General features: G+C 72.0%; 89 protein-coding genes, 1 rRNA gene and 1 riboswitch. Of the genes, 29 read left to right on the top strand and 61 right to left on the bottom strand.

From position 1 onward, the window contains the following. Positions 1 to 205: 205 nt before the first annotated feature. Positions 206 to 736, bottom strand: a complete 531-nt coding sequence (locus tag ACFQ87_RS26145) for a hypothetical protein (protein ID WP_380613243.1) — start codon at positions 734 to 736, stop codon at positions 206 to 208. Between the two features lie 212 nt (positions 737 to 948). Between ACFQ87_RS26145 and ACFQ87_RS26140 the strand changes: the two genes are divergently transcribed. After that, positions 949 to 3,378: a hypothetical protein gene (locus ACFQ87_RS26140; protein WP_380613242.1), complete on the top strand. Its 2,430-nt coding sequence runs from the start codon at positions 949 to 951 to the stop codon at positions 3,376 to 3,378. A 60-nt stretch (positions 3,379 to 3,438) separates the two neighbouring features. Here ACFQ87_RS26140 and ACFQ87_RS26135 read toward each other — a convergent pair whose 3' ends face one another. Then, positions 3,439 to 4,140 (bottom strand): hypothetical protein, encoded by a 702-nt coding sequence (locus ACFQ87_RS26135; RefSeq protein WP_380613241.1) that lies wholly within the window; start codon positions 4,138 to 4,140, stop codon positions 3,439 to 3,441. Positions 4,141 to 4,473: 333 nt separating this feature from the next. Here ACFQ87_RS26135 and ACFQ87_RS26130 point away from each other — a divergent pair, with 333 nt between their 5' ends. Further along, complete coding sequence (locus ACFQ87_RS26130) at positions 4,474 to 6,975, top strand: helicase-associated domain-containing protein (RefSeq protein ID WP_380613240.1); 2,502 nt, start codon at positions 4,474 to 4,476, stop codon at positions 6,973 to 6,975. A 17-nt stretch (positions 6,976 to 6,992) separates the two neighbouring features. On the opposite strand, the gene ACFQ87_RS26125 is transcribed toward ACFQ87_RS26130, so the two are convergent. Beyond that, positions 6,993 to 7,244, bottom strand: coding sequence for a hypothetical protein (locus ACFQ87_RS26125; protein ID WP_380613239.1), 252 nt, complete (start codon positions 7,242 to 7,244; stop codon positions 6,993 to 6,995). Between the two features lie 92 nt (positions 7,245 to 7,336). Between ACFQ87_RS26125 and ACFQ87_RS26120 the strand changes: the two genes are divergently transcribed. Continuing rightward, positions 7,337 to 7,864 carry a hypothetical protein gene (locus tag ACFQ87_RS26120; RefSeq protein WP_380613238.1) on the top strand — a complete coding sequence of 176 codons (528 nt, stop codon included), beginning with the start codon at positions 7,337 to 7,339 and terminating at the stop codon, positions 7,862 to 7,864. 547 nt (positions 7,865 to 8,411) lie between these two features. Next, complete coding sequence (locus tag ACFQ87_RS26115; RefSeq protein WP_380613237.1) at positions 8,412 to 10,049, top strand: DNA repair helicase XPB; 1,638 nt, start codon at positions 8,412 to 8,414, stop codon at positions 10,047 to 10,049. Between the two features lie 12 nt (positions 10,050 to 10,061). On the opposite strand, the gene ACFQ87_RS26110 is transcribed toward ACFQ87_RS26115, so the two are convergent. Further along, positions 10,062 to 10,223, bottom strand: coding sequence for a hypothetical protein (locus ACFQ87_RS26110; protein WP_380613236.1), 162 nt, complete (start codon positions 10,221 to 10,223; stop codon positions 10,062 to 10,064). 290 nt (positions 10,224 to 10,513) lie between these two features. On the opposite strand from ACFQ87_RS26110, the gene ACFQ87_RS26105 reads away from it, so the two are divergent. Then, positions 10,514 to 12,559 carry a HelD family protein gene (locus tag ACFQ87_RS26105; RefSeq protein ID WP_380613235.1) on the top strand — a complete coding sequence of 682 codons (2,046 nt, stop codon included), beginning with the start codon at positions 10,514 to 10,516 and terminating at the stop codon, positions 12,557 to 12,559. Positions 12,560 to 12,645: 86 nt separating this feature from the next. Here the strand turns inward: ACFQ87_RS26105 and ACFQ87_RS26100 are convergent, their stop codons facing one another. From ACFQ87_RS26100 to ACFQ87_RS26090, 3 genes are all read right to left on the bottom strand, one after another. Next, positions 12,646 to 13,332 carry a copper homeostasis protein CutC gene (locus ACFQ87_RS26100; protein ID WP_380613234.1) on the bottom strand — a complete coding sequence of 229 codons (687 nt, stop codon included), beginning with the start codon at positions 13,330 to 13,332 and terminating at the stop codon, positions 12,646 to 12,648. 76 nt (positions 13,333 to 13,408) lie between these two features. Next, positions 13,409 to 14,341: a hypothetical protein gene (locus tag ACFQ87_RS26095; RefSeq protein ID WP_380613233.1), complete on the bottom strand. Its 933-nt coding sequence runs from the start codon at positions 14,339 to 14,341 to the stop codon at positions 13,409 to 13,411. Next, positions 14,338 to 14,691: a PadR family transcriptional regulator gene (locus ACFQ87_RS26090; RefSeq protein ID WP_380613232.1), complete on the bottom strand. Its 354-nt coding sequence runs from the start codon at positions 14,689 to 14,691 to the stop codon at positions 14,338 to 14,340. The genes ACFQ87_RS26095 and ACFQ87_RS26090 overlap by 4 nt, the downstream gene beginning before the upstream one ends. A gap of 64 nt (positions 14,692 to 14,755) precedes the next feature. Here ACFQ87_RS26090 and ACFQ87_RS26085 point away from each other — a divergent pair, with 64 nt between their 5' ends. Then, positions 14,756 to 15,394, top strand: coding sequence for a hypothetical protein (locus ACFQ87_RS26085; RefSeq protein ID WP_380613231.1), 639 nt, complete (start codon positions 14,756 to 14,758; stop codon positions 15,392 to 15,394). On the opposite strand, the gene ACFQ87_RS26080 is transcribed toward ACFQ87_RS26085, so the two are convergent. The 5 genes from ACFQ87_RS26080 to thrC all read right to left on the bottom strand — a co-directional run bounded on the left by ACFQ87_RS26080 (position 15,391) and on the right by thrC (position 20,185). Beyond that, positions 15,391 to 15,747: a hypothetical protein gene (locus tag ACFQ87_RS26080; RefSeq protein WP_380613230.1), complete on the bottom strand. Its 357-nt coding sequence runs from the start codon at positions 15,745 to 15,747 to the stop codon at positions 15,391 to 15,393. The genes ACFQ87_RS26085 and ACFQ87_RS26080 overlap by 4 nt on opposite strands. Positions 15,748 to 15,859: 112 nt before the next feature. Further along, positions 15,860 to 17,482 carry a chaperonin GroEL gene (gene groL / locus ACFQ87_RS26075; protein WP_045692318.1) on the bottom strand — a complete coding sequence of 541 codons (1,623 nt, stop codon included), beginning with the start codon at positions 17,480 to 17,482 and terminating at the stop codon, positions 15,860 to 15,862. Positions 17,483 to 17,818: 336 nt separating this feature from the next. Further along, on the bottom strand, positions 17,819 to 18,022 hold the full coding sequence (locus ACFQ87_RS26070; RefSeq protein WP_030289665.1) for a cold-shock protein: 204 nt from the start codon (positions 18,020 to 18,022) through the stop codon (positions 17,819 to 17,821). A gap of 549 nt (positions 18,023 to 18,571) precedes the next feature. After that, positions 18,572 to 18,850, bottom strand: a complete 279-nt coding sequence (locus ACFQ87_RS26065) for a MoaD/ThiS family protein (protein ID WP_380613229.1) — start codon at positions 18,848 to 18,850, stop codon at positions 18,572 to 18,574. 27 nt (positions 18,851 to 18,877) lie between these two features. Next, positions 18,878 to 20,185 (bottom strand): threonine synthase, encoded by a 1,308-nt coding sequence (gene thrC, locus ACFQ87_RS26060; protein WP_380613228.1) that lies wholly within the window; start codon positions 20,183 to 20,185, stop codon positions 18,878 to 18,880. A 17-nt stretch (positions 20,186 to 20,202) separates the two neighbouring features. Further along, a riboswitch (SAM riboswitch) is annotated at positions 20,203 to 20,335 on the bottom strand. Positions 20,336 to 20,479: 144 nt separating this feature from the next. On the opposite strand from thrC, the gene ACFQ87_RS26055 reads away from it, so the two are divergent. Both ACFQ87_RS26055 and ACFQ87_RS26050 read left to right on the top strand, forming a co-directional pair. Further along, positions 20,480 to 21,484, top strand: coding sequence for a glucosyl-3-phosphoglycerate synthase (locus tag ACFQ87_RS26055; RefSeq protein ID WP_380613227.1), 1,005 nt, complete (start codon positions 20,480 to 20,482; stop codon positions 21,482 to 21,484). Between the two features lie 38 nt (positions 21,485 to 21,522). Beyond that, complete coding sequence (locus tag ACFQ87_RS26050; protein WP_380613226.1) at positions 21,523 to 22,989, top strand: trehalose-6-phosphate synthase; 1,467 nt, start codon at positions 21,523 to 21,525, stop codon at positions 22,987 to 22,989. Here the strand turns inward: ACFQ87_RS26050 and otsB are convergent. Together otsB and ACFQ87_RS26040 are read right to left on the bottom strand one after the other, a co-directional pair. Then, positions 22,976 to 23,800: a trehalose-phosphatase gene (gene otsB / locus ACFQ87_RS26045; protein ID WP_380613225.1), complete on the bottom strand. Its 825-nt coding sequence runs from the start codon at positions 23,798 to 23,800 to the stop codon at positions 22,976 to 22,978. The genes ACFQ87_RS26050 and otsB overlap by 14 nt on opposite strands. Before the next feature lie 356 nt (positions 23,801 to 24,156). Further along, the gene (locus ACFQ87_RS26040; RefSeq protein WP_380613224.1) at positions 24,157 to 24,384 is read right to left on the bottom strand and encodes a DUF3263 domain-containing protein; all 228 of its coding nucleotides are present in this window, start codon (positions 24,382 to 24,384) and stop codon (positions 24,157 to 24,159) included. Positions 24,385 to 24,486: 102 nt separating this feature from the next. Between ACFQ87_RS26040 and ACFQ87_RS26035 the strand changes: the two genes are divergently transcribed. Next, positions 24,487 to 24,834, top strand: a complete 348-nt coding sequence (locus ACFQ87_RS26035; protein ID WP_380613223.1) for a cupin domain-containing protein — start codon at positions 24,487 to 24,489, stop codon at positions 24,832 to 24,834. Between the two features lie 19 nt (positions 24,835 to 24,853). Here ACFQ87_RS26035 and ACFQ87_RS26030 read toward each other — a convergent pair whose 3' ends face one another. Further along, positions 24,854 to 26,092: an extracellular solute-binding protein gene (locus ACFQ87_RS26030; RefSeq protein ID WP_380613222.1), complete on the bottom strand. Its 1,239-nt coding sequence runs from the start codon at positions 26,090 to 26,092 to the stop codon at positions 24,854 to 24,856. 360 nt (positions 26,093 to 26,452) lie between these two features. On the opposite strand from ACFQ87_RS26030, the gene ACFQ87_RS26025 reads away from it, so the two are divergent. Both ACFQ87_RS26025 and nagA read left to right on the top strand, forming a co-directional pair. Further along, positions 26,453 to 27,400, top strand: coding sequence for an ROK family protein (locus ACFQ87_RS26025; protein WP_380613221.1), 948 nt, complete (start codon positions 26,453 to 26,455; stop codon positions 27,398 to 27,400). Next, positions 27,397 to 28,578, top strand: coding sequence for an N-acetylglucosamine-6-phosphate deacetylase (gene nagA, locus ACFQ87_RS26020; protein WP_380613220.1), 1,182 nt, complete (start codon positions 27,397 to 27,399; stop codon positions 28,576 to 28,578). Before ACFQ87_RS26025 ends, nagA begins: the two co-directional genes overlap by 4 nt. Positions 28,579 to 28,642: 64 nt before the next feature. Here the strand turns inward: nagA and ACFQ87_RS26015 are convergent, their stop codons facing one another. Both ACFQ87_RS26015 and ACFQ87_RS26010 read right to left on the bottom strand, forming a co-directional pair. After that, positions 28,643 to 29,644 (bottom strand): hypothetical protein, encoded by a 1,002-nt coding sequence (locus ACFQ87_RS26015; RefSeq protein WP_380613219.1) that lies wholly within the window; start codon positions 29,642 to 29,644, stop codon positions 28,643 to 28,645. A 201-nt stretch (positions 29,645 to 29,845) separates the two neighbouring features. Continuing rightward, on the bottom strand, positions 29,846 to 31,639 hold the full coding sequence (locus tag ACFQ87_RS26010; protein ID WP_380613218.1) for a diguanylate cyclase domain-containing protein: 1,794 nt from the start codon (positions 31,637 to 31,639) through the stop codon (positions 29,846 to 29,848). Positions 31,640 to 32,002: 363 nt separating this feature from the next. Here ACFQ87_RS26010 and ACFQ87_RS26005 point away from each other — a divergent pair, with 363 nt between their 5' ends. Next, entirely contained in the window at positions 32,003 to 32,539 is a 537-nt protein-coding gene (locus ACFQ87_RS26005; protein ID WP_380613217.1) for a flavin reductase family protein, read from the top strand. A gap of 16 nt (positions 32,540 to 32,555) precedes the next feature. On the opposite strand, the gene arfB is transcribed toward ACFQ87_RS26005, so the two are convergent. Further along, positions 32,556 to 32,987: an alternative ribosome rescue aminoacyl-tRNA hydrolase ArfB gene (gene arfB / locus ACFQ87_RS26000; RefSeq protein ID WP_380613216.1), complete on the bottom strand. Its 432-nt coding sequence runs from the start codon at positions 32,985 to 32,987 to the stop codon at positions 32,556 to 32,558. A gap of 67 nt (positions 32,988 to 33,054) precedes the next feature. Here arfB and ACFQ87_RS25995 point away from each other — a divergent pair, with 67 nt between their 5' ends. Further along, a complete protein-coding gene (locus ACFQ87_RS25995; protein ID WP_380613215.1) occupies positions 33,055 to 33,552 on the top strand; it encodes a hypothetical protein in 498 nt (165 codons plus the stop codon). A 151-nt stretch (positions 33,553 to 33,703) separates the two neighbouring features. Further along, entirely contained in the window at positions 33,704 to 34,279 is a 576-nt protein-coding gene (locus ACFQ87_RS25990) for a TerD family protein (protein ID WP_380613214.1), read from the top strand. A gap of 97 nt (positions 34,280 to 34,376) precedes the next feature. On the opposite strand, the gene ACFQ87_RS25985 is transcribed toward ACFQ87_RS25990, so the two are convergent. The 7 genes from ACFQ87_RS25985 to ACFQ87_RS25955 form a co-directional block, all read right to left on the bottom strand. After that, a complete protein-coding gene (locus ACFQ87_RS25985) occupies positions 34,377 to 35,588 on the bottom strand; it encodes a hypothetical protein (protein WP_380613213.1) in 1,212 nt (403 codons plus the stop codon). A 198-nt stretch (positions 35,589 to 35,786) separates the two neighbouring features. Further along, the gene (locus ACFQ87_RS25980; RefSeq protein ID WP_380613212.1) at positions 35,787 to 36,275 is read right to left on the bottom strand and encodes a DUF3180 domain-containing protein; all 489 of its coding nucleotides are present in this window, start codon (positions 36,273 to 36,275) and stop codon (positions 35,787 to 35,789) included. Between the two features lie 172 nt (positions 36,276 to 36,447). Further along, a complete protein-coding gene (folK, locus tag ACFQ87_RS25975; protein WP_380613211.1) occupies positions 36,448 to 37,047 on the bottom strand; it encodes a 2-amino-4-hydroxy-6-hydroxymethyldihydropteridine diphosphokinase in 600 nt (199 codons plus the stop codon). 43 nt (positions 37,048 to 37,090) lie between these two features. After that, on the bottom strand, positions 37,091 to 37,450 hold the full coding sequence (folB, locus tag ACFQ87_RS25970) for a dihydroneopterin aldolase (protein ID WP_030288941.1): 360 nt from the start codon (positions 37,448 to 37,450) through the stop codon (positions 37,091 to 37,093). A 247-nt stretch (positions 37,451 to 37,697) separates the two neighbouring features. Continuing rightward, on the bottom strand, positions 37,698 to 38,195 hold the full coding sequence (locus ACFQ87_RS25965) for a nuclear transport factor 2 family protein (RefSeq protein WP_380613210.1): 498 nt from the start codon (positions 38,193 to 38,195) through the stop codon (positions 37,698 to 37,700). Between the two features lie 10 nt (positions 38,196 to 38,205). Next, the gene (gene folP, locus ACFQ87_RS25960; RefSeq protein ID WP_380613209.1) at positions 38,206 to 39,078 is read right to left on the bottom strand and encodes a dihydropteroate synthase; all 873 of its coding nucleotides are present in this window, start codon (positions 39,076 to 39,078) and stop codon (positions 38,206 to 38,208) included. A 145-nt stretch (positions 39,079 to 39,223) separates the two neighbouring features. Next, positions 39,224 to 41,065, bottom strand: a complete 1,842-nt coding sequence (locus tag ACFQ87_RS25955; RefSeq protein WP_380613208.1) for a phosphatidylglycerol lysyltransferase domain-containing protein — start codon at positions 41,063 to 41,065, stop codon at positions 39,224 to 39,226. 367 nt (positions 41,066 to 41,432) lie between these two features. Between ACFQ87_RS25955 and ACFQ87_RS25950 the strand changes: the two genes are divergently transcribed. Then, complete coding sequence (locus tag ACFQ87_RS25950; RefSeq protein WP_380613207.1) at positions 41,433 to 42,587, top strand: alpha/beta hydrolase; 1,155 nt, start codon at positions 41,433 to 41,435, stop codon at positions 42,585 to 42,587. Between the two features lie 131 nt (positions 42,588 to 42,718). Here ACFQ87_RS25950 and folE read toward each other — a convergent pair whose 3' ends face one another. The 6 genes from folE to dacB form a co-directional block, all read right to left on the bottom strand. After that, positions 42,719 to 43,324, bottom strand: coding sequence for a GTP cyclohydrolase I FolE (folE, locus tag ACFQ87_RS25945; protein WP_380613206.1), 606 nt, complete (start codon positions 43,322 to 43,324; stop codon positions 42,719 to 42,721). Between the two features lie 107 nt (positions 43,325 to 43,431). Then, entirely contained in the window at positions 43,432 to 45,489 is a 2,058-nt protein-coding gene (gene ftsH, locus ACFQ87_RS25940; RefSeq protein ID WP_380613205.1) for an ATP-dependent zinc metalloprotease FtsH, read from the bottom strand. A 225-nt stretch (positions 45,490 to 45,714) separates the two neighbouring features. After that, positions 45,715 to 46,269, bottom strand: coding sequence for a hypoxanthine phosphoribosyltransferase (gene hpt, locus ACFQ87_RS25935; RefSeq protein WP_030059589.1), 555 nt, complete (start codon positions 46,267 to 46,269; stop codon positions 45,715 to 45,717). 70 nt (positions 46,270 to 46,339) lie between these two features. After that, a complete protein-coding gene (tilS, locus tag ACFQ87_RS25930) occupies positions 46,340 to 47,467 on the bottom strand; it encodes a tRNA lysidine(34) synthetase TilS (protein WP_380613204.1) in 1,128 nt (375 codons plus the stop codon). A 302-nt stretch (positions 47,468 to 47,769) separates the two neighbouring features. Then, entirely contained in the window at positions 47,770 to 48,954 is a 1,185-nt protein-coding gene (locus ACFQ87_RS25925; RefSeq protein ID WP_380613203.1) for a zinc-dependent metalloprotease, read from the bottom strand. Positions 48,955 to 49,326: 372 nt separating this feature from the next. Next, a complete protein-coding gene (gene dacB / locus ACFQ87_RS25920; protein WP_380613202.1) occupies positions 49,327 to 50,883 on the bottom strand; it encodes a D-alanyl-D-alanine carboxypeptidase/D-alanyl-D-alanine-endopeptidase in 1,557 nt (518 codons plus the stop codon). 145 nt (positions 50,884 to 51,028) lie between these two features. On the opposite strand from dacB, the gene ACFQ87_RS25915 reads away from it, so the two are divergent. Beyond that, positions 51,029 to 51,520 carry an inorganic diphosphatase gene (locus ACFQ87_RS25915; protein ID WP_030244505.1) on the top strand — a complete coding sequence of 164 codons (492 nt, stop codon included), beginning with the start codon at positions 51,029 to 51,031 and terminating at the stop codon, positions 51,518 to 51,520. A gap of 183 nt (positions 51,521 to 51,703) precedes the next feature. Here ACFQ87_RS25915 and ACFQ87_RS25910 read toward each other — a convergent pair whose 3' ends face one another. The 3 genes from ACFQ87_RS25910 to ACFQ87_RS25900 form a co-directional block, all read right to left on the bottom strand. After that, positions 51,704 to 51,913, bottom strand: coding sequence for a dodecin (locus tag ACFQ87_RS25910; protein ID WP_030288965.1), 210 nt, complete (start codon positions 51,911 to 51,913; stop codon positions 51,704 to 51,706). A 98-nt stretch (positions 51,914 to 52,011) separates the two neighbouring features. After that, positions 52,012 to 52,971 (bottom strand): asparaginase, encoded by a 960-nt coding sequence (locus ACFQ87_RS25905; protein WP_380613201.1) that lies wholly within the window; start codon positions 52,969 to 52,971, stop codon positions 52,012 to 52,014. A gap of 71 nt (positions 52,972 to 53,042) precedes the next feature. Next, complete coding sequence (locus tag ACFQ87_RS25900; RefSeq protein WP_380613200.1) at positions 53,043 to 53,687, bottom strand: ABC transporter substrate-binding protein; 645 nt, start codon at positions 53,685 to 53,687, stop codon at positions 53,043 to 53,045. A 420-nt stretch (positions 53,688 to 54,107) separates the two neighbouring features. On the opposite strand from ACFQ87_RS25900, the gene ACFQ87_RS25895 reads away from it, so the two are divergent. Further along, positions 54,108 to 54,728, top strand: coding sequence for a D-aminoacyl-tRNA deacylase (locus ACFQ87_RS25895; protein ID WP_380613199.1), 621 nt, complete (start codon positions 54,108 to 54,110; stop codon positions 54,726 to 54,728). 12 nt (positions 54,729 to 54,740) lie between these two features. On the opposite strand, the gene ACFQ87_RS25890 is transcribed toward ACFQ87_RS25895, so the two are convergent. The 3 genes from ACFQ87_RS25890 to ACFQ87_RS25880 all read right to left on the bottom strand — a co-directional run bounded on the left by ACFQ87_RS25890 (position 54,741) and on the right by ACFQ87_RS25880 (position 56,917). Further along, entirely contained in the window at positions 54,741 to 55,712 is a 972-nt protein-coding gene (locus ACFQ87_RS25890; RefSeq protein ID WP_380613198.1) for a YgfZ/GcvT domain-containing protein, read from the bottom strand. Positions 55,713 to 55,722: 10 nt separating this feature from the next. Beyond that, positions 55,723 to 56,187, bottom strand: a complete 465-nt coding sequence (locus ACFQ87_RS25885; protein ID WP_380613197.1) for a Fur family transcriptional regulator — start codon at positions 56,185 to 56,187, stop codon at positions 55,723 to 55,725. A gap of 127 nt (positions 56,188 to 56,314) precedes the next feature. Next, positions 56,315 to 56,917 carry an FABP family protein gene (locus ACFQ87_RS25880; protein WP_380613196.1) on the bottom strand — a complete coding sequence of 201 codons (603 nt, stop codon included), beginning with the start codon at positions 56,915 to 56,917 and terminating at the stop codon, positions 56,315 to 56,317. A 351-nt stretch (positions 56,918 to 57,268) separates the two neighbouring features. Between ACFQ87_RS25880 and ACFQ87_RS25875 the strand changes: the two genes are divergently transcribed. Beyond that, positions 57,269 to 57,631, top strand: coding sequence for a DsrE family protein (locus ACFQ87_RS25875; protein ID WP_380613195.1), 363 nt, complete (start codon positions 57,269 to 57,271; stop codon positions 57,629 to 57,631). A gap of 15 nt (positions 57,632 to 57,646) precedes the next feature. Here ACFQ87_RS25875 and ACFQ87_RS25870 read toward each other — a convergent pair whose 3' ends face one another. The 7 genes from ACFQ87_RS25870 to ACFQ87_RS25840 all read right to left on the bottom strand — a co-directional run bounded on the left by ACFQ87_RS25870 (position 57,647) and on the right by ACFQ87_RS25840 (position 62,291). Next, entirely contained in the window at positions 57,647 to 57,937 is a 291-nt protein-coding gene (locus tag ACFQ87_RS25870; RefSeq protein WP_380613194.1) for a DUF3099 domain-containing protein, read from the bottom strand. 71 nt (positions 57,938 to 58,008) lie between these two features. Then, positions 58,009 to 58,299 (bottom strand): DUF1416 domain-containing protein, encoded by a 291-nt coding sequence (locus ACFQ87_RS25865; RefSeq protein ID WP_045692289.1) that lies wholly within the window; start codon positions 58,297 to 58,299, stop codon positions 58,009 to 58,011. Positions 58,300 to 58,338: 39 nt separating this feature from the next. Further along, complete coding sequence (locus tag ACFQ87_RS25860; protein WP_380613193.1) at positions 58,339 to 59,175, bottom strand: sulfurtransferase; 837 nt, start codon at positions 59,173 to 59,175, stop codon at positions 58,339 to 58,341. 236 nt (positions 59,176 to 59,411) lie between these two features. Next, positions 59,412 to 59,492, bottom strand: coding sequence for an Ms5788A family Cys-rich leader peptide (locus ACFQ87_RS25855; protein WP_350517234.1), 81 nt, complete (start codon positions 59,490 to 59,492; stop codon positions 59,412 to 59,414). 214 nt (positions 59,493 to 59,706) lie between these two features. Then, on the bottom strand, positions 59,707 to 60,429 hold the full coding sequence (locus ACFQ87_RS25850) for a DUF2993 domain-containing protein (RefSeq protein WP_380613192.1): 723 nt from the start codon (positions 60,427 to 60,429) through the stop codon (positions 59,707 to 59,709). 153 nt (positions 60,430 to 60,582) lie between these two features. After that, entirely contained in the window at positions 60,583 to 61,992 is a 1,410-nt protein-coding gene (locus tag ACFQ87_RS25845) for a hypothetical protein (protein WP_380613191.1), read from the bottom strand. Positions 61,993 to 61,997: 5 nt separating this feature from the next. Then, positions 61,998 to 62,291 carry a MoaD/ThiS family protein gene (locus tag ACFQ87_RS25840; protein ID WP_380613190.1) on the bottom strand — a complete coding sequence of 98 codons (294 nt, stop codon included), beginning with the start codon at positions 62,289 to 62,291 and terminating at the stop codon, positions 61,998 to 62,000. A 739-nt stretch (positions 62,292 to 63,030) separates the two neighbouring features. Between ACFQ87_RS25840 and ACFQ87_RS25835 the strand changes: the two genes are divergently transcribed. The 5 genes from ACFQ87_RS25835 (at position 63,031) to ACFQ87_RS25815 (ending at position 68,577) form a co-directional block, all read left to right on the top strand. Beyond that, positions 63,031 to 63,762, top strand: coding sequence for a response regulator transcription factor (locus ACFQ87_RS25835; RefSeq protein WP_380613189.1), 732 nt, complete (start codon positions 63,031 to 63,033; stop codon positions 63,760 to 63,762). Positions 63,763 to 63,878: 116 nt separating this feature from the next. Then, on the top strand, positions 63,879 to 64,937 hold the full coding sequence (locus ACFQ87_RS25830) for a LacI family DNA-binding transcriptional regulator (RefSeq protein ID WP_380613188.1): 1,059 nt from the start codon (positions 63,879 to 63,881) through the stop codon (positions 64,935 to 64,937). 115 nt (positions 64,938 to 65,052) lie between these two features. Continuing rightward, a complete protein-coding gene (locus tag ACFQ87_RS25825) occupies positions 65,053 to 66,237 on the top strand; it encodes a S1C family serine protease (RefSeq protein WP_380613187.1) in 1,185 nt (394 codons plus the stop codon). Positions 66,238 to 66,325: 88 nt separating this feature from the next. Then, on the top strand, positions 66,326 to 67,096 hold the full coding sequence (locus tag ACFQ87_RS25820; RefSeq protein ID WP_380613186.1) for a response regulator transcription factor: 771 nt from the start codon (positions 66,326 to 66,328) through the stop codon (positions 67,094 to 67,096). Beyond that, positions 67,093 to 68,577, top strand: a complete 1,485-nt coding sequence (locus tag ACFQ87_RS25815; RefSeq protein WP_380613185.1) for a sensor histidine kinase — start codon at positions 67,093 to 67,095, stop codon at positions 68,575 to 68,577. Before ACFQ87_RS25820 ends, ACFQ87_RS25815 begins: the two co-directional genes overlap by 4 nt. 63 nt (positions 68,578 to 68,640) lie before the next feature. Here the strand turns inward: ACFQ87_RS25815 and ACFQ87_RS25810 are convergent, their stop codons facing one another. The 6 genes from ACFQ87_RS25810 to ACFQ87_RS25785 form a co-directional block, all read right to left on the bottom strand. Beyond that, the gene (locus ACFQ87_RS25810; RefSeq protein ID WP_380613184.1) at positions 68,641 to 70,440 is read right to left on the bottom strand and encodes a bifunctional metallophosphatase/5'-nucleotidase; all 1,800 of its coding nucleotides are present in this window, start codon (positions 70,438 to 70,440) and stop codon (positions 68,641 to 68,643) included. Between the two features lie 207 nt (positions 70,441 to 70,647). Continuing rightward, positions 70,648 to 71,997, bottom strand: coding sequence for an ATP-binding protein (locus ACFQ87_RS25805; RefSeq protein ID WP_380613183.1), 1,350 nt, complete (start codon positions 71,995 to 71,997; stop codon positions 70,648 to 70,650). Between the two features lie 79 nt (positions 71,998 to 72,076). Continuing rightward, positions 72,077 to 73,666 (bottom strand): SCO6880 family protein, encoded by a 1,590-nt coding sequence (locus ACFQ87_RS25800; protein WP_380613182.1) that lies wholly within the window; start codon positions 73,664 to 73,666, stop codon positions 72,077 to 72,079. Positions 73,667 to 73,673: 7 nt separating this feature from the next. Continuing rightward, the gene (locus ACFQ87_RS25795; protein WP_380613181.1) at positions 73,674 to 74,960 is read right to left on the bottom strand and encodes a hypothetical protein; all 1,287 of its coding nucleotides are present in this window, start codon (positions 74,958 to 74,960) and stop codon (positions 73,674 to 73,676) included. Beyond that, positions 74,950 to 75,768, bottom strand: coding sequence for a hypothetical protein (locus ACFQ87_RS25790; RefSeq protein ID WP_380613180.1), 819 nt, complete (start codon positions 75,766 to 75,768; stop codon positions 74,950 to 74,952). The genes ACFQ87_RS25795 and ACFQ87_RS25790 overlap by 11 nt, the downstream gene beginning before the upstream one ends. A 168-nt stretch (positions 75,769 to 75,936) precedes the next feature. Continuing rightward, positions 75,937 to 76,287: a hypothetical protein gene (locus ACFQ87_RS25785; protein WP_380613179.1), complete on the bottom strand. Its 351-nt coding sequence runs from the start codon at positions 76,285 to 76,287 to the stop codon at positions 75,937 to 75,939. A gap of 248 nt (positions 76,288 to 76,535) precedes the next feature. Here ACFQ87_RS25785 and ACFQ87_RS25780 point away from each other — a divergent pair, with 248 nt between their 5' ends. After that, a complete protein-coding gene (locus ACFQ87_RS25780) occupies positions 76,536 to 77,666 on the top strand; it encodes an NlpC/P60 family protein (protein WP_380613244.1) in 1,131 nt (376 codons plus the stop codon). Positions 77,667 to 77,845: 179 nt separating this feature from the next. Then, positions 77,846 to 78,565 (top strand): phosphatase PAP2 family protein, encoded by a 720-nt coding sequence (locus tag ACFQ87_RS25775; protein WP_380613178.1) that lies wholly within the window; start codon positions 77,846 to 77,848, stop codon positions 78,563 to 78,565. 88 nt (positions 78,566 to 78,653) lie between these two features. On the opposite strand, the gene ACFQ87_RS25770 is transcribed toward ACFQ87_RS25775, so the two are convergent. Then, positions 78,654 to 78,848 carry a hypothetical protein gene (locus ACFQ87_RS25770; RefSeq protein WP_380613177.1) on the bottom strand — a complete coding sequence of 65 codons (195 nt, stop codon included), beginning with the start codon at positions 78,846 to 78,848 and terminating at the stop codon, positions 78,654 to 78,656. A gap of 162 nt (positions 78,849 to 79,010) precedes the next feature. On the opposite strand from ACFQ87_RS25770, the gene ACFQ87_RS25765 reads away from it, so the two are divergent. After that, complete coding sequence (locus ACFQ87_RS25765) at positions 79,011 to 79,910, top strand: hypothetical protein (RefSeq protein ID WP_380613176.1); 900 nt, start codon at positions 79,011 to 79,013, stop codon at positions 79,908 to 79,910. 218 nt (positions 79,911 to 80,128) lie between these two features. Next, entirely contained in the window at positions 80,129 to 80,329 is a 201-nt protein-coding gene (locus ACFQ87_RS25760; protein WP_380613174.1) for a hypothetical protein, read from the top strand. A gap of 22 nt (positions 80,330 to 80,351) precedes the next feature. On the opposite strand, the gene ACFQ87_RS25755 is transcribed toward ACFQ87_RS25760, so the two are convergent. Beyond that, on the bottom strand, positions 80,352 to 80,744 hold the full coding sequence (locus ACFQ87_RS25755) for a metal-sensitive transcriptional regulator (protein ID WP_380613173.1): 393 nt from the start codon (positions 80,742 to 80,744) through the stop codon (positions 80,352 to 80,354). Positions 80,745 to 81,102: 358 nt separating this feature from the next. Between ACFQ87_RS25755 and ACFQ87_RS25750 the strand changes: the two genes are divergently transcribed. Further along, entirely contained in the window at positions 81,103 to 81,723 is a 621-nt protein-coding gene (locus tag ACFQ87_RS25750) for a DUF47 domain-containing protein (RefSeq protein WP_031064133.1), read from the top strand. A gap of 5 nt (positions 81,724 to 81,728) precedes the next feature. Beyond that, positions 81,729 to 82,724 carry an anion permease gene (locus ACFQ87_RS25745; protein WP_380613172.1) on the top strand — a complete coding sequence of 332 codons (996 nt, stop codon included), beginning with the start codon at positions 81,729 to 81,731 and terminating at the stop codon, positions 82,722 to 82,724. Between the two features lie 383 nt (positions 82,725 to 83,107). Here ACFQ87_RS25745 and pstB read toward each other — a convergent pair whose 3' ends face one another. The 9 genes from pstB to rrf form a co-directional block, all read right to left on the bottom strand. Continuing rightward, positions 83,108 to 83,884, bottom strand: coding sequence for a phosphate ABC transporter ATP-binding protein PstB (gene pstB / locus ACFQ87_RS25740; protein WP_380613171.1), 777 nt, complete (start codon positions 83,882 to 83,884; stop codon positions 83,108 to 83,110). A 43-nt stretch (positions 83,885 to 83,927) separates the two neighbouring features. Beyond that, positions 83,928 to 85,001 (bottom strand): phosphate ABC transporter permease PstA, encoded by a 1,074-nt coding sequence (gene pstA / locus ACFQ87_RS25735; protein WP_380613170.1) that lies wholly within the window; start codon positions 84,999 to 85,001, stop codon positions 83,928 to 83,930. Next, positions 84,998 to 85,975 carry a phosphate ABC transporter permease subunit PstC gene (pstC, locus tag ACFQ87_RS25730; protein WP_380613169.1) on the bottom strand — a complete coding sequence of 326 codons (978 nt, stop codon included), beginning with the start codon at positions 85,973 to 85,975 and terminating at the stop codon, positions 84,998 to 85,000. The genes pstA and pstC overlap by 4 nt, the downstream gene beginning before the upstream one ends. A 153-nt stretch (positions 85,976 to 86,128) precedes the next feature. Then, positions 86,129 to 87,262: a phosphate ABC transporter substrate-binding protein PstS gene (pstS, locus tag ACFQ87_RS25725; RefSeq protein WP_380613168.1), complete on the bottom strand. Its 1,134-nt coding sequence runs from the start codon at positions 87,260 to 87,262 to the stop codon at positions 86,129 to 86,131. Positions 87,263 to 87,487: 225 nt separating this feature from the next. Beyond that, positions 87,488 to 87,985 carry an NUDIX hydrolase gene (locus ACFQ87_RS25720; protein WP_380613167.1) on the bottom strand — a complete coding sequence of 166 codons (498 nt, stop codon included), beginning with the start codon at positions 87,983 to 87,985 and terminating at the stop codon, positions 87,488 to 87,490. 67 nt (positions 87,986 to 88,052) lie between these two features. Next, positions 88,053 to 89,141, bottom strand: a complete 1,089-nt coding sequence (locus ACFQ87_RS25715; protein ID WP_380613166.1) for a CHAD domain-containing protein — start codon at positions 89,139 to 89,141, stop codon at positions 88,053 to 88,055. 121 nt (positions 89,142 to 89,262) lie between these two features. Then, the gene (locus tag ACFQ87_RS25710; RefSeq protein ID WP_380613165.1) at positions 89,263 to 91,440 is read right to left on the bottom strand and encodes an RNA degradosome polyphosphate kinase; all 2,178 of its coding nucleotides are present in this window, start codon (positions 91,438 to 91,440) and stop codon (positions 89,263 to 89,265) included. Between the two features lie 366 nt (positions 91,441 to 91,806). Continuing rightward, positions 91,807 to 92,793, bottom strand: coding sequence for a mycothiol synthase (mshD, locus tag ACFQ87_RS25705; protein WP_380613164.1), 987 nt, complete (start codon positions 92,791 to 92,793; stop codon positions 91,807 to 91,809). Between the two features lie 72 nt (positions 92,794 to 92,865). Next, positions 92,866 to 92,949: ribosomal RNA gene (rrf, locus tag ACFQ87_RS25700) — 5S ribosomal RNA — on the bottom strand; the annotation flags it as partial.

Below are 92,949 nucleotides of genomic sequence, written 5' to 3'. Positions count from 1 at the left end.
GCAGAGCGCCCAGACGCCTCTCCACCACCGGGGCCAACTCCACCGTCATACGAGGACGCTGGACCCGGGAACGACGCGAACGAGATATCGACACACCCCCACCCAAGCGAACTTCCATCCCCGAGAAGGCAGTCATGCCATCCATTCACCCGAACGTGTCACGTGCGGAGGATGGGGCTAGCCGACGGGGTACGGCCGGACGGGATCAGTAGATGTCGTCCGGCAGGCTGCGGCGCCACTCCTGGAACCGGTCGAACCGGTCGACGGCGTTCGCCAGCCGGCTGTCCGGGGCCGCGAACAGCGACCGGATGGCACCAGCCGGATCAAGGAGCGGCATGGAGTACTCCAACCGCTCGTCCAGATCATCGAGCACGTCCAGCTCGTACTCCGTCAGGCTGTCCCGGGCATACGTCACCAGCGGGTCGCCGCCAGCCGGGGCGTCCGGGGGAGGCGGGACGGGGCTGCAGCGCCACATCACCCCGCAGCGCCTGATGAGCGTCTCGCCCAGGTACCAGGCGGCGACCGTCAGAAGCGGCGTCCCGGCGGCCCCGTGGACCGCCTCCCAGTCCGCGAACCGACTGCGAATCAGCGCTTCGAGCCGGTCGAGCGAGGCGGGAGTGAAGTCCCAGTCGCCGTCGTTCTCGTCCGCCCACGCGGGAAACGCCCGGCGCTGCGCGGCGAGCCATCCGGCCAGCCTGGGGTTGTCGGCCCACTCCGGACTGTCGATCTCATCCATGCGACCAGCCTACGGGCCGAGCGCCGCCACAAGGCGTAACAGTCCTGTGTGCAAGGTGGGTTGACGTTCAGCAGGGCGCCGAATCGAGGAGACGCGACCGCCACCCGCCGTCTACTGTGCGAACTCTGGCGGCGCACACGTCAATTGGGGGCCCGTCTCGGCGCCGTCCACGCAACTGTCGTTATCAGCGGGCTCCTTGGGGGAGTAGCCACGTGACAGACCTGATATCCCGCCGCGCGCGCATCTGGGCGCGCGGCGGCCTAGCACTCGCCTGCACCGCCCTCCTGGCGGTCACCGGCCTGCCCGGTCTACAGGGCACCGCCTACGCGGCGAAGGGCAAGCGCTGCGACGACATCTACCCGAGCGCCAGGGGCGGCCAGCAAGGGACGTCCTTCCCGTGGAACAAGTCGCCCGACAGCGTCCGGGACGAGTCCGCCTGGGACTCGTACGACTTCGACGCCCCGCGCCAGGCCTTCGACGGACTCACGCTCCCGTCGGATCCCGCCCAACAGAAGGCCTTCCTCGACCAGTTCGACGAGGATTACACCAAATACCCCGAGAACACCAAGGAGCGCGTCTACGCGCGCTTCAAGAACTACGTGAATCGCACCGGGGGCAACAAGTACGGCACCTTCGAGAAGTGGCTCTCCGACGCCTACATCCTGCCGAACAACAACAACCGGCGCGGCGCCTTCTACGAGGAGAAGGTGGTCAAGGACCTCGGGCTGATCGGCCCCGAGTGGCTCTGCCAGGAGGAGGTCCCGATCCTCGACAAGGACGGCAACCCCGTCCTCGGCAAGGACGGCAAGCCGATGGTCCGCAAGTGGGACGCGGTCAACTACAGGACCAACGACTTCCTGGAGTTCAAGGCCGGCGGCGGCCGTGACACCGACCAGGACGCCCCGAACAAGGCCTTCCTGCAGGACCCCCAGCGCAAGGACGCACGCGTCACGTACGTCTTCGGCGAGGAGAAGAAGAGCGCGACCACGAAGTACATCGCCAAGGTCAACAAGGAAGTGGGTTCGGACCCGGCGGACCCTCGGGTGCGCAGCTACGAGCACCGCTCGACCGGGGTGCCCGTCTCCAAGTTCGACCCGAACACCTCCAAGCCCGACCCGTACATGAACACCGGAGCCAAGCAGCCCTCCGGTGGCGCCGCCCGGATCGTCGACGGCTCCATGCCCACCCCGAAGGACATGGCCGAGCGGATGGCCCGCATCCGCGCCGACGACCCGACCGGACTGCGGGTGCGCGGCCCGGGCGGCGTGGACTTCTCCACCCTGCAGCTCTCCTACGTCGGCAAGCCGGTCAAGGGCCAGGCGCTGAACTACGCGTTCGCCGCCAAGAAGGCCGACGAGGACGAGGAGAACCTCGGCTGGGGCGGTCAGGAGAAGGCGCAGCTCATCTCGGACTCCTTCTTCACCTGGCTCGCGCTGACACCGGACAAGTTCTGGGTGAACCTCAACCCCGACCAGCCCGACAAGATCATGGACCCGGCCTTCGGGAAGACCGACGCCGGGCGAGTCCTGCTCCAGGCCGACCTGGAGATGAAGCACGACTTCGCCCGGGACGTGGACCCGCGCCAGGGCATCGGCAAGAAGTTCGAGGACGCCATGCACGCCGCCGGTGTGCCCTGCCGGCCCGCCATCCGCAACTGGATCGTGCCCGATCCCGCGAAGATCCGCGCCGACGAGAACGGCGTCTACGTCATCGACGCCCCGTTGAAGGTCAACTCCGAGACCACGACCATCAACACCCCGGGCCCGAACGGGGATTGCCAGGTCACCGACGCCCAGCGCAAGACCGTTGAAGGCCTGTTCCGCGAGATCGTCGTCCCGGACGTCGAGCACAAGGTCAACACCGCCCCGCTGTACGCGGACCTGCGCCGCGTCTACAGCGCCCGGGTCGCCGCCGAGTACGTGCGGCAGCAGGACCAGCAGGAGGCCACCGACTACCGGTCGATCATCGACAGCAACGACGTCGCGCAGTGGCCGCTCCGGGGCCAGAACCAGAGCTGGACGCCGCGCCAGACCTGGGAGGACTATGTGAAGTCCTTCACCCAGGGCGACTACAGCTTCCCCTGCGGGAACAACGGACAGGTCTGCTTCGAGGGCGGCGTGGACTTCTCCCAGTCGCCCAAGCAGGACATCGGCGCGACCGAGTTCACCGCCAAGCACAAGGACCTGCCGCGCTCCGCGCAGACCTCGGTGAAGGCGATGACCGACAAGGCCGACACGGCGGACCTGCTGCTCCTCGGCGGTGGCGCGCCGGTCGACAACGGCCCGACGCCGACCCCGACCCCGACACCGACGGACACTCCGACGTCGACGCCGACCGGCACTCCCACCAGCACGCCCACCGGCGGCCCGACGGACACCCCGAGCACCACGCCCACCGGTACGCCCACCGGTACGCCCACCACCGCGCCGAGCACCCCGGCGGGTGGCGGCACCGCCAGCCCCAGCCCCTCCCCGGCCCCGGCCGGCGGCACCGGCAGCGGTAGCGGTAGCGGCAGCAGCAGCACCGGTGGCGGCGGAAGCCTCGCCCACACCGGAGCCAACGCCCTGCCCCTGGCCGGCACCGCCGCCGTGCTCCTGGCGGGCGGCGCGGCCATGGTCTGGTGGCGTCGCCGCCGGGCCTGACCGCGCTCCACAGCCGTACGACCGGCCCCGCACCCGCCTGGTGCGGGGCCGGTCCCGCGCTCAGCCCTGCTGCGGCGGGCGGCGGCGCAGGCTGAGCAGCAGCAGGACCACCGCCGTCAGCACCGCTGAGGTCCGCAGCACGCCCGGGGCCATCGACCAGCTGAACTGGCCCAGCGGGGAGCCGGGTTGGACGGCCCCGCCGCTCTGCTTGGCGTGATTCATCGCGAACAGGGTGGACGCGCTCATCGTGACCAGCGGGATGCCGAGGATCACGAACTTGCGCATCGTGTCGGAGATCTGACGGGTCAGGTAGCCGAGCCCCCAGCCCGCCAACATGGCCGGGAAGAAGCCGGACACCGCGCCGCCGACCAGCAGTCCGCAGGAGAGCAGGATCAGCGGGGACGGCTTGCGGGCGCCCTTGCCAGAGGCCTTGCCCGGGGCCTTGCCCGGGGCCTTGCCGGCGGCGGGGGCGGCCTTCGCCTTCCTCTGCTTCCTCGGCTTCGTCGCGGCCTGTTCGGCGGCCGCGGCCGCAGCCGCCTGCGCGGCCGCCTCCTCCGCCGCCCGCTGCTCGGGGACCGGCTTCGGCGCGGGCTGCGGCGTGTCCGAGAAGTCGAGCATCGTCATCGTCCACGGGCTCGAACTCTGCACCGTCGGCGGCGGGATCACCTCCGAACCGGTCTCGGGCCCGGCGACGCCCGGCAAGTCCAGCGACACGTTCGGGATGCCGCCGGTCGCGGCGGGAGCGGCCGACGGGCCGTACACACTGTCCTCGGACGGAACGCCGGGAACACCCGGGGCCGCGGCGCCGTCACCGGATGAACCAGACGAACCGGATGATCCCGACGCCTCCGCCCGCTCACTCCAAGGCCCGCTCTTGCGCCACCACTCGCCGTCCGTCATCACCGACACCCCGCCTCGCCCGGCTCGCCCATTGAGAGCGCGGCCGCCCACCGAACCGCCCTCGGCCGTGACGCTACCCACCGTGCCCCGCCCGCGCGAGTCCGCCGCGATCACCCGCACGCATCGCTCCACCGCAGGGGCGCCCGGCCGCACGAGGGGACCCCGTCGTCCGCCCACCCGACTAACCTAGGTCGAATGACCACACAGCAGGGCCCTCAACGCCAGGGCAGGACGCCCGCCGGCCCCCGCACCCTCGCCGAGGAGCTGCGGGCACGGCCCGACGACGCGCTCGCCGCCCTGCTCCGTTCCCGTCCCGACCTGCTGAACCCCGTCCCCGGCGACCTCACCCAGCTGTCCGCCCGGCTGTCCTCGCGCGCCTCCGCGCTGCGCGCCCTGGAGCGGCTCGACCGCTTCACCCTGCAGGTCGCCGAGGCTCTGGCCACCGCCCCGGACGGCACCGGCCTGGCCACCGTGCGGACCCTGCTGACCGGCCCGAGCAAGGTCAAGCCGCACCCCGGCGCGACCCCGCTCACCCCGGCCGACCGGTCCGCCGTCGCCACCGCGCTCCCCCGCGCGATCGCCACCCTGCGCGACCGGGCACTGCTCTGGGGCCCGGACAACGGCCTGCGACTGGTCCTCGCCGTGCGCGAGGCGCTCGCCCCCACCGCCGCCAACCCCGGCCGCACCGGTCTCGGCCCGACCCTCGCCGAGGCCACCGTCGGCATGTCCCCGGCCCGGCTGCAGCAGCTGCTCGCCTCGGCCGGGCAGCCCGCCACCCCGGACCCGGTCACCGCCGTCGCCGCCCTGACCGCCCTGCTCACCGACCGCGCCCGCTGCGCCGCACTGCTCGACACCGCCCCCGAGCCCGCGCTGCGGCTGCTGGAGCGGCTGGTCTGGGGCCCGCCCACCGGCACCGTCCCGGACGCCACCCGCCCGGTCACCGCCGAGGACGCGCAGAGCCCGGTCGAGTGGCTGATCGCCCGCGGCCTGCTGTTGCCCACCAGCCCGGGCAGCGTCGTGCTGCCGCGCGAGCTGGCGCTGCACCTGCGCGGCGGCCGCACCCACCGCACCGTCGAACCGGTGCAGCCCGAGCCGGCGCCCGCCGCCGCCCCGCGCGATCCACAGGCCGTGGACGGCGCCGCGGCCGGCCAGGCGCACACCGCCGTGAAGACCGTCGAGGAGTTGCTGGACGCCTGGGGCCTCACCCCGCCGCCCACCCTGCGGGCCGGCGGCCTCGGCGTACGGGACCTCAAGCGCACCGCCCAGACCCTGGAGACCACCGAGCAGCTGGCCGCCTTCTGGCTCGAACTCGCCTACACGGCGGGCCTGCTGGCCCCCGACGGCGAGGCCGACGAGTGCTGGGCGCCCACCCCCGCGTACGACAGCTGGCTGCAGCTGGACACCGCCGAGCGCTGGTCCGTGCTGGCCACCGCCTGGCTCACCGCCACCCGGGTCCCCGCCCTCACCGGCACCCCGGACGGCAAGGGCAAGCCGCGCGCCGCCCTCGGCCCCGAACTGGACCGCACCCTCGCCCCGTCCGTCCGCCGCGCCACCCTCGCCCTGCTCGCCGAACTGCCGCCCGGCACCCCGGCCACCGCCGAGGAGCTGCTGCCCACCCTGCGCTGGCAGCGCCCGCTGCGCGGCGGCCCGACCGGCCCCGACGGCCGCGAGCTGCGCGACGACCTCACCACCTGGACCCTCGCCGAGGCCGAACTCCTCGGCATCACCGGCCGCGGCGCCCTCGCCGCCCCCGCCCGCGCGCTGCTCACCGCCGAGTCCGACCCGGCCGAGGTGCTGGCCCCGCTGCTGCCGCAGCCGCTGGACCACGTGATCCTGCAGCCCGACCTCACCGCGATCGCCCCCGGCCCGCTGCTCACCCCGCTCGCCCAGGCGCTCGCGCTCTGCGCCGACATCGAGTCCAAGGGCGGCGCCACCGTCTACCGGTTCACCCCGGGCTCCGTCCGCCGCGCCCTGGACGCCGGACGCACCGCCGCCGACCTGCAGACCTTCCTGACGCAGCACAGCCGTACGCCCGTCCCGCAGCCGCTCAGCTACCTGATCGACGACGTCGCCCGCCGCCACGGCATCCTGCGGGTCGGTGCCGCCTCCTCCTACCTGCGCTGCGACGACCCGTCGCTGCTCGGCGAGGTGCTCGCCGACCGCCGCGCCGCCGACCTGCGGCTACGGCTGCTCGCCCCCACCGTCCTCGCCTCCCAGGCCGCCCCGGACGTACTGCTCGCGGCCCTGCGCGCGATGGGTTACGCCCCGGCCGCCGAGTCCGCCGAGGGCGACGTGCTGATCACCCGCCCGGACAGCCACCGCACCCCACCCCGGACGCCGCCCTCGCCCGTCCCCGACGGCCCGCCCAGTCCGGACGACACCCTGCTCGCCGCCGCCATCAAGGCCATCCGGGCCGGCGACCGCGCGGCCACCGCCTCCCGCCGCGAGCCCACCCCCGACCCGCGCCACCTCCCCCGCACCGCCGCCGCCGAGACCCTGGCCGCCCTGCAGACGGCCGTCCTGCTCGGCGAGCGGATGTGGATCGGCTACCTCAACGCCGAGGGCATCGCCAGCCAGCGCATCATCGACCCGGTCAAGGTCGAAGGCGGCTTCGTCACCGCCTTCGACCACCACGCCGACGAACTGCGCACCTTCGCCCTCCACCGCATCACCGGCGTCGCGGAGCTGGACGAATAACAGCGGGTGACCGGGCGTCAGTGCTTCTGCGCCTCCTTCATCTTCTCCTTGACCGCTTGGTCCGCCAGGCTGCCGATCTGCCCCTGCCCGACCGGCAGCGAGCCGCCGCCGACCACGTCCGCCAGCAGGAACGCGGGCGCGGCGAGCGGCCCGCCCGGCCCCTCCCCGATGCCCGCGAGGGCGTGGGCGGAGCCGGCCGAGGAGGCGGTGGCGGCGAAGGCCGTGCCCATCAGGGCCAGGGCGGTGAGAACGCGCTTAGAGCTCTTCATGACCAGCTCAACGAGCGAGTACGGACTGTGGTCACCCGGAGCCGGAGCGCCTGAACGGCAGCGCAGGCAGGTTCGGGCCTGGCCACTAGCAGTTGCAGGAGTTCCCGGGCTCGCTCGGCGCCATCGTGGTCGACGGTCCAGAAGGCCCGTTCGACGGCGCGGACGGCCCAGAAGACCCGGTCGACGGCGCAGACGGCCCAGAAGAGCCCGTCGACGGTGTGAACGGCTCAGAAGGCCCAGAAGACCCAGTCGACGGCGCAGACGGCCCAGAAGAGCCCGTCGACGGTGTGAACGGCTCAGAAGGCCCAGAAGACCCGGTCGACGGCACAGAAGGCCCAGAAGAGCCCGTCGACGGTGTGAACGGCTCAGAGGGTGTCCTGGGATGCGAGGGCGGCGCCGACGTGGTGCCCTGCGAAGGCTCCGCCGACTTCAGACACTCCGCCGCAGCGGCGCCCCATCCCTTGCCGAAGTTCTTCGCGTACTCCTTCGCCCTTTCATCCGCAAGCTTCCGTTCCGGAGAATTGAGCGGCGCCTTATTTTGCGCATCGGCAAGATCGGACGGAATCCCCGATTCGCTGGCAGGCGGCTTATCCGGAAACTTTTCTCCCGAAGCGCAGTAACGTGCGCCGACAGTGTATCCCGCGGTATAGCCGTAGCCACCCTCGTCACCGCCTTGTGACGGTACTGCGGTTACGGCACTTACCGGGGAAAGAGCGGGCCTCGCCAGGGCCGTTCCGGCGCCGCCGAGGAGCGTACCGATCGCCACTGCGGCGGCTGCGGCGAGCCCGCCGGCCCGCTTTACTCGCTTGACCCTGGATACTTCAATGGACATTTCAACTTCCACCCCATTAATCTTTTTGCCTCATTTTCTTCTCAATCAAACTACCTCGCGACTCGCGATGCCGAAAGGACCGAGCAGCCCGCTACCTGCCGCGCGGTGCCGACGGCGGCACCAGCTTCCGCGGCGCGCTCTTCTCCTCCACCGCCTCACCCCGGCTCGAACGCCTCAACACCGTCGTGGGCGTCTTCGGGTGCGACACCGACGCCGGCGGCAAGGCCACCGGCAAGTTCCACGCGTGGAAGTAGCCCCACACGTTCCGCGCGGAATGAGCGACACTGGAGGGTCTGCGTCAATCCAGCCTGTCAGCCAGTGGAGGGCTCCCCCGCGTGAACGACGGACCGCTCATCGTCCAGAGCGACAAAACTCTTCTCCTGGAGATCGACCACCCCAAGGCCGCCGACTGCCGCCGCGCCATCGCGCCGTTCGCCGAGTTGGAGCGGGCCCCCGAGCACGTGCACACGTACCGGGTGACCCCGCTCGGGCTGTGGAACGCGCGCGCGGCCGGGCACGACGCCGAGCAGGTGGTGGACGCCCTGGTGACGTACTCGCGCTACCCGGTGCCGCACGCGCTGCTCGTGGACGTGGCCGACACCATGGGGCGCTACGGCCGGCTCCAGTTGGTCAAGCACCCGACGCACGGGCTGGTGCTCACCACCACCGACCGGCCGGTGCTGGAGGAGGTGCTGCGCTCCAAGAAGATCGTGCCGCTGGTCGGCGCCCGGGTCGACCCGGACACCGTGGTGGTGCACCCCTCCGAGCGCGGTCAGATCAAGCAGGTGCTGCTCAAACTCGGCTGGCCCGCCGAGGACTTCGCCGGGTACGTGGACGGCGAGGCCCACCCGATCGACCTGGACGAGGACGGCTGGCAGCTGCGCCCGTACCAGGCGCAGGCCGTCGAGGGCTTCTGGCACGGCGGCTCGGGCGTGGTGGTGCTGCCCTGCGGCGCCGGCAAGACCCTGGTCGGCGCGGCCGCGATGGCGCACGCCAAGTCGACGACGCTGATCCTGGTCACCAACACCGTCTCGGCCCGCCAGTGGAAGCACGAGCTGGTCAAGCGCACCTCGCTCACCGAGGACGAGATCGGCGAGTACAGCGGGACGAAGAAGGAGATCCGCCCGGTCACCATCGCCACCTACCAGGTGATGACGACCAAGCGGAAGGGCGTCTACGCGCACCTGGAGCTGTTCGACGCCCGCAACTGGGGCCTGGTGGTCTACGACGAGGTACACCTGCTGCCCGCGCCGGTGTTCAAGTTCACCGCCGACCTGCAGGCCCGCCGCCGGCTCGGCCTGACCGCCACGCTGGTGCGCGAGGACGGCCGCGAGGGCGACGTGTTCAGCCTGATCGGCCCGAAGCGCTTCGACGCCCCGTGGAAGGAGATCGAGGCACAGGGCTACATCGCGCCCGCCGACTGCTGCGAGGTGCGGGTCACCCTGACCGACTCCGAGCGGCTCACCTACGCCACCGCCGAGCCCGAGGAGCGCTACCGCTTCTGCGCCACCACGGCGACCAAGCGGCGGGTGGTGGAGGCGCTGGTCAAGAAGCACGAGAAGGACCAGACGCTGATCATCGGCCAGTACATCGACCAGCTGGACGAGCTCGGGGAGGTGCTGGACGCCCCCGTGATCAAGGGCGAGACCAGCAACGCCCAGCGCGAGAAGCTCTTCGACGCGTTCCGCAACAAGGAGATCAGCGTCCTGGTGGTGTCCAAGGTCGCGAACTTCTCGATCGACCTGCCCGAGGCCACCGTGGCCATCCAGGTCTCCGGGACCTTCGGCTCCCGCCAGGAGGAGGCCCAGCGCCTCGGCCGCGTCCTGCGCCCCAAGGCGGACGGGCATGCGGCGCACTTCTACTCGGTGGTCGCCCGGGACACCGTGGACCAGGACTTCGCCGCCCACCGGCAGCGCTTCCTGGCGGAGCAGGGGTACGCGTACCGCATCATCGACGCGGACGACGTGCTGTAACCGTAGGAACGTTCAGTAGCGGACACCGTCGCGCCCGAGGAAGATCACTCGCGCGGCGGTGTCCAGGGCGATGCCGACGTTGCGGACGACGGCGCTCAGCGGGTTGCGGTGGCGGCCCTGGACGGCGGTCGCGCCGGCCGGACCCGAACGGGAGGTGCTGTTCTGGGTGCTCATATCTTCAACGGTAGGCACCCGACCGGCCCCCGGCATCACTCCAAAGGCCGTACCCGCCAGGACGGCGGTCGTCCTCCAGGTGTACGGCACCCCCTGAGACCTGCAGGGCTGGAACCCTGAGACGGACGGGTCTAAGATCGTCCGCCTGCCCCCTCCCGAACCGTGGTACCTGGCGGTGTCCCGCAGGCAGCCGGGGGAGGTGCCGACCGCACGGCAACCGGTCGGCTGTACTCACCGTGAGCTCCATCGATCCGCTGCGCCCGCAACCGGGGCAGCCGGGAAGGTTCGCTGTGCCCGCCACCCCCACCACCGACCCCCTCCAGCGCGAACGCGACCACCTCGCCGCGTCCCGGGCCGCGCTGCGAGCCATGCGCGAGGACGTCCAGTCGCTCGACCTGCGCGACGTGACCGGCACCTGGGTGTCCGCCGTCATCCTCCAGAACCAGATCGAGGCCAGGATCGCCGCCCTGGCCGACCTCGCCGACACCCCGCTGTTCTTCGGCCGCCTCGACTACCTCCACGCGATCAACGAGGAGCTCAGCGAAGGCGGAGGGGGAGAGAACTTCTACATCGGCCGCCGCCACGTCCACGACGCCGACGGCGACCCGATGGTGATCGACTGGCGCGCGCCGGTCTCCCAGCCGTTCTACCGGGCCAGCCGCACCGAGCCGATGGACGTCGAACGCCGCCGCCGCTTCGGCTACACCGGCGGCGAGCTCACCGCCTACGAGGACGAGCACCTCACCGACCCGGCCGAGCTGGATACCGCGTCCGCGCTGCTCGCCGCCGAGATCGAGAAGCCCCGCGTCGGCCCGATGCGCGACATCGTCGCCACCATCCAGCCCGAGCAGGACGAGATCGTCCGCTCCGACGTCACGGGCACCATCTGCGTCCAGGGGGCGCCCGGCACCGGGAAGACCGCTGTCGGCCTGCACCGTGTCGCCTACCTGCTGTACGCGCACCGCGAGCGGCTGGCCCGGACCGGCACCCTGGTGATCGGCCCGAACACCGCCTTCCTCTCCTACATCGAGCAGGTGCTCCCGGCCCTCGGCGAACTGGACGTCGCCCAGGCCACCGTGCAGCAGCTGGTCGCGCACGTCGAGGTGAAGGGCGAGGACGACCCGGAGGCGGCCCGGCTGAAGGGCGACGCCCGGATGGCCGAAGTGCTGCGCCGGGCGGTGCGGGCGGGCATCACGCTGCCCACCGAGCCTTGCGTGGTGGTCCGCGGCTCCCGCCGCTGGCGCGTCCCGGCGTACGAACTGGTCGAGATCATCGAGGAGTTGAAGGGCCGCGAGGTCCGCTACGGCGCCGCCCGGGACGCCCTGCCGCAGCGCATCGCGCACGCCGTGCTGCTGAAGATGGAGCAGGGCGGCGAGGCTCCGGACGACCGGGTGCAGGACGCGGTGGCCCGCAACAGCGCGGTCAAGGCCGTGGTCAAGGAGTGCTGGCCGGCCGTCGACCCGGCCAAGCTGGTGCTGCGGCTGCTCTCCGAGCCGGAGTTCCTGGCCGAGTGCGCCGAGGGCGTGCTGACCCCCGAGGAGCAGCAGGCGGTGCTGTGGCCCAAGCCCGGCCGCTCGGTGAAGACCGCCCGCTGGACGCCGGCCGACGCCGTCCTGGTGGACGAGGCGACGGACCTGGTGCAGCGCACGCCCTCGCTCGGGCACGTGGTGCTGGACGAGGCCCAGGACCTCTCCCCGATGCAGTACCGCGCGGTCGGCCGCCGCTGCACCACCGGCTCGGCAACCGTCCTCGGAGACCTCGCCCAGGGCACCACCCCGTGGGCGACTGCGAGTTGGCCGGACGCCCTGCACCACCTGGGCAAGCCGGAGGCGCACGTCGAGGAGCTGACCAAGGGCTTCCGGGTGCCGGAGGAGGTCATCGCGTACGCCTCCCGGCTGCTCCCGGCGATCGCCCCGGGCCTGGCCCCGGCGACCTCGGTCCGCGACACCCCCGGCTCGCTGACGATCCGTCGAATCACCGAGTGGGAAGAGGCGGTCCTGGAAGCCTGCCGGGAGGCGCTGGAGCACGAGGGCTCGACCGGCCTGATCGCGGCCGACGCCCGGATCCCGCTGCTCGCCGAGGCGTTGACCGCGGCCGGGCTGCCGCACCTCACCCCCGGCACCGAGACCAGCGCCGGTTCCCGGCTGACCCTGGTCCCGGCCTCGCTGGCCAAGGGTCTGGAGTACGACTACGTGGTGCTGGACGAGCCGGCCGCGGTGATCGCCGGCGAGCCGGACGAGCGGACCGGCCTGCGCCGGCTGTACGTGGCGCTGACCCGCGCGGTCTCCGGTCTGACGGTCCTGCACGCCGAGCCGCTGCCGGAGCAGCTGCGCTGACGACGCGGAAGGGGCCGGGTCTCGAACGCCCCGGCCCCCTCCCCGCACGACGGGCACGGCTCGCCCGGCTGTCGGCGCTTCCACGCTCAGCCGTCGATCAGTGCCCGCCACTCGGCGACCTTGGCCGCGTCCACCGGCGTCTCCCACCCGTCGACGCGCACCGCGCCGCCGACGTGGAAGGCGTCGAAGCCCTCCGCCCGCAGCTCCTTGAGGTGCTCGGCCCGCAGGCCGCCGCCGATCAGGATCCGCTGGCCGTACCCGGGCTGGCCCGCGCGGGCCAGCTCGGCCGCCAGCGCCTCGCGCCCGGCGTCGACCCCGGCGGCCGCGCCGGAGGTGAGGAAGGTGTCCAGCCCGGGCAGGGAGCCGACGGCGGCGCGCAGGGCGGCCCGGTCGGCGCTGTGGTCGATCGCCCGGTGGAAGGTCCAGCGGCAACCGGCGATCGCCTCCGCGACGGCCGTGGTGGCGGCCAGGTCGACGGCGCCGTCGACGCCGAGGAAGCCGAGGACGAACTCCTCGGCCCCCTCGGCCCGCAGGGCGGCGGCCCGCTCGCACAGCTCGTCCAGGTCGCCGGGGGTGAAGCCGTCCCGGATCCGCAGCATGACGCGCAGCGGGATGCCGACGGCGGCCCGGATCCGGGCGAAGTCCTCGACGGACGGGGTGAGTCCGTCGGCGGCCATGTCGGTGACCAGTTCGAGCCGGTCGGCACCGCCCGACTCGGCGGCCTGGGCGTCCTGGGGCGTCAGCGCGATGACTTCGAAAATTGGTCTAGACATATTCGACAGCCTGCCACATCCGACCACCCCCGGCGAGACCGCACCCCCTTTCCGGCCCCCTTTCCGGGCGCGGGCCTCAGGCCGGCTGCCGCCCACCCGGCCCGGCCGGGCCCTTGCGGCGGCCCACCAGGACCAGCGCGACCATCACCGCGACCGTCACCGCGGCCATCGGCAGCAGCCGCCACGTCCCGCCGACCTGCTGCCAGATCGCGTTGAGGTTGACGCTCAGTGTCCACGGCAGCGCGGCGAGCCCCGGAACGGCCACCACGTACCACCCGCGCAGCGCGGTCAGCGCCATCAGCAGCGGAACGCAGACCATCGCGGCCCGCCACGGCAGGTCCAGGTGGTGCCAGCTGCGGTAGAAGGAGGTCGAGAGCACCAGGAAGGGGCTCGACAGCGCCGCCGCCACCACCATGCCCCGCTCCCGCCAGGTCGGCGACGGCAGCGCGTCGCGCGGCGCGGCCAGCAGCACCAGGGCCCAGAGCAGGAACGGCCCGTCCCACTGGAAGTCGTAGAGGAGTTCCCAGAGCCCACCGCCGATCGACGCCCTCAGCTGCAGCAGCAGGTCCGCCACCACCGCGAGGGCCGTCGCCCCGGCGAGCAGCCGGGCCGCCGTCCACCGCCCGAGCAGCACCGCGCCGGCCGAGAGCACCGCCGACCCGTTCAACACCCAGAAGGCCAGCAGGCTCAGCAGCACCCGCGTGGAATTCGGAGCCTGGTACCCACCCTCGTCCGCGTACATCATCACCGCCGCGATCCCCGCCACCGCCCCGGCCGCGAGCGGCGCGGTCAGCGCCGCCAGCCGCCCGCCCGGCGAGGTCGAGGTCAGCCCGGTCCGCATCCGCAGCCCGTACGCACCCAGGTCGAAGAGCTCCCGGACCTTGGCGAACCTGCCCGCCTCCGCCGTGGTGTCGGCGAAGACGACGGCGAGCTCGTCGCCGCGCTCGCGGCGGTAGCGGCCCGGGTAGAGCGCCAGCGCGGTCCGTACGGCAACAGTCGATTCATTCATGCGAAGGCCCCCCTGACCCTCGGACGGACAACGGCGACGGAGAGCCGGCGCTCCGCCTCGGTGGCCACGGCCCGCAGCCGCTCGGCCTCGGTGGCCAGCGCGCCCCGACCGGCGTCGGTCAGCGCGTAAGTGCGCCGGGCGCGGCCGTCCACGACCTCCTCGGCGGCGACCTCGATCAGGCCCTGGCCCAGCAGCCGGTCGAGCGCGCCGTAGAGCGTGCCGGTGCGCATCTTGACCCGGCCGTCCGAGATCGCGGCGATTTCCTGGATGAGCGCATAGCCGTGCCTCGGGGCGTCGGCCAGCGCGGTGAGCAGAAGCAGCGTCGGCTCCTGCATGGAGCGTTCTGTCATGCGTCTATATATATCGCTGACCGGCATATACCGTCCACCCGAACCCGTCGACAGAATGGGCCGCATGCCCACCGCGACCGAGGACCTGCTCCCCGCCTGGACCGCCCTGCTGCACCGCTGCGGCGCCACCGACGACCCCGAACCGTACGGACGCGAGCTGCTGCGCCGCTGGTCGGAGCCGCAGCGCCGCTACCACAACCCCGACCACCTGCGCGCGGTCCTGGGGCACGTCGACGAGCTCGCCGGGCACGCCGCCGACCCGGACGCCGTCCGGCTCGCCGCCTGGTTCCACGACGCCGTCTACCGGCCCGACCGCACCGAGAACGAGGAGCGCAGCGCCGCCCTGGCGGTCCGCGCACTGACCGCCGCCGGCCTGCCCGCCGGGCGGGTCGCCGAGGTCGAACGGCTCGTCCTGCTCACCGTCACCCACGACCCCGCCCCGGGCGACCGCGACGGCGAGGTGCTCTGCGACGCGGACCTCGCCGTCCTCGGCGGCTCCCCCGAGGCGTACGCGGCGTACGCGGCCGCCGTCCGGGCGGAGTACGACTTCGTCCCGGAGCCGGACTTCCGCGCGGGCCGGGCCGCCGTGCTGCGCCAACTCCTCGCGCTCCCGGCGCTCTACCGCACCCCCGCCGCCCGCGAGCGCTTCACCGCGACCGCCCGCACCAACCTGACGGCCGAACTCCAAAAGCTCGAAAACTAGACCAGCTTGCCCACCGGCGCCACCACCGCGCCCCGCTTGCCGCACACCCAGTGCGGCTCCGGCCCCAACTCCGGCTCCACACCGAGCGCGTGCGGGTCCCCGTCGGCCGCGCAGTCGGTGCACAGCGGCCACCGCCCGTACGCCTCCAGCAGCGCGTCCTGGACGTCCTGGGCGACCAGCCCGAGCACGTACTCGGTGCCGTCCGGCCACTGCTCCAGCCACCAGCGGCGGTGCGTGACGGCCTGCTCCACCAGCGAGACGACGGCGGCGTCCGCCACGTCGCGCGCGGTGAGGTCGGCCAGGATCAGTGCCCGCGCGTTGTGCAGGGCGGTCTCGATGTCGTCGGAAGCCATCCGTCCATCCTCCCCCGAAACTCCCGCAGCCCGAAACGCCGCGTGGGCGGCCCCCCGAAGGGAGCCGCCCACGCGGACGAGGAATCAACCGATCCGATCGAAGCGATCAGGATCAGAAGTCCATGTCACCGCCCGGCATGCCGCCGCCGGCGGCCGCGGCGGCCTTCTCCGGCTTGTCGGCGATGACGGCCTCGGTGGTGAGGAACAGCGCCGCGATGGAGGCGGCGTTCTGCAGCGCGGAGCGGGTGACCTTGGCCGGGTCGATGATGCCCGCGGCGACCAGGTCGACGTACTCGTTGGTGGCGGCGTTCAGGCCGTGACCGGCGGGGAGGTTGCGCACCTTCTCCACCACGACGCCACCCTCCAGGCCGGCGTTGGTCGCGATCTGCTTGATCGGGGCCTCCAGCGCGACCTTGACGATGTTGGCACCGGTGGCCTCGTCGCCGTCCAGCTCCAGCTTGTCGAAGGCGACACCGGCCTGCAGCAGGGCGACGCCACCACCGGCGACGATGCCCTCCTCGACGGCGGCCTTGGCGTTGCGGACGGCGTCCTCGATGCGGTGCTTGCGCTCCTTGAGCTCCACCTCGGTGGCCGCGCCGGCCTTGATGACGGCCACGCCGCCGGCCAGCTTGGCGAGGCGCTCCTGGAGCTTCTCGCGGTCGTAGTCCGAGTCGCTGTTCTCGATCTCGGCACGGATCTGGTTCACGCGACCGGCGACCTGCTCGCTGTCGCCGCCACCGTCGACGATGGTGGTCTCGTCCTTGGTGATGACCACCTTGCGGGCGGTGCCCAGCAGGTCGATGCCGGCGTTCTCCAGCTTGAGGCCGACCTCCTCGGAGATCACGGTGCCGCCGGTGAGGATGGCGATGTCGCCGAGCATGGCCTTGCGGCGGTCGCCGAAGCCCGGGGCCTTGACGGCGACGGACTTGAAGGTGCCGCGGATCTTGTTCACGACCAGGGTCGACAGGGCCTCGCCCTCGACGTCCTCGGCGATGATGACGAGCGGCTTGCCGCTCTGCATGACCTTCTCCAGCAGCGGGAGCAGGTCCTTGACCGAGCCGATCTTGGAGTTGGCGATGAGGATGTACGGGTCCTCGAACGTCGCCTCCATGCGCTCCAGGTCGGTGGCGAAGTAGGCGGAGATGTAGCCCTTGTCGAAGCGCATGCCCTCGGTGAGCTCGAGCTCCAGACCGAAGGTGTTGCTCTCCTCGACGGTGATGACGCCTTCCTTGCCGACCTTGTCCATGGCCTCGGCGATGAGCTCGCCGATCTGGGTGTCAGCGGCGGAGATGGAGGCGGTGGAGGCGATCTGCTCCTTGGTCTCCACGTCCTTGGCCTGGGCCAGCAGCTGGTCCGAGACGGCGGCGACGGCCTTCTCGATGCCGCGCTTCAGGGCCATCGGGTTGGCGCCGGCGGCGACGTTGCGCAGACCCTCGCGAACCAGGGCCTGGGCCAGCACGGTGGCGGTGGTGGTGCCGTCACCCGCGACGTCGTCCGTCTTCTTGGCGACCTCCTTGACGAGCTCCGCACCGATCTTCTCGTACGGGTCCTCGAGCTCGATCTCCTTGGCGATGGAGACACCGTCGTTGGTGATCGTGGGGGCGCCCCACTTCTTCTCCAGCACGACGTTGCGACCCTTGGGGCCGAGCGTGACCTTCACTGCGTCGGCGAGCTGGTTCATGCCACGCTCAAGGCCGCGGCGAGCTTCCTCATCAAAGGCGATGATCTTGGCCATCTGAAGTGGTCCTCCGGGACACGGTCGACTGCTCGGACCAAGGGGTGCCCGCGACGGACGGCCCTGGTGTGCGGGGGTCCATTCCCCTACCGCTCCCGGGGGCCTCACCGACCCGGTCCGCTGTCACTCTCACGCTGTGAGTGCTAACGCCAATGATTAGCACTCCGGGTGATCGAGTGCAAGCCCAAACGGCAACCCGCGAGCCGCCGTCGAGCCCCGTCCGCGAGCGCGGACGGGAACGCGAACGGGCCCGCACGACACGTGTCGTGCGGGCCCGTCGAGAAGCAGGAGGTCCACCAGCGGTGGGCCGTGCCGAGCTCCTGGAGTCGGAAGGGGTCAGACCGCCGCGCGAACCATGTCCGCCTGCGGGCCCTTCTGTCCCTGAGAGATCTCGAACTCGACCCGCTGGCCCTCCTCGAGGGTGCGGTAGCCGTCCATCTGGATCGCGCTGTAGTGGACGAACACGTCCGCACCACCGTCGACCGCGATGAAGCCGTAGCCCTTCTCCGCGTTGAACCACTTGACGGTGCCCTGAGCCATTCCGAACTCCCCTAGTGCTGTGCTGGCCCTTCACGTGCCCGCAGGTCGCGGGCCCGGGTCTGGTTGAAGGCCGGCCCGGGGAACCCCCCCTGAGCGCAGCCGTGCACGCCGCAATCCTCCGCACAGAAAGCCGAACGGCTTCCGATGGGCGGTCGATTACGCCGACCGCCGCTGAATGTATCCGGATCGACGCCCTCTGCAACAGGGCCAGCCGCCAGGAATTCCATGGCCCCGTCGAGAGACAAGGCCGAACAAATCGGGGTGAAATCGGCATTTCCTGCCGGACATAGCGGACGAATTACCCAAAACCCCGCAGGAATTCTGACATCCGCCTGACATGTTTCACGGCCCGGGACGCGAGTCGGTCTCAGCGTCCGGACGACCTCCGGCCAAGCACTGCGCGAGTCGGAAGGGAAGCCCCGTTCCCAGCAGAGCCACACTCTACTCCGACTTGACCCGGAAATATTCCCGCCGAAATGCCAGCGGCCGCCCGCACATACGGAGAGTCGAATTCCGTACGTACGGGCGGCCGGGAAGCGGGACGACGGCTCAGCAGCCGCCGGCCACCGCCGGGATGATCGAGACGTTCGCGCCGTCCCCGATCTCGGTCGCCAGGCCCTCGGCGAACCGCACGTCGTCGTCGTTCACGTACACGTTGACGAAGCGGCGCAGCTTTCCGGTGTCGTCCAGGATCCGGGCGGAGATGCCCGCGTGGTTCTGCTCCAGGTCGGCGATGACCTCGGCCAGGCTGGCCCCCTCGGCGGTCACCTCGGCCGCGCCGCCGGTGTAGGTGCGCAGGATGGTGGGGATGCGGACTTTGGCGCTCATGGCTCTCCTAGCGGGGGTGGGGGTGGTTCAGACGGACGCGAGACCGGCGGAGCGGAAGGACTCCAGCGTCGGGCGGATGACGGCGGTCATCCCGGCGTCGGAGACGGCGTCCAGCGTCTTCAGGCCGTCGCCGGTGTTGATCGCGACGGTCTCCTTGGCCGGGTCCAGCTGACCGGTCTCGACCAGCTTCTTCAGCACGCCGACGGTCACCCCGCCCGCGGTCTCCGCGAAGATCCCCTCGGTCCGGGCCAGCAGCCGGATCGCCGCCACGACCTCTTCGTCCGTGACGTCCTCGACCGCCCCGCCGGTCCGACGGGCGATGTCCAGCACGTACGGGCCGTCCGCCGGGTTGCCGATCGCCAGCGACTTGGCGATGGTGTCCGGCTTGACCGGCTTGATCACGTCCCGGCCCGCCTTGAACGCGGCCGACACCGGCGAGCAGCCCTCGGCCTGGGCGCCGAAGATCCGGTAGGGCCGGTCCTCCACCAGACCGAGCTTGATCAGCTCCTGCAGCCCCTTGTCGATCTTCGTCAGTTGCGAGCCCGAGGCGATCGGGATGACGATCTGCTCCGGCAGCCGCCAGCCGAGCTGCTCGCAGATCTCGTACGCCAGCGTCTTGGAGCCCTCGCCGTAGTACGGACGCAGGTTGACGTTCACGAAACCCCAGCCCTCGCCGGCCGGGTCCCCGATCAGCTCCGAGCAGAAGCGGTTCACGTCGTCGTAGTTGCCGTCGATGCCCACCAGCTCGCCGCCGTACACCCCGGCCATCACGACCTTGCCCTGCTCCAGGTCGTGCGGGATGAAGACGCAGGACCGGAACCCGGCCCGGGCCGCCGCCGCGCCCACCGCGCCGGCCAGGTTGCCGGTCGAGGAGCAGGACAGCGTGGTGTACCCGAACGCCCGCGCCGCCTCGATGGCGCAGGCCACCACCCGGTCCTTGAAGGAGTGCGTCGGGTTCCCGGAGTCGTCCTTCACGTGCAGCGGAGCGGTGAACCCGAGCTCCCGGCCCAGGTTGTCCGCCTTCACCAGCGGGGTCCACCCCGGGTTCAGATTCGGCTTGGACGCCACGTCGGCCGGCACCGGCAGCAGCGGCGCGTAACGCCAGATGGAGGCAGGACCGGCCTCGATCCGCTTGCGCAGCTCCTCGGCGCGCCCGCTCCCGAACTCGTACGCGATCTCCAGCGGCCCGAAGCACTCCAGGCAGGCGAAGCTGGGGCCGAGCGGGAAGCGGGTGCCGCACTCCCGACAGGACAGGGCGGCGGCGGGGCCGAGGTCAACCGGTGGGGGTCCCCCCGGCCGAAGGCTGGGGGAGGGTGCGACAGTGTCGATAGCCATGATGGCGGAGGCCTCTCTCCTCATCTTCCCCGTGACACGGTCGCGCCACAGGCCGGAATTGGCACCTGTCCCGCCGGGGCCTGAAGACAGCCGAGCGAGAAGGTTGCCGGGACGTCAACGGGCCGTTCCCTCAGTCCCTCTGGATGAGCTTGTGAAGTTGTGGTTCAGCGGCGACCCCGGCGTGCGAAGGTCCGACCGCTGTACGAAGACTGTATCCGAAGGCGTCAAACCTGAAAGGGACCGTCCGCCAAGCGAGATGGCCCGTTCCACCCGACCTCGCCGAGGAGATTCACCGTGCCCGCCGAACCGACCCCCGCACTCCTCCCGCAGGCGGCGTCCTGGCTGCACCGCCGCTCGTGGAGCGCGGCCGACCGGCCGGTTCACACCCTGCTGGAGGCCAAGCGGCGCACCCGGCAGACCGTCAGCGTCGTCCTCCCCGCGCTCGACGAGGAGGCCACCGTCGGCGACATCGTCCGCACCGTCCGGCGCGAACTGATGGACCGGATTCCTCTGGTCGACGAACTGGTCGTACTCGACTCCGGTTCCACCGACGCCACCGCCACCGTCGCCGCCGAGGCCGGCGCCCGGGTGGAACAACGGGACGCCATCCTGCCCCGGCTGCCCGCCGTCCCCGGCAAGGGCGAGGTGCTCTGGCGCTCGCTGCTGGTCACCCACGGCGACATCGTCTGCTTCGTCGACGCCGACCTGCGCGAGTTCGACCCCGCCTTCGTCTCCGGCATCCTCGGGCCCCTGCTCACCGAACCCGACATCCAGCTGGTCAAGGCCATGTACGACCGCCCCCTCGAAACAGACTCCGGCGCGATCCTCCCCGCCGGCGGCGGCCGGGTCACCGAACTCGTCGCCCGCCCCCTGCTCAACCTCCACTGGCCGGAGCTCGCCGGTTTCGTCCAGCCCCTCGGCGGCGAGTACGCGGCCCGCCGCTCACTACTCGAACGGCTGCCGTTCCCCACCGGCTACGGCGTCGAACTCGGCCTCCTGGTCGACGCGTTGGAGCTGGTCGGCCTGGACGCCCTGGCCCAGGTCGACGTCGGCGTCCGACACCACCGCCACCAGGACGGCCAGGCCCTCGGCCGGATGGCCGCCACCATCTACCGCACCGCCCTGGAACGCCTCGACCGCACCCACCGCCTCAAGGCCTCCGCCGACCTGGTCCACCCCCACCTCACCCAGTTCACCCGCGACCCGGAAACCCGCGCCTTCACCGCCCACAGCCACCCGGTGACCGCCCTGGAACGCCCCCCGATGCACACCGTGCCCGAGTACGCGGCCCGCCATTGAAACGTTTGCCAACCCAGACCCCCGGCAACGTACCAACCATGGGCGATCTCACGACCGAACGTTCGAGCGCGACCGGCACCGCCCCCGTCCTGGTGGCCTCCAACCGGGGACCGGTGTCCTTCAGCACCGCCGACGACGGCACGCTGACCCTGCGCCGCGGCGGCGGAGGCCTCGTCTCCGGCCTCTCCGCGATCGACGACCCGAGCGCCGTCTGGGTGTGCGCCGCCCTCGGCGACGCCGACCGCCGAGCCGCGAGAGAAGCCCCCGCCGGCCGCCTCGACCTGGCCGGCCACGACGTCGGCGGCCAGGCCGTACGGATGCTGGACATAGACCCGGAGACCTTCGCCCACGCCTACAACGGCGTCGCCAACTCCACCCTCTGGTTCGTCCACCACCTGCTCTACGCGACCCCCACCGCGCCCTCCTTCGACGCGGGCTTCCGCACCGAATGGGCCGCCTACCAGGCCTACAACACGGCCTTCGCCGAGGCCCTGGCAGTCGAAGCCGCACCGAACGCCGCGGTCCTCGTCCAGGACTACCACCTCTCCCTGGTCCCGGCCCTGCTCCGCGAGGCCCGCCCGGACCTGCGGATCGGCCACTTCTCCCATACGCCCTGGGCCCCGCCCGAGTACTACCGGATGCTCCCCGACGACGTCGCCCGCGCCGTCCTCACCGGCATCCTCGGCGCCGACCGGGCCGGCTTCCTCACCGAACGCTGGGCCCGCGCCTTCGCTGCCTGCTGCGAGGACCTGCTCGGCGCGACGGTCGACCACGACACGCTCACCGTCACCCACGCGGGCCGCACCACGCGGCTGGGCGTGCACGCCCTGGGCGCCGACGCCGACTTCCTCCGCGAACGCGCCCACCGTCCCGACGTGGACGAGCGCCTCGCCGCCCTGCGCACCGCCGTCGGCGACCGCCGCACCATCGTCCGGGTCGACCGCACCGAGCTGAGCAAGAACATCGTCCGCGGCCTCCAGGCCTACCGGCACCTGCTCCGCACCCACCCCGAGTGGCACGACCGGGTGGTGCACATCGCCTTCGCCTACCCCTCCCGCACCGACCTGGCCGAATACCGCGACTACACGGCGTCGGTGCGACACCTCGCCGACGCCATCAACACCGAATTCGCCACCCCCACCTGGCAACCCCTGATCCTGCACGTCAACGACGACTTCCCGCGTTCCCTCGCCGCCTACCGCCTGGCCGACGTCGCCCTCGTCAACCCCATCCGGGACGGTATGAACCTGGTCGCCAAGGAAGTCCCGGTCGTCTCCGACAACGGCTGCGCCCTCGTCCTCTCCCGCGAGGCCGGCGCCCACAGCGAACTCAAGGACGACGCCCTCACCGTCAACCCCTACGACGTCATCGCCACCGCCGAGGCCCTGCACACCGGCCTCACCATGAGCCCGGAGGAGCGCGCCGACCGCACCAAGCGCCTCGCCGCCGCGGCCACCACGCTCCCCCCGCAGCAGTGGTTCCTCGACCAGCTCAACTCCCTCTGACCGCCTCCCCCAGAGCGCCCAACAGCTCCACCACACCCTCCGGCCCGTCGACCACCACATCCGCCCGGTCGGCGAGCTCGCGCACCGGCGCGTCCCCCACCGCACCGGCGCACACCAGCAGCCCCGCGACCCCCTGCCCGCGCAGCTCCTCCACCGCCGCGAAGGCCGCCAAGTCCCCCAGGTCGTCCCCCGCGAAGAGCACCGCCCGCGCCCCCCGCTCCCGCAGGAACCCGGTCAGCGCCGCCCCCTTGTCCACCCCCGGCGGCCGCAGCTCCAACACCAGCCGCCCGGGCTCCACCACCAGGCCGTACTCGGCGGCCAGCTGCCCCACCGGCGCCCGCAACAACTCCAACGTCTCCTCCGGCGCCCCCGTCCGCCGGGTGTGCACCGCCACCGAGCGCCCCTTGTCCTCCACCCACGTCCCCTCGGGCGCCCCCACCCGCTCCAACAACTCCGGCAACGCCGCCCGCACCCCCGCAACCCCCGGATGCACCTCTGGCGCCGTCACCACACCCCCCTCCCACCGCTCGGCCCCGTAGTGCCCCAGCACCACCAGCCCCGGCACCCCCTCGAACCCCCCGTACTCAGCCGCCACCCCAGCCGGCCGCCCCGTCACCACCACCACGGCCCCCACCGCGGCCCCCAACCCCCGCAACGCCCCCACCACCCCCGGATGCGCCCGAGCCAGCGCCGGATCCGCCACGATCGGCGCCAAGGTCCCATCGAAGTCCAACGCGACCACCGCATCCCCCGGCGCCGCCAGAATCGCCCGCAACCCGTCCCGCCCGGCATCAGTGACCGGCACAACCATCTCTTCAAGGCCCATACACCAGCCCATACCCCCACCCCCAACCCCCGTACCCCGGAGCGCCCCCTCCACAGACATGGGCGCGCAGGACAAAGCCCGCGCGCCCACACCAAAACCCGCACCACCCCACCTACAGCACCCCCACCCGCCCCCACCCCCCCGTCCCTTCCAGCGAGAGGGACGCGCTGCGGGAGGGGGCGGCGCAGGGGGGGCCCGGAGAGGGGTATGACGGGTGATTTTCAGACTGCCACCGCACCCAACGCCCCACCCAACAGAATGGGCAGTCGGAAAATCATCCAGCCCCCGGAGCCGCCCCCGGCCACCCACCCTCCCGAAAGCCCCCCACAACAGACACCCCCTCAACGCGCCCCGCGCCGCACCTCCCGAACCCGCCGCAACCGATTCACCAGCACCGGCGCAGCCGCCAACGCCTCCTCCCGGTCCAACAGCCCGTTCAACAGCTGGTAGTACCGCGTAGAGGAGAGCCCCAACTCCTCCCGGATCGCCCGCTCCTTGGCCCCCGCCGTCCGCCACTGCCGCCCCTCCAGCGCCAGCACCGCCCGGTCCCGCTCACTCAGCTCGCCCACCGAGGACACCTCCGCCCATCACTACGGAGTGTCATTCTCCCGCCGAACCCCGACACACTCTGCGGGACGACCGCGCCCCCGCCCCACAGCTACCGTCGACCCGTGATCAGCTTCGCCGTGCACATCCCCGCCACCGAGCTCGCCCCCGAGCCCCTCGACCCGTCCCAGATCGTCTCCGGCACCCCCGAGGTCACCGGAAAGGTCCTCTCCGAGTCCCCCGACGGCCGCCAGCTGCGCGGCATCTGGCAGATCACCCCGGGCGTGGTCACCGACGTCGAGGCCGACGAGATGTTCGTGGTGCTCAGCGGCCGGGCCACCATCGAGATCGAGGGCGGCCCGACCCTGAAGGTCGGCCCCGGCGACTGCGCCGTCCTGCGCGAGGGCGACCGCACCACCTGGACCGTCCACGAGACCCTCCGCAAGGCCTACGCGATCACGCTCCCCGGGTGAGACCGGGAAGCCCCGGGTCCTACTGCTTGCGGACCCGGGCCGCCTCCTTCACCGCCGAGTCCTGCAGCCCGCCGAGCACCTGCTTCGGGTCCCCCGTGACCGCCTGCCCGATCCCGGCCTTGATCCGGTTGCTGACCTCACCCCAGGCCGGGTCCCCGAACGGGTAGAAGCTCGCGTTGGTCAGCCCGACCGCGAACTGCTTGAGGTCCTCGTGCTTGGGGTCGGACGACATCTGGTTGAACGCGTCCTGGGTCACCGGCAGCAGGTTGTACTGCTCGTCGAACTTCAGCTGGTAGTCGCGGGAGTAGACGAAGGACAGGAACTTCTTGATCTCGTTCTTGTGCCCGTTGGCCTTGAACGCCATCATCCAGTCCGCGACCCCGAGGCTCCCGGTCTTCCCCACCCCGTCCTTCTTCGGAATTGGCACCGTCCCGAAGTCGATCTTCCCGGCGGACGCCATCCGCAGCAGCGTCGGATGCCCGTTCAGCATCGCGACCTTGCCCGACGCGAAGTCCTGGAACACCGGCGTGCGGTTCATCTTGCCCGGGTCGGCATAGGTCAGCCCGGTGCTCACCAGGTTGTTCTTCAACCAGCTGAACGTGGCCTGGTTCTGGTCGCTGTCGATGGTGTAGTTGCCGACGTCGTCCGAGATGCTCCCGCCGCCGCTCAGCGTCCACAGCATCGACTCGGCCGGCGCCTCCTCCGGCCCCAGCGGAAGCCCGTACGGGGTCACTCCCGGCACCTTGGCCTTGATCTTCTCGGCCGCGGCCCGCAGCTCGTTCCAGGTGGTCGGCGGCTGCGTGACGCCGGCCTGCTTGAAGATCGCCTTGTTGTAGAAGAGCACCCGCGACGACGACACGAACGGGATCCCGTACTGGGTCCCCAGCACCTGCCCGGCGTGCGCGAAGTTGTCCATGAACTTCGCCTGGGTGTCCATCGAGAGCACGTCCGCCGCCGGGTACAGCCGGTCCGCCGCGACCTGGTCGGCGAACCCGCCGGTCTGCAGCAGGTCGGGCGACTTCCCGGCCGCGATCATGTCGTCGACCTTCTTGCCGATGTCGGTCCAGCTGTCGACCTCGACCTGGACCTTGATGCCCGGGTTGGCGGCCTCGAAGGCCTTGGAGACGTCGTCCCAGTAGTGCTTGGAGCTGGTCTCGACGCTCTCCCCGTAGTCCGCGGCGACCAGCTTGATCGTGACCGGCCCGTCGCCCTGCCCGCTGCACGCGCTGACCGCGGTGAGCACCAGTGCTCCGGCCATCGCACTACCGAGCACACGGGTGGAAACGTGGGCACGCCTGTTCAACGCGGGTACCGCCTTCAGGGGATGAACTGCGGCCGGATGAGGGAATCCGGCAGGGGGGACGCGCAACACTGCCAAACCCGCTGTCCACTGGTCCACACCACTCGGCCCCACCCGCCGAGTAGTTACCGAAGTGCCCGGCTTCATTGCACGATGCGCAACAGCCGACCGACACACAGCCCGCACCGACAGCCCGCACCCGACAGTCGGGACCCGGCGGACACCCCCGCACCCGAGACAAAGCTCACCCAGTATGGACCAGACCAATCCAAGAACTGGACTAGACCTCTTCGGCCCGACCAAGGGAAACTGTCCTCCGTGAAGCACGTCATCGCACTCGATGTAGGCGGCACCGGCATGAAGGCCGCGCTGCTCGCCCAGGACGGCTCCGTGCTGTTCGAAGCACGCCGACCGACCGGGCGGGAGCACGGCCCCGACGCCGTCGTCGCCGCCATCCTCGACTTCGCCGCCGATCTGGCGGACGAGGGCCGCAGTCGCTTCGGCGTCGCCCCGCTCGCGGCCGGCGTGGCCGTCCCCGGCACGATCGACGAGAAGAACGGGATCGCGGTCTTCTCCGCGAACCTCGGCTGGCGTGACCTCCCGCTGCGCAGCCTGCTCGGCGAGCGCCTGGCCGCCCCCGGCGGCCCTGCGATGCCGGTGGCCCTCGGCCACGACGTGCGCTCGGGCGGCCTGGCCGAGGGCCGGCTCGGCGCCGGCCGGGGCGTGGACCGCTTCCTGTTCATCGCCCTGGGCACCGGCATCGCCGGCGCCATCGGCATCGGCGGCCGGATCGAGGCCGGTGCCCACGGCTACGGCGGCGAGATCGGCCACGTCGTGGTCCGCCCGGGCGGACCGCAGTGCGGCTGCGGCGCCCGCGGCTGTCTGGAGACGCTGGCCTCCGCCTCCGCCGTCTCCCGCGCCTGGGCCGAGGCCAGCGGCGCCCCCGACGCCGACGCGGCATCCTGCGCCGCCGCGGTGGCCGCCGGGGACGACCGCGCGCTCGCCGTCTGGCAGCGGGCCGTCGACGCCCTCGCCGACGGCATCGTGCTCGCCCAGAGCCTGCTCGACCCGTCGACGGTGATCGTCGGCGGCGGGCTGGCCGAGGCCGGCGACACGCTCTTCACTCCGCTGCGCGCGGCGGTCACCGAGCGCCTGACCTTCCAGATGCCCCCGAAGGTCGTGCCCGCCATGCTCAAAGACACCGCCGCGTCCCTGGGCGCGGGCCTGCTCGCCTGGGATCTGCTCTCGATGGAGGTGACCGCGTGACCACCGCGGACCGTGACCGTACTGCCCTGGCCGGCGCCCGACTGGTCCTGCCCGGCGGCGTCGTCGAGGGCGACCGGATCGCCGTCCAGGGCGAGCGCATCGCCGGCTTCGGTGGTGCGCCCGAGCCCGGCGACCTGGACCTGACCGGCCACACCGTCGTCCCGGGCTTCGTCGACCTGCACGTCCACGGCGGCGGCGGCGCCTCCTACGCCTCCGGCATCACCGAGGAGGCCCTGCTCGCCGCCCGCACCCACCTCGAACACGGCACCACCACCACCGTCGCCTCCACCGTCACCGGCGAGATCGACGACCTCGCCCGCCAGGCCCACGTCCTCTCCGAACTCGTCGAGGACGGCGTCCTGGCCGGCATCCACTTCGAGGGCCCCTTCATCTCCCCGGGCCGCTGCGGCGCCCACCGCCCCGACCTGCTGCGCGACCCCGACCCGGCCCTCGTCCGCAAGCTCGTCGACGCCGCCCGCGGCCACGCCAAGATGGTCACCCTCGCCCCCGAACTCCCCGGCGGCCTCGACTCGGTGCGCATGCTCGCCGACCTCGGCGTCATCGCCGCCGTCGGCCACACCGACTCCGACTACGCCACCACCCTGGAGGCGATCGACGCCGGCGCCACCGTCGCCACCCACCTCTTCAACGCCATGCCCGGCATCGCCCACCGCGCCCCCGGCCCCATCGTCGCCCTCCTCGAAGACGAGCGGGTCACCGTCGAGCTGATCAACGACGGCGTGCACCTGCACCCCTCCGTCCTCGACCTCGCCTACGGCGCCGCCGGCGCCCACCGCGTCGCCCTGATCACCGACGCCATGGGCGCCGCCGGCATGGGCGACGGCCTCTACCCCCTCGGCCCCCTCCAGGTCGAGGTCACCGACGGCGTCGCCCGGCTGGTCGAGGGCGGGGCGATCGCCGGCTCCACCCTCACCCTGGACGTGGCGTTCAAGCGCTCGGTCACCGTCAACGGCCTGACCCTCGACCAGGCCGTCGAGTCGCTCTCCGCCACCCCGGCCCGTCTGCTCGGCCTCGCCGACTCCGTCGGCTCCCTGGAGACCGGCAAGCTCGCCGACCTGGTCGTGCTCGACTCCGACAGCTACGACCTGGTCGCCGTGATGCGCCAGGGCCGCTGGGTCGCCGGCGGCGAGAAGTTCCCCACCGTCAAGTCCGCCTGAGCAACGGCAACGGCCGCCCCTCCCCCACCGGGGACGGGCGGCCGTTCACATCTCCGACAGAGCCTCAGGCGCTCGGCTCGACGGTGATCTGGTCGATCAGGATCGGCCCGGAGGGCACCGTGAAGGTGACCGAGTTCGCCCCGGCCTGGAACTGCGGGAGTATCCAGGTGGTGTACCAGGACGACGCCGGGTCCTTGCCGGGGACGTAGTTCTTGTACGTCAGCCCGCTCGCCCAGTCCTTCCCGTTGACCGACGCAGCGCCCTTCACGTCCGCCCCGGCGTTGTTGTAGTGCAAGGTGAGCTTGTACGTCCCGGCCGTGGCGATCTGGCCGTTCCAGGTCACCGAGCCGCCCTGCTGGAGCGTCAGGTAGCTGCCGTCGGCGGACTTGGCACCCTTGACGCTGTTGCCGGACGGCGCGTTCTGGCCCTGCAACTGGCCGGCGTCCACGGTCGACGGCCCATTGGTGGCGGCGGCGCTCGCCGAGGGGGAGGCCGTCCCGCTGGTGGCGCTGCTCGCCGGGGTGCTGGGGGCCGGCGGGGCGGTGGTCGCGGTGCCGCCGCCCTTGGCGTTCTTGTCGCCGTCCGGGTCACCGGTGGAGAGCGCGATGCCGGCCCCGATCGCTATCGCCGCGACCACGGCGACCGCGCCGATCACCGCACCCTTGCTCCGGCCGCTGCTCTGCCGCTCCTCCCCCGGCTGCGGCCGGGAGTGCTCGGCGTAGCGGGTCTGCTGGGCGGGCACGCCGTACTCGGCCTGCTGCTGCATGCCGGGCTGGCCGTACGGGGCCTGCTGCTGCGGCACCGGCTGCTGGCCGTACGGGCCGGGCTGGCCGTACGGCTGCTGCTGCGCACGCGGCGGCCCCCCTTGCTGGTAAGGCTGGCCGTACTGCGCGCGCCCGACCTCCATCGGCCGGTTGTACGACGTCCGGGGCACGCCCTGCTGGGGCTCGGCCGACTGCCCGGTGGAGCCGTCGGCCGGGCGGTAGAGGTAGCCGAACGGGTCGTCGTCCTGCGGGGCACCGCCCCCCTGGCCCTCGGGCACTCCGTTGTCGCCGGCGGTCGTCACGGTGGTCTGTTCCCCCATCCGGTGAGCGCCGCCGGGCTGCGGGCGGCGCAGATCATGGACGCTGTCGTACGGGGAACCCTACCTGCCGTAGCCGACAGCGGGAAAAGAGCCCTTGACAACTCGCGGGTAACCTGCGCGGCGCCGGATGCTCGGCACCCGACCGACCTCGGAAAACAGCCGATCGAAGCGCGGAGGGCCCCGTCAGCCCGCCCGTCGGTGCGAGCGCTCCCCGCGCGCCCCCCGCACCGCACCGCCACGAGCCCGCTTCTCGTCGTACATCCGCTCGTCCGCGGTGTGCAGCACCTCCTCGATGCTCATCCCGCAGCCGGCCCAGCCGATTCCCAGGCTCACCCCCACCCGCATCGCCCGCCCGTCGATCCGCATCGGCGGGATGATCGCGTTGCGCAGTCGGTGGGCGAGGTCCTTGGCCTCCTCGCGGCCGATCCCGTCGGCCAGCACCACGAACTCGTCGCCGCCGAGGCGGGCCACCGTGTCGCCGTCCCGGACCGCCCCGCTCAACCGCCGGGCCACCTCGACCAGCACCGCGTCGCCCGCGTTGTGCCCGAACCGGTCGTTGATCGACTTGAAGCCGTCCAGGTCGCAGAAGAGCACCGCGAGCCCCTTGTCCGCCGGGGCCGACGGGCCGGAGCGGAACGGCGCGGACCACGCGTCGCCGGCCGGCCCGTACTCGGCCGGGACCACGGCGTGCACGTGCTCCCCGTAGCCGGGGGCGAGGCCGGGCAGCAGGCCGCCGCCCTCGGCCGACCCGTATCCGTGCACCGGACCGGCGTACGGTTCCGCCCCCTCCAGGCCGTCGTACGCCGCGTGCGCGCTGTACGAGTCGGCCGGGTAGCCGTACGGGGGCGGGTAGGCGACCTCGCCGGACATGGCGGCGGCGCCGACCGGCTGCGACTCGGAGCAGAGTCGGCGGCCCAGCCGGGCCTTGAGCTCCGCGCCGTTGGGCAGGCCGGTGAGCGCGTCGTGGCTGGCCCGGTGGGCGAGCTGGAATTCGTGGCGCTTGCGGTCCTCGATGTCCTCGACGTGGGTGAGCAGGAAGCTCGGGCCCTCGGCCGCGTCGGCCACGATCGAGTTGCGCAGGCAAACCCACTGGTAGCCGCCGTCCCGCCGGGACAGCCGCAGTTCCGCCCGGCCGCTCTCGGCGCTGGTGCGTTCCAACAGCGCCCGGTCCTCGGGGTGGACCAGGTCCGCGAAGCTCTGCTGGCGCAGCACCGCCCGGGGACGGCCGAGCAGCCGACAGAGCGCGTCGTTGACCCTGGTCAGCTGGCCGCGCCCGGCGCCGTGCAGTTCGGTGATGGCCATCCCGCTCGGTGCGTACTCGAAGGCCTGGCGGAAGCTTTCCTCGCTGGCCCGCAGGGCCTGCTGCTCCTTCTCCAGCCGGGCGAGCGCGCGCTGCATCTCGGCCCGCAGCCGGGCGTTGCCGATCGCGATGGAGGCCTGCAGCGAGAACATCTCCAACGCCTCGCGGGTCCAGGCTCCGGGTCGCTTGCCGCTGCGCGGGCGGTCCACCGAGAGGACGCCGAGCAGGTCGCCGCCGGCGCTGTACATCGGGGCGAGCAGCCCGTCGGCGGGGTGCCAGTCGTTGGCGTAGACGGGCAGCGGGCCGTCCCCGATCCAGCGCGGGATGTCGCTGGCGACGGCCCAGCCGCGGTCGTACGGCAGGAAGCGCAGGGTGCCCCAGTGGTCGCTGACGCCGAGCAACCGGTCCCAGGACTCCCGCGAGCCGACCTGGCCGAGCAGCACCGAGGGCCCGCCCATCGGGCTCTCCTCCAGCTCCCAGACGGCCGCCACCACGAGGTCGCCGTCCGGCCGGACCAGGCTGACCGCGGCGGAGTCGAAGCCGAGTCCGTGCACCGCGCCCTCGACGACGGCCTGCAGCGTGCCCGCCAGGCTGCGGGCAGCGTTGAGGTCCGCCACGACCCGGTGCAAGGTGCGGAGGGTCGCGAGACGGACGTACGGCTCCGACTCGGCTTCCATGCGGGGGCTCCCCGGCTGCTTCGGATAGTTCTTGATTGGTTATCGTCCGATTGCCAGAAGAACTGAATCACAGGGAGCACAGCGTTCGGCACGCTCGGTCAGCAATAGGCCGCCACTTGTGACTTAAATCACACGACACTAATGCGTCCTTAATCAGTTCATCCGTCCCATAGCGGGACATAGGGCGCTATCGGAACATTTCTCGTGGTCGACCGCATTGGCCGCACGCTGAAGCCCGGTGCACCCGCCGGTCCCCCGGCTTCACTCCTGAGGGTGAGTCCGCTCCGGGCCCGGCCCGACCCGACCCGCACCGCTGGTCCTACGACCACGGCCCGATGCCGTCCCCCGCGGTCGCCAGCTACCGTGCGGTACGTGTACCCGTCCCCGCAGCCCGACGCTGCCCCCCACGCCACGCCCGACGAGTTCCGGGCAGCACTCTCCCAGCTCGCCGCCGGCGTGAGCCTGGTGACCGTCCACGACCCGGAGGACGGGGAGGACATCGGCATGACCGCCACGTCCTTCCTCTCGGTGTCGCTGGAGCCGCCGCTGGTGCTGATCTCGGTCCGCGAGGACTCCCGGATGGACGAGGTGCTCTCCCGGGTCGACACCTGGGCGGTCTCGGTGCTGGCGGAGGGGCAGAAGACGCTCGGCTCCCGCTTCGCCATGAAGGGCAGGCTCAGCGACCGGCTGCTGTTCGGGGACACCCCGCACCGGCGCGGCCCGCAGACCGGCGCCCCGCTGATCGAGGGCGCGCTGGCCGCCGTCGAGTGCCGCACCGAACAGCGGATACCCGCGGGCGACCACACCCTGCTGGTCGGCCGCGTCCTGGAGGCCACGGTCCCCGCCCCCGGCGGCCGACCGCTGCTCTACTTCCGCGGCGGCTACCGCACCCTCGGCTAGAGCCCCCGGGGCCCGGCTAGTCCTGGCGCGGCGCCCGCCGACCCTGCTTCAGCTCGGAGCGCTGCCGCTTGTTGGACAGCCGCCGCTCGACCATCCCCCGACTCGGCCTGGTCGCCCGCCGGGCCTTCGGCGGCGGCGCGCACGCCTCGGTCAGCAGCGCCGCCAGGCGGGCCGCGGCCGCCTCCCGGTTGCGCCACTGCGAGCGGTACTCGGAGGCCTGGACCACCACCACCCGGCCGTCCACCAGCCGGTGCGCCAGCCGCTCCACGGCACGCTCGCGCCACACCTCGGGCAGCGCCTTGGAGGCCACCAGGTCGAAGCGCAGCTCGACCTTGGAGTCGGAGGTGTTGACGTGCTGGCCACCGGGGCCGGAGGAACGCGAGAAGCGCCAGACGAGCTCGGCGTCGGGGACGACCACCGACCCCCGTACGCGGATGGGCTCGGGCATGCGCCCATCATCCCGCGCCGGGTGCGCCGGGTCACCCGGTTATCCGCACGCGCGCCGAACCCCGACAATGGCGTACGTGATCGAGCTCGGCTACTCCCTCTCCAACCGCTTCCCCGACCCCCCGCAGACCGACTACCGCACCGCCCCCGTGCGCTCGCTGCGGTACGACCTGTTCTGCGGCGACGTCTACCTGGACGCCGAGGGCGCCGAACTCTCCACCCGCTGGGGCTGGGTGCCGGTGCTGGACTTCGCCTGGGCGCTGTGCGACATCGTCGAGCAGCTCGACCGCGACCCGGACGGCTCCCGGGCCGCCCGGGTGCAGACCGCCGACCTCGACTTCACCCAGAACACCGAGCTGCTGCGCTTCGCCCGCCGCTTCAACTGGGTGGAGATCACCGCCACCTGGCTGCGGGACGAACCGCCCGCCGTGGTGCGCCACAGCGACCTGCGGCGCGAGGCACGGGACTTCCTCCAGGACACCCTCGCCGACCTCTTCGACATGCACCCCGACCTGGCCGACAATCCGAACATCTGGTCGCTCCAGGGCCGCTTCCCCCGGGTCTGATCCCCGACACCCGAGCCCGTCACCCGACCGCCGCATTGCCCTTCCTTTGCCCCGGCTTGACGTCCGGCAAAGAATTCACGGACTCCGTGGAACCAAGCCGCCGGAGTATCGCGTTGTCCCGGGAAAAGCGAACGAAGGGACTGCAATCGCCATGCCAGTGAGCCTCTCCAAGGGTGGCAACGTCTCGCTGACCAAGGAGGCCCCCGGCCTGTCCGCGGTGAGCGTCGGCCTGGGCTGGGACGTCCGCACCACGACCGGCACCGAATTCGACCTCGACGCCAGCGCGATCGTCCTGAACGCGGACGGCAAGGTGTTGTCCAACGCCCACTTCGTCTTCTTCAACAACACCAGCACGCCGGACGCCACCGTCGTGCACACCGGCGACAACCGCACCGGCGAGGGCGTGGGCGACGACGAGTCGATCAACGTCAACCTGGCCGGCCTGCCGGCCGAGGCCGTCAAGATCACCTTCCCGGTCACCATCTACGACGGCGTCGCCCGCGGCCAGAACTTCGGCCAGGTCCGCAACGCCTACATCCGCGTGGTGAACGCCGGCGGCGGCGCCGAGATCGCCCGCTACGACCTCTCCGAGGACGCCGCCACCGAGACCGCGATGATCTTCGGCGAGCTCTACCGCAACAACGGCGAGTGGAAGTTCCGCGCCGTCGGCCAGGGCTACGCCTCCGGCCTGGCCGGCATCGCCCAGGACTTCGGCGTCCAGATCTGACGCACCCCCTCACAGATCCGGCCTGACCCGAAAAAGCCCGCGGCGCGGAAAGTCGATCCGTCCGACTTCCCGCGCCGCGGACTTTCGCGCAGGCTCCTCAGCGCGAGGCGCGCAGCCGCGGCAGCTCGATCAGCTCGGTCTCGTCCTCCGGCGTCAGGTCCACGACGGTCGGCTCGCCCTGCTCCGGCTCATCGGCCGCGTCCGACGACGGCGCCGGCGCCGGCTGCGAGGGCTGTCCGGACCGCGAGGGCCGCGCGCCGTTCGACGCGGCCGACTCCGCCGCCTGCGCCTCGGCCTTCGCCTTCGCGGCGACCGCCTCGTCGCCCACCACGTCCGCCAGGTCCGCCCGGTCCCCCAGCTCGGCGATGCTGCCCACCGCCGGCGCCGGAGCGGCCGCCCGTACCGCCGCACCCGGGGTGCGGCCGAAGAAGCTGAAGCCCTGCCCGCGCGCCTGCCCGGACTGCGCCGGGCGCGTCCGCTGCCGCTCGGCCGGGGCCGGCACCGCGGCCGGAACACTCGGCGTCCCGCCGAGCTGACCGACCGTCGCGGTCAGCGCCGGGCGCAGCGCGGCGGGCTGCACCGGCTTCGGCTGCGCCGGGGCCTGGCCCGCCGGCGCCTGCGCCGGAGTGGGCACCGAGGGCGCGACCGGGGCGGGCACGGACACCGGCTTGGGCGCCGACACGGCCGGGGCGGCCCTGTCGACCAGCGACCGCGTCGCGGACGCCCGCAGCGCGACCTCCGCGCCCGCCGTACGCGCCCGCTGCGTCTCCCGCTCCGCCGCCCGTCGCTCCAGCAGCCGCAGCACGGCCGCCGCGCGGACGAACGCGGCCGGGCTGGCCGGGTACTTCGGACGGCTCGCGGCGAGCGCCCGCTGGGCCGCCTCGGCCTCCTTGAGCGCCTGCTCGGCCACCGTCACGGCCCGCTCCCGCAGCAGCCGGGCGATCTCGGTCTCGGCCTTCGCCAGCCGCGACTTCTCCGCCGTCAGCCGCCGCCCGAACCGGGTGGCCCGCTCCTCGGCGACCTCGGCCGCGTACTCGGCCTCGGCCAACTGTTCCTCGAAGCGTTCCTCGGCGCGCATCCGCTGCGCGGCGGACACCTCGGCGGCCGCCCGGGCCGCCTTGTCCCGCTGGCGCAGCAGCAGCGCGAAGCCGAGCACCGCGATCAGCGCCGCGACGCCCACCGAGCGCACCAGGATGGTGTCCTGACTGAAAAGCAGAGCGGCCAGTGCGGCGACCAGCAGCACGCCGGCGGCGGTGGGGGGAAGGACCCGGCCGAGGACGGAGGAATGACGGTGGCGTCCGCGAGACATGCCAAGAAACTAGCGTGCGAATTGGGGGCGTGTCAGCCCAGGGTCCCCTTCCGCCCTTGACAGTGTGCCGTTTTTACCGCACGTGCCCGGCTTTTCACTCAAGATCACGAAAAAGGGCCTGCTCAGCGAGGTCCCGGCGTCGGCGGGCCGATGCCCGCCGACGACCCGCCGACGACCGGCTCCCGATCCGCGGACGTCTCAGCGGTGCGAGGCCGCCGGCCCGCTCGGGTCGTCGTGGTTCTCCGGCAGCTTGCACACGTGCTGGAGCCAGAGCGCCGCCGCGATCACCGCGGCCCCCGCCAGCACCGCGAGCCCGGCCGTGACGGCCTGGTCCTTGCGGGCCGACACGTCCAGCTCGCCGAGCAGGTAGATCCCGGCCCCGGCGTAGATCCCGGTGACCACCGAGGAGACCAGCGCGCTGGCCTGCCCCAGCACCACCGCGCGGGCCGCCAGCAGCGGGTCGACCCGCTTCGCACCGGGCAGCCGCTCGCGCACCGCCTTCAGCCGGGACCGCAGCGAGATCGTGGTCGCCAGCAGGATCACCGCCACCGCCGCCAGCACCACCGGAGCCGCGGCCGGCACGGCCGGCAGCGTGTCCAGGGAGGCCCACAGCTTGGAACCGGCCCAGGACAGCGCCGTCGTCGCGGCGGTGATGCCGATCAGCAGGCGGAGGCGAAGCAGCTTCACGCGGAGGAGGTCCTTCCCGGGGTACCAGAGCCCGCCGGCCGGCCGGTGGCCCGGCGCGGCGACGCCAGGCCACCGTACCGGGCCGGGCCGGGCGGACATCTACTCGTACGGCCGGGCCCCCTGGCCGAGTTCCCCGGCCCGACCGGCCGACCGGGCGCGTCCCCCGTGGGGGCTACTCCGGCAGGGTCAGCCGGATGTCGTCGCGCCGCTTCACGCCCTGCGCGTCCGGACCGCCGAGCGCCGCCAGCAGCGCGGCGACCTGCCCGTGCCCGGGCACCTCCGCCTCCGGCTGGGCGTCCAGCCACGGGGCGAGCACGAAGGCCCGCTCGTGCGAGCGCGGGTGCGGCAGCACCAGCTGCGGGTCGTCGCTGACCACGCCCTCGTAGGCCAGGATGTCGACGTCCAGGGTGCGCGGACCCCAGCGGACCTCGCGGACCCGCCCGAAGGCGTCCTCGATCGCGTTGCCGCGCTCCAGCAGGTCCCGCGGGGGCAGCGAGGTGCGCAGCACGACGACCGCGTTGTAGTAGTTGGGCTGCTCGTCCGGACCGCCGACGGCCTCGGTCTCGTAGACCGCCGAGACGGCCTTGATCCTCAGCCCGGGGGTGTCGGCGAGCGCGTCGACGGCACCCTGCAGGGTGTCCAGCCGGTTGCCCAGGTTGCTGCCGAGCGCGATCACCGCGCAGCGCTGGCTGTGCAGCGTGGTGTCGGCGGAGTCCACCCGGCTCTCCAGGTCGAACGCGTTCGGCTCGGCGATCGGGTCACTGCTGTTCATCGAAGAAATCCCTCTGCATCGGAAACCAGGCGCGCGGTGGGGGTCATGCGCGGCCCCGGTGGATGGTCACGGTCACGTCGTCGAACGGCACGGTGATCGGGGCGTCCGGCTTGTGCACGGTGACCTCGACCTCCTCGACCGCGTCGTGCTTCAGGCACTGGTCGGCGATGCGCTGGGCCAGGGTCTCGATCAGGTCGACCGGTTCCCCGGCGATGATCGCGGTGACCTCCTCGGCCACGATGCCGTAGTGCGCCGTGCGGGTGAGGTCGTCTCCGGACGCTGCGGGGCGGGTGTCCAGGTACAGCACGAGATCGACCACGAAGGTCTGGCCCTCGACGCGCTCGCGCTCGAAGACGCCGTGGTGGCCCCGGGCTCGCAGCCCCCGCAGGGTGACGCGGTCCAGCAAACGAATCACTGCTCCCAGTCGGACGGGCCCCGCCCGGAGAAAGGCATGGACGGGCAGGGCGACGGCGGGCAGCACACCCGCCACTCCGTTTCGAATCTACCCGCGAGCGCGGACAACGCCTGACCGTCCTACCCGGCACGAACCGTCGCCACGCGCACCGATTCGGCGATTGACGTGAACGTTCGGTGACCACTCGGAAATTCCCCGGCGACGGTCCGGCGCCGATTTTCCGCAACCGTGGAAATCAGTCCTCGTCGTCCTCGTCGCTGCTGGTCAGAACGGGTGAACCGTGGTGCGACCAGAGCTTCCACCCGGCCGGGGTGCGGCGGAACAGATTGCTGGAGACGACCTTTCCGCCGACCAGCGGTCCGAGTTCCCCTTCCTCCTCCGCCTCACCGCCGGAGAGGATGTTCTCGGTACACGTGACAAGGGCCACATCTCCGTGGACCTCGGCCTCGACATCGGTCAGGAAGAACTGGATGTACTCCGTGTTCATCATGATCAGCATGTACGAGCGGGTCACCTGCGCCCGCCCGCGCAGCACCGGCCAGCCCGGGTGCACGCACACCACGCCACCCTTGTCGTCGGCGTACTCCGGGCCCAGCCAGGCCTCCTCGACCGCCTCGACGTCCCCCCGCTCCAGCGCCTCGTAGAACCCCCGGTTCGCCGCGAGCACCGCCTCCAGGTCCACCTCGTGGGCCTTTCCGGCCGCCGAGCCGCTCAACCTGCCGTCACCTGTCACAGACCCTCCCTCACCCCAGCCGCGCCGCGCGCTGCCAGGCCGCGACCACGCGGACGGCGTCCGCCGTACCGGACACGTCGTGCACCCGTACCGCCCAGGCACCGGCCTGGGCCGACAGCACCGAGACCGCGGCGGTCGCGTCGTCCCGCTCGCGGGCCGGGCGCAGCTCCCCGGTTTCCGGGTCGGCGAGCAGCGTACCCAGGAACCGCTTGCGCGAAGCGGCGACGAGCACGGGACGGCCGAGCGCGGTGAGCGCGTCCAGTCGGCCGAGCAGCGCCCAGTTGTGCCCGGCGGTCTTGGCGAAGCCGAGCCCCGGGTCGAGGATCAGCTGGTCCTCCTTGACCCCGGCGGCCAGCAGGGCGTCCATCCGGGCGGTCAGCTCGGCGACCACGTCGGTGACCACGTCGTCGTAGACGGCCAGCCGGTCCATGTCGGCGGACTGCCCGCGCCAGTGCATCACCACGAAGGGCGCGCCGTTCTCGGCGACCACCCGGGCCATCGCCGGGTCGGCGAGCCCGCCGGAGACGTCGTTGACGATCGCGGCGCCGGCCTCGACGGCCCGCTCGGCGACCGAGGCCCGCATGGTGTCGACGGACACCACCACCCCGGCGGCGGCGAGCTCGCGCACCACCGGCAGCACCCGGCGCAGCTCCTCCTCCTCGGGCACCCGCTCCGAGCCGGGGCGGGTGGACTCGCCGCCGACGTCCACCAGGTCGGCGCCGCGGGCGCGCAGGGCCAGCCCGTGCGCGATCGCCTTGGCGGGGTCGAACCAGAGCCCGCCGTCCGAGAAGGAGTCGGGCGTGACGTTGACCACGCCCATCACGGAGCAGCGGTCGAGCCGCGGCAGTCCGGCAGGCAGGGAGAAGGACGGCGAGTTGCTCATGCGCCCGCCTCGCTTCGCTCGGCGAGGGCATTCGCCCACGCGCGCCTTCCGATGATTCGCTCGCTGCGCTCGCTCATGCGCCCATTATCGAACGGGGCCCCCGCCGAGCGTTCTCGGCGGGGGCCCCGGACGGTGTCGAGGTGCCTCAGGCGGCCTCGGAGACCTCACGGGTCGACGGGACGGGCATCAGGCCCTCCCGCTGGCGCTTGCGGCCGAAGCGCGGCATGCCCAGGGTGATGAAGGCCTCCGCCTGCATCGCGGCGAAGCCGATCCGCGGCAGGTCCCGGGTGTTCGGGAAGACCAGGAAGCGCGGCTCCCACTCGGGCTGGAACTTGGCGTTGAACTTGTACAGCGACTCGATCTGGAACCAGCGGGACAGGAAGACCAGCAGTCCGCGCCAGGCGCGCAGCACCGGGCCGGCGCCGATCCGCTCGCCGCGGGCCAGCGCCGAGCGGAACATCGCGAAGTTGAGCGACACCCGGCGGATGCCCATGGCGCCCACGGCCTGCAGGGCGGCGACGATCAGCAGCTCGTTCAGGCCCGGGTCGGCGGCACGGTCGCGGCGCATCAGCTCCAGCGAGATGCCGTCCGGCCCCCAGGGCACGAAGTGCAGCACGGCCTTCAGGTCGTCGCCGCTCTCGCCCTCCTCCGGGGCCTTGTGGGCGGTGACCACGACGCAGTCGTCGTCCAGCGGGTCGCCGAAGCGGCCCAGGGCCATCGAGAAGCCGCGCTCGGTGTCGGTGCCGCGCCAGCGGGCGGCGGCGTCGGCGATCCGGTACTTCTCGTCCGCGGTGAGCTCGGAGACCCGGCGCACCTTGCAGGAGTAACCGTTGCGCTCGATCCGCTTGACCATCTGGCGCACGTTGCGCATGGCGCGGCCGGCCAGCGAGAAGGTCGAGGTGTCGACGATCGCCTCGTCGCCCAGCTCCAGCGCGTCCAGACCCGCCTCACGGGTCCAGACCTCGCCGCCGACCTCGCTGCAGCCCATCACGGCCGGCACCCAGGCGTGCTCGCGGGCCTCGGCCATGAACACCTTGATCGCGCCCGGCCAGGCCTCGACGTCGCCGACCGGGTCGCCGGAGGCCAGCATCACGCCGGAGACCACCCGGTAGGAGATCGCGGCCTTGCCGGTGGGCGAGAACAGCACGCTCTTGTCGCGGCGCAGCGCGAAGTAGCCGAGCGAGTCGCGCTCGCCGTGCCGCTTGAGCAGCTCGCGGACCTTGTCCTCGTCCTCGGCGGTGAGCTCCGGCTTCGGCTTGCCGGGGCGCAGCGCCAGGTAGGCGGTGGTGAAGGCGGTCAGCAGGCCGAGCCCGCCGAGCAGGTAGGCCACCAGGTCGGACATCCGCACGTTGGTGTAGCGGATCGGGCCCTCGAAGCCGAACAGTCCGTACCCGACGTGCTGCAGCCGCTCCATGATCGCCGGGTGCCCGACCTCGTACCGGGTGCGGGTGCTCACGATCAGCAGTCCGAGCAGCACGCTGAGGGTGCCCATCACGACCAGGTTGACCACCGCGCCCCAGCGGGTGCGCGGGTCGGCCTTGGCGTAGAACTCGCGCTGGTGCACCAGCATCACGGCGAGGACCACCAGCGAGACGACCGCCGGGCCGACCTGGTGCCAGCGGACGATGTGCAGCGCGGCGCTGACCGGCAGCAGCACGCAGACCGCGCGCCAGGCCCGCCGCTTGCGGCGGCGCAGCGCGTGCGCCAGCGGCACCAGCAGGATGCCGACCATCAGCGTGCCGACCGCGGCCAGGCTGGTGGTGCCGCCCGGCAGCTGCCCGGCGAAGGTGTGCATCTTGGTGTGCCGGAGCTTGGGGAACACCGCACTGGCGATGTCCAACAGTCCGATCAGCAGACAGGCGTAGCCGACCGCTCCCGGGAGCCAGGCCCTCGGGACGGCGGCCGCCTGGTTGCGCAGCGTCTGCAGACCGCCGCGACGGGGCGGCGGCTGCTCGGGGCTCGACTCAACGGACACGGGAACGCTCATGGAAGTTCAGGGTAGAGGCTGCGGGGCGGTGTCCGGTCACTCCGGGGGAGCACGTGTGATGGACCTTCATGCCTATTCCTTCATCAGGCCATGCGCATACCAAGGATCCGGAAACGGTAGGTAAACCGGTGCCGTGGGTGCGCTGCGGTTGAGCCGGGGGTGGGAGCCCGGGGCCCGCCGCCACGTGGCGGGTCGGGGCCCTCCGGTACGCGTTACGTACGGTGGACGCCGCATTCTAGGGCGCCGGTTGCCCCCGGTCTCCCCCGCCCTCCCGGGTGCCCGGTCGGCCTAGCAGCGGTGGCCCGGTCTGACGGACCGCCAGACGATGAAGCCTGCACCGACAGCGTCCCACCGGAAGGCCGACGGCATGGAACTGACCAGCGACGCACTGGTGAACTCGCTGCTCGCTCTCGGCGCCGCGGCTCTTCTCACCACCCTGTGGATCTGGCCCCGGCTGGCCCGGCAGCGCCCGCTGCCGGTGCTCGGCCGGATCGGCCTGCTGACGGTCGTTCAGGCGTCGATCGTGGCAGTGCTGGCGCTGTCGGTGAACAACTCCTTCGGCTTCTACACGTCCTGGAACGACCTGCTCGACCCCGGCAGCGCCAAGCACGCGCTGACCAGCAACGAGAACCACAAGGGCGGCACCCCGGTCTCCGACCAGCTGATCCAGCCGACCGACGAGGGCGGCCTGGAGACCATCGGCGACCTGCCCAAGGGCACGCCCGAGGAGGTCGGCAGGATCGAGTCGGTCCGGGTCAGCGGCAAGGAGACCGGCTTGACCGACCAGATGTTCGTCTACCTGCCGCCCGAGTACTTCGACCCGAAGTTCGCCCTGGTCCGCTTCCCCGCCGTGGTGGCCATCGCCGGCTACCCGGGCACCACCCTGAACCTGATGAAGGAGCTGCCGCTGCTGCAGACCGCGATCGGGCTGCAGCACTCCGGCAAGATGCCGCCGACCGTCCTGGTGCTGACCCGCCCGGCGGTCGTCCCGTCCCGGGACACCGAGTGTGTGGACGTCCCCGGTGGGCCCCGCACCGAGACCTGGTTCGCCAAGGACCTGCCCGAGGCGCTGCACAGCACCTACCGGCTCGGGCGCTCGGCCGGTTCCTGGGGCCTGATCGGCTACTCCACCGGCGGCAGCTGCGCGATGCGCCTGTCGATGCGCTTCCCGAACGTCTACGGCAACGCAGCCGGCCTGCACGGCGACGTCTCGGTGCGCCAGGACCAGTACACCGGCGGCGACCTCTTCAACGGCGACAAGACGCTGACGCAGCAGCACGACCTCGGCTGGCGGCTGCAGAACCTCCCGGCCCCGCCGCTCAACCTGCTGGTGGTCTCCACCCGCAAGGAGTCGGACTACCCGCTGACCGTCCAGTTCGTCGACCAGGCCGCCCGGGTCGCCGCGGCCAATCCGCAGTTCAAGGTCGAGTCGCTCTACCTGGACGACGGCGGCCACAACTTCGACAGCTGGACCAGGGAGCTGCCCGCCTCGCTCGAATGGCTGGGCTCGCACCTGGGGTGACCGGCGCTGCCCGTACCGGCGCCGGACGGTCGCCCTGCGGATGCCCGAGCGCCGCAACGCGCTGGGCACCCCGACTCCGCCGCACGCGGAGCACGAGGTGCCCTGAATCGTCCGCCTGCCGGCCGCGGCCGCTACCGACCGATGATGAGGCTCATCGCCTCGGCCCGGGTGGCCGGGTCGCGCAGCTGGCCGCGCACGCAGGAGGTGATGGTCTTGGCGCCGGGCTTGCGGATGCCACGCATCGACATGCACATGTGCTCGCACTCGACCACGACGATCGCCCCGCGCGGCTCCAGGATCCGCATCAGCGCGTCGGCCACCTGGCTGGTCAGCCGCTCCTGCACCTGCGGGCGGCGGGCGTAGACGTCGACCAGCCGGGCCAGCTTGGACAGGCCGGTGATCTTGCCGCTGGTGGACGGGATGTACCCGACGTGCGCCACCCCGCGGAACGGCACCAGGTGGTGCTCGCAGACCGAGGTCAACTCGATGTCCTTGACCAGCACCATCTCGTCGTGGCCGAGGTCGAAGGTGGTGGTCAGGACTTCCTCCGGCTCCTGCCACAGGCCCGCGAATATCTCCTTGTAGGCCCGCGCCACCCGGGCCGGGGTCTCCATCAGGCCCTCGCGGTCCGGGTCCTCCCCCACGGCGAGCAGCAGCTCGCGGATGGCGTTCTCGGCCCGCTTCTGGTCGAAGGTCCCGACGGCGGGCGGACCGTCGAGCGTCACCGGGTCGATCATGCGGGCCTCGCTTACTTGTGGGAAGACTCTGGCTGAACAGCACGGATGCCGCGCCTCCAGGGTACAAACCCTGGTGACGCGGCATCCATTCCGTACAGGTGCCCTGCTCAGCTCTCGGTCGGCGGCTCGGCGGCCGGCAGCGGCGGGAGCTTCACGACGTCCACCGGAGCGGTGTCGACGACGGCGGCGGCACCGTTCGTGAGCGCCAGCTCCTTCGGCGACTGCACCGGCGGCCGGGTGGACGGCGTACGACGGGTGGAGCCCGTCCAAGCCGGCCGGGCCGGGCGCTTGACCACGGGGGCGAAGATCTCGGCGATCTGCTCCTTGTTCAGGGTCTCCTTCTCCAGGAGCTCCAGAACCAGGTTGTCGAGCACGTCGCGGTTCTCGACCAGGATCTCCCAGGCCTCGTTGTGCGCGCTCTCGATGAGCTTCTTGACCTCCTCGTCGACCAGCGCGGCGACCTCTTCCGAGTAGTCGCGCTGGTGGCCCATCTCACGGCCCAGGAACGGCTCCGAGTTGTCGCTGCCGAACTTGATCGCACCCAGGCGCTCGGTCATGCCGTACTGGGTGACCATGGCCCGCGCGGTGGCGGTGGCCTTCTCGATGTCGTTCGAGGCGCCGGTGGTCGGGTCGTGGAAGACCAGCTCCTCCGCCGCGCGCCCGCCCAGCATGTAGGCCAGCTGGTCGAGCATCTCGTTGCGGGTGGTGGAGTACTTGTCCTCGTCCGGCAGCACCATGGTGTAGCCGAGGGCCCGACCGCGGGACAGGATGGTGATCTTGTGCACCGGGTCGCTGTACTGGCAGGCCGCCGCGACCAGGGCGTGACCGCCCTCGTGGTACGCGGTGATCTTCTTCTCCTTGTCGGACATGATCCGCGTGCGCTTCTGCGGACCGGCCACGACGCGGTCGATCGCCTCGTCCAGGATGCCGTTGTCGATCAGCTTCTTGTCCGAGCGGGCGGTCAGCAGCGCGGCCTCGTTGAGCACGTTCGAGAGGTCGGCGCCGGTGAAGCCGGGGGTGCGCTTGGCGACGGCCGACAGGTCGACGTCGGGCGCGATCGGCTTGCCCTTCTGGTGCACCTTGAGGATGTCCAGGCGGCCCTGGAGGTCGGGGCGCTCCACCGCGATCTGGCGGTCGAAGCGGCCCGGGCGCAGCAGCGCCGGGTCCAGGATGTCGGGGCGGTTGGTCGCGGCGATCAGGATCACGCCGCCCTTGACGTCGAAGCCGTCCATCTCGACCAGCAGCTGGTTGAGGGTCTGCTCGCGCTCGTCGTGGCCGCCGCCGAGGCCCGCACCGCGGTGCCGACCGACGGCGTCGATCTCGTCGACGAAGACGATCGCCGGGGCGTTCGCCTTGGCCTGCTCGAACAGGTCGCGGACCCGGCTGGCACCGACACCGACGAACATCTCGACGAAGTCCGAGCCGGAGATGGAGTAGAACGGCACCCCGGCCTCGCCCGCGACGGCACGCGCCAGCAGGGTCTTACCGGTACCGGGCGGGCCGTAGAGCAGCACGCCCTTGGGGATCTTGGCGCCGACGGCCTGGAACTTGGCCGGCTCCTGCAGGAACTCCTTGATCTCGTGGAGCTCCTCGACCGCCTCGTCGGCACCGGCGACGTCGGCGAAGGTGGTCTTCGGGGTGTCCTTGGTGAGCAGCTTGGCCTTGGACTTGCCGAACTGCATGACGCGGGAGCCGCCGCCCTGCATCTGGTTCATCAGGAACAGGAAGACCAGGACGATGATCACGATCGGCAGCATCGACAGCAGCAGGCTGACGAAGGTGCTCTGCTTCTCCGGGCTGACGGTGTAGCCCTCGGCGAGTGTGTTCCGGTCCTTGTCGTTGATCTGGGCCTGCAGCTTGTCGGCGATCGCGACACCCTGGTCGCCGATGTACGAGGCCTGGAACTTGCTGCCGGACGGGGCCTTGCCCGTGCCGGCGGGGGACAGCGTGGCGCCGTCCTTCAGCTGGATCTTGATCGTGTTCGAGTCACCAGTGGTGATCTGCGCGGACTTGACATTGTGTGCGTCGATCGCCGCGACGACCTGACCGGTGTCCACCGTCTTGTAGCCGTTCGAGTCCGAAACGACCTGCATCAGTACGATGACGGCGAGGACGGCCAGCACGATCCACATGATCGGCGCACGGAAGTATCGCTTGACGTCCATCCATGCGGGGCGTTGCCGCCCCGTCCCTCCTGCCACTCAGCGGCGCCGGGAGGCTGTGGGCCGCGGCGCATCCGGTCGGTGCTCATGTGAAGAGCGGTTTATTGGACCGTACCGCAGTCGGACCCGCCCGTGGCGGGAGCGCAGCGACACGGCTGTCGTTCTTTGTCCCCCCGGTCCAACGGGCGGGAACAACCTACTGTTCCCGCCCGTAGCCCGAACGGGGCCTCAGCCGCCGTAGACGTGCGGGGCGAGGGTCCCGATGAAGGGGAGGTTACGCAGCTTCTCCGCGTAGTCCAGTCCGTAGCCGACCACGAACTCGTTCGGGATGTCGAAACCGACGTACTTGACGTCGATCTCGACCTTGGCGGCGTCCGGCTTGCGCAGCAGGGTGCAGACCTCCAGCGAGGCCGGGCCGCGCGAGCCCAGGTTGCCCAGCAGCCAGGACAGCGTCAGACCGGAGTCGATGATGTCCTCGACGATCAGGACGTCGCGGCCGGCGATGTCGGTGTCCAGGTCCTTCAGGATGCGCACCACGCCCGAGGACTTGGTGCCCATGCCGTACGAGGAGACCGCCATCCAGTCCATGGTGACCTGCGAGTGCAGGGCCCGGGCCAGGTCGGCCATGACCATCACGGCCCCCTTGAGGACGCCGACGATCAGCAGGTCCTTGCCTGCGTAGTCCCGGTCGATCCGCTCGGCCAGCTCCAGGAGCTTGGCGTCGATCTCGTCCTTGCTGATGAGCACCTTCGCGAGGTCAGCGCCCATGTCGTTCTGGTCCACCGGGGATACGTCCTCAAACGTTCGGGGTCTGTGTGGCCGGCGGCCGGCTCCCCCGGGACATGCCTCGCCCTCAGTCGCCCTGCCGCCGAAAGACCAGCGTGCCACACCTGCGGGTGGCCTCGACGCCCCCGGGTAGGTGCAGCGGCCCCTGACCCCGCCATCCGGTGACCAGCTGGTCCACCGCCTCCAGGTGCCGCGCGAACAGGTCCCCGGCCGGACAGCCCGTGCGGAGCGCGGCCCGGCGCAGCACCCGGCGCCGTACGGCGGGCGGCAGTTCGGCCAGTTTCACGGCGTCCAGGGCGCCTTCGCCCCTACGGAGGTCGCGTTCGGCCAGCGCGGCCCACTGGTCGAGGGCGTCCGCGTCGTCGCGGAACAACCGGGCGGTACGGGCCAGCGCCTCCACCACTCCGCCCCCCAGGTGCTTCTCCAGCACCGGCAGCACCTCGTGGCGGACCCGGGAGCGGGTGTAGGCGGGATCACAGTTGTGCGGGTCGTCCCAGACCGGGATCGCCTGGGCGGAGCAGGCCTGCCGGGTGGCCGCGCGGTCCAGCTCCAGCAGCGGACGGCGGTAGCGGCCCTTCTGGGCCGGCATCCCGGCCAGCGAGCGGGCGCCCGAACCGCGGGCCAGGCCCAGCAGGACGGTCTCGGCCTGGTCGTCCCGGGTGTGGCCGAGCAGCACCGCGATCGCGCCGAGCCGTTCGGCGGCCTCGTCCAGGGCGGCGTAGCGGGCGTCCCGGGCGGCGGCCTCGGGGCCGCCGGAGCGGCCGACCCGCACCGGGATCGCCTCGACCGGGTCCAGGCCCAGCGAGCGCAGCCGCTCGGCGACCTGGGCGGCACGGTCGGCGGAGCCGGGCTGCAGGCCGTGGTCGACGGTGACGGCGCCGACCCGCAGGCCGATCTTGGGGGCCTCGAAGGCGGCGGCGATGGCCAGCGCCATCGAGTCCGCGCCGCCGCTGACCGCGACCAGGACCAGCGGCGAACCGGGGGCGGCCGGGGTACGGGGCAGCCCGGAGGGGTGGCGCGCGGCGTTGCCGATCAGGGTGGTGCCGACGGCGGCACCGACCAGCGGCGCCCCGGCCGGGCGCTCGCGGGGCTCGCGCACGGGCGCGGTGAAGGTGGTACCGGCCTCGGCGGCGAGGTCGGTGAGCGTACGGCGAACGGCCAGGCGTATCGCGGCTACGGCGGGGTGAGGGCCCACGGCGGACGACTCCTCGGCGGAGGGGACAGGACTGCGGTGGGAGCGGCGGGGACCGCGCACCGGCATGAGCGCCGCGTTACCGGGCGCTCACAGATGGTGGCAGAAAGGAGCGACCCGCTACGCCACCCGCGCCACCGGTACGACCACCGTCCCACGTACGGGTGAATGGAGAAACGTATCTTCACCCGCGATCTGGCCGATTGGACCACTCGTACGAGCGGGTTTGACCGCCACCGACCGGCGGCGGTCCCGGCTTGTCGGACTTCTCAGCCCTCCGAGCCCCCTCAGCGCTCTCAGCGTCCTCAGTGCGCGACCCGGGCGACCCAGGCGGCCGGGTCGTGGATCTCGTCCTTGGTCGGCAGGGTGTTCGGGGAGGTCCACACCCGGTTGAACCCCTCCATGCCGACCTGCTCCACCACCGCACGGACGAACACCGCACCGTCCTGGTACTGGCGCAGCTTGGCGTCCATGCCGAGCAGTCGGCGCAGCATCAGGTCGAGCCGGTTCGCCCCCCGGTCACGGCGCTGCTGGAACTTCTCCCGGATCTCCGCGACGGTCGGCACCACGGCCGGGCCGACGCCGTCCATCACCACGTCCGCGTGGCCCTCCAGCAGCGACATCACCGCCGTCAGCCGGCCCAGGATCTCCCGCTGCGCGGGCGACTGGACGATCTCCAGCAGGTTCGCCGAGGAGGAGCTCTCCCGGCCCTCCCGACCGCCCGCCCCCGGCAGGCCGCCGCCCAGCGAACCCGCCGCGTCCCGCAGCCGCTCCAGCAGCGCGCCCGGGTCGACGTCCGTCTCGGCCAGGAAGGACTGCACCTCGGACTGGATGTGGTCGCGCAGCCACGGCACCGCGGTGAACTGCGTCCGGTGCGTCTCCTCGTGCAGGCAGACCCAGAGCCGGAAGTCGGACGGATCGACGTCCAGCTCACGCTCGACGTGCACGATGTTCGGCGCCACCAGCAGCAGCCGGCCCGGACCGGGGCCCTCCGGGCCCAGCCGCGGCTTGTCGAACAGCGCCGCCGGACTGTCCGGCGCCTCCAGCGAGGGCTCCGCCGGGGCGAAGGTCTCGTACTGGCCCAGCACCTTGGTCGCCAGGAACGCCAGCAGCGCCCCGACCTCGATCCCGGTGGCCTTCTCCCCCACCGCGCCGAACACGCCCGCCGCCGCGCTGTTCGCCCGACGCGCCTGCAGCTTCTCCACCAGCGGCTGGACGACCGTCCGGAAACCCGCCACGTTCGCCCGCACCCACCCCGGGCGGTCCACCACCAGCACCGGGGTGGCGGCGGCCGCGGTCAGACTGCTCGACCGCATCCCGGTGAACGCCCGCACGTGCTCCTCGGCCTCCAGGGCATGCCGGCGCAGCTCGGCGACCACCGCCGCCGCCTCCGCCCGGCTCACCTCCGGCCCCGGCCGCACCAGCCTGGTCGCGGTTGCGACCGCGAGATTCCAGTCGACCATGTCAGCCCCGCCACTCGCGCTCGTCATGCCCTCACCGTACGTGCTCCCCACCACCAACGGCAGCCACCCGCCCCGAACACCCGCCCGGCCCTACCGGGAGCCACGACCGACGGCCGGAGGCACCGGTTCACGGGCTCGGTCGGCGGGCGAATCCGCCCGTCCTGCACCTACCCTGCCCGCCCGCACACCCGCCCGAACCCGGCCACCGGCCACCGAAGCCGCCCGTGTCGGAGGTCGCCGCCGTCGTAGCCGCGGCGGCGGCAGCCGATCCGGACGGCAGCCGACCGGCCTCACCCCCCGACGGAACGGGGCGGTTGTCGACGTCGCCAGCGGCCGGGGAGGGAGGGTGAGCCGGGCTGACGATCGGCGGGGCTCCGCCCTCCCCCCCTCGCGGAGCGGTCAGTGGCAGCCGCAGGCGGCGAGGTGGGCGGCGACGCGGTCCATGGCGGCGCGCGCGGTGTCGGCGGAGGCGGAGGTGCGGGTCATCACGGCGAAGACGAGGAGGCGGCCGTCGGCGTCGACGACGGTGCCGGCCAGGGTGTTGACGTTGCTGAGGGTGCCGGTCTTGGCGCGGATCAGGCCGGCCGCGTCGGCGGCGCCGGAGCCGGAGCCGTAGCGCTTGTCGAGGGTTCCGGTGAATCCGGCGACCGGGAGGCCGGTGAGGACCGGGCGCAGGGCAGGGTGCTGCTCGGAGGCGGCCAGGGCCAGGAGCCGAACCAGTACGGCCGGCGGTATCGCGTTGCCGGTGTGCAGTCCGCTGCCGTCGTTGAGGACCACGGCGGTCATCGGCACCCCGAGCTTGGCCAGCTCCTGGGTGACGGCGGTCGCCGCACCCTCGAAGCTGGCCGGCTGGTGGGCGGCCAGGGCGACCTGACGGGCGATCGCCTCGGCGAGCTGGTTGTCGGAGGTGGTCAGCGTGCGCTCGACCAGCCGGGCCATGATCGGCGAGTCGACCTTGCCGAGGACGGGGGCGTCGGCGGCGGCCGGGGCGGCGGCCGGCTTGGCCCTGCCCTCGACGGTGACGCCCTGGGCGGCGAGCAGCCTGGCGAAGGCCTCGGCGGCCGCGCCGGCCGGGTCGGCAACCCGCTCCGGGGCGTCCTCCCGGCTCTTGGGGTCGACCTTGGCCTCGTCCACCATCAGCGGGACGACCAGGGCGATGTTGTGGTTGTCGGGGTTCGTCCTGTGCTGCGGGCTGCCCGCGTACATGGACAGGTCGTAGTCCAGCTTGACCGTGGTGGTGCCGGCCGCCTTGAGCGCGGCGGCGGTCTGCCGGGCGAGCGCGTCCAGCGAGGCGGGGGCGGTGTCGGCGTCGGCGGGCTGGCCGCCGATCTGCACCTGGTCGGCGGGCAGCGCGGTGAGCGTCGGGTCCCCGCCGCCGACCAGGGTGATGGTGCCCGGGTCCGTGCCGCGGACCACCCGGGTGGTGAGCCGGGTGTCGCCGGGGATCAGCGACAGGGCCGCGACCGTGGTGGCCAGCTTGGTGGTGGAGGCGGGGGTGGCCGCGGTGTTCTCCCCGGAGCCGTACAGGAGTTGGCCGCCGGCGAGGTCCGCGACGGCGATCGTCACGGTACCCAGGTTCTTGTCCGCGAGGGCGGGCGCGAGGGCCTGCTGCAGGCCCTGGGCGGTGGGGACGGCGGCCTCCGGGCCGTTCTCGGCGGTGGCCAGGACGGCGCCCGTCGCGGGCACCGGGCGCGCGAGCGGCGAACCGCTGTCACCGGGCGTGGCGGCGGGCGGTTCGGCCCGACGGGTGGGGCCGGCGCTCGGACTTGCTCCCGTACGGGGCCTGCCCTTCCCGTGGTCGCCCTTCTTGCCGTCCTGGTCGCCCTGGTCGCCCTGGTTGCCGCCCTGGTCGCCCTGGCTGTTGTCGTCCTCGCCCTGCCCGGCACTGTGCCCGCCGGGGGTCGGGGACGGTTGCGCATACGCACCGCCCGCGGTCAGGACGGTTCCGGCGACCAACAGGGCCGCTCCGAACAGTCCCGCGGCCGTCCCCCTGCGGCGGCGCGCCGCCCCTCCCCCAGCTCCCACCGACTGGCCCCTTTCCTGAGCACTCACTCCCGTAGGAGACACTTGGATTCTGTCAGTCCCTACCTTGGAGGAACCGTTGGAGTTCGACGTCCTTATCGAAATCCCGAAGGGCTCTCGTAACAAGTACGAGGTCGACCACGAGACCGGCCGTCTGCGGCTCGACCGGATGCTCTTCACCTCGACCCGCTACCCGGCCGACTACGGCTACGTCGAGGGCACGCTCGGCGAGGACGGCGACCCGCTGGACGCCCTGGTCATCCTGGACGAGCCGACCTTCCCGGGCTGCCTGATCAAGTGCCGCGCCATCGGCATGTTCCAGATGACCGACGAGGCCGGCGGCGACGACAAGCTGCTCTGCGTCCCGGCGACGGACCCGCGCTGGGAGCACCTGCGCGACATCCACCACGTGTCGGAGTTCGACCGCCTGGAGATCCAGCACTTCTTCGAGGTCTACAAGGACCTGGAGCCGGGCAAGTCCGTCGAGGGCGCCAACTGGGTCGGCCGCGCCGAGGCCGAGGCCGAGGTCACCGCTTCGATCAAGCGTCTCGCGGAGCAGGGCGGTCACTGAACCGTCGTTCCGATCCCGCTCGGCCAGGACGGTTCGAGGCAGGTCGGGACAGGCCCGGGCCGGGGCCCGCGGATTCGTCCGCGGACCCCGGCCTCTGTCGTGTCCGGGCCCGGTGTCCCGGGTCGGGGTGCCCGGGCTGAGGTGCCCGGCCCGGTGCACCGTCCCGGTCCGCCGCTCCGGGGCTCAGTCCTCCAGCCGGAAGCCGACCTTGATGCACACCTGGTAGTGCTTGATCCGGCCGTCCTCCAGATGGCCCCGGACCTGCGAGACCTCGAACCAGTCGAGGTTGCGCAGCGTCCGGGAGGCCCGCTCCACCCCGTTGCGGATCGCGGCGTCGACGCTCTCGGTCGAGGACCCGACGATCTCGGTCACCCGGTACACATGATCGGTCATGGCGGACTCCCTCAGCTGTGCGACGGCCCCCGGTCCACCGTGCACCGCCCCCGCCCGGCCCGCACCCCGACGGCCGTCGGCGGGTGTCCCGGGAGGCGTCAGAAGGCCGCCCGGACCTGCCCGACCGGGACGCCGCCGCCGAGCAGCGGGGCCGCGCCGATCCGCTCGACGGTGTCCTCCACGCCGGTCACCCCGAGCCGACGCAGCGCGGCCGCCAGCACCGGCCCGCGGGCCCGCTCGGCGCCGTCGTCGATCTTGAAGGCGAGCGCCCGCCCGTCCGGCAGCGCGACCACCTGGACGGCCTCGGCACCCATCTTGGACAGCGCGCCCGGGACGGCCCGCATCAGCCAGGTGTCGGCCCGGCGGGTGCCGGCCACGTACTCGGGGTGGGCGCGCATCGCGTCGGCCACGCGGCGCTGCGCGGTGCCCTCGGCGGCCAGCACCAGGCCGCGGTAACCGCGGGCCAGGCCGGTCAGCGTGACGGCCAGCAGCGGGGCGCCGCAGCCGTCCACACCGGCGTGCGCGGGGGCCTCGCCGGTGCCCTCCTCCAGGGCCTCGCGGGCCAGCAGCTGGATCGGGTGGGCCGGGTCGAGGTAGCCCTCGGTGTCCCAGCCGTTGGCGACGCAGGCGGCCAGCCAGCCGGCGTGCTTGCCGGAGCAGTCCATCAGGATCGGGGCGCGGCGGCCGCCGGTGCCGAGCAGCAGCTCCGCCTCGGTCTCGTCCAGCGGCAGGTCGGCCGGGGTCCGCAGGGCGGTCTCGTCGAGCCCGGCGGAGCCGAGGATGGCCCGGACCCCGTCCAGGTGAAACGATTCCGCGGAGTGGCTGGAGGCCGCCAGCGCCAGCAGCTCACCCTCGATCGCCAGCCCGGCCCTCAGGGTGGCCACCGCCTGGAACGGCTTGGCCGTCGAGCGGGGGAAGACCGGCGCGTCGGGGTCGCCCAGCACGAACTCCACCGAGCCGTCTGCGGCGAGCAGGACCAGGGAGCCGTGGTGGCGGCCCTCGACGAAGCCCGAGCGTATGACCTCGGCGAGCACGGGCGGGGTGGCGGACTGGGACATCGGGGAGCCTCCGGGGGCGGGGGTGGGCCGGGAGGAAGCCGGACCACACCCGCCCGCGACGACTCACCCGGTCAGAGCGGCCTCTCCGAGAGCAGGTCGTCGACCCGTGCTTCCCCATCACGGTACCTGCGGGTGATCTCGGCATTGCAACCGTCGGCCGTCCGCAGCAGCCGCTGGCGCCGCCCGGAGACCTCGCGCTCGTGCGCGCGCAGCCGCTCCAAGGCGGCCAACAGCTCCTCGGCGGGGTGCGCGGCGAGGTCGGCGAGCTGGACGTCGCCCATCAGCGCGTCCGCCTCCAGCTGGGACTCCTGGGTGCGCGGCGGGCCGAGGGTGACGTGCCGGGCGGAGCGCCGCACGGTGGAGGGCGCGTCGGTCAGGATGGCCGGCAGCCGGTCCAGCAGGTCGCCGCCGCCCCCCTCGCCGGTCGGCGGGGCGCCGCTTCCGTCGCCGCCCACCCGGGCGGGGTGGGCGGGGCCGCAGCCGGGGCGCCGGTCGAGCTCGGCGCGCAGGATGTCCATCCGTCCGTGCAGCAGCCGCCGCAGGTAGGACAGGTCGGCCTCCTGCTCCAGGGTCTCCCGGCGCAGCACCCGCAGCTGGTCCAGGCCCAGCCGCTCCAGCTCGGGTTCGCCGTCCGGGACGGCCGCCCAGGAGGGGTCCCCGGGGGCCTGCGCCACCTGTCCGGAGCGGTTCCGCGCCGCGCTGCTCGCGTCCATCATCCAGCCCACCTGCCGTCGTCCGATCCCGCCCGCTCGCGGCACCCCGTCCCTGCCGCCGGTCCGGCCCGTCCCCCGACGGGCCCGCACGTCCCGTCCGTTGGCACGCCCGGGGCCCCCGAAGGGTTCCGTCCCCCGGCTGGAACCACCCGCCGGGGCGACCCGGCGAGAACGCCTGACCTACCGGCTCGACCGCCCGGCCGAACCCGGGCCCGGTGCGGCGGACCTTCAGGCGCGCCGGGCCCTTCGTACGGTTCCCCAGCGTGCCACCCCACCCGGCGCGCGCGCACCGCGCGTGCACCCGAACGGCCCCCTGGCGAACGGGGGTGGCTGATATGACCAGCCCTTTCCGCAGGAAGAACCGCGCCCGAACCTGCGCAGGCGCGCGCCTCACGGCGTGCGCCACCCTTGTGCGCGCCCCAGATGTGCGCCCTGAGGGGCTACGGGGGCGGTGCGGCGCTCCGGCACAATGGCGGCATGCGAGCAGTGGTGCAGCGAGTGACCGAGGCCCGGGTGACCGTGGCCGGAGAGACCGTCGGTGCGATCGAGGGGCCCGGGCTGTGCGTCCTGGTCGGCGTCACCCACGAGGACACCCCGGCGAAGGCCGCCCAACTGGCCCGCAAGCTCTGGACCTTGCGGATCCTGCCGGCTGCCCCCCGAGCCGAAGGCCGCGCCGACGCCGAAAGCGAGGAGCGACAAGCGACCGACGAAGGAGAGAGCGCCGGAGCGACGACCGTCGGCGTCGGATCCGGAGCGGCCGGAGGCGAGCGGGGGAGCTACCGCGACGGCGTGGAGCAGAGTTGCTCGGACATCGGCGGCCCGCTGCTGGTGATCAGCCAGTTCACCCTCTACGGGGACGCCCGCAAGGGCCGCCGCCCCACCTGGACCGCCGCCGCCCCCGGGCCGGTCGCCGAGCCGCTGGTGGACGAGGTGGTCGCCCAACTGCGCGCGCTGGGCGCCAAGGTGGAGACGGGCCGGTTCGGCGCCGACATGCAGGTGGCGCTGGTGAACGACGGCCCGTTCACCGTCCTCGTCGAGGTCTGAGCCCCGGATCCGCTACTGCGGGACGATCACGTCCTGGGTGCCCGGCACCGTCCCGGCCAGCAGCACCGCGTCCACCGGGACGTTCCGCTTGACGATCGCCAGCGCGATCGGCCCCAGCTCGTGGTGCCGGGCCGAGGAGGTCACGAAGCCCAGCGCCCGCCCGTCCGGGTCGGTGGCCAGCCGCACCTCGGTGCCGTGCGGGGGCAGGGTCTCCTCGGTGCCGTCCAGGTGCAGGAAGACCAGCCGGCGCGGCGGGCGGCCCAGGTTGTGCACCCGGGCGACGGTCTCCTGGCCGCGGTAGCAGCCCTTCTGCAGGTGGACGGCGGTGCGCAGCCAGTCCACCTCGTGCGGGATGGTCCGGTGGTCGGTCTCGAAGCCCAGCCGGGGCCGGTGGCCCTCGATCCGCAGCGCCTCGTACGCCCAGACCCCGGCCGCCGGGCCGTACTCGGCGGTGAGCTCCTCCAGCTCGGCGCGCGGCAGGAACAGGTCCCGCCCGTAGGGGAGTTCGCGCACGGCGGCGGCGCCCTCGACGGAGGCGGTGGAGCCGGCCGGCAGGTGGACCAGGGCGTAGTCGGCGGTCGCGTCGGCGACCTCCACCCGGTAGAAGAACTTCATGCTCTCCAGGTAGGCGACCAGCGCGCCCTGGGTGCCCGGCTCGACGTGCGCCCAGGTGGTGGTGCCGTCGTCGACCAGGTAGAGCGCGTGCTCCACGTGCCCGTGCGGGGAGAGCACCAGCGCCTCGGTGGCGTGCTGCGGCCGCAGCTCGCTGACGTGCTGGGTGAGCAGCAGGTGCAGCCAGGAGAGCCGGTCGTCGCCGGTGACGGTGACCACGCCGCGGTGCGAGAGGTCCACGAAGCCGACGCCCTGTGACAGGTTCCGTTGCTCGCGGAAGATGTCGCCGTAGTGGGCGGCGACACCCTCGTCGGCCCCCTCGGCGGGGACGGCTCCGGGCAGGGCAAGCAGCGGGCTCTTCTCACCGGTCATACCGGCCAGCTTACGACCGGCCGTCCGCGCGCCCGGCGGTGCAGTCGGAGCAGCGGCCGAAGATGGCGAAATGCTTGAGGTCGGTGTCGAAGCCGTGCTCCTCGCGCAGCCGGTCGATCAGCGGCTGGGCGATCTCGGTGCCGGTCTCGGTGACCTTCTCGCAGTCCCGGCAGACCAGGTGCAGGTGGTGGTGGCGGCCGGCCAGGTGGTAGGTCGGGGCGCCGTGGCCCAGGTGGGCGTGCGAGACCAGGCCCAGCTCCTCCAGCAGCTCCAGGGTCCGGTAGACGGTGGAGATGTTGACGCCGCTGGCGGTCTTGCGGACGTGGCAGAGGATGTCGTCGGGGGTGGCGTGGTCGAGGACGTCGACGGCCTCCAGCACGAGCTGCCGCTGCGGGGTCAGCCGGTAGCCGCGCTCGCGCAGGTCGGCCTTCCAGTCGCCGGAGAGCTGCCAGTCGGTGGTGCCGGTGTCCGCCACGGTGCTGTCCCTGCCAAGGTCGGGGGTCCTGATGCAAGTGTAGGGACCGGCCGCGGGCCGGTCCCTACCTCGTGCGCGGGCCTGACTTGAGCTGTGCCTACTTGAGCTGTGCCTACTTGAGCTGTGTCTACTTGAAGAAGGCGATGCCGTCGTCCGGCAGGTCGTTGATGTCCTTGATCAGCTGGGCCGGGCTGAGCACCTTCTTCAGCTGCGCGGACATGTACGGGCGCAGCGGCACGTTCGGGGCGGCCTTCTCGCCGACCCAGAGCAGCTCGCCATTGACGAAGCCGTACAGCCGCTTGCCGCCGGAGTACTCCGGGGATCCCTCGATCCGGGCCACCGCGTCGGTGGAGACGTCGACCTGCGGCTTGCCGTCGGCCAGCTCGCCGTACCAGATCTCGACCGTGCCGTCGTCACGCACGGAAGAGATCTCGATCCCGCGGGCGCCGGTGGTGCCGTCGGCGTTGCTGGTGATGCGCCAGAAGGCGTGCTCGTTCTCCAGCGGACGGACCTTCTCGCCCTCCTCGTTCAGCACCCAGGTGCGGGAGCGGAACTCCAGGAAGGGCCGGCCGTCGTGACGGATCACGATCTCCTGGCCGAAGTTGCACTTCTCCGTGCCCGGGCCCCCCTCGCTAGGCAGAGGGGCGTAGACGCCCGCGCCCTCCCAGGTGCCGAGGAGGAAGGCGAGCGGGACGACGTCCTTGTGGAGGTCAGAGGGGATCTCGATCATGTTCCTGGTCACTGTCGTGGTCGGTGCGGTCTGCCTCAACCGTACGGCAGGCTCAGCGCTGACCCTGGTACAGCTTCATCACCGAGAAGATGGCGAACCAGGTGATCAGCACGGCCATGAAGGCCAGCAGACCGTCGAAGAACATTTCCAGACCGGACACGGGGGGCTCCCAGGCGGCGACAGTGTGGTGGATTTTGCTGGCGCTCACTCTATCCGCCGGGCTTCGGCCGGTCGCGGTGAGCCCCGCCACGTCGCGGTTCGCGCCCCCCGCGCTCCGGCGCCGCCCAAGGTTTCCCCAAGGGATTCCGGGATGACGGCGGGCCGGGACGGCTGGACCTCTAAGGTGGCGCCATGTCGAAGAAGCTCGTCATCAAGGTCACCGCCGGGGCGGACGCGCCGGAGCGGTGCTCGCAGGCGTTCACGGTGGCGGCCGTGGCCGTCGCCAGCGGGATCGAGGTCTCGCTCTGGCTGACCGGGGAGTCCTCCTGGTTCGCCCTGCCAGGGAAGGCCGCGGAGTTCGAGCTGCCGCACGCGGCGCCGCTGCCGGACCTGCTGGAGTCGATCCTGGCGGCCGGCTCCGTGACGCTGTGCACCCAGTGCGCGGCCCGGCGCGGGATCGAGCAGAAGGACACCGTCGAGGGCGTCCGGATCGCGGGCGCACAGGTCTTCGTCAGCGAGATCATGTCGGACGGCGTCCAGGCGCTCGTGTACTAGGGCCTGTCCGGGCCCCTAGGGCTGTCCTCCCGAGGAGTCGCGCGGCTCGTGGTCGGGGCGGTCCCGGTCGTGACCGGGGTCGTCCCACTTCGGGTCGTCCCAGCGCGGGTCGTTCCACCAGTCGTCGTCCGGGTCCCGCTTGTTGGCGAACACCGCGGCGGCCGGCGGGATGACCATCGCGACCACGCACAGGGCGACCGCGGCACCCACCGAGAAGAACCGCACCACCCCCCAGGCCATGACGAACAGGCCCAGGCACACACCCATCATGGCGAAGTAGAAGCGCCGCCGACGCCTTGCCTGCACCTCTCCACGGTACGGCCGAGGGCCCTGCCGCGGCAGGGCCCTCGGGGTGATCGTCCAATCGTCCGATCCGGTCAGACCGCGATCGCGACCTCGACGGCGGCGCCCTGGGAGGCCACCACCTGACGGTCCACGGTCTGGCCCGGGACCAGCGCCCGCAGGGTCCACTTGCCCGGGCGGGCGAAGAACCGGAACTGGCCGGTCGCCGAGGTGGGCACCTCGGCAGTGAACTCGTTGTTCTCGTCCAGCAGCCGGACGTAGCCGTTGACCGGCTCACCGTCGCGGGTCACCGAACCCTGGATGATCGTCTCGTTCGCCACGTCAACTCCTGCCAGGTCCGGGCCGCCGGCCTTCGCACCGCACATGTCTGTCTTCCCTTCTGACTTACGGGTCGAGCCGGAGGCTCAGTTGCTGCCGAGCTCGATCGGCACGCCGACCAGGCTGCCGTACTCGGTCCACGAACCGTCGTAGTTCTTCACGTTCTGCTGGTCGAGCAGCTCGTGCAGCACGAACCAGGTGAGCGCGGAGCGCTCGCCGATCCGGCAGTAGGCGATGGTGTCCTTCGCCAGGTCGATGCCCTCGGCCTCGTACAGGGCCTTGAGCTCCTCGTCGCTCTTGAAGGTGCCGTCGTCGTTGGCGTTCTTGGCCCACGGGATGTTGCGGGCGCTCGGCACGTGGCCGGGGCGCTGCGACTGCTCCTGCGGGAGGTGAGCCGGGGCGAGCAGCTTGCCGGAGAACTCGTCGGGCGAGCGGACGTCGACCAGGTTGAGGGTGCCGATGGCGGCGATCACGTCGTCGCGGAAGGCGCGGATCGAGGCGTCGACGGGCTGCGCCGCGTACTCGGTGGCCGGGCGGGCCGGGACCTCGGAGACCAGGTCGCGGGAGTCCAGCTCCCACTTCTTGCGGCCGCCGTCCAGCAGTCGGACATCGCCGTGGCCGTACAGCTTGAAGTACCAGTAGGCGTACGAGGCGAACCAGTTGTTGTTGCCGCCGTAGAGCACGACGGTGTCGTCGTTGGCGATGCCCTTGGCGCTGAGCAGCGCCTCGAAGCCGGCCTGGTCGATGAAGTCGCGGCGGACCGGGTCCTGGAGGTCCTTCTTCCAGTCGATCCGGACGGCGTTGCGGATGTGGTTCTTGTCGTACGCGGAGGTGTCCTCGTCGACCTCGACGATGACGACCTTCGGGTCGTCCAGGTGGGCCTGGACCCAGTCGGCGTCGACCAGGACGTCGCTGCGGCTCATGGTGATGTTCTCCATCCGAGGGCGGTTGGCGGAAGGTGCTGCTCAGGAGGGGTGCTGCGGGGGGCGCCCGGACGGGTGCGGTCCGAAATCCTGTCCGAATGATGGGACGGATGGGGCGAACCGGGACGGCTGGGCGGGGAGTTGCGGAGTACGGCGGCAAGCGCCGGCCCGAACAGCCGGGCGAGGTCGCCGCAGAGATCGGCGGCGGGCGTCAACTGCCCTGCCAGGATGCCGACTTAGCGCATTCGACACAGACAGGCGGCCACGCGGCACAGGTCGACCGCCCGCCGCTTCGTGAGATCCGTCTGTCGCTTCATGCCGACGATGCTAGGGACACCCGAGGCTCGCTGTCATTAGCGTATCGAATATCGAGATCGAAACGACCGAATGCCGGGATTTGACTGGGATGCGACCAAGCGGGCACCGGCCGGGCCCCGGCAGCGGCACACAACGGGCGGAAACGGAACCGCCCCGCGGTCCGCGCTGGACAGCGCGTCTCGCGGAGCGGAACGGAGGCGGAGCGGGGCCGCGTCAGCCCAGCAGCTTGACGCCCTTGCCCTCGAAGGACAGCTGGAGGCCCTCCGGCAACGGCGTCGCGCCGTCCTTCTCGGCCAGCTTCAGCCCGGCCGGCATCGAGTCGAGGGTGAAGCTGGCCGGCTGGATCTTCCGGTTGGTGAGCCCGGCGACCATCTCGGCCAGCGAGCTCAGCTTGAGGCCGTCCACGGTGATGGTGTCGCCCTCGTTGTGCACGGTCGCCTCGCCCACCGAGACCGGCCCCAGCGAGGCCTTGATCTTGCCCGGCCCGCCGTACGACAGGCTCAGCCTGGAGTTGCCGCCGCCCGGCATCGGGGCGCCGCCCAGCAGCTCGGAGGCCGGCGGCAGCAGCTGGGCGAGGTCCTGGTAGGAGATCACGCCGCTGCCGGTGCCGTCGGACACGGTGGCGCTGTTCAGGCTGTCGCTCACCTCGACCCCGGAGAGCTTGGCCTTGAAGGAGTGCAGCGCCACCTGGTGGCCGTTGTTCTGGACCGTCAGGCCGTCCGAGGAGATCCGGACGTCGTCCAGCTTCTTCGAGATCACCTGGGTCAGGAACGGGAAGCCCTCGATCGTCACGTCCGGCCGCTGGCTCATCTGGCCGCTCTTCACCATCCGGTCGGCGGCCTCGTCCTCGGCCACCCCGACCGCGATCCGGTCGGCGCCCACCAGCAGCCCGGAGAGCACCACCAGGGCGATCGTCGCCTTCAGCCATCCGCGCATCGTGTCCCCCGTCGTCGCCGGTCGCTGTCGTCGTCCGCTGTGGTCTGTCGCTGTTCCTGGCGGCCGCCCTGACGCGGCCGCCCCCGCACGACCGTACGACGTCCCGCCCCGGAACGTGGTTCCGGGGCGGGAGATCGAAGTGGCGTACCCGGCTCAGCCGGCCAGCAGGTCGGTGGCGATCCAGATCAGCGGCGCGGACACCGCCAGCGGCAGCGCCACGCCCGCCGTCATGTGTACGAAGCGGGACGGGAAGTCGTACGCCGCGACCCGGCGGCCGACCAGCCCGCCCAGGCCGGCGAGCGCCCCCAGGGCCAGCGGCGCGCCCACCAGGAAGCCCAGCAGCACCGCCGCGACCAGGCCCAGCACCGGGCCCAGCTGCTTCGGACCGGGCAGCGGCGCCGCCGCCAGCAGGGTGGCCAGCGCGACCGCGCCCACCCCGGCCGGCACCCACTCGGCCAGCAGCAGCGTGGTGCACAGCGCCGTCACCACGGTGGCCGAGCCCAGCACGGTCAGCGCGTAGAACCGCTCCTTCGGGTCCGACGGACGGAACGTCTGCAGCACCAGGACCAGCAGGAAGAACCCGCCCAGGGTGCCCACCACGGCCGCCACGCCGCCGTGGGAGTCCGCCAGCAGCACCGCCACGTCGGCGGTGAGCCCGGCCAGCGCGGCGAGCAGGATGCCCTGGCGGGCCGGCCACATGCCGTTCAGCCGGAACCAGCCGGCCGCCGTCAGCAGCTGCAGCAGCGCGACCACCAGGGCCAGCGCCACCTGGCCCAGCGCGGCGCCGCCGGCCAGCAGCGCGGCCGCTCCGGCCGTGATCAGGGCGGGCTGCAGGCCCGGGTCGATGATCGGCGAACCGGTCCGGCCGCCCGGGGCGGCGGCGGGCGGCGGGGCGACCGGCAGGGGGTGCACCGGGGCGACCGCGTACGGCTGGGCACCGGGAGCGCCGGGCACCTGGCCGGGCAGCGGGGCGGTCGGGCGCTTGAGCGTCATGGTCGGCGGGTCGAAGCCGGGCCCGGCAGGGGCCGCGGGGGCTGCGGGAGCCGCGGGCGGCATGGGGCCCGCGGGCGCGGCGGCCTGCTGCGGGGCGGGCTGCGGCGTCGGGGCCCGGTGCCGCGCCCGGGACGGCGGCTGCTGCTGCGGGAACGGCTGCGGCTCAGGCTGCTGCGCGAACGGCTGCGGCTGGGGCTGCTGCGGGTACGGCTGCGGCTGGGGCTGCTGCGGGTACGGCTGCGGCTGCAGCGGCGGCTGTCCGAGGTGCTGCGGCGGGGCGACCGGCATCGCGCCGGAGACCGTGACCGGCGGCAGCAGCGTGGTGGCCGCCGCGTCGTCCAGCGGGGGCACCGGCGGCAGCAGCGTGGTCGCGGCCGCGTCGTCCAGCGGGGGCACCGGCGGCAGCAGCGTGGTCGCGGCCGCGTCGTCCACCGGATAGCCGAACGGGTGCTGCTGCGGGTGGTGCTGCCCGTGTTGCGGGTGGTGCTGCTGCTGCGGATAGGGCTGCTGGGGCTGCTGCGGCCAGTTGTCGTAGCCGCCGCCGCGGTTCGGGTTGTTCATGTCCGTCACGCCGCTCAGCCTCCCGCGAACGGCGGGAGGATCTCGACCGTCCCGCCCTCGGTCAGGGCGACGGTCGCGTGGTCCCGGCCGCCCACCTGGGCGCCGTCGACCAGGTACGAGCAGTGCCCGAGCAGCTGGACGAGCTTCGGCCGGTCCGCGTGCCGCTCCCTGGCCGCCGCCAGCGCCTCCGCCAGGGTCACCGCCTCGTACGGCTCCTCGGCCAGCCCGGCCTCGGACTTCGCCGCCGCCCAGTAGCGGATCGTCCCGCGCACCCGGGCGCCGCTCGCGGGCTCGGTGGTCGCGCCCATCGGGCCACCCCTTCCGTTCGTCCTCGCCCGGCCCCGGTGACCCGGTCCGGCTCGCCACCGGGGCCGCCGCCCGACCACCCGAACGATGGACCCGCGCAGCGCCGCCGATGTGCGTCCCATGATGGCGTGTCCGCCGTCGCGACCGGCAATCGCCCTGGCCGGACCGGTGCGCGACGGCGCTCGAAGCTGTGTCCAGGCTCACCCGGCGCGCGCCCGGATTGGGCGAACCGCCGGATTCGCGCACTCCCGGCACGGGAGCGGGTCGGCTATCCTCGACCACCAAGAGGGATCCGGGCAGAGTCGCCCCCGGGTCCTTTTGTGCTTTCAGGACGCCAGTACGGACGTTCTTTCGATTCGTCGGTCCACCCCCGGCGCGTCGCAGGAACCGCCCCGCTTCTCGCGGCACAAGGACGTGCCGGGCCGGCGGGGTGTCGCCACCCGGCGCCGGGCCGCCACCCGGTACCGGACCTGACCGGAGGGTTCGCGGGATGAACAGGGCAGAAGAAGCAGTGCGCCAGGGGTTGCGGGACCCCCGGTGCGCTGTCCGCACCCCCGGCGCCCGCCCGGAACGCGTCCTCCCCCTCACCCTCGCGTCGCCCGCTGCCGCCCCTCCGGGGACGATCCCCCGGCCCCCGGCCGGGGGGACCCCCACCGCGCGACGCCCTATCGATCGTGCGCCATTCGGCTGTGGCGGCGGCCGTAACGCGACCACGACGACCCGGAAAGGGGACCACCGGGTATGAGTTCTCTCCTCCTCCTCACCAATGCGCTGCAACCGTCAGCGGAAGTGCTGCCGGCCCTCGGCTTGCTGCTGCACAACGTCCGGGTGGCTCCCGCCGAGGGGTCGGCCCTGGTGGACACCCCCAGTGCGGACGTCATCCTGGTCGACGGGCGGCGTGACCTGCCGCAGATCCGCAGCCTGTGCCAGCTGCTGCGCTCCACCGGCATCGGCTGTCCGCTGATCCTGGTGGTCACCGAGGGCGGCCTGGCCGCCGTGACCGCCGAGTGGGGCATCGACGACGTCCTGCTGGACACCGCCGGCCCGGCCGAGGTCGAGGCCCGGCTGCGGCTCGCGCTCGGCCGGCTCCAGGTCGCCGTCGACGACAGCCCGATGGAGATCCGCAACGGCGACCTCTCGGTCGACGAGGCGACCTACTCCGCCAAGCTCAAGGGCCGGGCGCTCGACCTCACCTTCAAGGAGTTCGAGCTGCTCAAGTACCTCGCCCAGCACCCCGGCCGGGTCTTCACCCGGGCGCAGCTGCTGCAGGAGGTCTGGGGCTACGACTACTTCGGCGGCACCCGGACGGTGGACGTCCACGTCCGGCGGCTGCGCGCCAAGCTCGGCGTCGAGCACGAGCAGCTGATCGGCACCGTGCGCAACGTCGGCTACCGCTTCGTCGTCCCGGAGAAGCCCGAGAAGGGCGAACGTCCCGAGCTCGCCCAACGCCCCTCCGCGCCGCTGGAGGCCTGACCCCGGCGCCGGGCGGGCCGTCCCCCGCCCGGCTCGTCCGGATTGCGCCCGGTGTGCCCAGGGGGCGGCCCCAGGTCACACTGCCGCCCCGGGGGCCACACGCGTAGACTCCCCTCGTGGCCAAGGTGACGCGCGACGATGTAGCCCGACTGGCTGGGACCTCGACCGCGGTCGTCAGCTACGTGATCAACAACGGGCCGCGCCCGGTCGCGCCCGCGACCCGGGAGAAGGTCCTCGCGGCGATCGAGCAGCTCGGCTACCGGCCGAACAGCGTCGCCCAGGCGATGGCCTCCCGCCGGACCAACCTGATCGGCATGGTCGTCCCGGACGCCCGCCAGCCCTTCTTCGCCGAGATGGCGCACGCCGTGGAACGGGCCGCCTCCGAGCGCGGCAAGCTCGTGCTGATCGGCAACTCCGACTACGTGGACGACCGCGAGGTCCACTACGTCCGCGCCTTCCTCGGCATGCGGGTCTCCGGCCTGATCCTGGTCAGCCAGGGCCCCTCGCAGCGCGCCGCCGAGGAGTTCGCCGCGATGGAGGGGGCGAAGGTGGTGCTGCTGCACCGCCGGCCCGAGGCGATCGACGACGTCGCGGTGGTCACCGACGACGTGGGCGGCGCCGAGGCCGTCGTCCGCCACCTGCTGGAGGTGCACGGGCACCCGTACGTCGCCTGCTTCGGCGGCCCGGTCGATTCCCCGGCCCCCGGCGACCCGGTCATCGACCACGTCGAGGGCTGGCAGCGCGCCATGGACGCGCACGGCATCCCCACCGAGCCGCACCTGATCGACGCGCCCTTCCACCGCTACGGCGCCTACGACGTCGCGCTCGGCCTGCTGAGCTCGCCGGACCGGCCCCGGGCGATCTTCTGCTCCACCGACGACCAGGCCATCGGCGTACTGCGGGCCGCCCGTGAGGTCGGCCTGCGCGTCCCGGAGGATCTCGCGGTCGCCGGCTTCGACGACGTGCCCGAGGCCGCGCTCGCCGACCCGCCGCTGACCACCGTCGCCTCCGACCGCGACGCGATGGCCCGGGCCGCCGTGGACCTGGTGCTGGACGACTCGCTGATGGTCCCCGGCTCGGACACCGAACGGGTCCGCAAGTTCCCGTCCCGCCTGGTCATCCGCCGTTCCTGCGGCTGCGACGGAGCGGCGCCCGGCCGGGCCTCGACGGAATAGTCGATTCCGCTCCGAAGGTGGCCTGACCAGGCTTTATGAGAACCGAACGGGCTTCTCGGACCCTTCTGAGCCGCTTCTCATCCGGTCCTCATCCGGCAGGCGGACCTTGGTCGGCATGAGCGAACAGCAGCAGCAGTACCCCGGCGAGCACCACGACCCGTACCAGCCCCGCGTGATCGAGGGCACCGTGCTCGGCGGCGGCACCGGCGGCACCGGAAGCACCGACCCCCGCGCCGGGTGCGCCTACCACGAGGACCACTCCGGCGGCAGCTTCGACGGACCGCCCCCTCCCCCGCCGATCCCGCCCGAGCCGCCCACCGTCCTCGGCCACCCCTCGGGCCCCGAGGGCCCCGAGGGCCCCGAGGGCCCCGGCCACGGCCACGGCAGTCGGGCCAGGCGCGGCCTGCTGCGCGGGCGGCTCTCCCTGGTGACCGCCGTCGCCGCGATCGCCGCCGTCATCGGCGGGGTCACCGGCGGGGTCCTCGCCGCCGACCGGCAGGCCTCCGGCAACCACGTCGGCACCATTGCCAGCCCGGTCTCCGCCCGCTCCGACGGCAGCGCCGACGTGCCGGCCATAGCCGCCGCCGTGTCGCCCAGCGTCGTCCAGATCACCGTCAGGAGCGGCAACGGCACCGCCACCGGCACCGGCGTCGTCCTGAACACCGGCGGCCAGATCCTCACCAACTTCCACGTGATCGACACCGCGGCCAGCGGCGGCCGGGTCACCGTCACCTTCAAGGACGGCTCCACCGCGCCCGCCACCGTCACCGGCACCGACAAGAGCCTCGACGCCGCCGTGATCACCGCGACCGGCGGCAAGAACCTCACCCCCGCCGTCCTCGGCGACTCCTCCGCCATGGCCGTCGGCGACGCCGTCGTGGCCATCGGCAACCCCGACGGCCTCACCGGCACCGTCACCTCCGGCATCATCAGCGCCGAGAACCGCGACGTCACCGTCCAGCTCGACGAGGGCAGCACCGGCAACAACGGCGGCTTCGGCTTCCCCAACCTGCCCGGCCTGCGCGGCAGCATCCCGCAGCAGCAGAGCGGCGGCGACACCACCACCTACAAGGCCTTCCAGACCGACGCCGCCCTCAACCCCGGCAACTCCGGCGGCCCGCTGATCAACGCCAACGGCCAGGTCATCGCCATCAACTCGGCCATGTACGCCCCCAACGGCGCCAACTCCACCGCCGGCGGCGGCAGCAGCACGGCCGGCAGCGTCGGCCTCGGCTTCGCCATCCCGATCAACGACATCAAGCAGGTCCTGCCGAAGCTCGAAGCCGGCCAGAACCTGTGAGCCACAATCCGTAAGAACCGGTAAGAGTCCGCGAGGCGGACAATTACTCCCAGCAGGCCCTCCACCCGACGAGAAAGGGCACCAGCCCATGACCCCGTCCGCCGACGACCGCACCCCCGCCGAGGCCGGCCACCCCTCCGCCCGGCTCCTCGTGGTCGACGACGAACCCGCCCTCCGGGACGCCCTGGAGAGCAGCCTCGCCTTCGAGGGCTACGAGGTCACCACTGCCACCGACGGCTACGAGGCACTGGAGTCCGTCGAACGCGACAAGCCCGACCTCGTCCTGCTGGACATCATGATGCCCCGGATGGACGGCCTCACCGCCGTCCGCCGGATGCGCTCCCGCGGCGACACCGTCCCGGTGCTGATGCTCACCGCCCGTGACGCCGTCGGCGACCGCGTCACCGGCCTCGACGTCGGCGCCGACGACTACCTCGCCAAGCCCTTCGAACTCGACGAACTGCTCGCCCGCGTCCGCGCCCTGCTGCGCCGCAACGCCCTCGCCGCCGAGGCCGCCGCCCGCGCCGCCGCCGAGGACGAGAGCGAGGTGCTCGCCTTCGCCGACCTGCGGATGAACACCGCCACCCGCGAGGTCACCCGCGCCGGCAAGCCGGTCGAACTCACCCGCACCGAGTTCATGCTGCTGGAGATGTTCCTCTCCCACCCCCGCCAGGTCCTCACCCGCGAGCAGATCCTCAAGGCGGTCTGGGGCTTCGACTTCGAGCCCTCCTCCAACTCCCTGGACGTGTACGTGATGTACCTGCGTCGCAAGACCGAGCAGGGCGGCATGCCGCGCCTCATCCAGACCGTACGAGGCGTCGGCTACGCTCTGCGCCCGGCCGCCGGCACGAGCGCGTGAGCACCGTTCCGCCTCCCCCTCTGGCGCCGCCCCGCGCGCCCGGCCGCCGCAAGCGCGTCGTCCGCTGGCTCCGCTCCCGCTCGCTGCGCGGCCGCCTCACCTTCCTGAGCGCGGCGGCGGTGGCGGTCGCGATCGCGATGTCGGCGCTGGCGTGCTGGTTCATCGTGGACAAGCAGCTGTACAGCCAGGTACGGACGGATCTGCTCAACTCCCCGCAGCCCCGTCCCACCCCGGTGCTCTACTGCGCCTCCTCCCCGGCGGCGGCGACGACACCGCAGGGGACCTCGCCGTCCGAGAGCAACGGTCCCGTGCTCAGAGACGTCCAGTTCGTTCTGGCGAACACCGGCCAGGTCTGCTTCCCCGAGCGCACGAGCCGAGCCGTCACACTCAAGTCGAGCGACACCGAGGCGTACCAGCTCAAACCCGGCCAGTCGATCATCCGTGACGGCACGTACACCAACGGCGATCCTGCCGTGGTCCGCATCTCCACCTTCCAGAACCACTCCCTCGGCCCCGCGCTGGTGATGGTCGCCACCCCCACCCAGTCCGTCGAGGACTCCCTCCAGGGCCTCGCCTTCCTCCTCGGCGCCGTCTCCCTCGGCGGCATCCTCCTCGCCGCCGTCGCCGGACGCCTGGTGGCCCATTCCTCCCTCAAGCCCGTCGACCAACTCACCGACGCCGTGGAGCACATCGCCCGCACCGAGGAGGTCGGCACCACCATCCCGGTGCACGGGGACGACGAGATCGCCCGCCTGTCCACCTCCTTCAACTCCATGAGCACCGCCCTCGCCAACTCCCGCGAGCGCCAGACCCGGCTGATCGCCGACGCGGGCCACGAGCTCCGTACGCCGCTCACCTCCCTGCGAACCAACGTCGACCTGCTGATCCGCAGCAACGACACCGGCCGCCCGCTGCCCCCGGCGACCAAGACCAAGCTGCTCGGCAACATGAAGGCGCAGATGCAGGAACTCACCGTCCTGATCGGCGACCTGCTCCAGCTGTCCCGCCCCGACACCCCGAAGGCCGGCCCCAACCTCACCGTGGTCGCGCTGCACGAGATCGCCGGGCGGGCCGTCGAGCGGGCGAAGCTGCGCGGGCCGGGGCTGGTCTTCGAGACGAGCACCGAGCCCTGGTTCGTGCACGGCGACGCGGCCGGGCTGGAGCGTGCCGTGATCAACCTGCTGGACAACGCGGTCAAGTACAGCCCGCCCGGCGGGACCATCGACGTGCGGCTGCAGCAGGGCGTGCTGACCGTCCGCGACCACGGTCCCGGCATACCGCCGGACGAGCTGCAGTACGTCTTCGACCGGTTCTGGCGCTCCCCCTCCTCGCGCCAACTGCCCGGCTCCGGCCTGGGCTTGTCGATCGTCGCGCAGAGCGTGCGGGAGGCGGGCGGCGAAGTCACCCTCGGCCCGGCCGAGGACGGCGGCCCCGGCGCGCTGGCCACCGTACGGCTGCCCGGCGGGCCGGCGCCCGAATAGCGGAAACAGGACGGGCGGGGCGCCCCGACAGCGCCCCGCCCGTCCCTCAGGATCGGCTCACGGTCAGTCGATGTCGCTGCCCGGGCCGAGGACCTTGATCCGGTCCTGCGCCGGCGGCTTCAGCGGCGAGGCCGCCGAGCTGTGGGCCGCCAGGTAGGCCGTGAAGACGTCCAGGTCGGAGACGCCGACGAGCTTGTCGGTGCCAGCCGCGAAGGCCGGGAAGCCGTCGCCGCCGCCGGCCAGGAACTCGTTGGCCGCGACCCGGTACTTGGCGGCCGGATCGACCGGAGCGCCGTTCAGCCGGATCGAGTCGACGAGGACCCGGTCCGCGCCGGTCTTGCGCATGTCCAGGGTGTAGTGCAGGTTCGAGGACACCTGGAGCACCTTCGGCGCGGCGTCGTTGAGGCCGCTGACCTGCTGCTGGAGCAGCTGGATCAGCTGGGCGCCGGTCAGCGTCTTGACCTGCATCATGTTGGTGAACGGCTGGACGGTGAACGCCTCGCCGTAGGTCACCACGCCGTCGCCCTCACTTCCCGAGGCCTTGTAGACCAGGTCGGAGCGGATGCCCCCGGGGTTCATGAAGGCGACCTGCGCCCCGCCCTTGAGGCCCGGGGCGAGCCCCTCCAGCTGCGCGTCGGCGATCACGTCGCCGAGCGGCTTCTCCAGGTCGCCGCTGCCGCGACCGTTGATGTCCGAGGAGATGTAGCCGATCGGGCGGTTGGCGATCGGGGCGGCCAGCTTCTCGTAGTGGTTGATCAGCTCCGTCATGTCCGGGGCCTTCTCGACCGTGCGGCGCACCACGTGGTTCTCGGCCTTGACCGAGGGCCGCACGATCTCGCCGGTGGTCTTGTCCAGCTTCATGTCGATCTCGGTGAACAGTCGGCCGAAGGAGGCGGCACTGGTCACCGAGCGCGGCACGCCGTTGGGGTCGGGGATGGTGCAGGCGTACGAGTTGTGGGTGTGGCCGGTGATGATGGCGCCGACCGACGGGTCGATCTTCTTGGCGATGTCGACGATCGGGCCGGAAACGCCCTGGCCGGCCGGGCCGCAGTCGTAGTTGTAGACGCTGCTGGCCGGGTAACCGCCCTCGTGGATCAGCGCGACGATCGAGTTGACGCCCTTGGACTTCAGCTCCGCGGCGTACTTGTTGATCGTGGTGACCTCGTTGGCGAACTTCAGACCCTTGACGCCCTCGGCGGTCACGATGTTCGGCGTGCCCTCCAGGGTGACGCCGATGAAGCCGATCTTCACGCCCTGCGACTTGGTCACCCAGTACGGGGGCAGCAGCGGCTTGCCGGTCTGCTCGTCGGTGACGTTGGCCGACAGGTAGTTGAAGTTGGCGCCCTTGAAGGTGCGGCCGGGCTCGTAGCAGCCGTCGGTCGGGTGGCAGCCGCCCTCCTGCTTGCGCAGCAGCTCCGCGGCGCCCTGGTCGAACTCGTGGTTGCCCACGGAGGTGACGTCCAGGCCGAGCTTGTCCATCGCCTCGATGGTCGGCTCGTCGTGGAACAGCGCCGAGGTGAGCGGGCTGGCCCCGACGATGTCGCCGGCCGCGACGGTGATCGAGTCGTCGGCCGGGATCCGGGCCTGGCGCAGCTCGGTGGCCAGGTACTCGATGCCGCCGGCCGGGGTCGAGACGACCTGACCGGTGGCCGGGTCGACCTCCTTGACCGTGCCGGAGGAGCCGGCCGGGGGCTCCAGGTTGCCGTGGAAGTCGTTGATCGCCAGCAGCTGGAGGTTGACGGTCTTGTGACGCTTGGCGTTGGCGTCGGCGGCCTGGGCGGCCGTCGGCACGGCCACCGTGCCGAACAGACCTGCGGCGGCGACTACGGCGAGCGCCGTCCGTCGTGATCTGACGGTGAGCATGAGGGGTCCCCTGCACCTTGGAGGAGCGCCGGCGGCGGACAGCACCGGCGTTCGGGCATGTGTTGTGCGTGTGCAGCCTAGAGTCAACGCGCGTAGCTGTCAGGACGTCGGACGTAACAAGACGATTACCAGCTGACGAACCGTCGCCGACCGAGTGGCGCGCGGACCCCGGAGGAACCACCCCCGGCACCCCGGTCGGGGCGCCGCTCACACCCCCGGCTCGGCCGCCAACTGCCGCTCGGCCCGCACCCGTTCGGCCACCGCGTCCTCGGTCATCGCGCGGTCGGTGTACACCAGCGGCCGCTCGGTCTCGGTGATGATGTGCTTGACCACCTGGACGTTGCCGTTGACGTCCCAGACCGCGATGCCGGGCGAGAGGGTCGGGATGATCTCCACCGCCCAGCGCGGCAGACCCAGCACCCGGCCGGTGGCCCGCGCCTCCTCGGCCTTCTGCATGTAGATCGTCCGGGTGGAGGCCATCTTCAGGATCGCCGAGGCCTCCTTGGCCGCGGCGCCGTCCACCACGTCCGACAGGTGGTGGACCACCGCGACGAAGGAGAGGCCGAGCCGACGGCCGAACTTCAGCAGCCGCTGGAACAGCTGTGCCACGAACGGGCTGTTGATGATGTGCCAGGCCTCCTCGACCAGGAAGATACGCTTCTTCCGGTCCGGCCGGATCCACGTGTGCTCCAGCCACACCCCGACGATCGCCATCAGGATCGGCATCGCGATCGAGTTGCGGTCGATGTGCGAGAGGTCGAAGACGATCAGCGGCGCGTCCAGGTCGATGCCCTCGGTGGTCGACCCGTCGAACATGCCGCGCAGGTCACCGTCGACCAGCCGGTCCAGCACCAGCGCCACGTCCAGACCCCAGGACTGCACCTCGTCCACCGCCACGCCCAGCGACTCCACCGAGGACAGGTCGGGGTTGCGCAGGGTGTCGATGATGTCGTCCAGCACCGGCTGACGACCCTTCACCGAGGCCACCACATGGGCGTGCGCGGCCTTCAGCGCGAACCCGGCACGCTCCTCCAGACCGCGCCCCATCGCCACCTCGATGATGGTGCGCAGCAACGACAGCTGGCCGGTCTGGGTGATCGCCGGGTCCAGCGGATTGAGCTTCACCCCGCCGTCCCGGGCCGCCATCGGGTCCAGCCGGATCGACTTTATGCCCAGCGCCTCGGCGATCAGGTTCCACTCGCCGACGCCGTCCTCACCCTGCGCGTCGAGCACCACGACCTGGCGGTCGCGGAACCTCAACTGCCGCAGCACGTACGTCTTCTCCAGCGCCGACTTGCCGTTGCCGGACTCACCCAGCACCAGCCAGTGCGGGGCCGGCAGCTGTTGCCCGTACAGCTGGAAGGGGTCGTACACGTACCCCTTGCCGCTGTACACCTCACGCCCGATGATCACGCCCGAGTCGCCCAACCCCGGTGCGGCGGTGGGCAGGTAGACGGCCTGCGCCTGGCCGGTGGAGGTGCGCACCGGCAGCCGGGTGGTCTCCACCTTGCCGAACATCAGGCTGGTGAACGCGTCGGTGAGGTTGCCGAGCGCCATGGGCGGCCTCCTGGTGCCAGCGGTAGGGGTGGACGAGCGCAGTGGGTGGAGAAGCGCAGTGGGTGGACGTGGGTGACGGTCAGCGGCGGATGCCGGTGGCGAACGGCAGGGTGTTGACGAAGGCCCGGTGGTGCTCGCGGTCGCACCACTCCAGCTTGAGGTAGCTCTTGCCGGCCGAGGCCCGGATGGTCCGCTTGTCGCGGGCCAGCGCCTCGGGGTTGCGCGAGGAGACCGTGATGTAGCCGACCAGGTTCACCCCGGCCGCTCCGGAGGCCAGGTCGTCACCGCGCTGGTCCACCCGGCCGGTGTGGGCCAGGTCGCGCGGGTCGACCGTGCGGTTCATCTTGGCCGCGCGGCTGGCCTCCGCCTCGTCGTTGGTCTTCTCGGTCAGCATCCGCTCGATCGCGACGTCGGTGGGTTCCAGGTCCATCGTCACCGCGACCGTGCGGATCACGTCCGGGGTGTGCACCAGCAGCGGCGCCAGGAAGTTGACGCCCACCGGGGTGAGCGGCCACTCCTTGATCCACGCGGTGGCGTGGCACCACGGCTCCCGGGTCGCCGACTCGCGGGTCTTCGCACTCAGGTACTGCGGGTGGGTCGCGTCCAGCTCGGCCGGCCAGGCGTTGCGCCGGGACATCGCCTGGATGTGGTCGATCGGGTGGTCCGGGTCGTACATCGAGTGCAGCAGCGAGGAGAGCCGGGCCTGCCCCAGCGGCTGGCGCACCCGGATGTCCGCCTCGGCCAGCCGGGCGCAGATGTCGGTCAGCTCGCGGGCCATCACCGCCGCCAGCCCGTCGTCGTCCCGGGACGGGCCGCCGGCGGCACGCTTCTCATAGGCACTGTGCCCCATCGCGTGCGCCTCGGCGGCCAAGTCGCGGGTGTAGTGCATGCAGGCCACCAGGTACGCCCGGTGCTGCTCCGAGGAGGTCGACACCATCGACTGCAGCTGGTCGTACGACTCCTTCAGCCAGCGCGGGGCGTCGTGGTCGCCGCGCCGCTCCACGTCCTTGGCGTGCGCGTCCGGGTCGGCCGGCAGGGTACGGGCCAGGATCTGCAGCCGGGTCACGAAGCCGTCCCCGTTGGCGACGTGCTTCAGCAGCGTGCCGAAGCGGTCGACCAGCGCCTCCTGGTCCTCCGAGTCGCGCAGTCCCACGCCCGGACCCTCGATCTCGATCGCGGCCGTCACCGTCCGCCGCTCCAGGTGCATCAGCACCCCGACCTCGTCCGGCCCGAACGGCGCGGTAAGCCAGCGCAGCCGCCCCACCCCGGGCGGCGGGCCGATCTCCACCTCGCGGCCGTCCATCCGGGTGCCCGCGTCCATCGCGTCCGACCGCCACAGCCCGCGCCCGCTGCGGACCGTCCGACGGTAGGTGCGGTTGATCTCCACCCACTTGTAGAAGGTCCGCTTGCGGTACGGCACGTAGACCGCCGCGATGGCCAGCAGGGGCAGGCCGAGCAGACCGCCGATCCGCAGCGGCAGGATCGGCATCAGCAGGCCCCAGAGCATCCCGAGGAACGCCCCGAAGATGATCAGCAGGATCTCCCCGGACTCCCGGTTACGGCCGATCACCGCATTCGGGCGGGCCTTGCCGATCAGGTAGGTGCGGCGCTGGTGCACGTACGGCTGGGCGTACTGGGCGCCGTACTGGCCGAGCGGTTCGCTGCTCACTTACCCGTCACCCTCCCTTCGCTGGATTGCTGTCGCGGATCGGAACCGGGGCCTGCGGCGGCCCGGCCTGCGGCGGTGGGGCCGGCGTCCGACCGGCGTGCGCGGCGATGCCGGGCGCGACCGAACCGCCGCCCGCACCCCCACCACCCGAGCCGGCCGTCTGCGGACCGCGGTCACCGTGGGTGGTGATGCCCTGCTTCATCAGGTTCGCGGTGCCGTTGATCATCGCCGAGCCGGCCTGCACCGCGCTGGCCCGGGCCCGACGCATGTTCAGCATCTCGTCACCGAAGGACGGGACGAAGCGGTACACCGCGGCGCTCGCGAAGATCGACAGGAACAGGATCGCCAGCCCGGACAGCACCCGGGAGAAGTCGTCGTTGGCCCCGGCGCCGGTCGCCACCGCGCCCGCCAGGCCCAGGATGATCACGATGATCGGCTTCGCCAGGTCCACCGCCAGCATCATCCCCGCCCAGCGGCGCACGTGCTTCCACAGCTGCCGGTCCACCAGCCCCGCGTACACCGCCGTCCCCAGCAGCGCGCCCACGTACAGCATCGCCGCCCGGATCACCAGCTCGATCCAGAGCACCGCCGCCGCCAGCACCGCGACCAGCGACACTATGACCAGGATCAGCGGGCCGCCGCCGACGTCCCCCTTCTCCAGGGTGTCGGCGAACCCTCCCAGGTACGTCCCGGTGTCCGACTTCGTCCCGACCGCGATCGCCTTGGTCAGCCCGTCCGTCACGCTCACCACGGTGAACAGGATCAGCGGCGTGAACGCGGAGGCCACCACGGTCAGCCACAGGAAGCCGATCGCCTCCGAGATCGCCGTCGTCAGCGGCGCCCCCCGCACCGCCCGCTTGGTCACCGCCAGCAGCCACAGCACCAGCGTGATCACCGTCGACACCGCGAACACCACGGCGTACTGCTGCAGGAACGACGCATTGGTGAAGTCCACCTGCGTCGTCCCGTCGATCGCCCCCGACAGCTTCCGCACCACCCAGGCCGCCGCCTGGGCACAGCCCTTGGCGAGCGAGCCGAGCGGATCGGTCACGTTGTTGACGGTGCCGCTCCCGGGCAGCGAGCCGCCACCGCTGGGCGGGGCGCAGTAGACGTCATTCCCGGGGAGCGGGACTCCGGGGCAACTCGTGTTGGTGGCCCCGGAGCTGGGGGTGGGAGAGGGCTCGGCCATCGCCCGGGTGGCCGTCAACACTACCGAGAGGGCGCCAAACAGCGCCAAACCCGTCACACGGCCGACGGCCCGCCTGACAAAACCCGAGTTGCCGTCAGCGGGCATAGCGGAAGCCTCCGAACTGCTCGACGGCACCAGTGATCTCCTCCGCGGTCGCGGCTTGCTGGTCCGGTGGGACAGGTGCCGGGCCCGCCACGCGGCTGAAGTCGGTGAGCTTCCAGTCGGTCCCGGTCCACCGCAGGCTGAGGCTGAGCGTGAACCACTCCTCGGAGACGGGCTTGGTCGACTGCTGACCGGCCAGTCCGAACAGGCCGTTGCACCAGACGTCGACCTTGACGCTCTCCGCGGTGTAGCCGTTGCTCCTGGCCCCGACCGGGATCGTCCGGCTGACGAAGGTCAGGCCCTTGGGTGGCTTCCCCTGCGCGTCCACGCCGAACCGGGCCGCCGTCTCCGGCGAGAATCCCTGGTCCAGCCGGCTCTGCAGCGCGCCCACCGCCCCCGGGTCGGCGATGGTGGCGATGATGCCGTGGCGGCTGTCGGCGCGGAACATGTCCACGGAGCCGACCGCCACCGCGTAGTTGGTGGCGGCGGACTGGGCGCCCTGTTCGGTGTGCGGGAAGCCGGAGGCGATGCCGTTGACGGTGGTGCCGACGGGCTGGTCGCCGCTGGGGGGCGGACCGGCGCCGGCGGGGGCGCTGGGGGTGGCGCGGTCGGCGGAGCCGCCGCTGCTGCTGCCGGGGTCGGGCTTGCCGCGGTTGGCGATGGAGATGGCCACGACGAGCAGGGTGACGACCACGAGGACGGTCAGCAGGGCTCGCAGCGGGCGTGACTGACCGAGGGTCGGCGGGGAGGAGGGCTGTTCGCCGACCGGCAGCCGCGTACGGGTGTGCGGCTGGTCGTCGGACAACGGCACGGCGGCCCTCCTGGTGCGGGGAGCCGGGGGCGGCTCCGGGGGCCCTCCGTCCGGGGGCGGGCGCGGACGGGGGGTGGGAACGGGGGTGGACTCCTGGGCGGGTCGGCCACTGGGGAGGTACGGGCGGGAACCTGTCCTCAGGTGGGCCGGCTCACTGCCGTCTGATCGTCAGATCGCCATGCCGTAGACAATGGTGAACAGAGTGCCGAGTGATCCAATGATGAACACGCCGGTCAGCCCGGCAATGATCAGCCCCTTGCCCTGTTCGGCGCCGAAGCTGTCACGCATCGCCGTCGCACCGATCCGCTGTTTGGCGGCACCCCAGACCGCGATGCCGAGGCAGGCGAGGATGGCGACGGCCATGATGACCTCGACCATCACCCGGGCCTCCGACCCGAGGCTCGCGAACGGCCCCCAGTCCGGGGCGATTCCGCCGATGATGGTGTCGATACTCGGCTTCTTGGGTGGGTCCTCGGCCAGGTGGCCGACCGCATAGGTGTGCACGCTGCTCAGGTTCATTTCCATCTCACCGCCCGATCAGGCAAATTCAAGGGCCCTGACCCCGCCCGCGCGAAGGGTCGGTGCCTATTCTTGGCCAGATCTGATGTCGACTTGGCTACTTCTCGCGGATTGGTCGTGAGGCACCGGACACGTACGCGAGGATGTCCACCGTACGAAGGATAGCGCTCACTCTTTGTATCTCTGATGATTGCGGTGAGCAACGCCTTCCGGGACACTTCGACTGACGATTCGTCGGGATGGTGCTGATGGTACTCCGGAAGGCCGGTACGGCCGCCGTCGCTGCGGGAGTTGTCGCGTTCGGGTTCATCGGTCTGGTGACGATGGGGACCTATGCGGCGAGTGGGACGCCGCAGCAGTCGGCGAATCGTTCCGCCCTCTCTCCGGGAACCGTTCCGACCGCCTACCAGGACGCGATCCAGAAGTGGGGATCACTCTGCCCGGAGATCTCCCCGCCGATGCTCGCGGCGCAGCTGTACCAGGAAAGCGGTTTCGATCCCAAGGCCCAATCCGGCGTCGGGGCGCAGGGAATGGCGCAGTTCATGCCGGACACCTGGCCGGTGTACGCGACGGACGGTGACGGGGACGGTAAGAAAGACGTCTGGAACCCGTACGACGCGATCGCCACGGCGGCGGTCTACGACTGCGCGCTCGCCAAGGACGTCGCCGGTGTGCCGGGCGACCCGCAGGCCAACATGCTGGCCGCCTACAACGCCGGCCCGTACGCGGTGACGAAGAACAGGGGCATTCCTCCGTACAAGGAGACCCAGGGCTACGTGCGGAACATCCAGGCGATGGCCCGCAGTTTCGCCGCGCCGACCGCGCCGGTGGAGGTGTCCGCCCAGTCGGCCGCCGCGATCTACTTCGCACAGACCAAGCTCGGCACGCCGTACCTGTGGGGCGGTGAGGGCCTGGCCTCGCAGAACGGTCAGTTCGACTGCTCCGGGCTCACCCGGGCCGCGTTCGAAACCGTGGGGATCGAGCTGCCCCGGGTGGCCAACGACCAGTGGTACGCCGGTCCGCACCCGTCGCGCGATCAGCTACGCCCGGGGGACCTCGTGTTCTTCGCGACGGACCTGAGCGATCCACGCACCATCCACCACGTCGGGATCTACGTCGGCGGCGGCTACATGCTCAACGCGCCGCACACCGGGGCGGTGATCCGCTACGACAAGATCGACACCAGGGAGTACATCGGAGCGACCCGGGTCACCTCGGACGGCGCCCAGGCGCTGCCGACCCGCGGCGGCGGCGGCAACGGCGCGGTCAACGCCCCGAGCCGCCCCGGCACGACGGCCCCGTCCGCACCCGTCGCCGCCCCGGCGGTCGCCGCCCCGCCCGCGCCGGCCGGGCCGGGCCGACCCGTCGGGGGTGGGTGAGCCGGCCGTCGATCTGTGTGTGCCCTGTGGACGCTGAGTCAAGTTTCCATAACCGCGCGTTTCCGTGGAACGCTGTGCCCCGGCGATGACGTTGGGTCCGGTGGCCCCTCGTCAGCTTTCCGCGCCGGGCGGGCCCCGGCCGGAACGATCAGCTGCTGCGGACCAGAAGGAGGTGCGGCGTGTCGACGCCGCTTGCCGACACGACCAACCCCGACCTCGGCCTGCTCTACGCCGTCAACGGCCTGGCCAAGCGCTCCCCGCAGTGGCTGGACCACCTGGTCTCCTGGGTGGGCGAGTACGGCATCCTGATCGGCCTCGCCATGCTCGGGCTGGTGGCCTGGCTGCAGGCCAGGCGCCGGGCGGACGCGCCGGTGGCGATCGCGGGCCTGCTCTGGGTGCCGCTCTCGGTGGCCGTCGCCGAGCTAGCGAACCTGCCGATCGCCGCGATCGTGAACCGGCCGCGGCCCTTCGTCGACCATCCCGGGCTGCTGGTGCTGGTGGACGGCAAGGCCGGCACCCACTCCTTCGTCAGCGACCACTCGACCATGACGATGGCCGTCGCGGTGGCGCTGTTCCTGGTGAACCGGAAGCTGGGCTGGATCGCCGGGGGCCTGGCCCTGCTGCAGGGCTTCTGCCGGATGTTCATGGGCGTCCACTACCCGACCGACGTGATCGGCGGCTTCGCGCTCGCCGTGGCCGTGGTGCTACTGCTGGCGCCGATCGCGATGGCGGTGCTGGTCCCGTTCTGCCACGCGTTGAGCCGTACGGCCGTCGCCCCGCTGATCCGGGCGCCGGAGCGCGGCGGCTCGGCCCGCGGCGCGGCCCCGCGCGGCCGTCGGCGCGGTCGCGGGGCGGTGCGTGCCGAGGAGCAGCCGCCGGAGTCGGACCTCGCGGCCTGAGCCTTCAGCAGGGGCCGCAGGAGCCTGCCAGGGCCCGTCGGAACCCATCGGAGCCCGTCGCAGGGAACGGGAAAGGGTCCAGTCCGGTCTAGTCCGGCTCGCCGCCGTCGCACTCGGCGAGGTGTCCGGCCCCCTCCCGGCGGGCCAGGTCGCGCGAGCGGCGGGCCGCGGAGTACCAGCCGCAGCTGCAGGTCGCGAAGGCGAAGGAACCGCGTTCGCTGACCGCGACACGATGCTCGGGCATCCGGGTGGTGCCGGGGGGCGCCGGCAGCTCACTGTGCACGTGGTTCACCGTAACGCGCCGGACAGCCCCCGCGCGACGCGCGGGGTGCGCCGGCCCCCGTAACCCTTCGCGCCTCAACTCGTTTGCCCGGAAAGAGCTCTGCCCACCCGGTGGTGTCCCGGCAGGGCAGTCGGGCCCGAGGGGGTTGTCGCGAGGATGAAGATGACCGACCAGCAGCGAACCGGGCGGCCAGCGCGCCGTCCTGGGCCGCACCTGCGCTCGGCGGCCGGGGCCGCCCTGCTCGCCGCCGTCCTGGCCGCGGGGGCCGCCGGGTGCTCGGGCCACTCCGGCGGCGGCTCCTCGGACCAGGGGGCGAGCGTCCCCGACCAGCTGGCCGCCGACCCGCTGACGGCGGTGCGCAACGCCGCCGACATCACCGGCCGCACGGGTTCCGCGCACACCGCCACCGAGCTGGTCACCGAGTCCGCGGACAAGAAGGCCTCCTTCAGCGGGAGCGGCGGCTACGACTACGTGAAGCGGCTCGGCCGGCTGGAGGTCCAGGTGCCCCCGGGAGCGGCGACCACCGGGAAGATCGTCGAGGTGGTCCTGCCGGGCACCGTCTACCTGCAGAACAGCGGCGCCAAGGTACCCGCGGGCAAGTGGGTCAAGCTGGACGTCCGTCAACTGCCGGACGGCAACCTGGTCAGCAGCGGCGCCACCGACCCGGCCTCGGCGGCGGGTGCGTTGCGCGGGGTGCAGAAGGCCGACCTGGTCGGCACCGAGAGCGTCGACGGGGCCTCGCTGCACCACTACCGGGGCACCCTGGACCTGGCGAAGGCGGCCGACGCGACGGGCGGCCGGGGCGGCGACGGCCTGCGGATGGGCGGGCAGACCTTCACCGTCAAAGAGGTCCCGTACGACGTCTGGCTGGACGACCAGGGCCGGCTGCACAAGGTGGTCGAGGTGTTCACCTTCGCCGGGGTGGCCGGCTCGAAGGAGGCCAAGGACCAGGTGAAGGTGACCTCGACGACCTCGCTGTCGGACTTCGGCAAGCCGGTCGAGGCGGCCGAGCCGCCTGCCTCGGACATCTACCAGATGAAGCCCTCGGAGAGTCCCAAGTAGGGCGTGTCTGACACGCCCTCGGTCCGCCGGGGCAGTGCTCCGGCTGCGGGGCGAGACGGGGCGCCGCCGGAGCGGGTGGCCGTCCGGGGAGCGGCGGTCACCCGTTTCGGCGGCGCCGAGATGGCCCGTCCGTGCCATGTGGACGGGCCCCGGAGTGCCTAGGCTGGACGTCGGGTGGCTGCCGCCCGGGCTGGCGAGGCACTGAAGGGGTGGTGCAGGTGGTGTCGTCCACGGGCGGCCGCAGCGGTGGCCACGACGACGCGGCCCTCGACGAGATCGAGCTGGCCGGCGAGCTGATGATCGCCGCGACGGCCAGCAGCGGTGACCGGCTGCCGACCGAGCGGATCGACGAGGTGCTGCTGGACCGGGTGGACCCGGGCCAGGGCCAGCGGGAGGGAAACCAGCGGGAGGGCGACTAGCGGACGGCCCGGGGCCGGCGGCTCAGCTCCGCAGCAGTCGGCCGATCGCGGCCGAGGCCTCCGCGACCTTGGCGTCCAGCTCGACGCCGCCCTGCTCGGCGGCCGCGGCGACGCAGTGCCGCAGGTGCTCCTCCAGCAGCGAGAGCGCGAAGGACTGCAGGGCCTTGGTGCTGGCCGAGACCTGCGTGAGCACGTCGATGCAGTAGACGTCCTCGTCGACCATGCGCTGGAGGCCGCGGATCTGGCCCTCGATCCGGCGCAGCCGCTTGAGGTGGGCGTCCTTCTGCGCGCTGTAGCCGTGCGGGCCGTGCCCGCCGTGGTGTCCTGCGGCGGCCGCGGGTACGGCGGGGGCGCCGACCTGGGGGTCGGTCCCGTGCGCGTGGTCCGGCTCGGTGCGCGCTTGCGTCGTGGTCATCGGCCCGCCTTCGTCTCTGTGCCTGGTGGCTGCGTCGGCCACCAGTGTCCAACACCGGGGCCTTCCACGGTGTTCCGACGGTCCACCCGGCATGTGCCGAAGCGCCTGGTACGGGCCGTCGCGCGGTTCACCCGTCTGAGCGGCGCCCCGGTCCCGTGCGCGCAGGGCGGGGGCAATCCGGGCGGGGTTCCGTCAGACTGATGCTCATGTCCGCACGCGGCTGTGCGGTCCGGGTCGGCCGGTGCGGCAGCCGAACGGAAGGGGAGGCTCCTCCTCCCTTTCCGCCACCCCGTTTGCGTGATTGCGCTTGGTTGCACCTAGCATCGTTCAGTCCCTACCCCGCACATCGGAGATTTCCGTGCGTTTTAGCCTGACCCCGAAGGAGACGAGCTTCTACGACATGTTCGCCGCCGCCGCGGAGAACCTGGTCGTCGGCTCGAAGCTCCTGCTGGAACTGCTGGGATCAGACGTGTCGGCCCGCGCGGAGATCGTCGAGCGCATGCGCGCCGCCGAGCACGCCGGGGACGACACCACCCATGCGGTGTTCCACCAGTTGAACTCCTCCTTCATCACGCCCTTCGACCGCGAGGACATCTACAGCCTGGCCTCGTCGCTGGACGACATCATGGACTTCATGGAGGAGGCCGTCGACCTGGTCGTCCTCTATGACATCCAGACCCTGCCGAAGGGCATCGAGCAGCAGATCGAGGTGCTGGCCCGGGCCGCCGAGCTGACCGCCGAGGCGATGCCGAACCTGCGCAGCATGTCGAACCTCACCGAGTACTGGATCGAGGTCAACCGGCTGGAGAACCAGGCCGACCAGATCCACCGCAAGCTGCTCGCCCACCTGTTCTCCGGCCAGTACGACGCCATCGAGGTGCTCAAGCTCAAGCAGATCGTGGACGTCCTTGAGGAAGCGGCGGACGCGTTCGAGCACGTCGCCAACACGGTGGAGACCATCGCGGTCAAGGAGTCCTGACCCTCGTGGACATGGCAGCACTCATCGCCGTCATCGGTGTTGCGTTCTTCTTCACGTACACCAACGGCTTCCACGACTCGGCCAACGCGATCGCCACGTCGGTCTCCACCCGAGCGCTCACCCCCAGGGCCGCGCTCGCGATGGCCGCGGTGATGAACCTGGCCGGCGCCTTCCTGGGCAGCGGGGTGGCGCACACCGTCTCCAGCGGGATCATCGAGACCCCCACCGGCAACCAGGGGATGGCGATCCTGTTCGCGGCCCTGGTCGGCGCGATCGCCTGGAACCTGACCACCTGGTACTTCGGCCTGCCGTCCTCCTCCTCGCACGCGCTGTTCGGCGGTCTGGTGGGCGCGGCGCTGGCCGGCGGCACCCAGGTGATCTGGAGCGGCGTGATCGACAAGATCGTCGTCCCGATGATCGTCTCGCCGGTGGTCGGCCTGATCGGCGGCTTCATCGTGATGCTGGCGATCCTGTGGATCTTCCGCCGGGCCAACCCGCACCGCGCCAAGCGCAACTTCCGGGTCGCCCAGACCGCCTCGGCCGCCGCGATGGCGCTGGCGCACGGTCTGCAGGACGCGCAGAAGACCATGGGCATCGTGGTCATGGCGCTCACCATCTCCGGTCACCAGACCACCGGCGACATCCCGGTCTGGGTGAAGATCTCCTGCGCGACCATGCTCTCGCTGGGCACCTACGCGGGCGGCTGGCGGATCATGCGGACCCTCGGCCGCAAGATCATCGAGCTGGACCCGCCGCAGGGCTTCGCGGCCGAGGCCACCTCCTCGGCGATCATGTACATCACGTCGTTCGTCTTCAAGGCGCCGATCTCCACCACCCACGTCATCACCGCGGCGATCATGGGTGCGGGGGCCACCAAGCGGATCCGTGCGGTGCGCTGGGGCGTCGCGAAGAACATCGTGCTCGGCTGGTTCATCACGATGCCGGCGGCCGCCATCGTCGCAGCGCTGATGTACTGGTTCGTGCACCTGTTCTGGGGCTGATCCCCGGACGGCCGGTACGCCCGTCCCGAGCCGGAGGCGAGCGGGCGAGTCCCCGCCCCGAGCCGAAGGGGCGCGCCTGTGCCGAGAGGGAGAAGCGACCAGCGACGAAGGAGCGCCGACCGTCGGCACCGGGTCCGAGCGCCCCGGAGGCGAGCGGGAGAGTCCCCGCCCCGAGCCGAAGGGGCGCGCCGGCGCCGAGAGGGAGAAGCGACCAGCGAGGCACGAGCGCCGGAGCGCCGACCGTCGGCACCGGGTCCGAGCGCCCCGGAGGCGAGCGGGCGACTAACAAGAGCAGGGCCCGCCCCCACATCTCGGGGGCGGGCCCTTCTTCATGCCCCGCGGCGGCACCGCCATGCAGCACCACGGGACAGCTGGGGTCCGGCTTAGCCGAAGCGGCCGGAGATGTAGTCCTCGGTCGCCTGGACCGACGGGTTGGAGAAGATCCGCTGGGTGTCGTCCAGCTCGATCAGCTTGCCCGGCTGGCCGACGCCCGCCAGGTTGAAGAAGGCGGTGCGGTCGCTGACGCGGGCCGCCTGCTGCATGTTGTGGGTCACGATGACGATGGTGAACTGCGACTTCAGCTCGCCGATCAGGTCCTCGATGGCGAGGGTGGAGATCGGGTCGAGCGCGGAGCAGGGCTCGTCCATCAGCAGGACCTGCGGCTCGACCGCGATCGCGCGGGCGATGCACAGACGCTGCTGCTGACCGCCGGAGAGGCCGGCACCCGGCTTGTTCAGCCGGTTGTGGACCTCCTTCCAGAGGTTGGCGCCCTTCAGCGAGCGCTCCACCACCTCGTCCAGGACGGACTTCTTGCGCACGCCGGCGAGCTTGAGCCCGGCGACCACGTTGTCGTAGATCGACATGGTCGGGAACGGGTTCGGACGCTGGAAGACCATGCCGACCGAGCGGCGCACGGCGACCGGGTCGACGTTGGCGCCGTAGAGGTTCTCGTCGTCCAGGAGGACCTTGCCCTCGACCCGGGCGCCGGGGATCACCTCGTGCATCCGGTTGAGGGTGCGCAGGAAGGTGGACTTGCCGCAGCCGGAGGGGCCGATGAAGGCCGTCACCGAGCGGGGTTCGATGCTCATCGAGATGTCCTCGATGGCCTTGGTGGTGCCGTAGTAGGCCGACAGTCCGCTGACGTCGATGCGCTTGGCCATGATCGTTGCTTCTCTCGTCTGTCTTCGTACGTCAGTGGGTCGGTCAGTGTCCGCCCTTGGGCGAGCGCCAGCGTGCGATGCCCCGGGCGATGAGGTTGAGCCCCATCACGAAGGCGATCAGCACCAGCGCGGCGCCCCAGGCACGGGCGTAGCCGTTGTCGTTGTTGACCACCGAGTACTGCTGCCAGATGTACATCGGCAGGGACTGCTGCGGTCCGTCGAACGGGTTGGTGTTGATGGCGTCGGCGCCGAACACGAGCATCATCACCGGAGCGGTCTCACCCGTGATGCGGGCGACCGCGAGCATCACACCGGTGGTGATGCCACCGATCGCGGTGGGAAGGACGATCCGCAGGATGGTCTTCCACTTCGGCACGCCGAGTGCGTACGAGGCCTCGCGCAGCTCGTTCGGGACGAGCTTGAGCATCTCCTCGGTGGACCGGACCACGACCGGGATCATCAGGATCGCCAGCGCGAGGCTGCCCGAGAAGCCGGAGTAGTTGAAGCCCAGCGCGAGGTTCCAGACCGAGAGGACGAACAGACCGGCGACGATGGACGGGATGCCCGTCATGACGTCGACGAAGAAGGTGACGGCCTTGGCGAGCCGGCCGCGGCCGTACTCGACGAGGTAGACGGCGGTCAGCAGACCGAGCGGGGCGGCCATCGCAGTGGCCAGGCCGACCTGCTCCAGGGTGCCGATCAGCGCGTGGTAGATGCCGCCGCCGGGGCCGGTCTGGATCACGCCCTTCATCGAGTGGCTCAGGAAGTTCCCGTCCACCACGTCGATGCCCTGCTGGACCGTGTAGACGGTCAGCGAGACGAGCGGGACGACGGCCAGGATGAAGGCGACCCAGACCACCGAGGTGGCGAGCCGGTCCTTGGCCTGGCGGCGGCCCTCGACCTGGGCCGAGATCAGGTAGCTGGCCACCACGAAGAGCAGGGCCGAGATCAGGCCCCACTGCAGGTGGCTCTTCAGCCCGCCGACGGCGCCGATCCCGCAGCCGACGGCGATCGAGCCGACGGCGACGACGGGCGGGGCCCACTTGGGCAGCCGGTTGGCGGTCAGCGTTCGGCTGACCGGCCGGGCGTCCGCGGGGACGGTCGTTGCGGTGGTCATGCGTTGGCCCCCGAGTACTCCTTGCGGCGGGCGATGATCAGTCGCGCGGCGCCGTTCACCAGCAGGGTGATGACGAACAGGACGAGGCCGGAGGCCATCAGCGCGTTGCGGCCGTTGTCGCCCGCCTCGGCGAACTTCAGCGCGATGTTCTGCGCGAAGGTGCCGCCGCCCGCGTCGAGGATGTGCAGCGACAGGACGTTGTTGGCGGAGAGCACCACGGCGACCGCGATGGTCTCGCCGAGCGCGCGGCCGAGGCCGAGCATCGAGGCCGAGATGATGCCGGGGCGGCCGAACGGCAGCACCGCGGTGCGGATCATCTCCCAGCGGGTCGCGCCGAGCGCGAGCGCCGCCTCCTCGTGCATCCGCGGCACCTGGCGGAACACCTCGCGGGAGACCGCGGTGATGATCGGCAGGACCATGATCGCCAGCAGGATGCCGACGGTGAACAGGTTGCGCGGGGTGCCGGTCTTGGTCTGGTCGAAGATGTACGTCCAGCCCAGGTACTGGTTCAGCCAGCTGGTCAGACCGTCCATGTGCGGGACCAGGAAGAGCGCGCCCCAGAGGCCGTAGACGATGCTGGGAACGGCGGCGAGCAGGTCGACCAGGTAGGCGAACGGCTGGGCGATCCGCCGCGGCGCGTAGTGCGAGATGAACAGCGCGATCCCGATGGCCACCGGAACGGCGATCGCCATCGCGATGAGGGCGCTGACGATGGTGCCGAAGGCCAGGACGGCGATGCCGAAGACCGGCTTCGGGGCGTCCGGCGTCCACTCGAAGGTGGTGAAGAAGTTGCCGTCGTTCTTGCTGAGGGCCATGCCCGAGCGCCAGGCCAGGAAGCCGGCGATCGCGGCCATGATGACCAGCAGCAGGATGCCCGCGCCGCGGGCGAGGTTCATGAAGATCTTGTCGCCGACGCGGCTGTCACGCGGTCGGCGTTCCCTGCCTCGCGGGGCGGCAGGGGAGGATGAAGTCATTGGTCTACTCCGGTCTGGTGGTGCCGCCCCGGAAGGGGGACGGCACCATGGCGGCGGTGCCCCGGACGTTGGCGCTGAGTCGTTGGTGCGTTCCGGCGGGACGGCCCCGGCCCCCCTCGCTCACGGGGCCGTCCCACCGGTGGTCCTGTCGGGTCAGGCCAGGGCGGTGACGGCGGTCTTGACCTTGTCGCCGATGGCGGCCGGCATCGGGACGTAGCCCTTGTCGCCTATGGCCTTCTGGGCGCCGTCGCTGATGGTGTAGGTCAGGAACGACTTGAGGGTGTCGAGGGTCTCGGCCTTGTTGCCCTTGTCGCAGGCGATCTCGTAGGTCACCAGGACGATCGGGTAGGCGTTGTCGGCCTTGGTGCCGTAGTCCAGGGAGAGGGCGAGGTCGCCGTCGGCGCCCGAGACGGTGGAGGTCGCGATGGTGAGCGCGGCGTTGGCGGCGGTCGCCTCGACGGGCTGGGCGGCGCCGGTGGAGATCTTGGCGCTCTTCAGGTTGTTGATCTGGGCGAAGGACAGCTCGGCGTAGCCGATCGAGTTCTTGACCTGCTTGATCTGGGCGGAGACACCGGCGCTGCCGTTGGCGGACTGGCCGCCCTTGCCCTTCCACGCCTTGTTCGGCTCCGCGCTCCAGGCGCCGCCGGAGGTCTTGGCGAAGTAGGAGGTCAGGTTGTAGGTGGTGCCGGAGTCGTCCGAGCGGTGGAAGGACTGGATGTCGGCGTCCGGCAGCTTGGCGCCCGGGTTCAGGGCGGCGATCGCCGGGTCGTTCCACTTGGTGATCTGCGAGTCGAAGATCTTGGCGGCGGTCGGGCCGTCCAGGACCAGGTTGTCGACACCGTCGACGTTGTAGACCAGCGAGACCAGGCCGGCGACCATCGGCAGGTCGATGGCCTTGCCGCCGGTGCAGACGGCCTTGGAGGCGTCGACGTCGGCGGGCTTCAGCGCGAAGTCGGAGCCCGCGAAGGCGACCTTGCCCTGGTTGAACTGCTGGACACCGGCGCCGGAGCCGCCACCGCTGTAGTTGACGGTGCTGCCGGAGCAGGCGGCGCCGAAGTTGGCCTTCCACACGTCGAGCGCGTTGGCCTGCGCGGTCGAACCGGCGCCGAGCAGCGTGCCGGCCTTGCCACAGTTGATCGAGGCGGCCGAGGCGGAGCCGCCGCTGGAGCCACCGGACGCCTTGGTGGTGTTGTCGTCCGAACCGCAGGCGGCGAGCGACAGCGAGCTGACGAGCGCCATGGCACCGATGGCGAGGGCCTTGGAGCGGCCGTTCCGCTGGAGCTTCACAGGGGTGTCCCTTTCTGTGGCATTGCCCGTCGCAGGCCGTGCGGACACGGCCGAGGGCGGGTTTTGCTGTGGTCCGGGGCCCGTGCGGCCCTCCGGTAGACCCGAAGTTAGGCCGGGTAGGTGACACGACAGCCGGTCGCAAGTGAACGGGGAGTGAACCTCGAACGGATGACAGGAAACTACGTCACGTAGTAACGGTTGCGTCACGGCAAGGGCGCGGGTAGATCACTTCCACCGTTCCTTCACCGCTGGCTCCCCGCTCATCCGTACGGGCCTCGCGCCCAGGATCTCCAGGAGGGCGTCGATCAGCAACCGGTCGCGGTCGTGGGTCAGCCGGGCGCGGGCCTTCCCGGCCGGCAGCCACTCCAGCCGGTCCACCTCCCGGTTCGGGCGGAAGGACCCGCTGGTCGGCACCGCCGCCCAGTACCGGACCTCTTTCGGACGGCCCTGCGCCAGATAGTGCTGGGTGGGCAGCTCCGGACCTAGCAGGCAGCGGAAGCCGGTCTCCTCCCGCACCTCGCGCAGCGCCGCCCCGACCACCCCCTCGCCCGGGTCGAGCTTGCCCTTCGGCAGGCTCCAGTCGTCGTACTTCGGGCGGTGGATCACCGCGATCCGCGGCCGCCCCAGCCTGCCGCTCGGCTTCGGCCGGCCGGGCAGCCAGAGCACCGCGCCCGCCGCCAGGATCACCGGGGCACGGCCCGCCGCGGTCGCGCGGGTGTCCACTGCCCGCCCGGTGCTCGGGCTCGGCACGGGGCTCGAGCTCGGTCCAGGGCTCAGGCGATCACGCAATTCAGGCCGTCCGTGGTGCGGGGGAATGCCCCCAGCCTTCGGCAGGGGGGATCTCCAGCCAGCCGTCCGGGCCGGGCGGGAGGTCGGGCCACCGGCGGCCGACGGCGTACCGCGCCGCCTCCACCTCCAGCCGCTGATCAGCATGCACCACGCCCAGCACGTACGCGGTCGCGGGGGTGATCCGCGGGGTGCGCGCCGCGGTGGCGGCGGTCACCGCGGCGTCCGCCGCCTCCTGGTGCCGGCGCAGCACCACGTCCAGCTCGTCCAGCTCGGAGGACGGACGGCCGCACACCTCCAGCGCGTACCGGGCTCGCTTCACCAGGATCCGCAGCCGGGACCAGGGCGCGTCGTCGGCCGCCAGGGCCGCGTCCGCGTCGACCGCGCCGCGCATCGACGGCGCCGTGCCCAGCCGACGCAGCCCGTCCCCGCCGTACGGCGTCGCGGCCCGCTGCAGCGGCAGCTGCTGGGCGCACGCCGACAGCGCGGTGAACGCGGCGGCCGCCTGCGGCAGCAGCACCACCGACGCCCGGCCACCGGCCGTCTCCAGCAGCGGCGCCTCACCTACCAGCAGGGTCATCCGGTCCGCCAGCGCGTGCAGCCGGGCCGAGCGGAGCTCCTGCAGCACCGTGGAGTGCGCCCTGGTCCGGGCCAGGGTCAGCTGCCGGTCCAGCAGCGCCCGCGCCTTGGGCGCGCCCGCGTGCCCGGCCAGCATGCCGGTGCCCTCCGGATCACTGCCGCTCAGCGAGTCCAGCGCGCCCAGCAGCCGGGCCGAGCGGCGGACGTAGCCGGGCTCCAGTGCCAACAGGTTGAGCAGCCAGCGCAGTTCGGTGCGCGACTCCTGCGCCCAGGCCTGCTCGAAGACGGCGCCGAAGGTGTGCAGCAGCCCGCCTATCCGCCGGACGGCCCGCAGCAGGTCGGCGGTACCGGCCGCCGGGACGACCGCGGCCGAACCCGGTCTGGCGCCGACCTCGCCCACCGCGAGCGGCAGGGCGCGCAGGAACGCTCCGGCCTGGGCGGTGAGCTGGCGGGAAAGGATGTCCCCGGCGGTCGCGGTGGAGGCCGCCGGGGCCGTCATCGGCGCATCGGTCATGGCGTGGTAGATCCCCGTTCCCCCGGGGCCGTCCCCCGGGGCTGGTGGCCGACCGCCGGAGCAGGTCCCCTCGGGGCCCGGAAGGCCCGAACTGCTCCGGCGGCTCGCATCAGTGGACGCGTCAGCGCGAGGTGGCGGCCCGGCGGCGTTGACGCGAGTCGATGAGCAGGTCCTGGACGTGCCTCAGCGGCCGGCCCTCGGCGTCCTGCGAGTGGCGGGTCCAGACGCCGTCCGGTCCCAGGTGCCAGGACTCGGTCTCGTCCGACACCCCGAGATCGATCAGCCCGGACAGCTCGGCGCGGTGCGCCGGGTCGGTGATCCGCATGAGCGCCTCGATCCGGCGGTCCAGATTGCGGTGCATCATGTCGGCGCTGCCGATCCAGACCTCCGGATCGCCGTTGTTGCCGAACACGAAGATCCGGGAGTGCTCCAGGAAGCGGCCCAGGATGCTGCGGACCCGGATGTTCTCGCTCAGCCCCGGCACACCGGGGCGGATCGCGCAGATGCCGCGCACCCAGACGTCCACCGGCACCCCGGCCTGCGAGGCCCGGTACAGCGCGTCGATCACGGCCTCGTCGACGATCGAGTTGACCTTGATCTTCACGTACGCGGGCCGGCCCGCCCGGTGGTGGGCCATCTCGTTGTGGATCCGCGAGACCAGCCCGTCCCGCAGGCCGCGCGGGGCGGTCAGCAGGCGGCGGTAGGACTCGCGGCGCGAGTAGCCGGACAGCCGGTTGAACAGGTCCGAGAGGTCCGCGCCGACCTGCGGGTCGGAGGTGAGCAGGCCGAGGTCCTCGTACAGCCGGGCCGTCTTCGGGTGGTAGTTGCCGGTGCCGACGTGCGAGTAGCGGCGCAGGGTGTCGCCCTCCTGGCGGACCACCAGCGACAGCTTGCAGTGCGTCTTCAGCCCGACCAGGCCGTAGACCACGTGGCAGCCGGCCTCCTCCAGCTTGCGGGCCCACTTGATGTTGGCCTGCTCGTCGAAGCGCGCCTTGATCTCGACCAGGACCAGCACCTGCTTGCCGGACTCGGCCGCGTCGATCAGCGCGTCCACGATCGGCGAGTCACCCGAGGTGCGGTACAGGGTCTGCTTGATCGCCAGCACGTCCGGGTCGGCCGCCGCCTGTTCCAGGAAGGCCTGCACCGAGGTGGAGAAGCTGTCGTACGGGTGGTGCAGCAGGACGTCGCGCTCGCGCATCGCGGCGAAGATGTCCGGCTGCGAGGCCGACTCGACGTCGGTCAGCCCGCGGGCCGTACCGGCCACGAACTTCGGGTACTTGAGCTCCGGGCGGTCCAGCTCGGCGATCCCGAACAGCCCGGTCAGGTCCAGCGGCCCGGGCACCGGGAAGACCTCCGCCTCGGTGATGTTCAGCTCCCGCACCAGCAGGTCCAGGATGTAGGGGTCGATCGACTCCTCGACCTCCAGCCGGACCGGCGGGCCGAAGCGCCGCCGCATCAGCTCCTTCTCCAGGGCCTTGAGGATGTTCTCGGTGTCGTCCTCCTCCACCTCCAGGTCCTCGTTGCGGGTGACGCGGAAGGCGTGGTGGGCCAGCACCTCCATCCCCGGGAAGAGCTCCTCCAGGTGCGCGCCCATGACGTCCTCCAGCGGGACGTACCGCTGGGGCGAGGCCTCCAGGAAGCGGGCCAGCGACTGCGGGACCTTGACGCGCGCGAAGTGCTTGTGCCCGGACACCGGGTTGCGGACGACCACGGCCAGGTTGAGCGAGAGCCCCGATATGTACGGGAAGGGGTGCGCCGGGTCGACGGCCAGCGGGGTCAGGACCGGGAAGATCTTCTGCCGGAACAGGGTGTGCAGCCGGGCCTGCTCCTTCTCGGCCAGCTCCGGCCAGCGGACCACCTCGATGCCCTCGGCGGCCAGATCCGGCAGCACCTCCTGCTGGAAGGCGGCGGCGTGCCGGGCCATCAGCTCGCGCGAGCGGGTCCAGATCAGGTCCAGCACCTCGCGCGGCTGGAGGCCGGAGGCGCTGCGCTGGGCGACGCCGGTGGCGATCCGGCGCTTCAGCCCGGCCACCCGGACCATGAAGAACTCGTCCAGGTTGCTGGCGAAGATCGCCAGGAACTTCGCCCGCTCGAGGAGCGGGATCCCCGGGTCCTCGGCGAGCTCCAGGACGCGCTCGTTGAACGCGAGCCAGCTTCGCTCGCGGTCCAGGAACCGGCCCTGCGGCAAGGCTTCCAACTCCTGCTCGTCCGTGGTCGACAGCTCCGGCGGAACCCCCAGTGCACCGGACATCCGGGCCGTCGGCGACAGCGGGGCAGAGACGGGGCGGGGGATGCTCATGGGCTCCAGCTCCTCCAGCAGCAGGACGGCGTCCGGACGCGAATGACTCTGCGGGCCGTCGTTCTCGCCCCGGGCGGCGGCGGCCCCCAGGGACAGCGCCCAACCACCGGGCGCGGTCCGTACAGGACCGGCCGGCGAATGGCGGTCGACTCTGCACGAGCGAGACACTACGGACTTCATCCTGTGATCTTCGCGGCAGCAATTGAATCCACGGTAAACACCGCATGGCCAGGAGGAAAGCTGAGTCGGTCGGAGCAAGGGGGCGGTGCCGTTTTCCACCCGTCGCTCGTGACCGCTCGGTACGCCCGGCCGTCCGGTCGGTGCGGCCGGGCCGTCCGGATGGGACGACCCGGCCGCACCGGGCGGCTAGGCCCGCCGGCTCGCCTGGTACTGGGCTCGGTACATGAGGTCCACCTCGTGAACGGTGAATCCCAGTCGTTCATATACCCGCACGGCGGCCGGATTGTCGGCGTCGACGTAGAGAAGGACGGTTTCCAGTCCACGCTCGTCGGCTCCGGAGCCGGTCAGGTGACGCAGACCGGCCGCGGTCAGCGCGCGGCCGAGTCCACTGCCCTGCTCGGCCGGGTCCACTCCGACCACGTACACCTCGCCGAGTTCCGGCTCGGTCGCGGTGGCCGGGTGCACCTTGGTCCAGTGGAAGCCGACCGCCTTGCCCTCGCGGGTGGCCAGGAAGAAGCCGGCCGGGTCGAACCAGGGCTCGGCGAGGCGCTCGGCCAGGTCCTGCTCGGTCCAGGAGCCCTGCTCCGGGTGGTGGGCGAAGGCCAGGGCGTTCAGCCGCAGCCACTCGGCGTCGTCCTCGCCCGGGCGGAAGGTGCGGAGCTCGATGCCCTCGGGGACGGGCACGGCCTCGGTCTGTGCGCCGGTGCGGCGCATCTGCCGCAGCTCGCGGACCAGCTCGGCGCCGTACGCGCCGGCCAGGTGCCGGGCCGCCGGGTGGCCGCCGTGTACCCAGAAGTCCACCGCGTCGCGGCCCTCCCGATGGGCCCCCGCGAGGACGGCGTCCACCAGAGGACGGGCCAGACCGCGGCCTCGGGCGGCCGGGTCGACCACCAGCTCGGCGGCGGGGTTGGCCGTCGGGTCCTCCGGGACTTCGAGCTGGCCGTAGGCGAGGACGGCTGCGTTCTCGTTCTCGGACGCGGCCTCGGATTCGGTCTCGATGAAGTGGGTGATGCCCGGGCGGGGCGTCTCGGCGTTCCGCAGCCGGAGCCGGCCCTGCTCGGACACGGCGGCCCGGCCGTCCACCGTCTGGGCCTCGGCCAGAACACGCAGGGCGCCGTCGCGCTGCCCGGGGCGGAGCACCTTGTTCGCAATGACCGCTGTCTGATCGTCCATGCACTGACGATACGTCAACGGAAATGCGAAAAGCCCCTGATCCGAATGGATCAGGGGCTTTTCTGAATGATTGTTCGGCGGCGTCCTACTCTCCCACAGGGTCCCCCCTGCAGTACCATCGGCGCTGTGAGGCTTAGCTTCCGGGTTCGGAATGTA

The organism is Kitasatospora sp. NPDC056531 (genome assembly GCF_042794375.1).
Lineage (GTDB): Bacteria > Actinomycetota > Actinomycetes > Streptomycetales > Streptomycetaceae > Kitasatospora.
Note: the sequence above shows the minus strand (reverse complement) of the source record. Positions and strands in the feature narration are given on the sequence as shown.

Bases quoted from the DNA above. Each gene is read 5' to 3' on its own strand.
- ACFQ87_RS26145 (WP_380613243.1), bottom strand. From the start codon at position 736: ATGGATGAGATCGACAGTCCGGAGTGGGCCGACAACCCCAGGCTGGCC.
- ACFQ87_RS26130 (WP_380613240.1), top strand. From the start codon at position 4,474: ATGACCACACAGCAGGGCCCTCAACGCCAGGGCAGGACGCCCGCCGGC.
- ACFQ87_RS26125 (WP_380613239.1), bottom strand. From the start codon at position 7,244: ATGAAGAGCTCTAAGCGCGTTCTCACCGCCCTGGCCCTGATGGGCACG.
- ACFQ87_RS26110 (WP_380613236.1), bottom strand. From the start codon at position 10,223: ATGAGCACCCAGAACAGCACCTCCCGTTCGGGTCCGGCCGGCGCGACC.
- ACFQ87_RS26100 (WP_380613234.1), bottom strand. From the start codon at position 13,332: ATGTCTAGACCAATTTTCGAAGTCATCGCGCTGACGCCCCAGGACGCC.
- ACFQ87_RS26095 (WP_380613233.1), bottom strand. From the start codon at position 14,341: ATGAATGAATCGACTGTTGCCGTACGGACCGCGCTGGCGCTCTACCCG.
- ACFQ87_RS26090 (WP_380613232.1), bottom strand. From the start codon at position 14,691: ATGACAGAACGCTCCATGCAGGAGCCGACGCTGCTTCTGCTCACCGCG.
- ACFQ87_RS26085 (WP_380613231.1), top strand. From the start codon at position 14,756: ATGCCCACCGCGACCGAGGACCTGCTCCCCGCCTGGACCGCCCTGCTG.
- ACFQ87_RS26080 (WP_380613230.1), bottom strand. From the start codon at position 15,747: ATGGCTTCCGACGACATCGAGACCGCCCTGCACAACGCGCGGGCACTG.
- groL (WP_045692318.1), bottom strand. From the start codon at position 17,482: ATGGCCAAGATCATCGCCTTTGATGAGGAAGCTCGCCGCGGCCTTGAG.
- ACFQ87_RS26070 (WP_030289665.1), bottom strand. From the start codon at position 18,022: ATGGCTCAGGGCACCGTCAAGTGGTTCAACGCGGAGAAGGGCTACGGC.
- ACFQ87_RS26065 (WP_380613229.1), bottom strand. From the start codon at position 18,850: ATGAGCGCCAAAGTCCGCATCCCCACCATCCTGCGCACCTACACCGGC.
- thrC (WP_380613228.1), bottom strand. From the start codon at position 20,185: ATGGCTATCGACACTGTCGCACCCTCCCCCAGCCTTCGGCCGGGGGGA.
- ACFQ87_RS26050 (WP_380613226.1), top strand. From the start codon at position 21,523: ATGGGCGATCTCACGACCGAACGTTCGAGCGCGACCGGCACCGCCCCC.
- otsB (WP_380613225.1), bottom strand. From the start codon at position 23,800: ATGGTTGTGCCGGTCACTGATGCCGGGCGGGACGGGTTGCGGGCGATT.
- ACFQ87_RS26030 (WP_380613222.1), bottom strand. From the start codon at position 26,092: ATGGCCGGAGCACTGGTGCTCACCGCGGTCAGCGCGTGCAGCGGGCAG.
- ACFQ87_RS26010 (WP_380613218.1), bottom strand. From the start codon at position 31,639: ATGGAAGCCGAGTCGGAGCCGTACGTCCGTCTCGCGACCCTCCGCACC.
- arfB (WP_380613216.1), bottom strand. From the start codon at position 32,987: ATGCCCGAGCCCATCCGCGTACGGGGGTCGGTGGTCGTCCCCGACGCC.
- ACFQ87_RS25995 (WP_380613215.1), top strand. From the start codon at position 33,055: ATGGCGTACGTGATCGAGCTCGGCTACTCCCTCTCCAACCGCTTCCCC.
- ACFQ87_RS25990 (WP_380613214.1), top strand. From the start codon at position 33,704: ATGCCAGTGAGCCTCTCCAAGGGTGGCAACGTCTCGCTGACCAAGGAG.
- ACFQ87_RS25985 (WP_380613213.1), bottom strand. From the start codon at position 35,588: ATGTCTCGCGGACGCCACCGTCATTCCTCCGTCCTCGGCCGGGTCCTT.
- folK (WP_380613211.1), bottom strand. From the start codon at position 37,047: ATGAACAGCAGTGACCCGATCGCCGAGCCGAACGCGTTCGACCTGGAG.
- folP (WP_380613209.1), bottom strand. From the start codon at position 39,078: ATGAGCAACTCGCCGTCCTTCTCCCTGCCTGCCGGACTGCCGCGGCTC.
- ACFQ87_RS25955 (WP_380613208.1), bottom strand. From the start codon at position 41,065: ATGAGCGTTCCCGTGTCCGTTGAGTCGAGCCCCGAGCAGCCGCCGCCC.
- ACFQ87_RS25950 (WP_380613207.1), top strand. From the start codon at position 41,433: ATGGAACTGACCAGCGACGCACTGGTGAACTCGCTGCTCGCTCTCGGC.
- folE (WP_380613206.1), bottom strand. From the start codon at position 43,324: ATGATCGACCCGGTGACGCTCGACGGTCCGCCCGCCGTCGGGACCTTC.
- ftsH (WP_380613205.1), bottom strand. From the start codon at position 45,489: ATGGACGTCAAGCGATACTTCCGTGCGCCGATCATGTGGATCGTGCTG.
- ACFQ87_RS25925 (WP_380613203.1), bottom strand. From the start codon at position 48,954: ATGACGAGCGCGAGTGGCGGGGCTGACATGGTCGACTGGAATCTCGCG.
- ACFQ87_RS25910 (WP_030288965.1), bottom strand. From the start codon at position 51,913: ATGACCGATCATGTGTACCGGGTGACCGAGATCGTCGGGTCCTCGACC.
- ACFQ87_RS25905 (WP_380613201.1), bottom strand. From the start codon at position 52,971: ATGTCCCAGTCCGCCACCCCGCCCGTGCTCGCCGAGGTCATACGCTCG.
- ACFQ87_RS25900 (WP_380613200.1), bottom strand. From the start codon at position 53,687: ATGATGGACGCGAGCAGCGCGGCGCGGAACCGCTCCGGACAGGTGGCG.
- ACFQ87_RS25895 (WP_380613199.1), top strand. From the start codon at position 54,108: ATGTGCGCCCTGAGGGGCTACGGGGGCGGTGCGGCGCTCCGGCACAAT.
- ACFQ87_RS25890 (WP_380613198.1), bottom strand. From the start codon at position 55,712: ATGACCGGTGAGAAGAGCCCGCTGCTTGCCCTGCCCGGAGCCGTCCCC.
- ACFQ87_RS25880 (WP_380613196.1), bottom strand. From the start codon at position 56,917: ATGATCGAGATCCCCTCTGACCTCCACAAGGACGTCGTCCCGCTCGCC.
- ACFQ87_RS25875 (WP_380613195.1), top strand. From the start codon at position 57,269: ATGTCGAAGAAGCTCGTCATCAAGGTCACCGCCGGGGCGGACGCGCCG.
- ACFQ87_RS25865 (WP_045692289.1), bottom strand. From the start codon at position 58,299: ATGTGCGGTGCGAAGGCCGGCGGCCCGGACCTGGCAGGAGTTGACGTG.
- ACFQ87_RS25860 (WP_380613193.1), bottom strand. From the start codon at position 59,175: ATGAGCCGCAGCGACGTCCTGGTCGACGCCGACTGGGTCCAGGCCCAC.
- ACFQ87_RS25855 (WP_350517234.1), bottom strand. From the start codon at position 59,492: ATGAAGCGACAGACGGATCTCACGAAGCGGCGGGCGGTCGACCTGTGC.
- ACFQ87_RS25850 (WP_380613192.1), bottom strand. From the start codon at position 60,429: ATGCGCGGATGGCTGAAGGCGACGATCGCCCTGGTGGTGCTCTCCGGG.
- ACFQ87_RS25840 (WP_380613190.1), bottom strand. From the start codon at position 62,291: ATGGGCGCGACCACCGAGCCCGCGAGCGGCGCCCGGGTGCGCGGGACG.
- ACFQ87_RS25835 (WP_380613189.1), top strand. From the start codon at position 63,031: ATGAGTTCTCTCCTCCTCCTCACCAATGCGCTGCAACCGTCAGCGGAA.
- ACFQ87_RS25825 (WP_380613187.1), top strand. From the start codon at position 65,053: ATGAGCGAACAGCAGCAGCAGTACCCCGGCGAGCACCACGACCCGTAC.
- ACFQ87_RS25820 (WP_380613186.1), top strand. From the start codon at position 66,326: ATGACCCCGTCCGCCGACGACCGCACCCCCGCCGAGGCCGGCCACCCC.
- ACFQ87_RS25810 (WP_380613184.1), bottom strand. From the start codon at position 70,440: ATGCTCACCGTCAGATCACGACGGACGGCGCTCGCCGTAGTCGCCGCC.
- ACFQ87_RS25805 (WP_380613183.1), bottom strand. From the start codon at position 71,997: ATGGCGCTCGGCAACCTCACCGACGCGTTCACCAGCCTGATGTTCGGC.
- ACFQ87_RS25795 (WP_380613181.1), bottom strand. From the start codon at position 74,960: ATGCCCGCTGACGGCAACTCGGGTTTTGTCAGGCGGGCCGTCGGCCGT.
- ACFQ87_RS25785 (WP_380613179.1), bottom strand. From the start codon at position 76,287: ATGAACCTGAGCAGCGTGCACACCTATGCGGTCGGCCACCTGGCCGAG.
- ACFQ87_RS25780 (WP_380613244.1), top strand. From the start codon at position 76,536: ATGGTACTCCGGAAGGCCGGTACGGCCGCCGTCGCTGCGGGAGTTGTC.
- ACFQ87_RS25765 (WP_380613176.1), top strand. From the start codon at position 79,011: ATGACCGACCAGCAGCGAACCGGGCGGCCAGCGCGCCGTCCTGGGCCG.
- ACFQ87_RS25755 (WP_380613173.1), bottom strand. From the start codon at position 80,744: ATGACCACGACGCAAGCGCGCACCGAGCCGGACCACGCGCACGGGACC.
- pstB (WP_380613171.1), bottom strand. From the start codon at position 83,884: ATGGCCAAGCGCATCGACGTCAGCGGACTGTCGGCCTACTACGGCACC.
- pstA (WP_380613170.1), bottom strand. From the start codon at position 85,001: ATGACCACCGCAACGACCGTCCCCGCGGACGCCCGGCCGGTCAGCCGA.
- pstC (WP_380613169.1), bottom strand. From the start codon at position 85,975: ATGACTTCATCCTCCCCTGCCGCCCCGCGAGGCAGGGAACGCCGACCG.
- ACFQ87_RS25715 (WP_380613166.1), bottom strand. From the start codon at position 89,141: ATGACCGATGCGCCGATGACGGCCCCGGCGGCCTCCACCGCGACCGCC.
- ACFQ87_RS25710 (WP_380613165.1), bottom strand. From the start codon at position 91,440: ATGAGCATCCCCCGCCCCGTCTCTGCCCCGCTGTCGCCGACGGCCCGG.
- mshD (WP_380613164.1), bottom strand. From the start codon at position 92,793: ATGGACGATCAGACAGCGGTCATTGCGAACAAGGTGCTCCGCCCCGGG.